The 115,343-nt window shown below is 71.4% G+C and carries 103 protein-coding genes, 3 tRNA genes and 1 pseudogene (2 of these 107 only partly in view); 8 read left to right on the top strand and 99 right to left on the bottom strand.

Annotated elements, in window-relative coordinates; translation table 11 throughout:
- Positions 1-245, top strand: the 3' portion of a protein-coding gene (locus tag IT347_01095) for a hypothetical protein (protein MCC6348172.1). Its footprint begins 169 nt before the window's first position; the window shows 245 of its 414 coding nt (coding positions 170-414); its start codon lies beyond the left edge, outside the window; it ends in the stop codon at positions 243-245.
- 86 nt (positions 246-331) lie between these two features.
- Complete coding sequence (locus IT347_01090) at positions 332-1,687, top strand: thioredoxin family protein (protein MCC6348171.1); 1,356 nt, start codon at positions 332-334, stop codon at positions 1,685-1,687.
- Positions 1,688-1,802: 115 nt separating this feature from the next.
- Here the strand turns inward: IT347_01090 and IT347_01085 are convergent, their stop codons facing one another.
- The 17 genes from IT347_01085 to IT347_01005 all read right to left on the bottom strand — a co-directional run bounded on the left by IT347_01085 (position 1,803) and on the right by IT347_01005 (position 16,830).
- Positions 1,803-2,321, bottom strand: a complete 519-nt coding sequence (locus IT347_01085; GenBank protein ID MCC6348170.1) for an adenine phosphoribosyltransferase — start codon at positions 2,319-2,321, stop codon at positions 1,803-1,805.
- Between the two features lie 89 nt (positions 2,322-2,410).
- Positions 2,411-2,680, bottom strand: coding sequence for an acylphosphatase (locus IT347_01080; GenBank protein MCC6348169.1), 270 nt, complete (start codon positions 2,678-2,680; stop codon positions 2,411-2,413).
- Positions 2,681-2,786: 106 nt separating this feature from the next.
- Positions 2,787-2,863: transfer RNA gene (locus tag IT347_01075), tRNA-Pro, on the bottom strand.
- Positions 2,864-2,875: 12 nt separating this feature from the next.
- Positions 2,876-3,514 (bottom strand): protein-L-isoaspartate(D-aspartate) O-methyltransferase, encoded by a 639-nt coding sequence (locus IT347_01070; protein ID MCC6348168.1) that lies wholly within the window; start codon positions 3,512-3,514, stop codon positions 2,876-2,878.
- Positions 3,515-3,564: 50 nt separating this feature from the next.
- Positions 3,565-4,311: a 5'/3'-nucleotidase SurE gene (surE, locus tag IT347_01065; protein MCC6348167.1), complete on the bottom strand. Its 747-nt coding sequence runs from the start codon at positions 4,309-4,311 to the stop codon at positions 3,565-3,567.
- Entirely contained in the window at positions 4,311-4,997 is a 687-nt protein-coding gene (locus IT347_01060) for a glycosyltransferase family 2 protein (protein ID MCC6348166.1), read from the bottom strand. The genes surE and IT347_01060 overlap by 1 nt, the downstream gene beginning before the upstream one ends.
- Positions 4,998-5,022: 25 nt before the next feature.
- Positions 5,023-5,820 carry a lysophospholipid acyltransferase family protein gene (locus IT347_01055; protein ID MCC6348165.1) on the bottom strand — a complete coding sequence of 266 codons (798 nt, stop codon included), beginning with the start codon at positions 5,818-5,820 and terminating at the stop codon, positions 5,023-5,025.
- 22 nt (positions 5,821-5,842) lie between these two features.
- Positions 5,843-5,919, bottom strand: a tRNA-Pro gene (locus IT347_01050).
- Between the two features lie 89 nt (positions 5,920-6,008).
- A complete protein-coding gene (locus tag IT347_01045; GenBank protein ID MCC6348164.1) occupies positions 6,009-6,344 on the bottom strand; it encodes a MerR family transcriptional regulator in 336 nt (111 codons plus the stop codon).
- Positions 6,345-6,436: 92 nt separating this feature from the next.
- Entirely contained in the window at positions 6,437-7,426 is a 990-nt protein-coding gene (locus IT347_01040; GenBank protein ID MCC6348163.1) for an NAD(P)-dependent glycerol-3-phosphate dehydrogenase, read from the bottom strand.
- Positions 7,423-8,046: a glycerol-3-phosphate 1-O-acyltransferase PlsY gene (plsY, locus tag IT347_01035; GenBank protein MCC6348162.1), complete on the bottom strand. Its 624-nt coding sequence runs from the start codon at positions 8,044-8,046 to the stop codon at positions 7,423-7,425. Before plsY ends, IT347_01040 begins: the two co-directional genes overlap by 4 nt.
- Positions 8,047-8,065: 19 nt before the next feature.
- On the bottom strand, positions 8,066-9,376 hold the full coding sequence (der, locus tag IT347_01030) for a ribosome biogenesis GTPase Der (GenBank protein MCC6348161.1): 1,311 nt from the start codon (positions 9,374-9,376) through the stop codon (positions 8,066-8,068).
- A gap of 71 nt (positions 9,377-9,447) precedes the next feature.
- Positions 9,448-9,523, bottom strand: a tRNA-Gly gene (locus tag IT347_01025).
- Between the two features lie 32 nt (positions 9,524-9,555).
- Positions 9,556-10,509, bottom strand: coding sequence for a tRNA (adenosine(37)-N6)-dimethylallyltransferase MiaA (miaA, locus tag IT347_01020; GenBank protein MCC6348160.1), 954 nt, complete (start codon positions 10,507-10,509; stop codon positions 9,556-9,558).
- Positions 10,506-12,269: a DNA mismatch repair endonuclease MutL gene (gene mutL, locus IT347_01015; GenBank protein MCC6348159.1), complete on the bottom strand. Its 1,764-nt coding sequence runs from the start codon at positions 12,267-12,269 to the stop codon at positions 10,506-10,508. The genes miaA and mutL overlap by 4 nt, the downstream gene beginning before the upstream one ends.
- A gap of 96 nt (positions 12,270-12,365) precedes the next feature.
- Positions 12,366-13,700 carry a hypothetical protein gene (locus IT347_01010; GenBank protein ID MCC6348158.1) on the bottom strand — a complete coding sequence of 445 codons (1,335 nt, stop codon included), beginning with the start codon at positions 13,698-13,700 and terminating at the stop codon, positions 12,366-12,368.
- Positions 13,701-13,848: 148 nt separating this feature from the next.
- A complete protein-coding gene (locus IT347_01005) occupies positions 13,849-16,830 on the bottom strand; it encodes a peptidyl-prolyl cis-trans isomerase (GenBank protein ID MCC6348157.1) in 2,982 nt (993 codons plus the stop codon).
- A gap of 63 nt (positions 16,831-16,893) precedes the next feature.
- On the opposite strand from IT347_01005, the gene IT347_01000 reads away from it, so the two are divergent.
- Positions 16,894-17,649, top strand: coding sequence for a laccase domain-containing protein (locus IT347_01000; GenBank protein MCC6348156.1), 756 nt, complete (start codon positions 16,894-16,896; stop codon positions 17,647-17,649).
- A 189-nt stretch (positions 17,650-17,838) separates the two neighbouring features.
- Complete coding sequence (locus tag IT347_00995; GenBank protein MCC6348155.1) at positions 17,839-18,519, top strand: peptidylprolyl isomerase; 681 nt, start codon at positions 17,839-17,841, stop codon at positions 18,517-18,519.
- A 51-nt stretch (positions 18,520-18,570) separates the two neighbouring features.
- Here IT347_00995 and IT347_00990 read toward each other — a convergent pair whose 3' ends face one another.
- Genes IT347_00990 through IT347_00980 form a run of 3 tightly spaced genes read right to left on the bottom strand, consistent with a single transcriptional unit; the run spans position 18,571 to position 24,459 of the window.
- Complete coding sequence (locus IT347_00990; protein MCC6348154.1) at positions 18,571-20,532, bottom strand: DUF4910 domain-containing protein; 1,962 nt, start codon at positions 20,530-20,532, stop codon at positions 18,571-18,573.
- 19 nt (positions 20,533-20,551) lie between these two features.
- Complete coding sequence (locus IT347_00985; GenBank protein MCC6348153.1) at positions 20,552-22,633, bottom strand: hypothetical protein; 2,082 nt, start codon at positions 22,631-22,633, stop codon at positions 20,552-20,554.
- A gap of 20 nt (positions 22,634-22,653) precedes the next feature.
- Positions 22,654-24,459: a hypothetical protein gene (locus tag IT347_00980; protein MCC6348152.1), complete on the bottom strand. Its 1,806-nt coding sequence runs from the start codon at positions 24,457-24,459 to the stop codon at positions 22,654-22,656.
- 124 nt (positions 24,460-24,583) lie between these two features.
- Between IT347_00980 and IT347_00975 the strand changes: the two genes are divergently transcribed.
- Entirely contained in the window at positions 24,584-26,440 is a 1,857-nt protein-coding gene (locus tag IT347_00975) for a bifunctional homocysteine S-methyltransferase/methylenetetrahydrofolate reductase (protein MCC6348151.1), read from the top strand.
- Positions 26,441-26,448: 8 nt separating this feature from the next.
- On the top strand, positions 26,449-27,042 hold the full coding sequence (locus IT347_00970; protein ID MCC6348150.1) for a YkgJ family cysteine cluster protein: 594 nt from the start codon (positions 26,449-26,451) through the stop codon (positions 27,040-27,042).
- Between the two features lie 29 nt (positions 27,043-27,071).
- On the opposite strand, the gene mutS is transcribed toward IT347_00970, so the two are convergent.
- The 51 genes from mutS to asnS form a co-directional block, all read right to left on the bottom strand.
- Positions 27,072-29,687, bottom strand: a complete 2,616-nt coding sequence (gene mutS, locus IT347_00965; protein ID MCC6348149.1) for a DNA mismatch repair protein MutS — start codon at positions 29,685-29,687, stop codon at positions 27,072-27,074.
- A 47-nt stretch (positions 29,688-29,734) separates the two neighbouring features.
- Positions 29,735-30,610 (bottom strand): SPOR domain-containing protein, encoded by an 876-nt coding sequence (locus IT347_00960; protein MCC6348148.1) that lies wholly within the window; start codon positions 30,608-30,610, stop codon positions 29,735-29,737.
- Positions 30,611-30,737: 127 nt separating this feature from the next.
- The gene (locus tag IT347_00955) at positions 30,738-32,537 is read right to left on the bottom strand and encodes a 30S ribosomal protein S1 (protein MCC6348147.1); all 1,800 of its coding nucleotides are present in this window, start codon (positions 32,535-32,537) and stop codon (positions 30,738-30,740) included.
- Positions 32,538-32,578: 41 nt separating this feature from the next.
- Positions 32,579-33,226 (bottom strand): 1-acyl-sn-glycerol-3-phosphate acyltransferase, encoded by a 648-nt coding sequence (locus IT347_00950; protein ID MCC6348146.1) that lies wholly within the window; start codon positions 33,224-33,226, stop codon positions 32,579-32,581.
- Between the two features lie 81 nt (positions 33,227-33,307).
- Complete coding sequence (locus IT347_00945) at positions 33,308-34,000, bottom strand: (d)CMP kinase (protein MCC6348145.1); 693 nt, start codon at positions 33,998-34,000, stop codon at positions 33,308-33,310.
- Positions 33,997-35,313: a 3-phosphoshikimate 1-carboxyvinyltransferase gene (gene aroA / locus IT347_00940; GenBank protein MCC6348144.1), complete on the bottom strand. Its 1,317-nt coding sequence runs from the start codon at positions 35,311-35,313 to the stop codon at positions 33,997-33,999. Before aroA ends, IT347_00945 begins: the two co-directional genes overlap by 4 nt.
- Positions 35,310-35,843 carry a PilZ domain-containing protein gene (locus tag IT347_00935; GenBank protein MCC6348143.1) on the bottom strand — a complete coding sequence of 178 codons (534 nt, stop codon included), beginning with the start codon at positions 35,841-35,843 and terminating at the stop codon, positions 35,310-35,312. The genes aroA and IT347_00935 overlap by 4 nt, the downstream gene beginning before the upstream one ends.
- Positions 35,844-35,851: 8 nt before the next feature.
- Complete coding sequence (locus IT347_00930; GenBank protein ID MCC6348142.1) at positions 35,852-37,438, bottom strand: RNB domain-containing ribonuclease; 1,587 nt, start codon at positions 37,436-37,438, stop codon at positions 35,852-35,854.
- A 274-nt stretch (positions 37,439-37,712) separates the two neighbouring features.
- Positions 37,713-38,018 carry an integration host factor subunit beta gene (locus IT347_00925; protein MCC6348141.1) on the bottom strand — a complete coding sequence of 102 codons (306 nt, stop codon included), beginning with the start codon at positions 38,016-38,018 and terminating at the stop codon, positions 37,713-37,715.
- Positions 38,019-38,048: 30 nt separating this feature from the next.
- Entirely contained in the window at positions 38,049-38,282 is a 234-nt protein-coding gene (locus IT347_00920; GenBank protein MCC6348140.1) for a zinc ribbon domain-containing protein, read from the bottom strand.
- Positions 38,283-38,358: 76 nt separating this feature from the next.
- Positions 38,359-38,631 (bottom strand): EutN/CcmL family microcompartment protein, encoded by a 273-nt coding sequence (locus tag IT347_00915; protein ID MCC6348139.1) that lies wholly within the window; start codon positions 38,629-38,631, stop codon positions 38,359-38,361.
- The gene (locus IT347_00910; GenBank protein ID MCC6348138.1) at positions 38,631-38,903 is read right to left on the bottom strand and encodes a EutN/CcmL family microcompartment protein; all 273 of its coding nucleotides are present in this window, start codon (positions 38,901-38,903) and stop codon (positions 38,631-38,633) included. The genes IT347_00915 and IT347_00910 overlap by 1 nt, the downstream gene beginning before the upstream one ends.
- Entirely contained in the window at positions 38,900-39,454 is a 555-nt protein-coding gene (locus tag IT347_00905) for a BMC domain-containing protein (protein MCC6348137.1), read from the bottom strand. Before IT347_00905 ends, IT347_00910 begins: the two co-directional genes overlap by 4 nt.
- Entirely contained in the window at positions 39,451-40,860 is a 1,410-nt protein-coding gene (locus tag IT347_00900; protein MCC6348136.1) for an aldehyde dehydrogenase EutE, read from the bottom strand. The genes IT347_00905 and IT347_00900 overlap by 4 nt, the downstream gene beginning before the upstream one ends.
- Positions 40,861-40,865: 5 nt before the next feature.
- Positions 40,866-41,171: a EutN/CcmL family microcompartment protein gene (locus IT347_00895; protein ID MCC6348135.1), complete on the bottom strand. Its 306-nt coding sequence runs from the start codon at positions 41,169-41,171 to the stop codon at positions 40,866-40,868.
- Positions 41,172-41,173: 2 nt separating this feature from the next.
- Positions 41,174-41,473 (bottom strand): ethanolamine utilization microcompartment protein EutM, encoded by a 300-nt coding sequence (gene eutM, locus IT347_00890; protein ID MCC6348134.1) that lies wholly within the window; start codon positions 41,471-41,473, stop codon positions 41,174-41,176.
- A 46-nt stretch (positions 41,474-41,519) separates the two neighbouring features.
- Positions 41,520-41,813, bottom strand: a complete 294-nt coding sequence (locus tag IT347_00885) for a BMC domain-containing protein (GenBank protein ID MCC6348133.1) — start codon at positions 41,811-41,813, stop codon at positions 41,520-41,522.
- A 636-nt stretch (positions 41,814-42,449) separates the two neighbouring features.
- Positions 42,450-43,394: an ATP-binding cassette domain-containing protein gene (locus IT347_00880; GenBank protein MCC6348132.1), complete on the bottom strand. Its 945-nt coding sequence runs from the start codon at positions 43,392-43,394 to the stop codon at positions 42,450-42,452.
- Between the two features lie 32 nt (positions 43,395-43,426).
- Positions 43,427-44,458 (bottom strand): ABC transporter ATP-binding protein, encoded by a 1,032-nt coding sequence (locus IT347_00875; protein ID MCC6348131.1) that lies wholly within the window; start codon positions 44,456-44,458, stop codon positions 43,427-43,429.
- The gene (locus IT347_00870) at positions 44,455-45,573 is read right to left on the bottom strand and encodes an ABC transporter permease (GenBank protein ID MCC6348130.1); all 1,119 of its coding nucleotides are present in this window, start codon (positions 45,571-45,573) and stop codon (positions 44,455-44,457) included. The genes IT347_00875 and IT347_00870 overlap by 4 nt, the downstream gene beginning before the upstream one ends.
- Entirely contained in the window at positions 45,566-46,534 is a 969-nt protein-coding gene (locus IT347_00865; GenBank protein ID MCC6348129.1) for an ABC transporter permease, read from the bottom strand. Before IT347_00865 ends, IT347_00870 begins: the two co-directional genes overlap by 8 nt.
- 7 nt (positions 46,535-46,541) lie before the next feature.
- The gene (locus tag IT347_00860) at positions 46,542-48,368 is read right to left on the bottom strand and encodes an ABC transporter substrate-binding protein (protein MCC6348128.1); all 1,827 of its coding nucleotides are present in this window, start codon (positions 48,366-48,368) and stop codon (positions 46,542-46,544) included.
- 134 nt (positions 48,369-48,502) lie between these two features.
- Positions 48,503-49,285 carry a hypothetical protein gene (locus IT347_00855; GenBank protein MCC6348127.1) on the bottom strand — a complete coding sequence of 261 codons (783 nt, stop codon included), beginning with the start codon at positions 49,283-49,285 and terminating at the stop codon, positions 48,503-48,505.
- Between the two features lie 57 nt (positions 49,286-49,342).
- A complete protein-coding gene (locus IT347_00850) occupies positions 49,343-50,017 on the bottom strand; it encodes a hypothetical protein (protein ID MCC6348126.1) in 675 nt (224 codons plus the stop codon).
- Positions 50,014-50,853, bottom strand: coding sequence for a hypothetical protein (locus IT347_00845; protein MCC6348125.1), 840 nt, complete (start codon positions 50,851-50,853; stop codon positions 50,014-50,016). Before IT347_00845 ends, IT347_00850 begins: the two co-directional genes overlap by 4 nt.
- 2 nt (positions 50,854-50,855) lie before the next feature.
- A complete protein-coding gene (locus IT347_00840; protein MCC6348124.1) occupies positions 50,856-51,536 on the bottom strand; it encodes a hypothetical protein in 681 nt (226 codons plus the stop codon).
- A 9-nt stretch (positions 51,537-51,545) separates the two neighbouring features.
- Complete coding sequence (locus IT347_00835; GenBank protein ID MCC6348123.1) at positions 51,546-52,745, bottom strand: fibronectin type III domain-containing protein; 1,200 nt, start codon at positions 52,743-52,745, stop codon at positions 51,546-51,548.
- A 118-nt stretch (positions 52,746-52,863) separates the two neighbouring features.
- Positions 52,864-53,988, bottom strand: coding sequence for a hypothetical protein (locus tag IT347_00830; GenBank protein ID MCC6348122.1), 1,125 nt, complete (start codon positions 53,986-53,988; stop codon positions 52,864-52,866).
- On the bottom strand, positions 53,989-55,809 hold the full coding sequence (locus tag IT347_00825) for a glutamate mutase L (protein ID MCC6348121.1): 1,821 nt from the start codon (positions 55,807-55,809) through the stop codon (positions 53,989-53,991).
- Positions 55,806-56,117 (bottom strand): hypothetical protein, encoded by a 312-nt coding sequence (locus IT347_00820; protein ID MCC6348120.1) that lies wholly within the window; start codon positions 56,115-56,117, stop codon positions 55,806-55,808. The genes IT347_00825 and IT347_00820 overlap by 4 nt, the downstream gene beginning before the upstream one ends.
- Positions 56,104-56,571, bottom strand: coding sequence for a hypothetical protein (locus IT347_00815; protein ID MCC6348119.1), 468 nt, complete (start codon positions 56,569-56,571; stop codon positions 56,104-56,106). The genes IT347_00820 and IT347_00815 overlap by 14 nt, the downstream gene beginning before the upstream one ends.
- A 37-nt stretch (positions 56,572-56,608) precedes the next feature.
- Positions 56,609-56,998: a glycine cleavage system protein GcvH gene (gene gcvH / locus IT347_00810; GenBank protein ID MCC6348118.1), complete on the bottom strand. Its 390-nt coding sequence runs from the start codon at positions 56,996-56,998 to the stop codon at positions 56,609-56,611.
- Between the two features lie 19 nt (positions 56,999-57,017).
- Complete coding sequence (gene gcvT, locus IT347_00805) at positions 57,018-58,109, bottom strand: glycine cleavage system aminomethyltransferase GcvT (GenBank protein ID MCC6348117.1); 1,092 nt, start codon at positions 58,107-58,109, stop codon at positions 57,018-57,020.
- A gap of 93 nt (positions 58,110-58,202) precedes the next feature.
- Positions 58,203-59,411, bottom strand: a complete 1,209-nt coding sequence (gene kbl, locus IT347_00800) for a glycine C-acetyltransferase (protein MCC6348116.1) — start codon at positions 59,409-59,411, stop codon at positions 58,203-58,205.
- 11 nt (positions 59,412-59,422) lie between these two features.
- The gene (tdh, locus tag IT347_00795; protein ID MCC6348115.1) at positions 59,423-60,466 is read right to left on the bottom strand and encodes an L-threonine 3-dehydrogenase; all 1,044 of its coding nucleotides are present in this window, start codon (positions 60,464-60,466) and stop codon (positions 59,423-59,425) included.
- 50 nt (positions 60,467-60,516) lie between these two features.
- Entirely contained in the window at positions 60,517-63,378 is a 2,862-nt protein-coding gene (gene uvrA / locus IT347_00790) for an excinuclease ABC subunit UvrA (protein MCC6348114.1), read from the bottom strand.
- Positions 63,379-63,440: 62 nt separating this feature from the next.
- Complete coding sequence (locus IT347_00785; protein MCC6348113.1) at positions 63,441-64,712, bottom strand: ABC transporter permease; 1,272 nt, start codon at positions 64,710-64,712, stop codon at positions 63,441-63,443.
- Between the two features lie 4 nt (positions 64,713-64,716).
- Complete coding sequence (locus IT347_00780; protein MCC6348112.1) at positions 64,717-65,934, bottom strand: ABC transporter permease; 1,218 nt, start codon at positions 65,932-65,934, stop codon at positions 64,717-64,719.
- A complete protein-coding gene (locus IT347_00775; GenBank protein MCC6348111.1) occupies positions 65,931-66,650 on the bottom strand; it encodes an ABC transporter ATP-binding protein in 720 nt (239 codons plus the stop codon). The genes IT347_00780 and IT347_00775 overlap by 4 nt, the downstream gene beginning before the upstream one ends.
- A 10-nt stretch (positions 66,651-66,660) precedes the next feature.
- Positions 66,661-67,944 carry an efflux RND transporter periplasmic adaptor subunit gene (locus IT347_00770; protein ID MCC6348110.1) on the bottom strand — a complete coding sequence of 428 codons (1,284 nt, stop codon included), beginning with the start codon at positions 67,942-67,944 and terminating at the stop codon, positions 66,661-66,663.
- Positions 67,945-67,966: 22 nt separating this feature from the next.
- Positions 67,967-69,250: a TolC family protein gene (locus IT347_00765; GenBank protein ID MCC6348109.1), complete on the bottom strand. Its 1,284-nt coding sequence runs from the start codon at positions 69,248-69,250 to the stop codon at positions 67,967-67,969.
- Positions 69,251-69,355: 105 nt separating this feature from the next.
- Positions 69,356-70,114 carry a hypothetical protein gene (locus tag IT347_00760; protein ID MCC6348108.1) on the bottom strand — a complete coding sequence of 253 codons (759 nt, stop codon included), beginning with the start codon at positions 70,112-70,114 and terminating at the stop codon, positions 69,356-69,358.
- Between the two features lie 261 nt (positions 70,115-70,375).
- Entirely contained in the window at positions 70,376-71,092 is a 717-nt protein-coding gene (locus IT347_00755) for a TonB family protein (GenBank protein ID MCC6348107.1), read from the bottom strand.
- Positions 71,089-71,589 (bottom strand): biopolymer transporter ExbD, encoded by a 501-nt coding sequence (locus tag IT347_00750; GenBank protein ID MCC6348106.1) that lies wholly within the window; start codon positions 71,587-71,589, stop codon positions 71,089-71,091. Before IT347_00750 ends, IT347_00755 begins: the two co-directional genes overlap by 4 nt.
- 27 nt (positions 71,590-71,616) lie before the next feature.
- Entirely contained in the window at positions 71,617-72,120 is a 504-nt protein-coding gene (locus tag IT347_00745) for a biopolymer transporter ExbD (GenBank protein ID MCC6348105.1), read from the bottom strand.
- 18 nt (positions 72,121-72,138) lie between these two features.
- On the bottom strand, positions 72,139-72,879 hold the full coding sequence (locus IT347_00740) for a MotA/TolQ/ExbB proton channel family protein (GenBank protein ID MCC6348104.1): 741 nt from the start codon (positions 72,877-72,879) through the stop codon (positions 72,139-72,141).
- 143 nt (positions 72,880-73,022) lie between these two features.
- On the bottom strand, positions 73,023-73,373 hold the full coding sequence (locus IT347_00735) for an STAS domain-containing protein (protein MCC6348103.1): 351 nt from the start codon (positions 73,371-73,373) through the stop codon (positions 73,023-73,025).
- A gap of 20 nt (positions 73,374-73,393) precedes the next feature.
- A complete protein-coding gene (locus IT347_00730) occupies positions 73,394-73,750 on the bottom strand; it encodes an STAS domain-containing protein (protein ID MCC6348102.1) in 357 nt (118 codons plus the stop codon).
- A 54-nt stretch (positions 73,751-73,804) separates the two neighbouring features.
- Positions 73,805-75,586 (bottom strand): tetratricopeptide repeat protein, encoded by a 1,782-nt coding sequence (locus tag IT347_00725; GenBank protein MCC6348101.1) that lies wholly within the window; start codon positions 75,584-75,586, stop codon positions 73,805-73,807.
- 26 nt (positions 75,587-75,612) lie between these two features.
- On the bottom strand, positions 75,613-76,494 hold the full coding sequence (locus IT347_00720; GenBank protein ID MCC6348100.1) for a substrate-binding domain-containing protein: 882 nt from the start codon (positions 76,492-76,494) through the stop codon (positions 75,613-75,615).
- 160 nt (positions 76,495-76,654) lie between these two features.
- Entirely contained in the window at positions 76,655-77,974 is a 1,320-nt protein-coding gene (gene asnS, locus IT347_00715; protein ID MCC6348099.1) for an asparagine--tRNA ligase, read from the bottom strand.
- 193 nt (positions 77,975-78,167) lie between these two features.
- Between asnS and IT347_00710 the strand changes: the two genes are divergently transcribed.
- A complete protein-coding gene (locus tag IT347_00710; GenBank protein ID MCC6348098.1) occupies positions 78,168-80,225 on the top strand; it encodes a tetratricopeptide repeat protein in 2,058 nt (685 codons plus the stop codon).
- A 7-nt stretch (positions 80,226-80,232) separates the two neighbouring features.
- On the top strand, positions 80,233-81,324 hold the full coding sequence (locus tag IT347_00705) for a DUF4388 domain-containing protein (GenBank protein ID MCC6348097.1): 1,092 nt from the start codon (positions 80,233-80,235) through the stop codon (positions 81,322-81,324).
- A 15-nt stretch (positions 81,325-81,339) separates the two neighbouring features.
- Here the strand turns inward: IT347_00705 and IT347_00700 are convergent, their stop codons facing one another.
- From IT347_00700 to IT347_00565, 28 genes and pseudogenes are all read right to left on the bottom strand, one after another.
- Positions 81,340-81,912 carry an HAD family hydrolase gene (locus IT347_00700; GenBank protein MCC6348096.1) on the bottom strand — a complete coding sequence of 191 codons (573 nt, stop codon included), beginning with the start codon at positions 81,910-81,912 and terminating at the stop codon, positions 81,340-81,342.
- 500 nt (positions 81,913-82,412) lie between these two features.
- Positions 82,413-83,402, bottom strand: coding sequence for a lipopolysaccharide heptosyltransferase II (gene waaF, locus IT347_00695; protein ID MCC6348095.1), 990 nt, complete (start codon positions 83,400-83,402; stop codon positions 82,413-82,415).
- A 28-nt stretch (positions 83,403-83,430) separates the two neighbouring features.
- Entirely contained in the window at positions 83,431-84,879 is a 1,449-nt protein-coding gene (locus IT347_00690; protein ID MCC6348094.1) for a proline--tRNA ligase, read from the bottom strand.
- A gap of 65 nt (positions 84,880-84,944) precedes the next feature.
- Positions 84,945-86,006 (bottom strand): glycosyltransferase family 9 protein, encoded by a 1,062-nt coding sequence (locus IT347_00685; GenBank protein MCC6348093.1) that lies wholly within the window; start codon positions 86,004-86,006, stop codon positions 84,945-84,947.
- A 6-nt stretch (positions 86,007-86,012) separates the two neighbouring features.
- Positions 86,013-87,833 carry an ABC transporter ATP-binding protein gene (locus IT347_00680; protein ID MCC6348092.1) on the bottom strand — a complete coding sequence of 607 codons (1,821 nt, stop codon included), beginning with the start codon at positions 87,831-87,833 and terminating at the stop codon, positions 86,013-86,015.
- Between the two features lie 3 nt (positions 87,834-87,836).
- On the bottom strand, positions 87,837-88,274 hold the full coding sequence (locus IT347_00675) for a hypothetical protein (protein ID MCC6348091.1): 438 nt from the start codon (positions 88,272-88,274) through the stop codon (positions 87,837-87,839).
- Positions 88,275-88,293: 19 nt separating this feature from the next.
- On the bottom strand, positions 88,294-89,925 hold the full coding sequence (nadB, locus tag IT347_00670; GenBank protein ID MCC6348090.1) for an L-aspartate oxidase: 1,632 nt from the start codon (positions 89,923-89,925) through the stop codon (positions 88,294-88,296).
- Between the two features lie 9 nt (positions 89,926-89,934).
- Complete coding sequence (gene lpxK / locus IT347_00665; GenBank protein MCC6348089.1) at positions 89,935-90,891, bottom strand: tetraacyldisaccharide 4'-kinase; 957 nt, start codon at positions 90,889-90,891, stop codon at positions 89,935-89,937.
- Entirely contained in the window at positions 90,888-92,135 is a 1,248-nt protein-coding gene (locus tag IT347_00660) for a hypothetical protein (protein ID MCC6348088.1), read from the bottom strand. Before IT347_00660 ends, lpxK begins: the two co-directional genes overlap by 4 nt.
- Entirely contained in the window at positions 92,132-92,797 is a 666-nt protein-coding gene (locus tag IT347_00655; GenBank protein ID MCC6348087.1) for a lysophospholipid acyltransferase family protein, read from the bottom strand. The genes IT347_00660 and IT347_00655 overlap by 4 nt, the downstream gene beginning before the upstream one ends.
- Positions 92,794-93,948, bottom strand: a complete 1,155-nt coding sequence (gene lpxB / locus IT347_00650) for a lipid-A-disaccharide synthase (GenBank protein ID MCC6348086.1) — start codon at positions 93,946-93,948, stop codon at positions 92,794-92,796. Before lpxB ends, IT347_00655 begins: the two co-directional genes overlap by 4 nt.
- Positions 93,933-94,916 (bottom strand): Gfo/Idh/MocA family oxidoreductase, encoded by a 984-nt coding sequence (locus IT347_00645; protein ID MCC6348085.1) that lies wholly within the window; start codon positions 94,914-94,916, stop codon positions 93,933-93,935. Before IT347_00645 ends, lpxB begins: the two co-directional genes overlap by 16 nt.
- 11 nt (positions 94,917-94,927) lie before the next feature.
- Positions 94,928-95,713, bottom strand: a complete 786-nt coding sequence (lpxA, locus tag IT347_00640) for an acyl-ACP--UDP-N-acetylglucosamine O-acyltransferase (protein ID MCC6348084.1) — start codon at positions 95,711-95,713, stop codon at positions 94,928-94,930.
- A complete protein-coding gene (locus tag IT347_00635) occupies positions 95,710-97,029 on the bottom strand; it encodes a bifunctional UDP-3-O-[3-hydroxymyristoyl] N-acetylglucosamine deacetylase/3-hydroxyacyl-ACP dehydratase (GenBank protein ID MCC6348083.1) in 1,320 nt (439 codons plus the stop codon). The genes lpxA and IT347_00635 overlap by 4 nt, the downstream gene beginning before the upstream one ends.
- The gene (gene lpxD / locus IT347_00630) at positions 97,026-98,081 is read right to left on the bottom strand and encodes a UDP-3-O-(3-hydroxymyristoyl)glucosamine N-acyltransferase (protein MCC6348082.1); all 1,056 of its coding nucleotides are present in this window, start codon (positions 98,079-98,081) and stop codon (positions 97,026-97,028) included. The genes IT347_00635 and lpxD overlap by 4 nt, the downstream gene beginning before the upstream one ends.
- Positions 98,082-98,091: 10 nt before the next feature.
- Positions 98,092-98,643, bottom strand: coding sequence for an OmpH family outer membrane protein (locus tag IT347_00625; protein MCC6348081.1), 552 nt, complete (start codon positions 98,641-98,643; stop codon positions 98,092-98,094).
- 10 nt (positions 98,644-98,653) lie between these two features.
- Positions 98,654-101,038: an outer membrane protein assembly factor BamA gene (gene bamA, locus IT347_00620; GenBank protein ID MCC6348080.1), complete on the bottom strand. Its 2,385-nt coding sequence runs from the start codon at positions 101,036-101,038 to the stop codon at positions 98,654-98,656.
- A 166-nt stretch (positions 101,039-101,204) separates the two neighbouring features.
- Positions 101,205-103,765: pseudogene (locus tag IT347_00615) on the bottom strand (ATP-dependent Clp protease ATP-binding subunit).
- A 45-nt stretch (positions 103,766-103,810) separates the two neighbouring features.
- Entirely contained in the window at positions 103,811-104,905 is a 1,095-nt protein-coding gene (locus tag IT347_00610; GenBank protein ID MCC6348079.1) for a protein arginine kinase, read from the bottom strand.
- On the bottom strand, positions 104,902-105,432 hold the full coding sequence (locus tag IT347_00605; protein MCC6348078.1) for a UvrB/UvrC motif-containing protein: 531 nt from the start codon (positions 105,430-105,432) through the stop codon (positions 104,902-104,904). Before IT347_00605 ends, IT347_00610 begins: the two co-directional genes overlap by 4 nt.
- An 11-nt stretch (positions 105,433-105,443) precedes the next feature.
- Entirely contained in the window at positions 105,444-106,256 is an 813-nt protein-coding gene (locus IT347_00600; protein MCC6348077.1) for an ABC transporter ATP-binding protein, read from the bottom strand.
- Entirely contained in the window at positions 106,178-107,416 is a 1,239-nt protein-coding gene (locus tag IT347_00595) for an ABC transporter permease (GenBank protein ID MCC6348076.1), read from the bottom strand. Before IT347_00595 ends, IT347_00600 begins: the two co-directional genes overlap by 79 nt.
- Positions 107,413-108,945 (bottom strand): lysine--tRNA ligase, encoded by a 1,533-nt coding sequence (gene lysS, locus IT347_00590; protein MCC6348075.1) that lies wholly within the window; start codon positions 108,943-108,945, stop codon positions 107,413-107,415. Before lysS ends, IT347_00595 begins: the two co-directional genes overlap by 4 nt.
- A gap of 149 nt (positions 108,946-109,094) precedes the next feature.
- Complete coding sequence (locus IT347_00585) at positions 109,095-110,534, bottom strand: amidophosphoribosyltransferase (protein ID MCC6348074.1); 1,440 nt, start codon at positions 110,532-110,534, stop codon at positions 109,095-109,097.
- Positions 110,531-111,121 (bottom strand): hypothetical protein, encoded by a 591-nt coding sequence (locus IT347_00580; GenBank protein MCC6348073.1) that lies wholly within the window; start codon positions 111,119-111,121, stop codon positions 110,531-110,533. The genes IT347_00585 and IT347_00580 overlap by 4 nt, the downstream gene beginning before the upstream one ends.
- Positions 111,118-111,936: a phosphoribosylformylglycinamidine synthase I gene (gene purQ / locus IT347_00575; GenBank protein ID MCC6348072.1), complete on the bottom strand. Its 819-nt coding sequence runs from the start codon at positions 111,934-111,936 to the stop codon at positions 111,118-111,120. The genes IT347_00580 and purQ overlap by 4 nt, the downstream gene beginning before the upstream one ends.
- Complete coding sequence (gene purL / locus IT347_00570; GenBank protein ID MCC6348071.1) at positions 111,933-114,287, bottom strand: phosphoribosylformylglycinamidine synthase subunit PurL; 2,355 nt, start codon at positions 114,285-114,287, stop codon at positions 111,933-111,935. The genes purQ and purL overlap by 4 nt, the downstream gene beginning before the upstream one ends.
- A protein-coding gene (locus IT347_00565) for an adenylosuccinate lyase (protein ID MCC6348070.1) crosses the window boundary here: on the bottom strand, positions 114,284-115,343 show its 3' portion. The gene runs 242 nt beyond the window's last position; only the last 1,060 of its 1,302 coding nucleotides appear in the window; its start codon lies beyond the right edge, outside the window; its stop codon occupies positions 114,284-114,286. Before IT347_00565 ends, purL begins: the two co-directional genes overlap by 4 nt.

Here is a 115,343-nt window from a genome sequence, read left to right as displayed (position 1 = left end):
AGCCCGCCCGCCTCGTCGAGACCTCGCGCGCCGCCGGCCTCGCGCTCGACGGGCCGCACCACGCCCTGCTCGTCCAGGGGGACGACGAACTGGGAATCCTCGCGCGGCTGCACAAGCGGCTTCACCACTCGGGCATCGAGGTGTACGCCTCCAACGCGGTCACCGACGGGCACGGCTACTTCGGCTACGTGCTGTACGTGCGCGCCGCCGACGCCGAGCGCGCCGCCGCGGCGATCGGCGATTGATGCCGGTGTCGGCCGCGGCCGGACGACGAACCGGGGCGGAGTCGGCCGCTGGGTCCGCGCGCCGCGCATCTGCTAGTCTGCGGCGCATGAGAATCCTTCCGATCGCAGTGCTCGTCGCCGCGCTGGGACTTGTCCCGCCGGCCCTCGCGGCCGGCAAGGCCGCCGCCGGCAGGACGCCTCAGGCCGGGTCCGTCCTGCCGTGGATCGCCAACAACTACGCGGACGCCGTCTCGCTCGCGCGGGCCCGTCACGTGCCGCTGTTCGTCGAGGCCTGGGCGCCCTGGTGCCACACCTGCCGCTCGATGCGAGCCTTCGTCCTCAACGACGCCTCGCTCGCCCGGCACGCGAAACGATTCGTGTGGCTGGACGTGGACACCGAGGATCCGCGGAACTCCGCGTTCCGCAAGCGCTATCCCATCGAGGCGATCCCCTCCTTCTACGTCATCGACCCCGACGACCAGGTCGCGAAGGTGCGCTGGATCGGCGGGCTGACGCTGACCCAGCTGAACGCGCTGCTCGACGACGCGAGCAGCGGCGCCTACTCCTCGCGCGCGATGCTCGACCGGGTCGCGGTCGCCGACAGCCTGTTCGGATCGGGAGACAACGCCGCGGCCGCGAAGGCCTACCAGCAACTGCTCGAGTCCGCGAAGCCGGACTGGAAGGGCTACCCGCGGGCGGTCGAGTCGCTGATGTTCTCGCTGCTCCAGACCCGCCAGAACCTCGAGGCCGTCGCCGTCGCCCGTTCGGCGCTGCCCCGCCTCGGCCGCACCCCTTCGGCGCTGAGTGTCTCGGCGAGCGGGCTGAACGCCTCGTACAACCTGCCCGACTCGCTGCCGGAGCGGGCGGCCGCGATCTCCGAGTTCGAGGCCTCGACCCGCTCCCTGGTCACGGACACGACGTTCCATGCCGCGGCCGACGACCGTTCGGGAGCATGGATCGAGCTGCTCTCCGCGCGTGAGGCGCTGCAGGACAGCGCGGGCGCACACGCCGTGGCCGGCGAATGGTCCGCGTTCCTGGACCGGTCGGCGGCCGCGGCGGTCTCCCCCGACCAGCGGATGGTGTTCGATTCGCACCGTCTGTCGGCGTACCTCGAGCTGGGCCAGCCCGAGCGGGCCGTGCCCATGCTGGAGCAGTCGGAGCGCGATCGTCCGGACGACTACAACCCCCCGGCGCGACTGGCGATGGCGTATCTGGCGATGAAGCACTACGACGACGCGCTCGCCGCTTCGAACCGGGCGATGCTCAAGGCCTACGGTCCGCGCAAGCTGCTGCTGTATTCGACGCGCGCCGAGATCTACGAAGGCAAGGGCGACATTCCCTCGGCGCGGCGCACCATCGAGGGCGCGATCGCCTACCTCGAGACGCTTCCCGAGGAGCAGCGCACCGAGGGGCGCATGGCGAACCTCAAGCGTCAGCTCGCGGCGTTGCCGGCGGCACCCTAGACGAAGCCCGGAGTCGCTCGCGGGTCCCGCGTGAACGCGCGGGACCCGCGAGCAATTTCGGGTCCCGGCTCCAGCTCCCGGGGCGGCGGATCCGGGGCCATGCGCCGGACGGCTTCTAGGGCGTGACCTCGAAAGCCATCAGGGACTCAACCCGCGTGGGTGCGAGGCGCTCCCGGCCGCCCAGTCCGCGCAGCTCGATGGCGAACATCGTGACGCTGACGCGGGCGCCGAGCTGCTCCACGAGTCCGACCGTCGCCTGCGCGGTGCCGCCGGTCGCGAGCAGGTCGTCCACCACCACCACGTTCCACCCGCGCCGCAGGGCGTCGGCGTGCAGCTCGAGCGTGTCCTCGCCGTACTCGAGCGAGTAAACCTGCCGCACCGTCTTGCCCGGGAGCTTGCCGAACTTGCGCGCCGTCACGAACGGGACGTGCCAGGCATGCGCCATCGGCGCTCCGAAGATGAAGCCACGCGACTCGATTCCGACCACGGCGTCCGGCTTCGCGGCCCGCGACATCAACTGGCGCAGCGATTCGGCGAAGGCGTCGGGCGCGGCGAGCAGCGGCATGATGTCCTTGAACAGGACGCCCTTCCGCGGAAAGTCCGGCACGTCGCGGATGTAGCTTTTCAGGTCCATGGCCTACTCCGGGTGGAGGCGTCGAAACGAGGCGGACTGTAGCCGTTCCCCGCTCGCGCGCGAAAGACGAAGCACGCCGAAAACGTCCGTCAGCCGATCCCGAAGTCCCTGTGCCGCGCAGGGCCATCGCTCCAGCATTCGTCCACCGCTTCCACGCGGGCGTGGGACGGCCCCCTGCGCAGATCGGAGAGCAGGGCCTCGAGGCCGCCGGCGCTCCCCTCCGCCTCCACTTCGACCGTGCCGTCGGACAGGTTGCGCACCCTTCCCGCGAGGCCCAGCTCCTGGGCGCGGCGCACGACGAAGGCGCGGAAGCCGACGCCCTGGACCCGCCCGCGAACTCGTGCACGGAGCCTCTTCACCCCGCCAGTCTCCCTTCGACCGGGGAATGCCTGCAAGCCGGCCGCCCCTGCGCGACCGTTCACGAAAAAAGCCCGACCCGTCCGGGTGGACGGGTCGGGCGAAGAATGGTCGGGGCGAGAGGATTTGAACCTCCGACCCCCTGGTCCCGAACCAGGTGCTCTACCAGGCTGAGCCACGCCCCGACGAATTTCTATTCAGTTGTGGTGCGGATCGTCCCGCCACGCGTCCTGCCCGATGAGGGGTACGAAACGGCACTCGTCGTGCCGCTCGTGCAGGAAGCGGCCCCCCCGGCGACGCCAGACCTCGAGGTGCTGCCGACCGGCGCTTCCGACGGGAATCACCAGCACGCCCCCCTCGTCCAACTGCTCGAGAAGACCTCGGGGGACATGGGGCGCCGCCGCAGCGCCGAGCACCCTAGCATAGGGTCCGCACTCCCGCCAGCCCAGCGAACCATCGCCGAGTCGGAAGGAGACATTCGCGATTCCAAGCGCCGAGAGCCGCCCGCGCGCCGCTTCGAGCAAGGGCGCGAGCCGCTCCATCGTGCAGACCCGTCCCGACGCTTCGACGAGAAGCGAGATCAGCGCGGTCTGGTAACCGGTCCCCGTGCCGACTTCCAGCGCCCTCTGGCCCGGCTCGAGCTCGGCCAGTTCCAGCATCCTGGCGACGATCCAGGGCTGCGAGATGGATTGCCCCGCGATCGTCGGCAACGCGCCGTCGGCGTAGGCCTTCGTCTCCCACCGCGGTTCGACGAACCGATGGCGCGGCACCCGTCGCATGGCCTCGAGCACGCGTGCGTCCCGGATGCCACGGGCCAGCAGTTGCTCGTCCACCATCCGCGACCTCGCCTCCGCGTACTCGTCGTGCGGATCGACGGGAGGTCCGTTCACGGGGTCAGTGACCAGCCGCCCATTCGATCGATGGCATCGCCGTCGGTGCGATCGAGCCGCATCGGGGTGACGGAGACATGGCCATGGTGCACGGCGTGGTAATCCGTGCCCGGCTCGGGCTTCCACTGCGGGTCCTCCCCGCCGATCCAGTAATAATCCTTGCCCCTCGGGTCCACCTTCCTGACCAGCGTGTCGTGGTAGACCCGGGTGCCGAGCCGGGTGAGCAGCACTCCGCGCACCTCGGAGGCGGGCAGGCCTGGAAAGTTCACGTTGAGCAGCATACGAGGCGGCACGTCCTGCGCGAGCACCTGCCGCAAGATCCGGCCGAGGCACGCGGCCGGCTCGGTGAAGTCGCTGGGCCTGCGCGTCGCCAGCGACGCGGCGATCGCGGGGACGCCCTGCATCACGCCTTCGAGGGCGGCCGCCACGGTGCCGGAGTAATAGACGTCCTCGCCCATGTTCGGGCCCTGGTTGATGCCGGAGATTACGAAATCCGGGCGCTCCACGAGCATGCCGTGGAACGCGATCAGCACGCAGTCGGTGGGCGTGCCGTCCACGCAGTAGACGTCCGGCTCGAACTCCTGGATCCGCAGCGGGCGGTGCAGCGTGAGCGACTGCGAGGTCGCGCTCTGGTTGCGGTCCGGCGCGATGATGGTCACCTTGCCGAACGGCCGGAGGTGTTCGCGCAGCTGCTTCAGTGCCGGGGATGCGATGCCGTCGTCGTTCGTCACCAGGATGTGCATCAACGTCTCCTCCCCGACGCCAACCGCTCGAAAGATAGTCGAAGCATCATGCCGACGATGCGCGGGACGTCCCGCGTGAGGCTGAGGTGGCTGGTCTCGTCGCCGTAGACCGTCGGGATCTCGACTTCGCCGACCCGGAATCCCCGCTGCGCCGCCCGCACCGCCATTTCGGTCTCGACCTCGTAGCGACTCGCGCGAACCGGCGTGCGCTCGATCACTTCACGGCGATAGAGCCGGTAGCCGCACTGACTGTCGCGGATGGGCTGGCCGGCGATGGCACTGCACCATCCGCTGCTGAACCGGTTGGCGAAACGGCGAAGCGGCGGCATGTCGGACGAGATCGCCCGGCGGCCCAGGACGAGGTCCGCGCCGTCCTCGGCCGCGGCGACGAACGCGGGCAGGCACCCGGGCGGGTGCTGGCCGTCGGCGTCGAGCGTCACCACGGCGTCGAACTCGCGCAACCGCTGGAACCCGGCGAGCAGCGCGTGGCCCTTGCCCCGGTTCGCCGCGAAAGCGTGCACCTGCGCACCGAACTGCCGCGCGACCTCGGAAGTCGCGTCGCGCGAGCCGTCGTCCACCACGAGGACATGCGGACGAATGGGGAGCGCCGCCAGTCCGAGCAGCACTTCGCCCAGGTGGGCCGCGGCCTGGTAGGCCGGGACGAGCGCCGCGACCCTCAGCGACACGGCGGGCCTCCGCGGCGTGCGACGCTCACGCCAGTCCCCCCGGAAGCGGCTCGAACGCGGCCCACTGGTCGGGCCAGCGTTCGAGCCAGCGGCGCATCGTCCGGCGGAACTGGCCGTCGCGGCATTCCCCCGCCTCGATCGGCGCCTCGACGACGAGCCGATGGCCGCCGCCCGGCTCGAGGACGAGGATCGCGGGCAGGAGCAGGGCGCCGGTTCGCCGGGCGAGCGCCGCCGCCCACGCGCACACGGAGCCGCTCCCGGTTCCCGAAGTGCCGCGGTCCGCCATGAGCGCCACCCATTCCGCTCGCCTCAGCGCGCCGCTGGCCGACGAGAGGAGGGTTCCCGCGGGCAGGAGGCCGACGCCCGCGGCGGCGCGGCGTGCGGAGAACAACGCCTCCAGGCGGGCGTGCCGCTGCGGGCGCGCGGCGAGATGGATCGGGATGCCCAGCGCCGCCAGTTCGGCCGCTCCGCGTTCCCAATTGCCGAGGTGCGCCGACAGGACGATCACCCCGCGGCCGCTGGAGCGCGCCGCGGCGAGATTCCGCGCGCCCACGACGCGCAGGCGTCCCGGCCGGCGACCGTGGCCCAGGAAGGTGGCGAAGGACCGGGCGAAGTTCTCGAACGCGCGTCGTGCGAGCCGCGCCCGGCGCGCGCGCGGCAACGAGGGCAGCAGGCGCGCGAGATTCGCCTCGAGCGCCGCCCTCGCCGGCACCCGGCAGTCGAAGGCGAGGCGTGCCGTCGCGACGGCGAGACCCTCGGACAGCGGATTCGGCAGCAGGCGCGCCAGCGAGGCGGCCAGGCGAAAGCCCAGGACGGTGAACATGCGGGCGGGAGCTCGAAAGATGTGGTCGGGGCGACTGGATTCGAACCAGCGACCCCCTGCACCCCATGCAGGTGCGCTACCGGGCTGCGCTACGCCCCGACCGTGAGCCTCGAGGGAAAAGCGGCGGGCAATGTACCGGCACCGGCGGCGTTTCGCAACAGGGCGCGACGAGGATGGGATCGGCGCCTTCAGCGCGTCCCGCTCCCCTGGAGCTCGCCTCCGCGCGTGCGCAGGCGCGTGACCAGATCGCGCAGGCCCTCCTTCACCTCGAACAGCAGCATGCGGCGCTCGGCTTCGGCGAACTCCAGCTCCCCCTGCGGGGATTCCTCGCGTCGTTCGGCCAGCAGCGTGCGACGCGCGCCCGCGATCGTGAATCGCTTGCCGTAGAGCAGTTCGCGAATGCGCAGCAGCAGCTTCACCTCGTCGGGCCGGTACATGCGGTTGCCCGCGCGGTTCTTCTTCGGCCGCAGCATGCTGAACTGGGTCTCCCAGTAGCGCAGCACGTGCGGCTTCACGTCCAGCATCTCGCTCACTTCGCTGATCGAACGGTACAGCTTGCTGTCGGCGTCGGTTTCCGGCCTGCGGACACCCACGGTCGCCTCCTCGCCCGGCGCGCTCAGTTCTCGCGCTTCAGGTCCCGCGTCATCAGTGCCAGCATCGCTTCCCGGGGCTCCCGGCCCTCGAGGAGGATGGCGCACACCTGCTCCGTGATCGGCATCTCCACGCCGTGCCGCCTACCCAGGTCCCGCGCGGCACGAGCCGTGGTCACTCCTTCGGCCACCATCACCATGGCCCCCAGCACCTGCTCCAGAGTTTCGCCCTTCCCCAGCCGCTCGCCGACGTGCCGGTTGCGGCTGTGGCGGCTCATCGCGGTGGCGATGAGATCTCCCATGCCCGTCAGGCCGAAGAACGTTTCGCGCTTGCCGCCCAGGGCGACCCCGAGCCGGCTGATCTCGGCGAGTCCCCGCGTCAGCAGGGCGCCCTTCGTGTTGTCTCCGTATCCGAGTCCGTCACAGATCCCGGCCGCGATGGCGATCACGTTCTTGAGCGCGCCGCCGTACTCACAGCCCGTCACGTCGTCGTTCGTGTACACCCGCAGTCGCTGCGAGGAGCAAAGCACCTGAACCGCCTTCGCCCGCGCCTCGTCGGCGCATGCCGCCACGATCGAGGTCGGGATGCCCGTCGCCACTTCCTCGGCGTGACTGGGGCCCGTGAAGGCGACCGGCGCCCCATCGCCCAGCGTCTCCGAGAGCACGACGGACAGACGCTGCAGCGTGCCCAGTTCGAGCCCCTTGCTCGCGCACACGGCCACGCCGCCCGCGACACGTTCGCGAACCGCGGCCGCGACCTCGCGCGTCGCCTGCGAAGGCACGACGAAGAAGTGGAAGTCGGAGCCCTCGAGCGCCCGATCCAGCTCCGGTTGCACCTTAATGCCGGACGGCAGCGGGATGCCAGAGAGAAACTTACGATTCTCGCGGTCCCGATCGAGCGCGACCAGTTCGCCCCGATCGTTGCCCCAGATCCGAACTTCGTGTCCGAGGTTCGCGAGGTGAATGGCGAGCGTCGTGCCCCACGAGCCCGCGCCGAGCACCGCGACCGAACTCAAGAGCGCCCCCGCGTGAATTGGAATCGCCGTTCCTCGCCCTTCGCGAGCCGGGCGATGTTGTCCTTGTGCCGCGCGATCACCAGCAGAGCGAGCAGCGCGCCCACGGCGAACGTCGGGCTGGCGGGGCCGGCGGGAAGAAAGCGCGCCAGGGCGATGGCGAAAGCCACCGCGCCCAGCATCGAGCCCAGCGAAACGTACCGGGTCAGCAGCAGCGTGGCCAGGAACACCGCCGCGAACACGCCGAACGAGGGAGGTGAAAGCGCCAGCGCCACCCCGGCCGAGGTCGCCACGCCCTTGCCGCCGCGAAAGCCCGCGAGGAAGGTCCAGACGTGGCCGGCGACCGCGGCGAACGCCGCCGCGATGGCGCACCACTCGGGCCCGCCCGGGAAGGCCGCGCCGAGCGGCGAGTGCGGCAGCAGCCCGACCGGCAGGGCGCCCTTGGCCATGTCGAGGACGAGCGTGGCGATGCCGATCGGCGCCCCGAGGGAGCGGTACACGTTGGTCGCGCCGAGATTCCCCGAGCCGAGCGTGCGCACGTCCACGCCACGCAGCCAGCGCCCGAGCCACAACCCGAAGGGCAGCGAACCCGCCCCGTAGGCGATCAGCAACGCCGCGGTCAGCGCGAGGATCGGGTTCACGTTACTCGCTCTTCTTCACCTTGAACCGCAGCGGCGTCCCGCGAAAACCGAAGTGCTCCACGAACTGCCCCCACAGGTAGCGCCGATAGTTCTCGTTCAGGCGCGAGGGTGCGTTCACGAACAGCGTGAAGGTCGGCGGTCCCGACCCCGTCTGCGTCAGGTAGTAGATCTTCGGGCTGCGGCCCGAGGCGTTGCTGGGAACCTGCCGGCGCTTCTGCACCAGCGCCAGCCACTCGTTGAGCTGCGCCGTCGGGATCCGCCGGTTGTTCTCCTCGGCCCGCTGCGCAATGTACTCCGGCAGGCGTGCGAGATGGATTCTTTCCGTCGCCGAAACCGGGTGCGCCGGCAGGTCGGCCAGGGTCGGGAACCGCCGTGCCCGGTCGGCGGACAGGTCCTTCCATGCCTGCTCGCGGCCTTCGAGCAGGTCCCACTTGTTGTACAGGACCAGCAGCGAACAGCCCGCGTCGAGCGCGTGGTGCGCGAGCCGCGCCTCCTGCTTCTGGAAGCCCTCGACGGCGTCCACGACGAGGCACGCCACGTCGGCGCGTTCGAGCGCGTTGAGCGCCCGCATGGTGGCGTAGAACTCCGCCTGATCCTCGAACAGGGACTGCCGCCGGATACCGGCGGTGTCCACGAGCGTGAAGCGGCCGTGCGGCGTCACCCAGTCGGTGTCGATGGCGTCCACGGTCGTGCCGGCGGTGGACTCGACCAGCACGCGTTCCTCGCCGAGCAGCGCGTTCACGATGGACGACTTGCCGACGTTGGGCCGGCCGACGATCGCGACCCGCGCCTGCGGCTGCTCCTCCGCGCTCCGCTCGGCCGGCAGCAGGGCGAGAACCGCGTCGAGAAGATCGCCGATTCCGAGCCCGCCCTCGGCCGCGACCGGCAGCGGCTCGCCCAGGCCCAGTCGGTGGAAGTCGTGCACGATCGCGTCGCCGGCGACGTCCACCTTGTTCACGACGAGCAGGGCGCGCGCGTTCGTCCGGCGCAACTGCGTCGCGATCGCCTGGTCGAGGTCGGTGACGCCCGTGTGCGCGTCCACCAGGAAGATCACCGCGTGCGCAAGGCCGATCGCCGCCTCCGCCTGTCGCCGGACCTCCGCGTCGCGTCCCTCCGAGGCGGTGGGCAGAAAGCCGCCGGTGTCCACCAGCACGAACGAGCGGCCGCTCCACTCCGCGCGCACCGCGTTGCGGTCCCGCGTCACACCGGGGCGGTCGTGCACGACCGCCCGGCGCTCCCCGATGATGCGGTTGAAGAGCGTGGACTTGCCGACGTTCGGCCGGCCGATGATGGCGACGACGGGAGCGGACATGATTCGGAACCGGGTTCATGGAAAGGGCGCGCCGCCCCGCAGGGCCGGCGCGCCGCGCGTGCCGCAACTACTGGAGCGGGCAACGGGGTTCGAACCCGCGACCTCAAGCTTGGGAAGCTCGCGCTCTACCAACTGAGCTATGCCCGCGTGTCCGTCGGGTGGCCTGGCAACCGCGCAAGCTACGGGAGCCCTCGTCGGGGTGTCAACCGCAGCGCGGTGAGCGCCTCGGCGAGCGCCGTTCGATCCCAGACCGCCCGCGCCGGGAGCCGGGCGGCCTCGAGCTGATGCCGGAACCAGGTGCGCTGGCGCTTGGCCAGTTGCCTCGTGCGCAGGTTCGTCCGCGCCTCGGCGGCCGCGCGATCGAGGCGGCCGGCGAGCAGTTCCAGCGCCTCGTCGTAGCCGATCGCGCGCAGGGCGCGCAACGCCTCGCCACGACCGCGGGCTTCGAGCCCGCGTGTTTCCTCGACCAGCCCCTGTTCGAACATCGCCGCGGTGCGGCGCTCGATGCGCCCGCCGAGAAGGCGCGCTTCGCAGGTCAGCTCGAGCACTCGAGCGTCGGCGTTCAGGGCCTCCCGGGAGGCCTCCGCATGCCAGTCGGACAACGCGCGTCCGCTGGCCTCGAACACTTCCAGCGCGCGCGTGACGCGTTGGCGGTCACGCGGGGCGATCCGGGCCGCGCTCGCCGGATCCACGCGCACGAGCCGCGCGTGCAGGACCTCGGGCCCGGCGCGCTCCAGTTCCGCCCGCAATCGCTCGCGCACCCCGGGGTCGTGCGGCGGCTCGGGATGCAGACCCTCGAGCAGCGCGCGCAGGTACAGCCCCGAGCCACCCACCAGCACCGGAAGGACGCCGCTCGCGAACAGCCGCTCGCAGGTCTCGCGGGCCGCGCGCGCGTACCACCCGGCGCTCGGCCGCTGCTCGAGCCGCAGGGCGTCGAACAGGTGGTGCGGCGCGGCCGCGCGCTCGGCCGGCGTGGGCTTGCCCGTCCCCAGCTCCAGCTCGCCGAACACCTGCCTCGCGTCGGCGCACACGATCTCGCCGCCCAGCGCCCGCGCCAGCGCCTCGCCGAGTTCGCTCTTGCCCGTCGCCGTGGCGCCGACCACGGCGACCAGCGTGCGCTGCGAAGCGCTCACGACCTGCCGAAACGACGATGGAGATCCTCCAGTTCCATCCGCACGAACGTCGGGCGGCCGTGCGGGTCGCCGTGCGGCCGCTCCGTGGCGAACAGCTGGTCCACCAGGGAGCGCATGTCCTCGACCGAGAGCGGATCCCCCGCCTTGATCGCCGCATGGCACGCGTGCGAGCGGGCGAGCCGTTCGATGAGATCGTCCTGCGCCAGCGCCGGTCCGCCGTGATGCTGGTGCGGAAGCGCGCCGTCGGCGACGCCGTCGAGCAGATCCTGCAGAAGCAGCCCGGGATGTTCGATCCGCAGCCCCGCGGGGACGCCCTGGATGACGACCGAAGGGGGCCCGAGCGGCGAGAGATCCCAGCCGAGAAGACGCAACTGCTCGCCGGACTCGAGCAGCATCTCGAATTGCGCGTGCGTCAGGTCCACGAGCGCCGGGAACAGCAGCCGCTGCGCGGCGCCCTCGCGGCCCTCGAGCTTCGCGCGCGCCAGTTCGTAGAGAATGCGTTCGTGGGCCGCGTGCTGATCGATGATGACGAGTCCGCCACGGACCGGCGCGAGAATGTACGTGCGGTGGAGCTGCCAGAGTTCGGGCTCGGGAGCCCCGGCCGCCGCGGGTCCGTTCGCGGAGGCGGCCGCGGCCGCGGCGGCCTCCCCCGCCGGCAGGCCGAGCCCGAGCTGGGACTCGTCGGCGGGCGGCGTCTCCCGCACGCGCTCCGCCCAGGCCGGCTGCGGCGTCTCGGAGCCGCGACCGGCCACGACCGTGAAGGGCGGATACAGCTTCGAGAGCGGCTGGGCGCAGGTCGCGGCCACGAGCGAGAAGACCGCGTCGTCGTCCGCGAAGCGCACTTCGCGCTTGGTCGGGTGGACGTTCACGTCGAGCCGCTCCGCCGGAACCTCCACCCACAGGATGGCGCCGGGAAATCGGCCTCCGGGCAGCAGGTTCCCGTAGGCGTGCCGGAGCGCCTGGGAAAGCGCCGCGTTCTGGATCCAGCGCCCGTTGACGAGGAACACCTGGCCCTCGCGGGTCGAGCGGGCATGCTCGGGCAGACCCAGCAGCGCGTACACCGAGACTCCCGCACGCTCGCCGTGCGCCTCGACGAGCTGCTCCGCGTGCCGGGCGCCCCAGATCTGCGCCGCCCGCTCGCGCCGGCTGCCCACCGCGCCCCACTCGAAGCGCTCCTTGCCGTCCACCAGCATGCGCAGGCCGACGTCCGGACGCGCCAGCGCGTAACCCTCGATCATCCGCAGCGCGGCACGCAACTCGCCGCCGGCGGTGTTGAGGAACTTGCGCCTTGCAGGCGTGTTGAAGAACAGGTCCCGGACTTCGACCGTCGTGCCGGGCGAGCGTGCGATCGCGCCGCGACCCGTCACCCGCCCTCCCTCGACCTCGACGAACGCGGCTGCTTCGGCGTCGGGGAGACGCGAGACCAGGCGCAGCCGGCTGACCGCGGCGATGCTCGGAAGCGCCTCGCCGCGGAATCCCAGCGTCGCGAGCCGGTCGAGGTCCTCGATCGTCCCCAGCTTGCTGGTCGCATGCCGCTCGAGCGCCAGTTCGAGTTCGGCCGGGGCGATGCCCGCGCCGTCGTCGGCCACGACGAACCCGCGGTCCAGAGATCCTTCGACGCGGACCTCGATGCGGCGTCCGCCCGCGTCGAGCGCGTTCTCGAGCACCTCCTTCAGTGCCGAGAGAGGCCGTTCGATGACCTCGCCCGCGGCGATGCGCGAAGCCGTGGACTCGGGAAGCCGGCGAATGGGGCGAAGCACGCGTCCTCCAGTGGAAGGCGCGGACAGTGCCCCGCCCCGCCGGGCAGGGTCAAGCGGGGCCGCTCACCGTGAAGGGCGTGTCTCGAGTGGTCCGGCTCAGCGCCGGGTGAGCCAGGCGCCGGCGGCGGCGAGAAACGCCTCGGCGTCCTCGGGTCCGGCCATCGCGACGTGCTGGTCCACGAGCGCGGGCGCCGGAGGAGCCGCGCCGGAATCGCGCCAGGCGGTGTCCCACAGCGCCAGCAATCGCCGGCGCAGGTAGACGAAGCCTTCGGCGGGTCCGGCGTTCAGCATCAGCACGCTGCCCGCGGCCGGCCGGCAGATGCAGTCCGTGTCGCGAATCTGGCCGGGAAGCCAGCCACACAGCGACTCGACCGCGACTGGAGCGTCCGGGAAGTCCAGGCGGTGCAGCTCGAATCGCATCCGGTCGTGCCGATTCCGTTCCAGCGCGAGCTCGATCCGCGCGCCGAACTCCTCGACCTCGAGCCAGCCGGAGGAGCGCAGGGGCGTGAACGGGAAGGACGCGCCGGCCCGCTCCCGGTCCTGCTCGTCCCACGAGGAGCGCAGCTCGTCCACCATCTTCTGCCACTCGGCCCAACCCGCGCCGGGATCGAGGGACGCCGCCGCGAGCACCCCCCGTCGCTGGGACGTGCGGAACGGCCACGCGCCCCAGGCCTTTCCGAGGCCGGGCTCGGACAGTCGCGTGATGACCTGCGGGGTCCCCATCTCGTTGGCCAGGTCCACCAATCCGCGCAGCAATTTGTCCTCGGGCCCGACCTGGGCGAGCAGCTGCAACGAAGCGCTGTCCCCCGCGTGCAGCTCGGCGGTGCCCGCGCCGGAGCGATGCACCAGTTCCTTGAGGGCTTCCTCGAGGTGAAGCCGCGCCTCGTGCGAGGGGAAATCCTCGAAGCTCGTGATCAGGATGCGCGGCGGGCTCGCGGGCGCGACGGGCTGGGGCGACACCGGCGCGTCGGCACCCAGGTCCGGAAGCGCCTGTTCGACGAGCGCGTCGAAATCACCGCCGCCGAGCGAGTGCTCGAGCGCCGCCGCGTGCAGCGCCAGCGGCGCCTCGATCGCGGTCGGCTGCTCGGCCACCTCGGGCTTGCCGCGCAGGAACTCCTGCGGCGTCTGGCAGGGGGTCCCGAGCGCGAGCAGCAGGCTCTCGAGCTGCGAACGTCGCGAACTGCCTTCCCCCACCAGCGCGAGGTCGAAGATTTCGCGCGTCAGGTCGGCGAGGTCGAGCGTGCGGGGCAGGCCGCACATCTCCGCCACCCGCAGCCCGGGGTCCTGCGCGTGGTTGCCGGCCACCAGCCGCACGGCGACGCCCGGCCGCCGGAGCAGTTCCGGAAGCAGGTCGGCATCGCCCCAGTCGAAGTCCACGAGGACGACGCGTTTCGGGTTCGCGTTCACGGTTTCGGTCGAAAGGCTCGCCATGGAATCCGGGTCCGGTGAAGAGGGCGCCACGCACCCTACCATCGGCCGGTCGGCCCCCGGACCTGAGACGCGCGTTTCGCTTTGCGCGCGAATCGGCCGGAGCGTGCAAACTGCACGCTCCGGCCGCGCGTGACCGGGGCGGGCCGGTTCAGCGGCGCGCGGGTTCCGGCTGCGGGGCCTGCGCCGCCGCCACGCTTCGCATGCGCGCATCGAGGATGCGAACCGGCCAGCGATCCTTGAGGCCCGCGAAATACACCTGCATCCGCCGTTCGATGGCGGCGGCCCGTTCGTTCTCGATCCGCGCGAGCATCTGTTCGCGTGAGGGTTCGGTCCGCGCCAGCAGGCGGACGCGCGCCGCGCCGCCGGGGAAGCGCGCCCAGCCGCTCTCGGCGCCCACGGCCAGCGCCTGATGCCCCGGACCCTCGAACAGCAGCGAGTCCAGCACCGCGGCGCCACCCAGGCCGCCGAGTCCGCGCCCCGCGGGAAGATCGTCCACGCGTTCCAACCCGCCCCACAGGGCCGCGAGGCTGTCGAGCGACCAGCCCGAGGCCCCCAGCGAGTCCATCTCGGCGATCTTGGCGTCGAGGGCCCGCGCGCCGGCCCCGCGCCGGTACTCGGCGATGGCCGCGGTCCGCGCCTCGTCCCAGCCCGGGGTGCCGGTCCTGCCGATGCTGTCCACCCAGGTGACCCAGAAGTTGCTTCCCGGCATCCTGTCGGACCGCGGAACGATCTCTCCCGGCTTCGCATGGTCGAGACGGCGGAAGTACTCAGCCAGGCCTTCGTTCGAGGAGGATTCCCCCACGGGTTTGCGCACCGAGCTGATCTCGAATCCCAGTTTCGCCGCGACCGCCTTCGCCTGCGCGCCATCGCGCAGCACGCGCGTGAAGCTGTCGGCGCGGGCCGCGGCGATGCGGGCGGCCTTGGCGTGCGCCGCGTCGGAGCCCACCATGGCGTAGATCCAGTCGAGGTTGTGCACGACCGCGGGCACGTGGTCCATGCAGTAGATGACGTGCCAGCCGAGCGTCGTGCGCACCGGCTGCGGCGCGTACTCGCCCGGCGACAGCGCGAACACGGCCCGCTCGAAACCGTCGAGCATCGTGCCGCGGCCGAACGTCCCGAGATCGCCGCCCTTTTCCTTCGTGGCGGGATCGTCGGAGTACTGGCGCGCCAGCTTCGCGAAGTCCTCTCCCGCCTCCGCCCGGCGAAGCAGTTCCTCCGCCCGCGTCCGCGCCGCTCGGTCCGCCTCGGGAGAGGCGTTGGCCGGGGCCACGAGAATGTGCCGGGCGGTGACCAGCTCGGGCGCGGAGTACTTGTCGATGTGGTCGCGGTGGTACTGCTCGACCTCGGCGCGCGTCAGCGGCACGTCCATCGGCTGCGCCGGGGTGATCGAGAAGCGGGAAAAGTAGACGGTGTTCCCTCCGCTGAACGCCGCCGCATCCGCGTCGAAAAGCCGCCGCGCCCCGGCCTCGTCCTGCGCTTCCTTCAGCTCCGCCAGACGCTTCACGAGCAGCGGGCGGGCCTGCTCCAGGCTCGGGACGGCTCGATCCACCCGGCCCGCGGCCTGCCAGACCACCCAGCCCGCCCCGCTCGCGACCAGGCCGGGGCCGCGCGGGTCGGCGTACGCCCACACGGAGTCCGACAGCGCCGACATTCCCGGCGCCGGATCGAGCACCGATCCGCGAACCACGGGGCCGATCTCGCTCAGCTTCACGACGCGCTCGGCCCGGTTGTCGCGGCGGCCGGCGGTCCACGCCTTCAGCACGGCCTCGGCCCGAAGTCGGGTGCCGATGCGGCGGCGCTCGGCGTACCAGCGCGTCCGGATCTCCTCCTTCACCTCGGCGAAGGGCCGCGAGACGATTCCCCCGCTCCTGCTGTCGAAACCCGAGTAGTCCGCGAGATGCCCGCGGTAGTACCGGTCCAGCTCGGCGTCGGTCGGAGGCGCGACCGGCTCGTCGGCGGTGTCCGCGACGGCGATCCGGAATCGCCAGCCGGGGGCGGCGAGCGAGTCGCGCACGCGCGCGTAGAGGGCCTGGAGGTCGTACTCGTTCTGGTTCGTGCGCCGATCGCGGCGCAGCGTTCCGCGAATCTCGCGCGCCACCTCGTGGAGCGGGGCGACGTGAGCCGGCGTGACCTGGTCCACCCGCACGACCAGCCAGCCTTCGGCGGCCGGCAGCGCGCGGGGAAGGACCTTGCCGACGTTGCCCGGCCGGAAGAGTTCGCGATTGACGTCCTCGCCGGCCCGCCAGTAGCCGGGGAAGTTGTCGCTGGTCACCACGGTCCCGGGCCGCGGGCCGAGGAAGCCCGCGGCCTGCTCGAGCGTGGCGCCACCCTGCACCTGGGTGAGGATGCTGTCGGCGAGGTTCTTCATCCGCCGGGTCCAGGCCTCGGCGCCTCCGGGCAGCGCGCGGATCGAATCCGACAGCCCGGGAGAGTTCACGAACACGACCGTCAGGCTGGCGCGATCGGGCCGCTCGAACTCGGCATGATGCGACGCGTACCAGTCCAGCACGTCGCGCTCGCGCGGCTCCGGGTAGCTTCCGTCGAAATCCGAGCGCCGCAGCGACAGGTCGTCGAAGGTCGCGCGCGTGAGGGTCCGGCCGAGGGCGCGGCGCAGGCTGTCGTCGGACGGTCGGAAGCGGGCCTCGAGCCGGGCGTTGAGCTTGCGCGCGGCGAGTTGCTCCCGGATCGAGGCGATCGCGGCGTTGAAACGATCCGCCTGGGTGGTCCGGACCGTGACGTACCGCTGCTCGTCGAACCTTCCGCCGGGGTTGAAGAACGCGTCCTGCTTGAGCATCGCCTCGGCTTCCTGGACGGGAACGGTGACGCCGGTGCGCCTGGCCTCGAGGACCAGCAGCTCGATGCGGATCTGGCTCTCGAGCACCTGGCGACGGACCAGGTCCCGCAACTCGGGGGGAAGCTCTCCGGAGGAGTTGCGCTTCCCGAACTCGGCGATCGCCAGCTCGCTGCGCCGCTCCCAGTCCTCGCGTGAAATGGGATGTCCGCCGACGGTGGCCACGGGCGGGCCCGCGGTCGGGGCGACGCCCGGCGCCGGTCCCTGCGCGAACGCCTCGAACGAAACCGCCGCGATCACCGCTGAAGCGACGAGCAAGACCGACTGACGTGCGTTCACCTTTGCGCTTCTCCTCACCGGACGCTTGACCGTCCGCCCACCGCTGCCTAGCGTGCCGCGACCATGTGGAAGCTCGACGACACGGCCCGTGTCCCTCACTGGCGCCCCGAAGTCCCGCTCGCGGACGCCCGACTCGCCTTCTCGACCCGCCGTGGCGGCATCAGCGCACCGCCCTTCGACTCGCTCAATCTCGGCCGCTCGACCCGGGATACTCCCGGCGCGGTGACCGAAAACCGCGCCCGGTTGCTCGTCTCGCTCGGGCTCGCGCCCGAGCGTCTCGCCACGGCGGGCCAGGTGCACGGCGTCCGCGTGGTGGAGGTCGCGGAGCCGGGGCACCAGTCCGAGTGCGACGCGCTCGTGACGCGCGTTCCCCGGCTCGCCCTGGCGGTGACGACCGCCGACTGCATGTCGCTGCTGTACGTCGCTCCGGGCGGGGTCGCCTCGGCCCACGCCGGCTGGCGCGGCACCGCGGACGGCATGCCCGGCGCGGTCCTCTCCGCTCTCTGCGCGTGCGCCGGCTGCCGGCCGGAGCACGTTCAAGTCCACATCGGCCCGTGCATCCGGGCCTGCTGTTACGAAGTCGGAGTCGAGGTCGCTTCCCGCTTTCCCTCCGCCGCCGTCCAGGCGCGAGACGACTCCCGTCCCCACCTCGACCTGCCGCTCGCGGCCAGGCGGCAATTGGAATCCGCCGGGGTCCGGCCCGAGGCCGTCTTCGACACCGGCGCCTGCACCGCGTGTGAACCCTTCTGGTACTTCTCCCACCGGCGCGATTCCGGACGAACCGGACGCCTGTGGGGCATCGCCGCCCTCGAGCCATGACCGGCCAGCCCGCGCGCGACTCGCGCGGCGGCCGGTGAGTATAGCCACAGCGAATCGCGCACGCCGAACGACAATCCACGGGCCGCACGGACCTTGACGAGGACTTTTCACGCCCGCTAGCCTGATCCGCCTCTTGCGGCGCGTGGACCGCAGCACGCCTCCTGCCCCGAACCCCCGACTGGAGTCCCGATGTCACCGCGTCTCCGCCTGCCGCTCCTGCTGGCGCTCCTGCTTCCCGTGTCCGGCCCGGCGACTCCCGCCCGCGCCGCGGGCACGGCGGCCGCCATCGCGAAACCGGACTCGGTCGTCGTGCTCGAGACGGTCGAGGGGCGCATCGTCATCCGCCTCGCCTCGCGCGAAGCGCCGAAGACGGTCGCGAACTTCCGCTCGCTCGTGGCCCGGGGCTTCTACGACAGCACGTACTTCCACCGGGTGATCCCGGGCTTCATGATTCAGGGTGGGGATCCCTACTCACGCGACGCGGACCCGTTCAACGACGGTCAGGGAGGACCGGGCTGGACCGTGCCGGCGGAGATCGGCCTACCGCATGTGCGCGGCGCCGTCGCCATGGCGCGCATGCCCGACGCGGTCAACCCGGCGAAGGACTCGAACGGGTCGCAGTTCTTCATCTGCCTTGCCGACCGTCCGGACCTCGATCGCGGCGGCTACACCGTGTTCGGCAGGGTGATCTCCGGGATGTCCACCGTGGACCGGATCGCCGCGCTCGCGAACACGCCCGGCATCGCCCGCACGATCTCGGGGCCCAATCCGCAACAGCTGGCCCTGATCCGGCACGCCCGACTCGAGCCGGCCCCGAAGCCGGCCGCCCGTCGCGCGGCGAAGACCGTCCAGCCGGCGACGCCGAAGTAGCGCGCGAAGCGCCGGAGCACGAACCCGCGAAGCACGGGCCGGCGAAGCGCGTCACCCGTCCTGATCCGCCCAGGCGCTCGCTCCGAGCGCCGAGGTGACCTCGAACAGCCGCGCCACCGCCGCTTCGCCGGCCGCGCATCCTTCGGCGCGCAGCAGCCCGGCGATCTCTCCGACGGTGCGCCGCCCGTCGCACGCGAACCATGCGAGATCCACACCCGTGCTTCCGCCCGGCATCCACTCGTCCACCGCGATCCACGCCTGCCTGAGCGGCTCGTCCGCTCCGTCCAGGCCCGGCTGCAGCGACCGCATGGGCACCAGCGGCGAGCGCTGGATCCGCAGGGGCACGCGCGGGTCGCGATCCCTGCCCGCCGGTTTCACCGCCGGCAGCGCGGAGCGGATTTCCGACTCGAAAAACCCTTCGAGTTCCTCCGCCGCGAGTGGCAGCCCGCGCTCGAGCGCCGAGGCGACCCCGCCCGCGAAGGCCGCCGGCGCCTCTCCCGGGGCGGGCGGGCACGCGAGGCGCGCCACACTGGCCAGCGCCATCTGGCCCCGCAGGAGTTCCGCTTCCACCGCCACCCCGGGCTCCGGCGCGTCGAGCGCGGAGAGCAACCGGCGCCTCGCCGCGCGGGCGGCGGACGTGATCAGCCGGCGCACGTCGTCCGCGTCCGCGCAGGCGAGGGTCGCGGCGTAGACCGCCGCGACGCGCGCCGCGTGGCCGAGCGACGCGGGATCGCAACGTTCCGGTGTGTCGAGGTCCGAGTGGTAGTAGCGGTCGGGCCACTGGATGAGCAGCGGGCAGGGAACTCCGACCGCCGGGTCGCTCCACACGGTGTGATCGCTGCCTCCGGAATACGGCACCTCCGCCATGCGCGTGAGCGAGTAGTGCCCCGCGCCCGAGAAGCCCGGGACCCAGTCCTGGGAGGCGTGCCGGATGCGGGCGACCAGCTCGTCTGTGAAGGCGGCGGCGAAATGCGGCGAGCGTTCGAGCAGCTGGGTGCTCCCGCACGCGGCCTGCGACTCGCCCACCATGTCGAGGTTGAGCGCGGCCACCGTGCGGGCGGCGCGACCCGGATCGCCGGCGAGCCACGCGTAGGTGCCGGTGAACTCCGGCATCCACAGGAAACGGATCGTGCGCATCGGCTCGCCGAGAGCGCGCTCGCGGGCCAGTCCGGCGAGGGCCCGCGCCGCCTCGAGGGCCGCGGCGACGCCGGAGGCGTTGTCGTTGGCGCCGGGACGCGGGTGGCAGAGGTGCGCCAGGACCAGCACTTCGCCGGCCAGCGTGCCGCGGAGGGTCGCGCTGACGAGCGGCGCGGTCGTGGCGAAGCGGCGAGCCACCACTTCGGCCTCGACCGCGAGCGCTTCGTTCGCGGCCAGGCGGGCGCGCAGCTCCGCGCCGCGCGCCGGGCTGACGACGAATCCCCAGCCCCGCGGCTCGTCGGCCAGCCACCAGAACGACGTGTAGGCGAGCGATTCGCGATCGTGCTCGTCGGTTCGAACCGGAGGTTGCAGTCGCCGGCCGTCACAGATCAGACCCGCGGCCCCGCGTTCGACGACCGCGAGCGCGTGCGCCCGCTGCACGGCCCCGTGAACGAGAACCACACGTCCCCTCACGTCGAGGCCTTCGTAGTCGGACGGCCTCACCCCCTCACCGGCCGCGACGAGCGGAAACCGGCCGTGGCCGGACTCGCTGCGCTGGACCAGCGACAGCGGTCGCCGCGAGAAGTCCGCGAGCGGCTCGGGCCCGCGCGCACCCTGCAGCGTCGCGGTCGCCCGTTCGCAGTCCCAGCCTTCCGGCAGGGGACAGCCGAGAAACCGCGTCCGCCCGTCGGCCGGCGGACGCTCGACCTCGACGGCCAGGCCTTCCGCGCGCAGCGCACCCGTGAGCCAGTCCGCCGCGGCGTCGTAACCCGGGGTGGACTGGATCCGGTGGTGCTTCGCGATCTCGCGCACGGCCGCGAGGGCGCGCTCACCGTCCACCCGGGGCCGCAGTCTCTCCAGCCAGCGCTCGAACACGCCCGAACCCGGACCGCCGTCAGCGGGCCGCGGCCACCTTCACGTGGATCGCCCGCGTCGTCGAGTTGCCGGCCAGATCCATCGCCCGGACGCTGACGAGGTGCTCTCCGGGCGCGAGGCCGGGCAGCGTGCAGGCGAACGCCTCGCTGCGCGAGTCGCCGAAGCCGCCTTCCGGAGTCACCGATCGCCATTCGCCGTCGTCCACCGCCACCTCGATGCGGGAAACAGGACCGGCGGCGTCCACCGCCCGGCCGCGAATCCGCGCGCCCGTACCGGTCAGCTCCTCGATGGAGGGCGGCGTGTTGTCGATCGCGAACGGCTCGCCGACGAGCGAACTCGACCGCTCCTCGCCGAGCGCGTTGGCGCCCGCGTCGCTGGCGGTCACGCGCAGGCGGTAGCGGCCGTCCGGGAGCGTGTTCGTGTTCCAGGTGAACAGCGACGCCTCGAGATCCTTGCCGATCTCGATCCAGTCCCCACCGTCCTCGCGCCGGATCTCGACGCGGAACTTGAGCGCGTCGCCGTTCGGATCGCTCGCCCGCCAGGACAGCGACCGCAGCCCGCGCGCCCACATGGGCAGCTCGCGGATCGGCTTGTTCGACGACATCGTCGCGGAGTACTCGATCTTCTGGCCGCCCGCGAGCGTCTGCGTCACGGCCTCCGAGCGCGTGCTCATCTCGCCCTCGCGAAAACCGCGGCCCTGCGGCGCCACGCTGATCTCGTCGATGCGTGGAGGCAGGTTGGGCTCGCGCCAGGCGATGGACACCTCGCTGACCCGGCTCGCGGCGCCGCCGAGGGTCACCTTCCACTGCAGGAAGCGCGCGGCCGGCGAGACGATTCGTCCGCCGTCGGCGTCGGACTCCACCGCGCGCCAGGGCGACCAGGTGGTGTCGGGGTTCTCGGCGTTGCCGCTGCGCGTCGCGAAACGCGCCGTGCCGGCGCCGCTCCAGCGCAGTCGTCCGAAGCGGGCGAATCGCTTCGCATCGAGCGGGCCGGAGAGCAGTTCGCCGTCCTTCGCCTCGCCCGGGCCCAGCTTCCAGAGCGCCGCGGGATTCGAAGTCGCGGCCAGGACGGCGCCGTCGGCGGTGGTCGCCAGGGCGGTCACCTGCGCTTCGGAGGGCGCGAGCAACTGGACGGCGCCGTTGAAGCGCTCGAGGCGATAGACTCCCGCGCGGTTGCCGGTCGCGACCAGCGGGCCGGCCGCGGAAGCCGCGAGTGCGTGGATGAGCGGCTGGGGCGAGGTCCACCACGCCACGGTCGCGCTGTCGGGCGAGAGACGATAGACGACCGCACGTCCCCCCTTGACCGGCCCGCGCGTCGGCGTGGGGGCGTCCTCGTCGTCCGAATCGCTGCTGACCGCCGACAGGCTCAGCCCGGCGGCCCACAGCGTGCCGTCGGACCCGAGCGCCAGCGCGCGGATTTCGTCCTCGGCCGCGTCGAACAGCGTGGTCAGCGCGCCGCCCGAGTCGAAATGGTAGATGCGCCCCTGCGAATCGCCGCCGAAATACACGCCGCCGTGGCCGTCGGAAACCAGGCTGACGAGGTTGCTCTCCTCGGAATCGAACACCACGTTCGACCGGCCGCCTTCGATGCGCAGCAGCCGGCCGCGCGTGCCGGTCGCGGCCCACAGCACCCCGCGCCCGGCGGGCACGATCGCCCAGACGTAGCGTTCGCCGGTCGAGGCGACGAGCGTGGTGTCGCCTTTCGGCGAGATCCGGTACACGCGGCCCTCGGGACCGGTGCCCGCGAGCAGCGCGTCACCGTCGCGGGCCAGGCACAGCACCTGCCCGGATCCGAGTCGCACCCACGGCCGGATTCCCCCCGCGGCGGTCCACCGCTCGATCCGCCCGCCGTCGCCCGCGATGGCCACCGATCCGTCAGCGAGCGCCGCCAGCCCCCAGATCGTGCTCAGGCTGTCGGAGCGCCAGACCTTCGCTTCGGGCCCCGGCGACAGCACGCCGTCGGCGCCCACGACGATTCCGCGCGATTCCGACCGGACGTAATCGCCGGGGGAGTCCAGCGACCACCACTGCGTCTCGGTCGCCGACGACACCCCGGCGAGCAGCATCACCGACAGCCCGACTGCCAGCACCTTCCCGCGCATCGCGTCTCCCTGCCGCCCCGTCACGGGGCCGAGCGGTCCACCACCACGTCCAGCGAAAGATCTCCGCGGAGCACGCCCCGAACCGGCGTTCGCGGACCGGGAAAGACCGCCCAGTCCGCCCGGCGTGCGCCATCCCCGGCGGACTCGGGCGAAGCCAGCACGGCGAGCGCCGAGCCCGGAAGCTCGGGATAGTCCTCGCCGCCGCTCGAGACTTCGGGCGCGCGCGCCCAGAACGCCGAGTAGACGGCGTCCGAGGAATGAAACGAACCCAGCCGGTCCCACGCGTCCGCGAGCGAGACGGGCCGGAAGCGCCAGGGCAGCTTCGCCGCCATGGCGCGATCGAACTCGGCCCCCCCGCCGAGCCACAGGGTGTAGCGACCCGCCGGGAATTCCTCCGGCACCGGCACCTCGATCTCCAGATTCCGGTGCGCGCCACGCCAGTGCTCGAGGTCGAGGCTCACGCGCAGCTTTCCGCCCGGCCGCACGCGGGCGGCGAGCGCCCGCGCCGAGCGCAGCGTCCACTGATCGCGACCCTGCGACACCTCGAGCGAAACCCGGAGACTGTCGAAATGGCAGCGCTCGAACGGATTCGCGGCGAGGAAGCGCAGCGGACCCGCGATGGCGTTGATCGCGTCGCTCGTCGGGGAATCGCCCGCGACGACGTCGCCGAGCCGCAGCACGCGGCCCGCTCGCCAGGCCGTCAGGCGCCAGCGAAGGCTCTGTTGCGCGCCGTCGCCGCCGGACTCCAGCAGGCTGTTCAGGGACGCCGCCGCGACGAGCTGCGGCAGCAGCGCCCGGTCTTCGATGCATTCGAAGGCGAACGACTGTCTTCCGCCCGATCCGTTCACCTCGACACGAAACGGCATCAATGCGGGCGGCCTGCCCAGCCGGCCGGCGACCGCCGCACGCCTGTCCTGCGTCGCCACGCCCACCGGTGTCCCCGGCACCCCGAGCTTGAACGACGTCGCGAGGCTGGGAAGGATGCCGACGATGCTCGCGGTCGAAAGCGGCAGGCGCACCTCGCCGCTCTGGAAGAACGGGTGCCCGAAGATCAGGACGCGGTCCCCGTCCACGTAGGTCACGGTTCCGATCGCGGAAAGATTCAGATCCCCGCGCAGCAGATCCACCGCGACCGCGGAGCCCGGCTCGAGCGGCCTGGCCGCCGGCTTGCCCGTGGCGCGCCCGCCCGGCGTCACCGTGAAGCCGTCGGCGGCGAACATCTCGCGCACCCGCGGCAGCGCCGCGGGATCGAGTCCGCCCGCCGCGAGCGGAAGCGGCAGCTCGCCCGGCCGCATCGGACGCGGCGAGGCGGCGTCGGGCGCGGCCGGGCGGGAATCGTCTCCCCAGGCGAAGTCGCGCCACATCGGCGAGGGCGCCTGCGGGTCCACGCCGACGGGGCCGGAGGTGCCGTCCGGATTCGCGCTCTCGGGCCGGTCGAGCACCGCCAGCATGTCTCCGATCGGCGTGATGCCGAAGATCGGCTCCTTCGAGAACGACCAGCCGCTGGAGAGGGCGCCGATCAGCCTGCCTTCCACGTACACGGGCGAGCCGCTCATGCCCTGGGCGATGCCGGACTGAACCACGCGCGGGCTCGTCGCCCGCGCGAGGATCACGTCGCCGTCCGCGCGGCCGCCCGGGAGCACTCCGACGAGGACCGCGTCGAAGCTCTCGATCGAATCGCCTTCGAACACCGTCCGGACCACGGCCGCCTGCCCTGGTCGGAGGTCGGAGACGGCGAGCACGGGCACGACGGGAACGGCGGCGCGCGCGGCGCCGCCGACGGAAAGGCCGACCAGCAGGAAGGTCACGACCGCGGTTCGGTTCACGGCGCGGCACGATAGCAGAGGAAAGCGCCGGATCCGAAACGCCGGCACGAACGACGCGGCCGGAGCGACGGACGCCCGCGCGCGGCTTGCCGCCGTCCGGAGCGGCCCGTAGATTGCGTCCCTCATGGTCACTTCACCCTTCCTCGCCCGGCTCGCCCAGGGTCCGCTGCTCGCCGACGGCGCGATGGGCACGCTGCTGTTCGAGCGCGGGATCGCCTACGAACGCTGCTTCGACGAGCTCAATCTCTCCGAGCCCGGCCTGGTCGAGGCGGTGCATCGCGATTACCTCGCCGCCGGCGCGGAGCTCATCGAGACCAACACCTTCGGGGCCAGTCCGCTCCGCCTCGAGGCGCACGGTCTCGCGGCCAGGGCGCGGCTCGTCGCCCGTCAGGGCGTCAAGCTGGCGCGCAACGCGCGCGAGATCGCGGGCACCTCGGCGTTCGTCGGCGGCTCCATGGGACCGCTGGGCCGGCAGCTCGAACCGTTCGGCGGCGTCACCGTGCCCGAGGCCGAGGGCGCGTTCCGCGAGCAGGCCGAGGGGCTGCTCGAGGGAGGTCTCGACGTCTTCGTGCTCGAGACGTTCCAGGACCTCAACGAAATCCTCGCGGCGATTCGCGCCGTGCGCGAGGTGACCCGCGAACTGCCGATCGTCGCCCAGATGACCTTCGGAACCGACGGCAAGACGCGCTACGGGCACACGCCGCAGCTCGTCGCCCGCGCTCTGCGCCAGGCGGGCGCCGACGTCATCGGCGTCAACTGCGGCGTCGGGCCGCAGCCGGCCCTCGAGGTGCTGGCGCAGCTCGTGGCGGACGCCGGCGAGACGCCGGTTTCGGTCATGCCGAACGCCGGGCTGCCGCAGCTCGTGAACGGCCGCTACGTCTACCGCTCGCATCCCGAGTACTTCGCCGACTTCGCGGCGCGCGCCGTCGCCGCCGGCGCCCGCCTGGTGGGCGGCTGCTGCGGCACCACACCGGCCCACATCCGGGCCATGCGGGAACGGCTCGCCTCCCATCTGCCGGTCGAGAAGCTGCCCTCCGGCGCGGACGTCGCGGTGCTCGAGCCACCGCCCTCCGAGGAAACCACGCCGGCCGCGGCCGAAGTCCCGACGCTGCTCGAGAAGATGCGCCGCAAGTTCACGGTCAGCGTCGAGATCGATCCGCCTCGCGGCGTCAACACCCACAAGGTCCTCGCCGGCGCGAAGCTCATGGCCGCGCGTGGCGTGGACTGCATCAACATCGCCGATTCGCCGATGGCGCGCATCCGCATGAGCGCGATGTCGCTCGCCTGGCAGGTGCGCGGGTTGTTTCCGCAGATCGAGGTGATCCTCCATTACACGACCCGCGACCGGAACCTGATGGGCCTGCAGAGCGACCTGCTCGGCGCGCACGCCCTGGGCCTGCGCAACATCCTCTGCCTGACCGGAGATCCGCCGAGCCTCGGCGACTACCCGAACATGACGGCCGTGTACGACACGGACTCCGTCGGACTCATCGGCATCGTCGGCAAGATGAACCGCGGCAGCGACGAGTCGGGCACCTCCATCGGCGGCCGGACGGCGTTCGCGATCGGCTGCGCGGTCAACCCGACCTCGGAAAAGCTCGACTGGGAGCTCGAGCACTTCCGCCACAAGCTCGACGCCGGCGCCCAGTTCGTCATGACCCAGCCGGTCTACGAGCTGTCCGCCTGGGAGCGCTTCCTCGAGCGGCTCGGCGGACCGCCGAAGATTCCGCTGCTGATCGGCATCCTGCCGCTGCAATCCTTCCGCCACGCCGAGTTCCTGCACAACGAAGTCCCGGGCATCCAGGTTCCCGACTGGATCCGCGGGCGCATGCACGAGGCCGGGAACTCGGGGCAGCAGGTCGGCGTCGAGCTGGCGCGTGAACTGCTGCGCCAGTGCCGCGGCTCCGCGAACGGCGTCTACCTGATGCCTTCCTTCGGCCGGTACGAGAACTGCCTCGACGTGCTCGACGGCTCGGACTGATCCCGCGGATGGCGACTTCCGACGCAGAGCTGCTGAACGACCCCCGGGCCGCGGCCGAGCTGGGGGCGGACGAGAACGCGCAATGGTGCGCGGGCTGCACGCGCTGCTGCGTCACCGTCTGCATCGAGGTGGACGCCCCGCGCGCCCCGTGGGAGTACGACCAGTGGATCTGGGTGCTCCACCACGAAAACCTCGAGCTCTACGTCGAGCGGCCCGAACGCTGGTACCTGCACATCGCCACCCGCTGCCGGCAACTGGACGAGAGCGGGCGTTGCCGCATCCACGGCCGGCATCCGGTGCTGTGTCGCGAATACGACCCGCGTCACTGCGAGCGCCGCGCCCCGCTGTCGGACGTGGTCGCGTGGTTCCACGACGCCGGCGAGTTCGAGCGCTGGCTGGCCGCGAAGCGCCCGGCGCACTGGCGACGCCTGCTCGCCCACCGCGCCGCATCGCCGGCGGCGCGCGTCGCCGCGCCCGCGGCGGCCCTCGCCGCGCTGGTGACGATCGGCGAGCCCGCGGGCGGCGCGGCCGCGCACGAGCCCGCCACCCACCTGCCGCCCCCGGCCCGGCGCGGACGCGGAGAAGCGCGCCGAAAACCGTAGGGCCACCGCGGACCGGACCCGCCGGAGCTTCAGGCGTCGCCGGCGTCCGGGGGTCCGGGCGCGAAGCGCTGCTTCCACTCCGCGAGCGTCCGCAGCGCCTCCAGCGGCGTCATCCCGTCGGGATCCGCCCGGCGCAGCGCGGCAAGCAGGTCGTGCCCGGACGGCGCCGCCGGCCCGACCACCGAGTCGAACAGCGGCAGCGGTCCCGGGCCGGCGGCCGGCTTGCGGCCGGGGCGGGCGTGCTTCTCCAGATGCTCGACGGTCCGCTCGCTTTCGAGTTCGGCCAGCACCTCGCGGGCGCGCGCCAGCACCGGCTCGGGGAGCCCCGCAAGCTTGGCGACATGGATGCCGTAGGAGCGGTCCGCGGCGCCTTCGGCGACCCGGTGCAGGAAGACGATGCCTTCGCCCCATTCCTTGACCGTGACGTGGACATTGGCGAGCCGGGGCAGCGTCTCGGCGAGCTGCGTCAGCTCGTGGTAGTGGGTCGCGAAGATCGTGCGCGGGCGGGAGCCCGAGCCCGCGTGCAGGTGCTCGGTGACCGCCCACGCCAGCGCCAGTCCGTCGTAGGTCGCGGTTCCGCGGCCGATCTCGTCGAGCAGCACCAGCGAGCGGCTGGTGGCGCCGCGCAGAATGTCCGCGGTCTCGCTCATCTCGACCATGAAGGTGGACTGACCCGCCCCGAGGCGGTCCGCCGCCCCGACGCGTGTGAACAGGCGGTCCACCAGCCCCAGCGTCGCGCGCTCGGCGGGCACCCATGAGCCGGTCTGGGCCAGCAGCACGATCAGCGCCACCTGGCGAAGGTAGGTGCTCTTGCCGCCCATGTTCGGCCCCGTCAGCAACAGCACCTGCCGGCTCGCGCCCTCCAGTCGGACGGAGTTGGCCACGAACTCGCCGCGCGGCAGCAGCCGCTCGACGACCGGATGACGCGCCGCCTCCAGGCACAAGCGGTCCGAATCCTCGAGCTGCGGCCGCACCCAGCCGTAGCGCACCGCCGCCTCGGCGAGCGCCGCTTCCGCGTCGAGCCGGCCGAGCGCCTCCGCGGCCGCCTGCAGCGCGGGAACGTGTCCGGCGCACGCCTCGCGCAGGGCGACGAACAGCTCGTGCTCGCGTGCCCGGAGCTTTTCCTCGGCGCCGAGGATCTCCGCCTCCCGCGCCTTCAGCGCCGGCGTGACGTAGCGCTCCGCATGGGTCAGCGTCTGCCGACGTTCGTAGTCGGCCGGCACCTTTTCACGGTGCGCGTTCGTGACTTCGAGGTAGTAACCGAAGACGCGGTTGAAGCCGACCTTGAGGCTCGCGATGCCGCTGCGCGAGCGCTCGGCCGATTCGAGCTCGGCGATCCAGCGCTTGCCGGAATGCGCGAGATCGTCGAGTTCGTCCCGCACCGCGTCCCAGCCCGCACGGAGGACCCCGCCCTCGCGGCTGACGGGCGGGGGCTCGGCGACCAGCGCGCGCTCGAGCTGTTCGCGCAGCCCTGATGGAACGGCGAGCGCGACCCGCGCCGCTTCGCCGCCCGGAAAGCCGGCCAGCCCTTCCGCCAGGTCCGGAAGCCGGACGAGCGCGTCGCGCAGCGCGCCGAGATCGCGGGGCGTCGCCTTCGCGCAGGCGATGCGGGCCGCCAGACGCTCGAGGTCGGGCATGCTCCGCAACGCCTCGCGGAAGGAGCCGCGCGGGGCCGCGGGTTCCTGCCAGGCGGCGACGGCTTCCTGCCGGGCCGAGATGGCGGCGAGGTCGGCCAGCGGCCGTTCGAGCCAGCCCCGCAGCCGGCGGGCGCCGAGCGGCGAGACCGTCAGGTCGAGGTGATGCCAGAGCGTGTGCCGGGCCTCGCCTCCCGGCTGCGGCGCGAACAACTCGAGGTGGCGGGCCGTCGCGGCGTCGTACTGCAGCACCGGGTCGCCGCTCCAGCGCTCCGGGCGCGTCATCTGCAGCGCGGCTCCGCCCTGCGTGCGGTCGAGGTAGTCGAGCGCGCCCGCCGCCGCCGCCAGCGCCAGCGGCTCGCCCGCGAACCGCGCGGCGACCCGCGCTCCCCAGCGCGAGACGGGCACCGTCCCGTCGGTGAAGCGCTCGCGCGGCGCCGAACTGCGCGCACCGGGCAGGCCGCGAAGCAGCCGCTCGCAATGCCCGGCCGCCTCGGCGTCGAGCGGCGAAGGCAGCAGCCACTCGGCGACCGGCGTGCGCCCGAGCGTCCCCGAGAGTTCCTCCCAGCCCGATTCCGCCAGGCGCAGCGTGCCGGTCGAGGCGTCGGCGAGGCAGACGCCGACTCGCCCGCCCTCCGGCCACAGCGCCGCCAGCCAGTTGTGCGTGGCGACCTCGAGGAACGTGTCGCTCGTCACCGATCCGGGAGTCAGGACCTCCGTGACGCCGCGCTGGACGAGGCCCTTCGCCTGCGCGGGATCCTCGAGCTGGTCGCAGATCGCGACCTTGTGGCCCAGGCGCAGCAGGCGCGCGACGTAGCCGTCGCGCTGATGCCAGGGGATGCCGCACATCGGGATCGGCTCGGGATCCTGCTTGTTGCGCGACGTCAGCGTCAGGCCCAACAGCTGGGCGCCGCGAACCGCGTCCTCGAAGAACATCTCGTAGAAATCGCCGAGTCGGAAGAACAGGAAGGCGTCCGGGTGCCCTTCCTTGGTGGCGAGGTATTGCTTCATGAGCGGCGTCGTTCGCGCCGCCGTCGCGGGGACTCCGGTCGCGTGCGTCACGGCGCCATCACCTGCCAGCCGACGCCGAGCGTGGCCTGCGCCCGCTCTCCGGCGGACTCCGCCTCCTCGCGCGTCGCATAGCTGCCGAGGCGCACGACCCACAGCGTCGGCCGTGCCCCCTCGCCGCGCCGTTCGATCACCTGCACGCCCGCGAACCCCGCCTTCTTCGCCTGCGCGGACAGCGACCGGGCGCGTTCGCGATCGGCGAACACCCCGATCTGCACCCCCACGGGGCCGGAACCCACCGGGAGCGTGACGGCCGCGCCGAGGCGCGTGGCCTCGAGGCTGCGCGGGTACTCGCGGGCGAGCCGCCGGCGTGCCTCGCGGGCTTCGTCCGTGCGATGCAACTGTTCCGCCAGGGCCGCCTCGCGCTCGAGCGCCGCCGGTCCCGCCTCGCCGGGATCGCCGGCGAGCAGCGCCTGCAGGACCTCCAGCGAACGATCGGGCCGGCGCTCGACGTCCCACGCCTGCGCCGTGCCCAGCTCGGCCAGCGCGCGACGCGCCGGCGCTTCGCGCGCCGCGTCCGCGAAGGCCTTTCTCGCGGTCGCGCCCTCCCCGAGCGCGAGCGAGCACAGCCCCATCCAGTAGCGGGCCTCTCCCCGTTCGCCCTCCGGGCCGCGGGCGGACGCGCGGCCGAACGCGTCACGCGCCTGCCGATACTCTCCGCGCGCGTAGTGAAGCTCGCCCAGCGCGAGCGCGGCATCCGCGATCGTGACGCCCCTGGCGGGCGCCACCTCCCAGGCGCGAAGGCGCAGCAGGCAGCTGTCGGCGGACAGCGACCGCGGCAGGCCGCGCCAGGCTTCGGCCGAGCCGGCGAGGGCGCCGCCGGGAGCGGCCAGAAGCACGAGCAGGAAGGCGATCGGGAGGCGCATGGGCTGGCGAGAATAGGGTGCCCGGCAACTCCCCGCCAGCCCCGAGGGACGCCGCCCCCCGGTCCGGGCCGGGACGACGAAGGCCGGCCCGCTTTCGCGGGCCGGCCTCGTGTGCGTGCGGCGGGGCCTACTCGTCGGCCACGTCGTCGTCGGCCTTGGAGCGCGGCGCGGAGGCGTCCTCGACGGGCGGATTGGCGGCGATGCGCGCCCGCACCTGGTTCCGCTTCGAGGTCCACTCGGCCAGGGCGATGTCGTCCTGCTCCGTGAGCCACGCCTTGACGCTGAGGATGAGCCGGTGGTTCGGCACGTCCACGCGCGTCACCTTCATGATCAGGTTCTCGCCCACCTCGAAGGCGTCGTTCGGACGCTTGAGGTCGTCGATGCCCAGCTGCGAGAGCGGGATGAAGCCCTCGATGCCTTCGCCCAGGTCCACGATCGCCCCGCGGTCGAACAACCGGTTGACCGCGCCGGTCAGTTCCATGCCGGCCGGGAACTTCTCGGCCAGCATCGGCCACGGATCCTCGGAGCCCTGCTTGAGGCCCAGGCTGATGCGGCGGTGCTCCTTGTCAATGGACAGCACCACGACCTCGACCGCGTCGCCCTTCTTGAGGACCTCGCTCGGGTGCGCCACGCGCTTCGTCCACGACATGTCGGAGACGTGCACGAGGCCGTCAATCCCCTCCTCGAGCTCGACGAAGGCGCCGAAGTTCGTCAGGTTGCGGACCTTGCCCTTCACGCGCATGCCGGGCGGGTACTTCAGGTCGAGCGTCAGCCACGGATCCGGCTCCACCTGCTTGAGGCCCAGCGAGATCTTCTCGTTCGCCTTGTCCACCTTGAGGACGACGGCCTCGATCATGTCGCCGATGTTGACGACCTTGGAGGGGTGGCGCACGTGGCGCGTCCACGACATCTCGGACACGTGGATCAGCCCCTCGATGCCCTTCTCCAGCTCGACGAACGCGCCGTAGTCGGTGATCGAGACGACCTTGCCCTTGATGCGATCGCCCACCTTGTACTTCTCGTCCACGCCTTCCCACGGATAGGCGTCGAGCTGCTTCAGGCCGAGGGAAATCCGCTCCTTCTCGGGGTCGAAGTTCAGCACCTTGACGCGCACCTTGTCGCCGATCTTGACCAGTTCGCTCGGGTGACCGACGCGGCCCCACGACATGTCCGTGATGTGCAGCAGGCCGTCGATGCCGCCGAGGTCCACGAACGCGCCGAAGTCGGTGATGTTCTTGACCACGCCTTCGCGGATCTGATCCTTCGCCAGATCCTTGAGGATGGTCGCCTTCATCCGGTCGCGCTCCTCCTCGAGCACGGCGCGGCGCGAGACGACGATGTTCCGGCGGCGCTTGTTGAGCTTGATGATCTTGACGGAGACCGCCTGCCCCAGCAGGGCGTCCACGTTCTGGACCTGGCGCAGAGCGATCTGCGAGCCGGGCAGGAACGCCTCGACCCCGTACAGGTCCACCACCACACCGCCCTTGATCTTGCGAATGAGCCTGCCCTCGACCACCTGGCCGTTGTCGTGGGCCTCCTTCACGCGATCCCAGACGCGCACGAAGTCGGCGCGCTGCTTCGAGAGCACGACCAGTCCGTCCTGGTTCTCCATCTTCTCGAGGAAGACCTCGAGGATGTCTCCGACCTTGATGGCGGACGGGTCGGGGAACTCGCTGAGCGAGATGATGCCCTCGCTCTTGAAGCCGACGTCCACCAGCACGTCCTTGTCGTCGATGGACAGGACCGTGCCGCGCACGATCTCGCCCTCGCCGATGGAGCGCATGGACTCTTCGTACTGCCCGAACATTTCCTGCCGCTGTTCGAGGGTGAGTTCCTCCTCGTCCTCGTAGTTGATCGGGACGAGCGGCAGCGGCGGTGCCCGCCGGACCGGCGCGGGGTTGGGGGTGTGTTCCGTGGTTTCCAGCATGGGGACAGAAGCCTCCTGCGATATGGAATGGGGAACCGGCGCTAGGCCGGTCCGCGTGAAGCCGTGTGTCGCTGGCGATTCCGGATCTCGGCGATCTCCCGCATCAGACCGTCGCCGATCCGCTGGTAAAGCGCCCGGCCGGGTGCGAGGTCCGACCCGGGGCCCGCCAGTTCCTGCCAGCTGCGCGCCGGGCCGAACCCGACGCACAACTTCGACCGCCGGGTGAGCCATCCTCCCGGCCGGTCACTGCCCGAGATGTAACAGGGAACGATCCGCGCGTCCGTGCCGACCGCAAGCATTCCGACTCCGGGGCGGGCGGGATGCAGCTCGCCGTCCCGCATCCGGCTGCCCTCCGGGAACATGATGAGCGCTTTTCCACCCCGGAGAACGTCCTGGGCCTTCGACAGTCCGCTCAGGTCCGCGACGCCGCGCCGGATGGGAATGGCGTTGTAGGTGCGGATGAGCCAACCGAACACGGGCGGGCGGAACAATTCCTCCTTGGCGAGGAAGTGCAGCTCCCGGACCGCGGCGATGCCGACCAGCGGCGGATCGAGGAACGAGACGTGGTTCGAGGCGACGATCAGTCCGCCCGAACGCGGGATGTTCTCCCGCCCCCGCACCTCCATGCCGCTGGCGACCCTGACGAGGCCTTCCAGCAAGAACCGCGTGGCACTATAGAGCAGACCCAAGAAATCTCCTAACCCGTGGGGTGCCCCCGGCCGGACCCGTCCCAACGCGGCCGGACCGCACCGGCCCAACGCCAGGGGCCGCTACCCCGTCCCGGGGCCGCCCGGGCAATCCGGCCGGCCGGTGACGAGGTCCAGCACCGCCTTCACCTGCTGCTCGAGCTCCATGCCCGAAGTGTCCACCACGCGGGCGCCCTCGGCCGCGCGCAGCGGACTGTCCGCGCGCGTGCGGTCGCGCTCGTCGCGCCGCGCCAGGTCCTCCCGGACCTCCTGCAGCGTCACGGCGATCCCGCGCGAATGCAGTTCCCGGCAGCGGCGCTGGGCGCGCGTGTCGAGGTCGGCGTCGAGGTAGACCTTCACCTCGGCGTCCGGGAACACCACCGTTCCCAGGTCGCGACCTTCGCCCACCAGCGGGCCCTTGTCGCGCAGGGCCCGCTGCCACAGGACGAGCTGGCGGCGAACCTGCGGCACCGCCGCGACCCGCGAGGCCATTTCGCTCACCTCGGGCGTGCGAATGGCTTCGCTCACGTCCTCGCCCTCGAGAAACACGTGCGCGGCCGAGGGCGTGCCCGTGAACTCGATGCGCGTCGAAGCGGCCAGGGCGCCCAGTCGCTCGGCGTCGTCCGCGTGCGCTCCCTCGCGCAGCGCCTTGAGCGCCAGCGCGCGGTAGAAGGCGCCCGTGTCCAGGTAGAGGAAACCCAGACGCTCCGCGACCGCGCGCGCGGTGGTGCTCTTGCCGGCCGCCGACGGCCCGTCGATGGCGACGACGAAGCTCACGCCGCGCTCTCGACCGACGCGCCGAGCGCGGCGAGGTCGCTCCAGAATCCCGGATACGAGGTCGCGACGGCGCTCACGTCGTCGAAGCTCACCGGCCCGAGTGCGCGTGTCGCGAGCGCGGCGAACGCCATGACGACACGGTGGTCGAGATCCGCTTCGATCCGGCCGCCGCGGGGCACGCCGCCCTCGACCTCGAGGCCGTCGGGCAGTTCCCGGGCGGTCACTCCGACGCGTCCGAGGTTGCGCACCAGCGAGGCGATCCGGTCGCTCTCCTTGCCGCGCAGCTCGGCGGCCCCGACCACCCGCGAAACCCCGCGGGCCGCGCTCGCGGCGATCACCCAGGCGGGCACTTCGTCCACGAGCCTGGGCACCCACTGCGCCGGAACGTCGAAGGGAAGCAGTTCGCCCGGTCCTCGCACGGTCACGTCACCGACGGGCTCCCCGGCCGCTTCGGAGCGATCACGGATTTCGACCCCGGCCCCCATTTCCGCCAGCACGTCGAGCAGGCCCGTGCGCGTCGGGTTGAGGCTGACACCGGCGGCGGTCACGGCCGCTCCCGGCGTCGCCGCCGCGGCGGCGAGCAGGAACGCCGCGGCCGAGAAATCCCCGGGCACCGTCACCACGGCGCCGCTGGGCACCGTGGGCGTCACGCGCACCGCCCGTCCGCCGTCGGTCCGCGGCGTCACCTCGAGCGGCACGCCGAAGGCGGGCAGCATGCGCTCGGTGTGGTCGCGTGCCGGCCCCGGCAGCGACACGCGCGTCGCTCCGTCCGCGAACAGTCCGGCGAGCAGCAGGCAGGTCGCGACCTGCGCGCTCGCCACCGGCACTTCGTAGTCGATTCCGCGCAGCGCGGCGCCTCTCACCCGCAGCGGCGGGCGCCCGCCCTCGGCGCAGACGACGCCCGCGCCCATGCGGCCGAGCGGCTCGGCGATTCGCGCCATGGGCCGGCGCCGGAGCGAAGCGTCGCCGTCGAGCACGCACTCGCCCCGGAGCGCGGCGACGATGCCGGTCGTGAGCCGCATCGTGGTGCCGGAGTTCCCGCACTCCAGCCGCAGTCCGTCCGAGGCCGGCTCCCTCGCCGTGCCGCGCACGACGATCTCGTCGCCGTCCTGGCGAACGCCTCCGCCCAGCGCCGCGGTCACGGCCAGGGTGTGGCCGCAATCCTCTCCGCGGTTGACGCCGCGAAGCCGCGTCTCACCGGTGGCCAGCAGTCCGAAGAGCATCGCCCGATGCGTGATGGACTTGTCGCCGGGCGGCCGGAACCGGCCGCCGAGCACGCGGCCCGCGCGGACCAGCGGACCGCCGTGGGTCATCGCGTTCCGCGCTGCGCCCCGCGGGTCCGCCGCGGCGCCGCGACCCGCGAACCCGCGGTCCGGCTCGAGCCGGCGCGGGCCGTCCGCTTGCGCGCCGGCGCCTTCTTGCCGGCCGGGCTCGGGGCCAGCGCGGCCCGCAGCGCCTGCAGATTGCGCCAGGTCACGAACTCCTCGAGCAGCTCGCTCTTGGCGCGCTCCAGTCCCGAGAACATGCACGCCAGCTGGTAGCGCGGATCCGACTTGCGCTGCGGCAGCAACTCGCAACGCACGACGATGCCTTCGCACTTGACCAGTTCCTGCGCATGTCCCCGTCCGGGGAGTTTCGGCAGCACGATGGTGAGCTGCACTTTCGAGAGCGGCGGCAGGAAGTGCGAGCTCAGGCAGTACACGCCGCTCGCGGAGATGTTCTGACTCTCGGTGACGATCTGCGCCGACGGCCCGCCGTCGGGCGCCCCTTCGACCCGCATGCTCAGCCGCGCGTCCACGCGCAGGCTGACGCGACGCTCCCGTCGCCGGGTCGTTTTCTTCACCACCATCCTTACCTCCTGTGTCCGCCGCGGCGGCCGCGCCGCGGGCCAGTGGGTACGAGCGCGAAGTCACATTCGCGCGCCGGAACGTCGACGCGCGCGACGACGATCTCGACGGGATCCCCGAGCGCGAAGCGCCGGCGCGTCCGCCGGCCCACGAGTCGGACTCCCGCGGGATCGAGGTCGAACCGATCGTCCAGATCCATCCCGACGCGCACGAAACCGTCCACGGGCACGTCGTCGAGCTCGACGAAGAATCCTCGGGGTACGAGGCCGGAGATACTACCCGATGCGCGCTCCCCGAGTCGCCCCTCGAGCCAGCGCAGGCCCTTCACGCGCACGGCCTCGCGCTCGGCCTCGGTCGCGTTCTGTTCGGCGGCGCTGCAGCGCGCGGCGAGTTCCGCGTTCGCCGCCGGATCCCAGGCGCCGTCGCGCCGGCGCTCCAGCCACTCGCGCACGCGGCGATGAACGTGCAGGTCGGGGTAGCGCCGGATGGGCGAGGTGAAATGGCAGTACTCGCGCGCCGCGAGCCCGAAGTGCCCGAAGTCGCGCTCGTCGTAGCGGGCGCGCGTCAGCGAACGCAACGCCAGGCGGTGGACGACCCGGCGGTGCGCATCGTCGAGCGGAACGGCGAGCAGCGCCTGCAGCGCCCGATGGGGCTCGTCGGCGCGCCCGAGTCGCGGCAGGCCGAGCGCGCGCAGCATCCCGTCCAGTTCGACCAGCTTGCGCTCGTTCGGCGGCAGGTGCACGCGCCACAGCATCCCGGCGCCGCGCACCGCGCCGGCTTCCCCCACGCAGCGGTTGGCGAGCAGCATGAACTCCTCGACCAGTTCGTGGCTCTCGAGGTGCGGCCGGCGCTCGACTCGCAGCGGGACGCCCCGTTCGTCCACGACCGCACGGGTCTCGGGCGACTCGATCGCCAGCGCGCCCACCGCGAGGCGGTGCCGGCGAAGCAGGCGGGCCAGCTCCATGAGCCGCTCGCAGGCCCGCTGCAGGTCCGCGGGCAACGGCGTGCCTCCCGTGAGCGCCGCCTCGACGCGCTCGTAGGTGAGCCCGGCGCGACTGCGCACGACCGTGGCCGCGAAACGATAGCCGTGCAGCAGCCCGGAGGCCTCGAAGGTCGCGAACACGCTCAGGGCGAGCCGATCCACGCCCTCGCGCAACGAGCACAGATCCGCCGAAAGGCGCTCGGGCAGCATCGGCACGACGCCATCGGGCAGGTAGCAGCTGGTGCCGCGCTCGCGCGCCTCCGCGTCGAGCGCGCCACCCTCGCGCACGTAGTGGGAAACGTCGGCGATGTGAATCCCGACCTCGATCCGGCCGTGACCGGCCGGACGGAGGGACAGGGCGTCGTCGTGGTCCCGGGCGTCCTGCGGATCGATCGTGAAGACCAGCGTGTCGCGCAGGTCCTCGCGCCCGCGAAGTTCGTCGCCGCCGGGCTCGCGGCACGCGTCGGCCTCGGCGAGGACGGCGGCGGAAAACCGGGTGCGAAGCCGGTACTGCGAGGCGATCGCCAGCGGATCGAACTCGGGCCGGTCGTCCGCGCCCAGCACCTCCACGAGGTGCGCCGGCTCGTCCGGCGGCACCTCGGCGATCACGTAGTCACCGTCCTCCGGCGCGTGAGCGCCGCGCCAGACCAGCGGCCGGATGCCGCCGGGCCAGCGCCTCGCGGGGTCGAATGTCCAACGGCCGCGCGCGAAGTGCGCGCGGCCGAGGATGCGTCGGGCCGGTTCGGCGTCCCGCAGGGGCCGGTCAGCGGATGCGCTTCTTATGACGGTTCTTCCGCAGGCGCTTCTTACGCTTGTGGGTGGCGATCTTCTTGCGCTTCCGCTTCTTTCCAGAACCCATTCCTGCTCCTTGTCGACGCGGCCGTCAGCCTGCGGCCGTCTGTTCCGGTTGTTTGCTCTCCAGCACGAGAGCCTTGAGCTCGCGGCTGGGCTTGAACACGGGCACGAGCTTCGCCGGCACCAGGACTTCCGTTCCGCTTCGGGGGTTGCGGGCACGGCGGGCGCGGCGTTCGCGGACCTTGAACGTGCCGAATCCGCGGATTTCGAGATGTTTCCCCTCGCTCAACGCGCGGCACACCGCGTCGAGCAGGCCATCGACGATGATCGCCGCGTGGGCACGCGAGATGCCGCTCTGCTGCGCGATCTCCTCGACCAGATCCGCCTTCGTCATGTGGGCTCCCCCTGAAGAACCTCGACGAGTTCAGTTCGATGCCGGACGGCACGCGCATCCGGAAGACCGGCACGCCCCGGCCGCGGCGCGCGGAGGGGACGTGGGACGGCTTTCCGGGGCGGTTCCGACGGCGAAGACACTCCATTGGCGCCGGACGGACGATTCCCCGCAGTGCGGGCACGGCGGCGCCGGTGAATCCCAGCGATCCAGCAGCGACTCGAAGCGATGACTGCACGCCGCGCAGCGGTACTCGTAAAGCGGCACGCGACCTCCGCGAAACACGGTCCAGAAAATACGCGGGAAGCCGCCCCGCGGTAAAGCCGGAACTCCGCGGCCGCCCTCAGGTCGGCAGGTCCGTCTCGTCCACGACCCCGACGATCACGGTGCGCACCGGGCCGCGCGGCTTGCCGAGCACCTGCGCCGCGGCGTTTCCCTCGTCGGCCACGAGCACGCGGTCGCCGGGACCGGCGTCCACCGTGTCCACGGCGATGACGGTCGCCGGCTGGGGCCGGCCGGGAGTTTGCTCCGGTCGAACGAGCAGCAGGCGCTGCGCGGACAGGTGCGCGTGCTTGACCGTGGCCACGACCTCGCCCACGACGCGCGCGAGGAACATCAGCGAGCCTCGCGGACCGAATCCACGATCCCGACGATCGCGGCGTCGGCCGGGTTCTCCGGATCCTGCAGCGCCACCGCCGCCTCGCGTCCTCGCACGTAGAAGACCAGCTGCCCCGGCGCCGCCGAGACCAGATCCACCGCCGCGAGAGGCCGCGCTCCGACGGACGCTCCGCCGGAATCGCAGGGTTCGAGCAGCAGCAGCCGCGCGCCGCGCCAGGCCCCGACCTTCTCGGTGCAGACCACCGTGCCGGTGACGCGCGCGAAGTTCATCCGCCCAGCCGGCCGCGCAACTGCGGATCGAGCCGCGGGATGACGACGGCGCGGGCGAGCAGGCCGCGGCGCAGCGCGTCGGCGCGCCCCGCCTCCACCGCCGCCTGGACGTCGCTCACCGCGCCCGACAGCGTCACAACGCCCTTGCCACCGATGCCGTTCGCGAGGCGAAGGTCGCGGATCGTCACGTTCGCCGCCTTGGCCGCGACGTCGGCCGCGACGATCGCCGAGGCCGCGGTCAGGGTTTCGAGCAGGCCCAGGGAATCCTCGAGCCCCGTCGGCACGACTCCCCGCAGGGCGGGAAGCACCCCGGCGTGCAGCTGCGGCAGGAACAGCTGGTCGAGCAGCGTCTCGGCGGCCAGTTCGACGCCGCGCCCGTGCGCCGAGCGCACCGCCGCCACCTCGCCGCCAATCAGCACCCAGTAGCGGCCCGGGCTCAGCGTCGTGGACTGCAGCAGTTCGACCTCGGCCTGCTTGAGCATGCCGTCGGCCGTGACCACGCCCTGGGCGATGCTCGAGGTCTCGACCGCGGCGATGGCGACGGGGTTCATACGATCCGGAACCGGTCCACGAGGCTGCAGCGGCGCAGCCGCGTGAAGCTGCGCGCCGTGGTCATGCCCTCGCCGGTCGGGCTCGCGATGGTGAAACTGGTCGGACCTTCGCCGTTCCAGCCGAGCCCCGAGGCGTTCGGGCCGTTCTTGACGAAGATGGAGCAGTCGCAGGCGCGCGCCATCTTCGAGAGCTTGTCGATGTTGCGCGAGTGCATCGAGGCCGTGTGCCGGAAGCCGTGCTCGACCTCGACGGCGAACTCGATCGCCTCGTCCACGTTGCGCACGCGGACCAGCGGCAGCACCGGCATCATCAGTTCGGTCCACAGGAACGGATGGTCGCCGTCCACCTCGCACAACGCCAGCCGGCGCGAGGGATCGCAGGAGATGCCGGCTTCGCGCAGGATCACGTCCACGTTCCTGCCCACGTACTTCTTGTTCACACCGGCGTGCTTGCGCGGCCCCTTCTCGTACTCGAGCACGAGCCGGCGCAGCGTCTCGACCTGGTGCGGCGGCAGCACGATCGCGCCGGCGCGGCCCATCGCTTCCTTCAGCCGGTCGGCGACGATCGAGACGCAGACGATCTCCTTTTCGTCCGTGCAGATGATGTTGTTGTCGAGCGAGGCGCCCATGACGAGGTCGCGCGCCGCCTGCTCGAGGTCGGCGGTCTCGTCCACGACCGAGGGCGGGTTGCCCGGTCCGGCGCAGATGGACTTCTTGCCCGAGGCCATCGCCTCCCGGACCACGCCCGGCCCTCCGGTCACGACGTTGAGCCGGATGCCGGGGTAGCGCAGCAGGGCCTGCGCGACCTCGATCGTCGGCTCCTCGATCGAGTGCAGGAGCGGCTCGGGCGCTCCGCCGCGGCGCGCGGCGCGGTTGAACAGGTCGATCGTCGCCGACGAGACCTTGCGCGCGCTCGGGTGCGGGCAGAACACCGCGGTGTTGCCGCCGGCGATCATGCCGATGCCGTTGCAGATGATCGTCTCGGACGGGTTCGTGACCGGCGTGATGACCGCCAGCGGCCCGTAGGGGGCGCGCTCGAACAGCGTCAGGCCGTGGTCGCCGGTGCGAACCTCCGGCACCAGGTCCTCGATGCCCGGAGTCTTCTCGGTGACGAGGCGGTTCTTGAGGATCTTGTCCTCGACCCGCCCGAGTCCGGTCTCGCTCACCGCCAGCTTCGAAAGCGTCTCGAGGCTGGCGAGCATCGTCCTGCGGATCGAGGCGATGATCCGGTCGCGCGTCTCGAGCGGCACCTCGCGGAACGCCGCGAACGAGCGGCGGGCCGCCGCCACGGCCTCGTCGAGCGTGCGGTGGATACCGAGCGCGCCGCCGCCCGCGGCGTCGCCGCCGTCGAGGCGATCCAGCACCTCGGCGACGATGGACTCGATGCGCGCCGGATCGAGGGACATGAGCTTCAGCCCGGCAGCCCTGCGCGCTTCAGATAGACGTCACGGCCGCCCGTCTCGACCGCGTCCACGATCCCGCAGATGACGTGGTCCACCGGCCGGTCCTTCGTCACCTCGGTCAGGCGCGCCGAGGAGCCGGCCGCGACCAGCACCAGCTCGCCCGCCCCGGCTCCCACGGCGTCCACCGCCACCACGAAGTTGCCGGCCGGCTTGAACTGACCGTCCACCTCGCGCGCGAGCATGAGTTTGAGCCCGGAGAGTCCGGCGTCCTTGCGCGTGGACACGACCGTGCCGAGCACCTGCGCGAGAATCATCGCTACTTCTTGGCCGCGGTTTCGGGGTGCCGGATGGGCAGCGCGTCCTCGAGCTGGCCGTGCGGACGCGGAATGACGTGCACCGACACGACCTCGCCGACCTTGGCGGCGGCCGCCGCGCCGGCCTCGGTCGCGGCACGAACCGCGGCGACGTCGCCGCGAACCACGGTCGTCACGTAACCGCCACCGATCTTCTCGTAGTGAACGAGCGTCACCCGCGCCGCCTTCACCATGGCGTCGGACGCTTCGACCATCGCGACGAAGCCGCGGGTCTCGATCAGGCCAAGAGCCTCTTCCTGCATGGCACCCTCCGTGTGGTCCAGCGGTGCGGGCGTGCGCGGAGCCCCGTCAGGAGCCGCGCCGTTCCAGCATGAACTCGATATCGGGCGCCGGGGACGGAATCACGTGGGCGCGCAGCAACTCGCCCACCCGCGCGCCCTGGGCCGAGCCCGCCGCCACGGCGGCCTCGACTTCGGCCAGGGGTCCCCGAACGAGAATCGTGACCAGCGCGGAGCGCACCACCTCGTAGCGGACGATCTCGACACGGGCCGCCTTCGCCATGGCGTCGGCGGCCTCGACGGCCGCCGTGAAACCGCGTGTTTCCACCAGGCCGAGCGCCCGGCGGGCTCGAGGACTTTCCATGCGCCTCCGTACCAGCCGCCGCGGCGAGCACTGCCGTCGCGGGTGCGCGGAAGCTAACCCCCGGCCGCGCAGCGGTCAACGCCCGGGGCGGAACGCACGCGAACGCCGCGCCCCCGGAGCGGAGGGCGCGGCGTCGGATTCATGGGCCCTGGGTCGCGGTCGCGTGAGTCGAGCACGGAGGCCAATAGCGCCGCAGGCAACAGGGCCCGTCAATAAGTTCCCCGTAACGACCGTGTGCGGTCCGGTAGACTCCTTCGCTCGCGATAGGGGGATCAGCCCACCAACTGCCAATCACGAGTCGAACAGGGAACACTTCGCTGCAATCCTTGTGTTCGAGCGCGGTCCACCCGTCCGTTCGTGCGGCGGTGCCTCGCGGCCGAACTTCACCGGAGCCTCATTGCAAACGCGGTGCCGGGTCGCGCCAGCGCCCCCGGCCGGGCGGATGTGATTGCCAATGGGAACGCGAGTGCGGGATTCGCCGCGCTTCACCGCCTTCGCGACCGCCCGAGCGTTGCGACTCGCCCGCGTCGGCGTTGCGGGCGCGGCGCCGAACCGCGCACCGGGCGGCCCGGCTGGGGCAAAGCCCCCGTCGGTCGGGGCAGCGGGCGCGAAGCGCGGACCAGCCCGCCGGCGGCGTCAGGCGAAGTGGCAGGCCACCCAGTGGCCGGGCGCGACCTCGCGCAGGGGCGGTGTCTCGGCCGCGCAGCGCTCCCGGCCGGTCATCCGCTCGGCGAGGAAGCAGCGCGGATGGAACGCGCAGCCCGAGGGCGGCCTGGCCGGGCTCGGCACGTCGCCCTTCAGGACGATCCGCGACGGCTCGCGCGCCGGGTCGGGAATCGGAACCGCCGAGAGCAGCGACTGCGTGTACGGATGCAGCGGGCGGGCGTACAGCTCGTCACGGCCGGCGATCTCGACGATGCGCCCGAGGTACATGACCGCCACCCGGGTGCTGACGTGCTCGACGACCGACAGGTCGTGCGCCACGAACAGGTACGTGAGGCCGAGGCGGCGCTGCAGATCCTGGAGCAGGTTCACCACCTGCGCCTGGATCGAAACGTCGAGCGCCGAGACGGGTTCGTCGAGGACGAGCAGTTCGGGGCTCACGGCCAGCGCGCGCGCGATGCCGATGCGCTGGCGCTGCCCGCCCGAGAACTCGTGCGGATATCGGCGGGCGTGCTCGGGCGACAGGCCCACCAGTTCCAGCAGCTCGGCGACGCGGACCCGGGCCGCGGCGCCGCGGGCGAGGCGGTGGATCGCCAGCGCCTCGCCGACCATGTCCCCCACGGTCAGCCGCGGATTCAGACTCGAGTAGGGATCCTGGAAAACGATCTGCATGCGCCGCCGCATCGCCCTCAACGCGGAGCGCGGAAGGGTGGTCAGCTCGACGCCGTCGAAGCGCACGCTGCCCGAGGTGGGCTGCAGCAGCCGCAGGATCGCGCGGCCGGTCGTGGTCTTTCCGCAACCGCTCTCCCCCACGAGGCCGAGCGTCTCGCCGCGCCGGATCGTGAAGCTGACGCCGTCCACGGCCTTCACGTGTCCGCGCACGCGGCCGAACAGACCGCGCCGGATCGGGAAATGCATCCTGAGGTCGCGGACTTCGAGCAGGGCGCCGCTCACGAGCCGGCTCCCGGCGACTCCGCCGCGGCGGGCCACGCGGCGACGGTCCCCACGGCGATCTCCCCGCCGCGCCAGCAGCGCGACTGGCGTTCGCCCTCGAAGGCGACGAGCGGCGGAGCCTCGCTCCGGCAGCGGTCCACGGCGAGCGGGCAGCGCGGATGGAAGCGGCAGCCCGTCGGGAAGCGCAGCGGGTCCGGCACGCCGCCGGGAATCACCGCGAGCCGCTCGGACCTGCGGCCGAGCCGCGGAAGCGAGGCGAGCAGGCCCGCCGTGTACGGGTGCAGCGGCCGCGCGAACACATCGCGCACCGCGGCCGATTCGACCACCTGTCCGGCGTACATCACCACCACGCGATCGGCGTTCCCGGCGACGACGCCGAGATCGTGGGTGATGAGCAGTACCGCCATGCCGAACTCGCGGCGAAGCGAGGACAGCAGCTCGAGGATCTGCGCCTGGATCGTCACGTCCAGCGCGGTCGTCGGCTCGTCGGCGATCAGCACCGCCGGCCGGCAGGCCAGCGCCATCGCGATCATCACCCGCTGGCGCATGCCTCCCGACAGCTGATGCGGATATTCGTCGGCCCTCTGCTCCGGCGCCGGAATGCCGACGCGCCGCAGCAGCTCGATCGCCCGCGCGCGGGCTTCGTGGCGGCCCGGCCGCTCGTGCGTCTCGATCACCTCAGCGACCTGCGCCCCGCAGGTGTGGACGGGATTGAGCGAAGTCTGCGGCTCCTGGAAGACCATCGAGATTTCGCGCCCGCGCACGCCGCGCATCTCGGCCTCCGAAAGGGCCAGCAGGTCCCTGCCGCGCAGGCGCACCTCGCCGCCGGTGATGCGGCCGGGCGGCGAGGGCACGAGCCGCAGGATCGAGAGCGAGGTCACGCTCTTGCCGCTGCCGGACTCCCCCACGACCGCCAGCGTCTCGCCGGCATGCAGCGTGAACGAAACGCCGTCCACGGCGCGAACCACGCCGTCCTCGGTGTGGAACTGCGTCCGCAGGTCGCGAACCTCGAGCAGCGGTTCCCTCACGGACGTCCTCCGCTGGTGCCGCGCGGGTCCAGTGCGTCGCGCAGACCGTCGCCGAACAGGTTGAAAGCCATGACGGTGACGAAGATCGCCACCGCCGGCGTGTACAGCATCCACGGGGAGTTGCGCAACACGCTCAGCGAGCGCGCGTCCCCGAGCATGTTGCCCCACGAGGCCGCCGGCTCCTGCACGCCCATGCCGAGGAACGACAGGAACACCTCGCCGAGGATGTAGCCGGGCACGGCCACGGTCGCGGCGACGATCACGAACGAGGCGGTGTTGGGCAGGATGTGACGGACGATGATCCGCAGCCTGCCGGCGCCGAGCGCTTCGGCGGCGAGCACGAACTCCGCGCGCCGCAGCCCCAGCACCATGCCGCGAATGACGCGCGCCAGGGCCGCCCAGCCGAGGAGCGCGAGCACCAGCACGATGCCCAGGTAGACTTCGCGGCTGGACAGGTGCGTCGGGAAGGCGCCGCGCATCGCGACGATCAGGTACAGCGCCGGAATGCTCAGCACCAGTTCGGTGAAGCGCATCAGGACCTCGTCCGGCCAGCCACCGAAGTAGCCCGAGATCGCACCCAGGAGCAGTCCGATCGAGAACGAGATCAGGATGCCCAGCAGGCCGACGGTCAAGGAGACCTGCGCGCCGAACAGCGCGCGCGAGAGGAGGTCGCGCCCCTGCCGGTCCGCGCCGAGCAGGTAGACCCGGTCGGGCGCGTCCACGCCGAACAGGTGGCGGTCGGTGGCGAACAGGCCGAGCCAGCGATAGGACGCGCCCCGCGCGAACCAGCGCAGCGGCACCACGCGCTCAGGGTCCTCGCGGAACCCTCCGGGAGACGCGGCGTCCGCGACCGTCGCCCGGACGAAGCCTCCCGGATGGAACCGGCCGGCCCCGTCCATCCACCGCACCGGGGTCGGCGGATGGTAGAAGCGCCCGCGATCCACCTCGTTCTCGCCGTACGGGGCGAGGAACGGCGCCAGCAACGCCGCCGCGTAGAGCAGCGCCAGCAGGCCCATGCCCGCCACCGACAGCGGGCTGCTCCGGAACCGGTGCCAGGCGCGCGACCGCGGGGCCACCCGGACCTCCGCCCCCACCTCGTGCGCGACGTCAGTCATGCGAGATCCTCGGGTCCGCCGCCGCCAGCAGCAGGTCGGCGGCGAGGTTGCCCAGCACCAGCACCGTCGCGGCCACCAGCACCGCGCCCATCACGAGGTACTGGTCCTCGGTGCGGATGGCTTCCAGCGTGATCGTCCCGATTCCGGGCCACGAGAAGATGGTCTCGGCGACGAACGAACCGGAGAGCAGCGAGCCGAGCGTGAAGCCGAACAGGGTGATCATCGGGTTCAGGGCGTTGCGCAGGGCGTGGTGGGTCACCACCCGCGATTCGGACAGTCCCTTGGCCCGCGCCGTCGTCACGTAGTCGAGTTTCAGCACGTCGAGCAGGCTCGCGCGCATCTGCCGCATGCGGCTCGCGAACGGAACCAGCCCGACGACCAGCGCCGGCAGGACGAGGTGCCGCGCCACGTCCAGGGCGCGCGCGATCGCTCCCAGGTCCGCCGCGTCGTCCGAGTGCATGTTGCCGACGGGAAACCAGCCGGTGTTCGCCGCGAGCATGAGCAGGAGCATGCCGGAGAGCAGCTCGGGCACCGACAACGAGACGAACGCCGCCACCGACAGCGTCCGGTCCTGCCAGCGATGCTGACGCACGGCGGCGAGGACGCCGAACGGAATCGCCAGGCCCCAGGTCACGACCATCGCCGCCGAGGCGAGCAGCAGGGTGTTGAGGACTCCCTTGCCGAGCACGCTGAAGACGGGAAGGCGGTAGGCGAAGGAGTAGCCGAAGTCGAAATGCAGGAAGACGTTCCTGAGGTAGAGGCCGTACTGGACGTACCAGGGCTGGTCGAGGCCGAAACCCCGCCGCATCTGCTCGAGCGCTTCCGCCGGAACCTGCGGGTTCTCCGCCATCGTGGCGAGAAAGTCCCCGGGCGCGAGCTGCAGCAGCAGGAACGTCAGCGCCGAGATCCCGAGCAGCAACGGGACCAGCTGCAGCAGACGGCGGGCGATGAAGGCGCGCATCGCCCGCTCAGCGCCTCCCGGTCCCGGGGCGGACGAAGATGCGTTCCGCGTTCCACAGCACGCGCGGCGGCATCGGGCTCGGGGCGACGTTCGCGAACCGGTCGCGCACCGGGATCCGCAGGTCCATGATCGGCAGCCAGATCAGCCAGCACTGGTCGTTGACGATCTGCATCAGCTCGTGCCACGCGGCCTTGCGCGCCGCGACGTCGCGCGTGTAGACGACGCGCTGCATCAGCGCGTCCACGCGGGCCTCCTCGGGGGAACCGGGCCGGGGAGAGCGGACGCGCCAGTAGTGCGTCGCCCCGGAGGAGCGCCAGACGTTCTGCCCCATGCCGGGATCGGCCGGCACCGCCGAGCCCTGCCCGAGCAGCATCACGTCGTAGCGGAAGTCGCGACGGTAGCGGGTGATCAGAGTGTTGAAATCGAGGGGCACGAGAGTGACCTGGATTCCGACCTTCGCCAGGTCGTCGCGGATCAGGTTCACCATTTCCTGCCGCCACGGGTTGTCGGCGTTGGTCGTGATGTCGAAGGCGACGGGGTGGCCGCCCGCGTCCTCGAGCTGGCCGTCGCCGTCACGATCCTTCATCCCGAGCCCGGCCAGCAGGCGCGCCGCACCGGCCGGGTCGTCGTCCACCCCCACCAGCGTCGAGTCGAACCACTTCGCGTTGCCGGGCGTCATGGTGCTCCAGTTGCGGTATCCGAAGCCGTGCAGGGGGCCGGCGATCAACGCGTCCCGATCGATGGCTTTCGAAATCGCGCGCCGGAAGTCCGCGTTCGAGAACCATGCGTACTTGACCGCGCCCACCGCCGGCTCGCCGGGCCGGCGCCCCGGCATCGCGCCCGGCGAAGGGTTGAGGTTGAACCACATGAAGTTGGTGTTGTACGACGGCCCCAGCTCGTAGAGGCGGTAGCCGCCGCGCGCCTGCCCCTTCTCGAGGCCCGGGTAATCCGCCGGGCGCAGGTTGTCGAGCGCGTCGATCTCGCCGGCCTCGAACCTGAGCGCGGCGTTGTCCTGGTCCTTCGTGACCAGGTACACGAGGGCGTCGAGATACGGCAGCCGGCCGCCGTTCGCATCCACCCCGAACCAGTAAGGGTTGCGCTCCAGCTCGACCTTCTCGCCCGGAACGAACTGCCGAAGCCGCCATGGCCCGCTGGTCACCAGCTTCGCCGCGGGCGTGTCGATGTTGTAGGCGGAGGCGAACCCACCCGAACGGAACGGCGCCTCGAGCACGTGTCGCGGCAGGATGCGGATCGAACCGGTCGCGGCCAGCATGAGCGAATACGGCCGCGGGCCGGTGACCTGGAACGTGTAGGAATCGGGGGCGGCGTAGCTGAACTTGTGGCGCTCGCCGGTGAGCGAGTCCCGCCAGGTCAGGGCTTCCTGCGCGGCCGAGCGCAGCGAGTCGTCCATGTAGACGTCGAAGCTGAACAGGACGTCGGCCGAGGTGAGCGGCTGTCCGTCGCTGAAGCGCAGGCCGTGCCGGAGGTGAAAGGTGACGGTGCGCTCGTCGGGACTGAACTCCCACGACTTCGCCACCAGCGCGATGTCGTCGCCCGTGATGTAGTCCACGTCGGTGAGCGACGTGTAGAGCTTTCCACAGACCTCGTTCGAAGAGGCCTCGTTCGCCACCACCGGGTTGAAGGTCCGCGGCGCCGAGGAAACCCCCATGCGGAAACGGCCGCCATGAACGCCGGTGCGAGCCATCGGCGTGACCATCGTGTCCGCGGGCAGCGGCACGCGGTCCACCCAGGCCTCCCGCGTGACGGGGCCACCGCATCCGCCCGCCAGTGTCACCAGCAGCAGCGTCGCGAGCGACCAGCCGTGCCGCCGCATGCGTCCTCTCCTTCCTCCGGTCGTGCGCCGCAACGCGGCGCGCGCCGAGTATAGGAAGCCCGGGCCCGCGTGGGAACCCGTCCGGATCCAGTGGCCGGGCCACCGGGCTTCGCGCCGGAAACCCGCCGGACTCCTCACGGGGCGGCCGGAGCCTCCGGGCCTGGAAGCGCGAGACCCTCCGCGCCGCGCACGTGCGCGGCGCCCGGAATCAGCGCCCCCAGCGCGTCCGCGAGGCGCTGGAGCGGAGTGTCGGCCGCGAGCCAGGCGCCCGCGTGCGCCGTACTTGCGGCCAGCGCCGTCCGCACGCGAGCGCGGTCGGCCTCGGCGAGCCGCAGACAGTCCGCGATCCGCAGGTGGGACGGTCCGAGCAGCAGGCTCCCCTGCTGCAGCAGGGCGTCGCCCTGGAAGCGCTGCGCGATGCCGCCGAACTTGCGGCCGGAAATCGTCAGCTCGTGGCGCGCCGCCGAGGCGAAGCACGGGGCGGCCGGTCCGCCCGGAGCCCGCGGCGGTCCCGCGCCTCGCGGCGAGCCCGGCGAGCACTCGGCCGGCACCCCGAGCGACCGGAACGCGGCGGCCAGCAGGGTCGCGGTTCGCGCGTAGGCGGCCGCGGCATCGGCGGCCCAGGCGCCCCGGCCCAGGCGGGCGCTGAGCGAGAAGGTCCACTCCTCGTCGTGCCAGATCGCCCGGCCTCCGGTCGGGCGAACGACCCATGGAACGCCGGCCGCGGCGAGGCGATCCAGGTCGAGCTCGCGATCCGGGCGCTGGTTGGCCCCGAGCGTGATCCCGGCGGGCGAGAAGCGGAACACGCGCAGGACCGCGGGCTCCCCGGGCGGTGCCGTGACGGCGCGGGCCAGGAGAGCCGCGTCGCGCCGCATGTTCTCGGCCGGAGCGTGCGCGCCATCGCACCACAGGATCATGCCGCCTCCCCGAGACATCGCCTGGCCCGTCGGAATCCGCGCCCCGACCCGGCCCGATCAGCGAAGGTGGAGCCAGTCCTCGAACAGGAACTGGAAGCGGCCGATGAGCAGCGACACCCTCGACATGACCGTGTAGCCGTAGCCGGCTCCGAAGGAGACCATCAGGAACCAGATGCCGATCTTCGAGGTCCAGCCGAGCGCTCCGCGGTGCTCGCGGCTGTAGAAGAAGTAGAGCAGGCTCGAGAGCAGACCGACGGTGAACAACAGGGCATTGAAGCTCGCCCACAGGTCGCCGGGGATCAACAGCGGGTTCAGGCTGGCCTGCACCTGCGCGACCAGGTCGCCCTGCGCGAAGCCCGTGGTCTTCAGGCCCGCGTACACGCCGATGATGACGGCCAGCGCCCAGCGCGAGGCCCAGCTGATCCTGCCGATCATGCGCGTCAGCAGCAGCACGCCGAGAATACCGGGAAGGACGAGCCAGCCGCGGTAATCCCCGAGACTCGCGTGCCACGGGCCGCCCTCCGGATGTCCGCCGAACGCCGCCCGCAGCGGCTGGATCAGGTTCGAATCGATCACCGTCCAGTAGTTGATCACGACGTAGTAGCCGGCGGAGACGCCGACGAACAGGTGCTCGGCGAACTTGTAGAGCGGATTGTCGCGGTAGAGGAACGAGAAGATGAACAGCGTGAGCAGCGCCGCCAGCCAGACGCCGAGGTCGTGGGACACGATCATGAACGCCCCCCCGTCCCGCGCCGCCACTGGACGACGTTGCCGAGCACGATGCACAGGGCGATGAACACGTGCGCCAGCGACTGCGCGTCCATGCCCCGGGTCGCGGAGCCCTTTTCGCCGCGCAACTTTTCGTACTCCGCCGCGCCGGCCATGCCGCCGAGCAGGCCGCGCAGCTGGCCGGACTGAAGGTACGGGTAGTACTCGGGCGCGCTCACCGCCGTGCAGCCGGAGACCATCGGCAGGTGGAATCGCGCGTTGACCTGCTGCACCCACTCCTTCGTGCCGGGATAGCCGCCCGAGATGCTGACCAGCAGCGGAATGCTCGAATAGTCGCCCACGTCCCGCAGGATCGGCAGCGAGCGCGTCTCGCGGCCGCGCAGGTCGCGCGGGAACGCCCTCGCGATTCCCTGCCCCATCAGCACCATCACCGCCTCGTTCCCCGACTTGTAGCCGAGGTCCAGGTAGTCCACGCCGCTTTCGAGTGGCACGCCGCGGGCGCGGTACTCGTCCGCGACGCTTTCGAGCGTCTGGTCCACGAGCGCCGGGCCGCCGGGCCACAAGCAGGTCACGATCGGGCGGCACTTCTTGTCGAACAGCTGCCGCAGCACCGTCTTCATCATCGGAATCAGCTCGGGCCGGCTGCCGGGATCGAAGTCGCAGGGCACCAGCACCGGGGAACCGTCGGGCACCGCCGCGATCGCGTCGTGAAAGCGCTGCACGGGGCTCGACACCACGATCGGCAGGCCCACCGGCCACAGCAGGGGCCCGGCCACGAGCAGCGCCATGGCGAGGAACAGCCAGCGACGGTCCAGCTTCTCGAGCGAGCGCCAGTTCACCTCTACTCCCCCCCGCCCAGGTACGCCCGCTCGATGCCCAGGATGACCCTCAGGCCGGTCGCCATCACGCCCATCGCCGCGCCGATCAGGATCGCCCGCTTCGCGGCGTTCTGCGGCACGTCCATGATCCACTGCTGGATCGTGCCGAGCGGCGCCTCACGCAACCACGCGGGCACCCACGCGTGGTCCGTCAACGGTCGCGCGAGGAAGTCCCCGAGCGGGACGCGTCCGAGCATCACGACGAGGGCCGCGACCGCCAGCAGGCCCGCCTCGATCGTGCGGATGCGGAACGCCCGGAAGGCCGCCGAGGCGATGAAGAAGGCGAGCAGCGAGAACATCGTCGCGTTCATCGGCGCATAGATGTTGTTGTAGATCCACATCGTTCGCGCGCCCTGCGCCTGGAACCCCGGTCCGTCCACGAACAGTCCGACCGAAACCGTGCCCAGCAGTCCGGCGACGAGCACGATCCGGTAGGGCCAGTCGCGCTCACGGCGCGAAATGGCCTCGAGATGGACACGCAGCAGATTGGCGCCGCCGAGCACGTAGCCGAACGCCACGACGATCACCGCGCTCTGCTGCAGGAAGTCGGCGGGAACGCTGATCCACGGGTGCGGCATGAAGAAGCCGAGAACCATCACGGCCCCGATCACGGCGGTCAGGAACAGCGGGATCTCGCGCTTCATGGGCCGCTCCTATTGCGTCTGCATCCAGCGGGTGAGCCCGTGGACGCCCATGGTTTCGAGGACGCAGCCGACGATCACGACCACCACGATCGCGACTTTCAGCATGTCGGCGCCCTTGAGCCCGCCCACCAGGCGCGCCTCGCCGGACAGGTAGGCGCTGGCCGCGAACAGCTCCTCGCCGATCAGCGTGTAGTCGCAGGCCACGACGAAGAACGGCAGCTGGTGCACGTTCGCGGTTCCGGCGACCTGGATGGCGCCCGTCGAGAAGCCGGTCTCGGCGAGCATCAGCGATTCGGCGTAGAAGGAGCCCAGGAAGAGGTGCGCGGCGGGGCGGTCGCGCAGCATGATGCCCGTCAGCGAGGCGACGTAGGCGAACTGTTCCGGCGAGACGAAACTCACGCTCTTCGCGTCGAAGGTCTCGGGCCGTCCGGCATTGATGTGTCCGCTGCGCACCATCTCCTGCGCGATCGTGAAGGGAATCGGGTAGGCGACCGGAACGCGGATCGGCGTCTCGTAGCGGGCGGTGATGCGCGCGACGCTCTCCAGGATGATGAGGCTGGCGACCGTCTGCATCTCGTCGATGTCCTGGATGCCCGGCACGTAGAGCACCGGCCGGCCCATCTCGGTCGCCCGCCCGATCGCCTCCTCGATCGCGTCAATACCCGCCAGCCGGCGCACGAACGGTTTGCGTCCCGACTGCGCCATGTACATGTAGTAGAGCACCAGCAGGAAGAACAGCGCCATGAACGCGAGCACGCTGCCCCGCGTCGAATTGAACCAGGCGGCCCGCGCGATGGCGGGGCCCGCGGCGGCGCCGGCGAGCGTGCGGCCCCCCGGCCCGACGGCGGCGACGCGATAGAAATAGCTCGAGTCCCGGTGCAACGTGCCGTCGCGGTGTTCGTGCACGCCCGCTCCGACCGAGTCCACGACGGCCCACGGGCCCCCCGGAGTCGCCGCGCGCAGCAGCAGGTATCCCGTCACCCGCCGTCCACCGGACGTGTCGTCGGGCGACAGCGTCCAGCGCAGGTCCATTTCCCGGCCCGCGTCGTTCGGAACGTCCTCGAAGACCAGGCCCGCGGGCGCCGCCGGCGGCGCCGGCGTGTCCGGCGCGGCGGTGGCCGCGGCCGCGTGCCGCGGCGCGAACGACAGCAGGATCGCGAGCGCGACTCCCGCCCGCGCCGGACCTCGTGAGGCGTCGAGGTGGCTCAACCGATCTCCGTTCGTGACCAGCATTCCGCGCACGAGCTGCGCGCCCACGGCGGCGAAACTAGCAACCGCTCCGCGGGCACGTCAACGAATCGCGCGTCGTTTCGGGTGCGCGTGCGGTTCACGGCGCGAGCCGCTCCACGTTGGCGCGCGGCACCGTCGCGCGTCCCGAGCCGTCCGCGAACTCGACCACCAGCACGCGCGCGAGCGCCTCCGTCTCGAGCGGCTGGAGCGCGGCCGGCAGCTCACACACCTTTCCGAGCCGCCCGAAATGGGGCGCGCGAATGACGCGAACCGGAGAGCCGATGTCGAGCCCGCCGTCCTCGGCCGATTCGGAGGGCGCGGGCGCTCCGCCGGCGCGGGGCACCAGGATTTCGGGCCGCTGGACGCCGGCGCGAATCTGCGTGGCGCCGCTCACCGACGCCGTCTCGCCCTGTCGCTCCGAGAGCAGGTCCCACGTCCGCGCCGCCATCGGGATGCGGCCGAAGCCCTCCGTGATGACGAGCGTCAGGCCGATCTCCTCCGAGCCGGTGATCGCCACGCCCAGATCGCGTCCGAGCAGCCGGCGCAGGTCCGCATCGTCGAAGCCGCCGACCACCACCGCCCGGACGCCGAACTCGCGGGCCTGCATCAGCGTGTCGTGGCTGACCCACGCGCCACCCACGACCACGCATCCGCGGTGTTCGGCGCGCAGGTCCGGGGTCCGCAGCTCCGCGTCCGGCCCGGCGACCGCGCAGGCGATCGGCCCGGAGGTCTCGCCGCCGACCCCGAAGATGCCCTGCAGGAACGCCCCTTCCGTCTCGACGACGACGCCTTCACCCGGCAGCACCTCGGCCACCGTGCCGGCGACGTACGCGTTGACCTCGACCGGGATCGGCGGCTCGCGCAGGATCAGCTGCCCCGTCACCGGAGAGAGGCTCTCGATCACGCCGTCGGCCGGGGCCTCGACGCGGTTCTGCACGAGCCCGAACATCGTCGAGGCCCGCGCGATCCCGTCCCCCTTTCGCACGGCCGAGCCGACCGGAACCAGCAGCGCTTCCGCCGCGCGCGCCGGCTCGACTCCCAGGCCGGCCGCGAGGTTCACCGTTTGGACGTTGCCGGGAAGCTCGGTTCGCGCGACCACGGTCTCGGGCGTCACGCGTGCGCCGCGCTCCAGCAGCACCTCGCCGCGCAGCGGCAGGCGCCGTTCGCGCCGCACGCGGGCCTGCGCCGTGACCCGGAGCCCGGGCGTGTAGGAATGCGACACTCAGACCTCCCGCGGGTACAGGGACATCGCCCGGTTCCACTCGCGCAGTTTGGCGATGCGCGCGGCGGCGTCCTCCGGCAGCGTGAAGGGCCGGCGCCCGCGCGCGTCCAGAACGATGCCCACGACACCCGCTTCCACTTCCGTCTGCAGCGGCTTGCCGCGCCCCGCCCCGACGTCGAAGCCGCGTTCCGGCCGCACCTCCAGCCGCACCCGCCCGCCCTGCGGAACGGGCACGAGCGTGAACTCGCCGTAGGTCACGGCGTGTCGTGCCGGGGCGCCCCGCTCGGGCGTCAGCTCGACGCTCATGCAGGCATGGCCGGCTCGTCCCGGCCCCATCGGGGCGACGCACGCGCCGAGGTGGACGAGGCAGTCCCGTTCGAAGACCTGGGCGGCCGCCTCCTCGTGAACGGTCGAGAGCACTCCCAGCTGCGGGGTCATGAAGATGCTGTCCACCGCGAGCGCCGTGACACCCTCGGGCAGGAACGCGTCGATCATCATCAGCATCGCCTGCGCGCGCCGCGGCGCGTGCGAGAGCACCCCGCCCGAGCCGACCAGCAGGCCGAGGGCCATCAGGTCCACGAGCGAGGCGCCGCTCGCCGACTGCTCGAGCGCATCCGAGATGTCGCGGGCCTGCTGGCGTCCCTTGAGCCCGACCGCGAGCGCGCGATGCTGCTCGAAGGACAGCCGCAGGGCCTCGCGGCAGATGGCCTGCTCGAGGACGAGGTCCTCGAGGGACTGCGGGATGGTGGTGGGACGGATCATCTTGTTCTTGATCCGGTTTCGCAGCTCGACTTCGTCCACGGGGAACGGCACCCAGCGCAGGATGCCGTCCAGCCCCGCCTCCGCCATGACGTTCGAGATCGAGTAGCTCATTCCCAGGTTGGCCGAGACCGTGCGGTTGAACACCGGCCCGGCGCCGCCCGGATCGTCGAACACCGAGAAGATGTCGGTGGTCGCGCCGCCGATGTCCACGCCCAGCACCGAGCGGCGGTCGCGCCGTGCGATCTTCTCGATGATGAGGCCCACGGCCCCGGGAGTGGGCATGATCGGCACGGCCGTCCAGGTCATGAGCTTCTTGTAGCCGGGCGCGTGCGCCATGACGTGTTCCATGAACAGTTCGTGGATCGCGTCGCGGGCCGGTCCGAGGTTCTCGCGCTCCAGCGTCGGCCTCAGGTTGGGAACGGTCGAAAGGGCGACGCGCGACCCGAGGCTCGATGCGACGGTCGCCGCCGCGTCGCGATTCCCGGCGAAGACCACCGGCAGCTCGTATCCGGCGCCGAGGCGCGCCTTGGGATCGGCCGCGGCGAGCAGCTCGGCCATCTCCGCGACCCGGCGGACGTCGCCGCCGTCGGTCCCGCCGGAGAGCAGGATCATGTCGGGTCGCAGCTGACGGAGGCGGCGGATCTTCTCGTGCGGCCGGCGCCCGTCGTTCAGCGCCATCACGTCCATCACGATCGCGCCCGCGCCGAGCGCGGCACGCTGCGCGCTCTCGCCCGTCATCTGCAGCACCAGCCCCGAGACCATCATCTGCAGCCCGCCGCCGGCGCTCGACGTCGAGACGTAGAGGTCCACGCCGGCCTCTCCCTGCTGCGGCGTGCGGATGCGCTCGCCGTCGAGCAACGGCCGTCCGCGAAGCTCCTCGACCTCGCGGACGGCGTTCAGCACGCCGCGCGTCACGTCCTCGAACGGCGCCTCCACGGTGGTCGGAGCCTCACCCCGCGTCTTGAGCCGGAAACCGTCGGCCTCCCGCTCGATGAGGATCGCCTTGGTCGTGGTCGAGCCGCAGTCGGTCGCGAGAATCGACCGGATGTCACCGCTCATGTGGGTCTCCCGGCCGGACCGCGAGGCGCCTGGCGGCCCGCGGCATGATGCTCGATCCGGTCCGCGAGGTGCGCGAGGCACTCGCGACGGCCGACCAGCTCGGAGTAGCGACGGTAGTCCGGAAGACGGAACAGCGCCTGGACGATGGGCTCGAAGAAGAGCATGGCCTGTCCCGCGACGAGCGACAGCGGACGCGCCGTTTCGATCGTCAGCATCGCCGGGGTCTCGAGCCGCAACTCGACGATCCGGACGGCCAGCCGATCGAGCAGGGCCGCGTCGGGGGCCGCGACTTCCTCACGGTCGGCCAATCGCCGCCTCCTGCAGAGAGCGGATGAGGGCGATCCGCTCCGCCCTGCCCTCGGCCGGCAGGGGCAGGACGAGGCCCCGGGTCCGGTCCAGCCAGCGGCGTTCGGCGAACGGCGAGAGCAGGACCGCCGCCGGAAGCACGTCCACGCGCCGCACGGACGCCCAGCGGCGACGCTGCCAGCCGAACAGCGATCGGGCCGCCACGGCGTCGCCGTCGAGACGCACCTCGGTCGGAGCGAGGGCGGGCGCGAACGCGGCGATGCAGAACGCGCACAGGCCGGCGACGACGAGAAACGGCTCGCGCGCCGAGACCACCAGCGCGCACAGCCCGAGCGCGCCGGCGAGCGCGAGCGCGGCGACTCGCGGCCGTTCGCGCCACGGGTCGTACGTCCATGCCGCCGCCGTCCGCACCGGCGCGGCGACGGGTTCGAGCTCCGCCGGCAGCGCCGCGTTCACGTTCGATCGGCCCGCCCGGCGCCCGCGCCGTGGCGCGTCACGCGTGCTGTTCCTCGACGAGCTTCTCGTAGTCGTCGTGCGAGAGGAGCTGCGCGAAGGCCTTCGGGTCCGAGGGCCGGATCCGCACCATCCAGCCGTCGCCGTACGGCGCCTGGTTCACGACCGCCGGGTTGTCCGCCAGCAACGTGTTCACCTCGACCACTTCGCCCGCCAGGGGAGCGAACAGGTCGCTCACCGTCTTGACCGCTTCGACGACCCCGAACGGCTTGCCGGCCTCCAGCGCCCGTCCGGGTTCGGGCAGCTCGACGAACACCACGTCTCCGAGCTGATCGGTGGCCCAGCTCGTGATGCCGACCGTGACCAGCCCGCCCTCTTCGCGGGCCCACTCGTGCTCCTTCGTGTAGCGAACGTCGTCGGGAAATCCCACGGGACTCCTCCCTACGGCTTCATGAGCGGTGCGAACCGCGGGTGTAGAACGGTCGCGCGGTGACCCGCGCGGCGAGCAAGCTGCTGCCGGCCTGGATCTCGAGCGCCGTCCCGTTGGCGGCGAGCGCCGTCTCGACGTAGCCCATGCCGATGGGTCGCTCGAGACTCGGACTGAAGGTGCCGCTCGTGACCTGCCCGACGGTGCGTCCGCCCGCGACGATGTTCATGCCGTGACGCGGAACGCGTCGGCCTTCGAGCTGGAAGCCGACCAGGCGACGCTTGAGGCCCTCCGCCTTCTGCTTCGCCAGGACCGCGCTGCCGTGGAACTCGCCCTTGGCGAGCTTGACGGTCCAGCCCAGGCCGGCTTCGAGCGGGGTGGTCGTGTCGTCAATGTCGTTTCCGTAGAGCATGTAGCCCATTTCGAGCCGCAACGTGTCGCGCGCTCCCAGGCCGACGAGTTCCAGTCCATGCGGCTCCCCCGCCCGCAACAGCCCTTCCCAGACGGCGGCTCCGTGAGCGGGCTCGAAGTACAGCTCGAAGCCGTCTTCGCCGGTGTAGCCGGTCCGCGAAACCGTTGCGGGGACGCCGAAGATTCCGCCTTCGGTGAAGCGGTAGAAGCCGAGATCAAGCGCCGCCGCCGGCACGTGGCCGGCCAGCACGGCGGAGGCCTTCGGGCCCTGCACCGCCAGCAACGCCGTCGCCGCGGAGCGGTCCTCGAGCGAGATCCCGGCCGGCCGGTGGGAGTCGAGCCAGGCGAAGTCCTTCGCCATGTTCGACGCATTCACGACCAGCATGAAGCGATCCGCGTAACGATAGACGAGCAGGTCATCCACGATGCCCGCGTCGGGACGGCACATCGGCGAGTAGAGGCACTGCCCGATCGCCATCCCACCGACGTGGTTGGTGAGCATGCGGTCGAGCCACTCGCCCGCCTGGGCGCCCCGCACCTCGAACTCGCCCATGTGCGTGATGTCGAACAGGCCCGCGGTGTTGCGAACCGCGAGGTGTTCGCGGACGTCGCCCGTGTAGCGGACCGGCATCTCGAAGCCCGCGAACTCGACGAGCTTCGCGCCGGCGGCGCGATGGAACTCCGTGAACGGCGTCTGCTTCAGGGACGTGGCGGGTGGCACGGTCAAGGCTCCTGTGGCGAATGGCCCGGCGCAACTTAGGTCCGGCGCCGGGAGGGGGTCAAGGCGGCCGGGTGGTCAGCGGGCGGCGTGCCGGAGCACGCCCAGTTCCCTTCCCGCCTGCGTGAACGCCTCGATCGCCCGGTCGATCTGCTCGTGCGTGTGCGCGGCCGAGAGCTGCACGCGAATGCGTGCCTGGCCACGCGGCACGACCGGAAACGAAAAGCCGATCACGTAGATTCCCCGCTCGAGGAGCCGGGCCGCCAGCTCGTGCGCGAGGCGTTCGTCGTACAGCATGATCGGGACGATCGGGTGCGTGCCGGGCTTGATCTCGAACCCCGCGGCGGCCATGCCTTCCCGGAATCGCAGGGTGTTCGATTCGAGTCGGTCGCGCAGCTCGGTCGTCGAGGAAAGCAGCTCGAAGACGGCGATGCTGGCGCCGACGACCGCGGGCGGAAGGGCGTTCGAGAACAGGTAGGGTCGCGAACGCTGGCGCAGCATCTCGACGATTTCGCGACGTCCCGAGGTGAAGCCGCCCAGCGCGCCACCCAGGGCTTTGCCCAGCGTGCCGGTGAGGATGTCCACGCGCCCCTGCACGCCGTGCAGCTCGGGCGTGCCGCGGCCGGTGCGCCCCACGAAGCCGGTCGCGTGGCACTCGTCCACCATCACCAGCGCCCGATGCGCCTCCGCGAGCTCGACGATGGACTTCAGGTTCGCGACCGTGCCGTCCATGCTGAAGACGCCGTCCGTGACGATCAGCTTCTGCGGACAGCCCTGCGCGTCGGCCTCCCGAAGGCAACGTTCGAGGTCCGACATGTCGTTGTTCGCGAAGCGCCAGCGCCGGGCCTTGCACAGCCGCACCCCGTCGATGATCGAGGCGTGGTTGAGCGCGTCGCTGATCACGGCGTCGTTCTCTCCCAGCAGCGGCTCGAACACCCCGCCGTTGGCGTCGAAGCACGCCGCGTAGAGGATCGTGTCCTCGGTGCCGAGGAACTCCGAGATCCGGCGTTCGAGGAGCTTGTGCAGATCCTGCGTGCCGCAGATGAAGCGCACCGACGACATGCCGTAACCGTGCGAGTCGAGCGCCCGGTGCGCCGCCTCGATCACCTTCGGGTGGCTCGAGAGCCCGAGGTAGTTGTTGGCGCAGAACACCAGCACGTCGCGGCCGTCCTCGAGCCGCACCTGCGGCCCCTGCGGCGATACGATGACCCGCTCGTCCTTGTACAGGCCAGCCTCGCGGATCCTCGCCAGCTCCTGCGCGAGCGGCTCCTTCATCGAGTCGAACATGCCTGCCTCCCCTACTCCGCCTCGCCCCACGGAACGAGCACGATCTTGCCCGCGCGACCTTCGCGCAGCAGTCCGACGGCCTCGTCGAAGCGCTCCATCGCCATCACGTGCGTGATGGACGGTCGAAGGTCCAGCCGGCCCGATCGCAGGAGCTGGTCGAGCTGGTCCCACGTCTCGTACATCCGGCGCCCGACGATGCCGTGCAGCGTGACGCCCTTGAAGATCAGCAGCCGGTTCCAGTCCAGGTCGAAGGGTTCGGTCGGCAGCCCGAGCAGCGACAGCCGCCCGCCGTTGCGCAGCGACTGCAGTCCGTCGCGCATGGCCTGCGGGTTGCCGGACATCTCGAGCACGCCGTCGAGCCCGCGTCCGTGCGTCACTTCCTTCACCCGTTCGACGAAGTTCTCCTTCGAAACGTCGATCACCGCGTCGGCGTGCATCCGGCGCGCCAGCTCGAGCCGGTAGGCCGAAACGTCCGAGGCGATCACCCGCGAGGCGCCGGCGGCGCGCGCGATGCCGATCGCGAACAGGCCGATCGGTCCGCAGCCGGTCACGCCGATGTTGCAGCCCGAAAGCGGGCCGGAGAACGCCGTGTGCACCGCGTTGCCCGTCGGCTCCAGGATCGCCGCGACCTCGAGCGGCACGCCCGGCGGAACGCGCCAGGCGTTCACGGCCGGGATCGCCACGTACTCGGTGAACCCGCCGTTGAGATCCACGCCGAGGATCCGGGTGTTCTCGCACACGTGCCCGAGGTTGTTCCGGCACGCCGTGCACGTGTGGCAGATCACGTGGCTCTCGGCCGACACCAGTTCGCCGGGCGTGACGTGGTCCACGCCCTCGCCGAGTTCGACCACCTCGCCGACGAACTCGTGGCCGAGCGTCACCGGCGGCCGCACGCGGCCCTGCGACCAGCGGTCCCAGTTCCAGATGTGCAGGTCGGTGCCGCACACTCCGGCGCGTTTGACCTTCAGCAGGACCTCGCCGGGTCCGGCGGCCGGCACCGGCACCTCGCGAATCTCGACGCCCGGGGCCGCGGAGGCCTTGACGATCGCCCGCATGGTCCGGGCCCGCGTGGACGTTCGAACCTTTTCCGCCGTCGCGGTGGTGGTCATCTCGAAAGCACCTCGCGCAGCGCCGATCCCGTGTGCGACCCCCGGGCGCGCGCCACCGCCTCGGGGGTTCCGGCGGCCACGACCGTGCCACCGGCGTCGCCGCCTTCGGGTCCCAGATCCACGATCCAATCCGCGCACTTGACGACGTCGAGGTGGTGCTCGATCACGAGCACCGTGTTGCCGCGTTCGACGAGCGCCTGCAGAACGTCCAGCAGCACGCGCACGTCCTCGAAGTGGAGCCCGGTGGTGGGCTCGTCGAGGACGTAGAGCGTGCGTCCGGTCGCCACGCGCGAGAGCTCGGTCGCCAGCTTGACGCGCTGCGCTTCGCCGCCCGAGAGCGTGGTCGCGGACTGACCGAGGTGAATATAGCCGAGCCCGACACCGACGAGCGTGTCGAGTTTTCGCTTCAGGGCCGGGACGGCGCCGAGGAACTCGAGCGCCTCCTCGACGGTCATCTCGAGCACGTCGGCGATCGAGCGGCCGCGGTAGAGCACCTCGAGCGTGTCGCGGTTGTAGCGCCGCCCGTGGCAGACGTCGCAGCGCACGAACACGTCGGGCAGGAAATGCATCTCGATCCGCCGCGATCCGTCCCCTTCGCAGGCCTCGCAGCGGCCGCCTTTGACGTTGAACGAGAAACGCCCGGGCGCGTACCCGCGAACCTTCGCCTCCGGCAGCTGGGCGAACAGGTCGCGGATCAGCGTGAAGGCGCCGGTGTACGTCGCCGGGTTGGAGCGCGGCGTGCGCCCGATCGGGCTCTGGTCGATGGCCACGACCTTGTCCACCTCGCCCGCGCCGTCGAGCCTCCGGTACGCACCCGGGCGCGCGGCGCCCGCGCCGAGTTCGCGGGCCAGCGCCGCGAGAAGGATGTCGTTCACGAGCGTGCTCTTGCCCGAACCCGAGACCCCGGTCACGCACGTGAAGGTGCCGAGGGGAATCTCGACGTCCACGTCCTTCAGGTTGTGCTCGCGCGCGCCGCGCACGGCCAGCACCCGGCCCGAGCCGGGGCGCCGCGAGGCCGGCGTCGCGATGCGGCGACCGCCGGCGAGATACTGCCCCGTCAGCGAGCCCGCGTTCGCGCGGATCTCGACGGGGGTGCCCTCCGCGACCAGGCCGCCGCCGTGGCGGCCGGCGCCGGGCCCCAGGTCCACGATCCAGTCCGCGGCCTGCATCGTGTCCTCGTCGTGCTCGACGACCACGACCGTGTTGCCCAGGTCCCGCAGGCGCTGGAGGGTCGCGAGCAGTTTCTGATTGTCGCGGTGGTGCAGCCCGATCGAAGGTTCGTCGAGCACGTAGAGCACGCCGGTGAGCTGCGAGCCGATCTGCGTCGCGAGCCGGATGCGCTGCGCCTCCCCTCCCGCGAGGGTCCCCGCGGAACGGTCCAGGGTCAGGTAGCCGAGCCCGACGTCCTCGAGGAAGCCGAGCCGACCCACCACCTCCTTGAGGATCGGGGCGGTGATCGTCGCCTCACCCCCGCTGAAGCGAAGCGCCGCCATGCCGTCGCGCGCGGCCGCGACCGACAGGGCCGTCCAGTCGGCGATTCCGCGACCACCGACGGTCACCGCCAGCGAGGCCTTCTGCAGGCGCCGCCCGCCGCACTCGGGGCACGACGTGGGATTCATGCGCTCGGCGATGGAACGGCGCGCCGACTCGCTCGAGGTCTGGCGGTAGCGTCGTTCCAGGTCGGGGATCACCCCCCGCCACTTCGCGCGGTGAATGAACGCGCTGCCCTTCTTCGAGCGGTACTCGAAACGCACCTCCTCGTCGCCCGCGCCGTACAGCACCAGTTTCCGGATGCGCGCCGGCAGCTTCTTCCACGGCGTCTTGAGCGAGAAGTCGAAGGCGCGGGCGAGCCCCGAAAGCGTGCCGGCGGTCCAGGTGCCGCCGGCATCGCCCATCGAATCGATCGCGCCGTCGGCCAGGCTCTTCGTGTCGTCCGGCACCACGCGGGCCGGATCCACCCGCAGCAGCGTGCCGAGCCCGTCGCAACCCTTGCACGCGCCGTACGGCGAGTTGAACGAAAAATGCCGGGGCTCGAGGTCCTCGATGGCCGTCGCGCATCGCGGGCACGTCGCGCCGATGCTGAGCGGCTGGTCCTCCGCGCCCTCGCGGGCGACGGTGACGAGGCCGGCGCCGAGCTGTACCGCCGACTCGAGCGATTCGGTCAGCCGTCCGCGCTGTTCCGCCGCGACGGTGAGCCGGTCCACCACGATCTCGATGTCGTGGCGCCGGTGCCGGGCGAGACGGGGCGGGTCCTCGAGCTCGCACCACGCACCGTCGATTCGCGCGCGCAGGTAGCCCTGGCGGGCCCACGCCTCGAGTTCCTTGCGGTACTCGCCCTTGCGTCCGCGCACCACGGGCGCGAGCAGAGCGATCCGGCGACCGGCGAGCGATTCGAGCAACTGGTCGGTCATCTGCTGCACGCTGCGCCGCGCCAGCGGCGTGCCGCAGTTGGGACAGTGTCTCGCTCCCACCCGCGAAAAGAGCAGGCGCAGGTAGTCGTAGATCTCGGTGATGGTCGCGACTGTTGAGCGGGGATTGGAACCGGCGCCCTTCTGCTCGATGGCGATCGCCGGGGAAAGCCCCTCGATCGCGTCCACGTCGGGCTTCTCCATCTGCCCCAGGAACTGGCGCGCGTACGCGGAGAGCGATTCCACGTAGCGCCGCTGGCCTTCGGCGTACAGCGTGTCGAACGCCAGCGAGGACTTGCCCGAGCCGGAGACGCCGGTGATCACCACGAGGCTCTGCCGCGGCAGCCGCAGGGTGAGGTTGCGGAGATTGTGTTCACGCGCGCCCCGAATCACGATGTCGGTGAGCGCAGGGACGGGCGAATCGGGCGGCGGCTCGACCGGGGCGGGCATCGGGTGCGGTGTCATGGGCGCGCGACTATACCAGCCTGCCGCCCGCCCGGCCCGGCTCGGAGCTACTCGTAGCGGAGGGAGTCGACCGGATCGAGGCGGGAGGCCCGCAGCGCCGGATAGAGGCCGAAGAACACCCCCACCGCGGCGGAGAACAGCAGGCCCACGACCACCGACCAGGGGGAGACGAACGTCGGCAGCGGGCTCACCGCACGGACCAGCCAGGAGATCGAGGCTCCCAGGAGCACCCCGAGCGCACCCCCGGCCGCGGTCAGCAGGACCGACTCGACCAGGAACTGCATCAGGATGGCCCTTCTCGGCGCCCCGAGCGCCTTGCGCACGCCGATCTCGCGCGTGCGCTCGGTGACGGCCACCAGCATGATGTTCATGACGCCGATGCCTCCGACCAGCAGCGAGATGGAGGCGATCAGCAGCATGAAACCGGTGATGGCGCCCATGACGGTGTTGTAGAGCGAGAGAAACGCGTCGTCGCTGAACACCACGAAGTCGTTCAGCCGGTTGCTCGGCACGTGCCGGCGGACCCGGAGGATTTCGGCGATCTCGCGCATCGCCTCCTCGCTCTGGTCGGGCGACACGGCGATCGCGTCGAGGAACAGCTCGCCCTTCCTCGGAACCCAGGGAGGCGCGTCGGCCGGCGCCGCCCAGTACTTGTCCACGGTCGTGTACGGAATGCACGCCACCTCGTCGAAGTTCTCTCCGAGGAACTTGCCCTTGACCTCGAACTCCCCGATGACCGTGAACGGGATGCCTCCGAGGCGGATCGTCCGACCGACCCCGCCGGCCGTGCCGAACAGGGCCTCCCGCGTGTCCTTGCCCAGGATGACCACGTTCGCGTTCCGGCCCACTTCCTCCTGCGTGAAGAATCGGCCCCGGGCGAGGTCGTAGCCGTGCGTGAGCAGGTAGGCCTCGTTGGTCCCGAACACGAATCCCGAGCGCGTGTTGCGTCCGCGATGACTGAGCGTCAGGTCGTCGTACGGCCACTTGAACGGCGCGATCGCCCTCACCGCCGGCGCCTGCGCGAGGATCGCTCGCGCGTCCTCCATGGTGAACGCCTTCCGCTGCTTGAGGCTGTCCGGCACGCCGTCCGAGAAGCTGATGCCGGGCCGGATGCGGCGGATGTAGATCGTGTTGTTGCCGAACGACTGGATGCTGCGCTGGAACGAGCGTTGAAAGCCGTTGCTGAGCGACACCATCCCGATCACCGTGCCCACCCCGATCACGATGCCGAGCAGCGCCAGCACCGAGCGCAGCCGGTTCGCGACCAGCGCCGTGCGCGCCATCGCCAGGGTCTCGCGGATCAGGTGAAGGGGGCCCACGCCGCTACTCGTAGCGCAGCGCTTCGATCGGATCGAGGCGCGCGGCGCGGAAGGCCGGGTAGGAGCCGAAGAACACGCCGACGCCCGAGCTCACGACGATCCCGAGCACGACGGCCGGCAGGCTCACCTCGGCCGGCAGGGGCGAGAGCGCGCCGACCAGCAGGGCCAATCCGCCTCCGAACAGGATTCCGAGGATTCCACCCGACAGCGACAGCGTCGTGGCCTCGACGAGGAACTGCATGAGGATGTCGCGCCGCCGGGCGCCGAGCGCCTTGCGAATGCCGATCTCCCTCGTCCGTTCGGTGACCGACACCAGCATGATGTTCATGATCATGATACCGCCGACGAGCAGCGAGATGGCGGCGATGCCGATCGTCAGAACGAAGATGCCCCCGGTCACCGTGCGGTACAGCGTCATCCAGGTCTCGGAGTTCGTGATTCCGAACGCGTCCGGCTGTCCGGGCCGCTGGTGGCGCCGGCCGCGCAGGATGTTGCGTGCCTCCTGCTCCGCCACCGGGAGGGAGGCCTGATCCACGCTCTTGAGCGCGATCGAGAGCGAGCCCCGCTCCATCCAGTACTTCAGGAACGTGCGGATCGGCACGGTGACGAAACGATCCTGGGACTGGCCGAAGACCTTGCCCTTCGCCTTCGTCACCCCGACGACTTGGAACTCGTACTCGCCGACACGGATGAAGCGTCCGAGCGCGGGCAGAGAGCCGAACAGCTCGTCCGCCACTTCGGGGCCGATCACGCATACCGCCGAACGCCCGGCGTCGTCGAACTCCGAAAGGTGCCGGCCGTCGTCGATCGTCAGGTCGTCCACCACGTCGTAGCCCGCACCCCGGCCGTTGAGGGTCACCGCCTTCAGCGTCCGATTGCGAAAGCGCAGCGGCACCGAGGCCCCCGCCTGCGGAACGACCATCGTCGCGTGGGTGACGCCGTCGCGCAGCGCGTCGGCGTCGGCGAGCGTCACGTCCGGCCGCTTGACCGCCTCGTCGAACTGTTCGCGGCTGGTGATGAAGCCGAACTTGTCCACCACGAACACGTTCGCGCCCGCGTTCAGCAGCTTGTCGGTCACGAACCGGTTGAGCCCCTCGACGAAGGAAAGGACCGCGATCACCGACGCGACGCCGATGATGGTCCCGAGCAGGGTGAGAACGGACCGAAGCTTGTTCGCACGAACCCCGCCGAGAGCGATGCCGATGCTCTCGCGCGGATTCATTCCGAACCCGCGGCCCCCGCGGCCACCGCCGAACGCGGATTCGGGTTCCGCTGGTCGCTCTCGATCCGCCCGTCCTTCATGCGCACGATACGGCGCGCATGCTCGGCGATGTCGGGCTCGTGGGTCACGAGGATCACCGTGTTGCCCTCCCGCCAGATGCGTTCGAAGGCGAGCATGATCTCCTCGCCGGTGCGCGAATCGAGATTTCCCGTCGGCTCGTCGGCGAGGATGATGCTGGGCCGGTTGACGAGGGCTCGGGCGATGGCGACGCGCTGGCGCTGGCCGCCCGACAGCTCGTTCGGCTTGTGCTTCATGCGGTCCGCGAGGCCCACCATCGTCAGGCTCTCGCGCGCCCTCTGGCGGCGCTCCTCGTGCTTGATCCCCGCGTACACGAGCGGAAGCTCGACGTTGTGCAGCGCGTCGGCGCGCGCGAGCAGGTTGAACGTCTGGAATACGAACCCGATTTCCTGATTGCGGATGCGGGCGAGCTCGTCGTCGGTGAGCTTGCCGATCTCCTGATCCTTGAGCCGGTAGGATCCGCTCGTCGGCGTGTCCAGGCAGCCGAGGATGTTCATGAGCGTGGACTTGCCCGAGCCGGAGGGCCCCATGATCGCGACGTATTCGTTCTGAGCGATCTCGAGGTCCACTCCGTCGAGGGCGCGCACTTCCTGGTCACCCACCTGATAGGTGCGGTGCAGGTTGTGGATCTGGATCAGCATCGGGTCCTCACTTCTTCTCCTTGCCGGCGGATTCCCGCTTGACCTTGCTTCCGGGCTTGAGGTCGCGGAGCGCCTTGTACGGGCCCGAAACCACCGCGTCGCCTTCCTTGAGGTCACCGAAGACCTCGATCATCGTCTCGCTCGCCAGGCCGGTCCGCACGGGAAGGAATCGCACGACGCCGTCCTTCGCCACGAACACCCCGGTGATCTCCGCGTCCCGCTTGCCGACGGTGTCGTCCTCGGCGCTGACCACGCTGCGCGGACGGCGCTTCGCGCGCTCGTCCGGCTTCTTCGCGGCGCGGTCGAGCTCGCGTTGTGTGCGGACGACCACGGCCTGGATCGGAACGGCGAGGGTGTGGGCGTGCGTCCCGGTGTCAATGTTCACGTCCGCCGTCATGCCCGGGCGCACCTGCGGCACATTGTCGTCGAAGACCACCTTGACCTCGAAGTCGGTCTGCCCTTCGACCGTCGAGGTGATCGAGCGTTTCGCGGTGTTGCCGATCTCGGTCACCGTCCCGGCGAACGTCGTGTCGGGCACGGCGTCCACGGAGATCCGGACCTTCTGGCCGAGCTTGAGGTCCACGATGTCGGTTTCGTCCACGTCCGCCCGCACCAGCATCCGGGAGAGGTCGGAGACCGTGAGGATCTGCGTGCCGACGTTGTTCATGGTTCCCATGATCACGTTCTCGCCCTGCTCGACGTTCAGCGCGCTCACCACCCCGTCGAACGGCGCCTTGAAGCTCGTCTTGGACAGGTTGTCGGCGGCCGCGTCGAGCGCCGCCTTCGCCCGCGCTGCGTCCTCCGTGGCGGTCGCCGAGGCGACGCGAGCGCTCTCGTTGGCGCTCTGGGCCTGTTCCCACTCGGCCTGCGACAGGAGCTTCTGGTCGTACAGCGTGCGCTGGCGCGCGAAGTTCGACTCGTTGATGCGCAGGGTGGTCTGCGCCTCGCGCAGTCGCGCCTGAGCCGAGGCGTAGCTGGCGCGCGCCTGCGCGAAGGCGCTGCGGTACTGCGTGTCGTCGAGCTGCAGCATGAGCTGCCCGCGCCGGACCCGGTCGCCCTCCTTGACGAGCAGTCGCACGATGCGGCCCATGATGTCGGCGCTCACCTGCACCCGGGTCTTCGCCTCGATCTTGCCGGGAGCGCGCACGCGTGCCGTGATGTCCTCGCGGCGCACCAGCGCCATCTGCACCGCCTCGACCTTGCCCCGCGAGATGTTCGCGGAGTTTGCCACCAGGAGGCCGCCGAACACGACGAGGCCGAGAACGATCCAGATCCACGCCTGCTTCTTCATGAGGAAACGGATTCCTTTCGGGTCATTCGCTGCGGCCGCGAACGCGATCGATCGAGGCCTCCGCCACGCGCATCGCGGCCAGCGCGGTGACGAGATCGTTCTGGGCGCCCTGGTACTGCACCTGCGAGGCGATCAGGTCCAGAATCGTCGCCGAACCGACGTTGTACTTCTGCTGGATGAGGTTGAGGTTCTCGCTCGCCGACTCGATGGTGCGCCTGGCGAGCGCCTCCCGCTCGGTGGCCTCGCGGTACAGCAGCAGCACCTGGCGCACCTCGCCGTCGAGATTGCGCAGGACCGCGTCCCGGCTCTCGCGGGCCGAGCGAAGGCTCGAGCGCGCGCGCGCGACACCGGACTCGACGCCGAGGTCGAACAGCGGCATGGAAAGGGAGACCGTGCCGCGCTTGGTGTGGGACCAGTCCCGCTCGATGAACGAGCCGGGCGAGGAGAGGTCCGCCGCCGGCACGCCCGGGTGGCTCGCCGACCAGCTGGCGTCCGCAGACAGCTCGGGCAGCCGTGCGAGCTGCGCGGCGCGCATCCCGAACTCGGCGGAGCGAAGCCCCGCCTGCGCGGCGCGGACGTCGGGCCGCAGCGACCGCGCGTCGGCCAGCACGGCCGCGGCGTCCACGGCCATCGCCGTGGCCGTCAGCGTCGAGTCCACCTCGCCGAGGCTCTCCTCGCTGACCCCCAGCTGCCGGGCGAGCGTGATCCGCTGCGCGAACACCGCGTGGTCGGCGAGCAGCGAATCCAGCTCGGACTGCGAGGTGCGCACCTGCGCCTGGAGCAGGTCGCTCTTCGAAACCGAACCCACCTCGAAGAGCGCGCGCACGCGGCGTTCGTCGTCGCGCGAGAGGCGCAGCGCCTGCCCCGAAACGCGCGCGAGGTGCATCGCCTTGACGACCTCGTAGAACTGGCTCTTGGTGCCGAGGATGACGTCGGCACGGGCCGCCGCGCGGTCCAGCCGAGCGGCGCTCATGCCGGCTCTTGCGCCGGCGAGCGACGCCCAGTTCGAGAGGCTCAGGACCGACCAGCTCCCCGAGATCCCGCCACTGTTGCCGTGCGAGTAGACGTAGGGCGGGTCGGTGGCGCTGCCGGAGCGGCTGGCCGCACCGGAAATGCGAGGCAACACGCCGGAATACGCTCCCCACAGTCCGGCCGAAGCGCCATCCACGGCGGCACTGGCCTGCACCAGGGCGGGGCTGTGCTGAAGCGCGATCCGCACCGCGCCCTCGGCGGTCAGGGGTTCCGCGGAAGCCGGAAGGGTCGTTGCGGCGGACAGGGCAATCAGGGTCAGGAAGACTCGGCGCATCCGGAATTCCACTCCTCTCGTGCTGCTGATACGGTGAGGCGCCGCGAACCGTCACGGCGCGCGCTGACTACGGGGATGGGCCCGACCGGGTTGCGGTCCCGGCCGTCAGATTGCCGGAGTGGACCAGCCCGTGATCAGGGCGATGATCACGGCGATCACGACCGCGAGGCCGACCAGCACCCAGGCCACGCTGCGTCGCGGGGCGCCGCTGAGCGCCGAGGCGCCGAGCACCGCCACCACCAGGAACCAGATGTTGAACGGGCCGACGGTGTCCAGCAGGACGCTGGCCGCGGCGTGCAGCTTCGAAGGCGGATCCATGGCGGGGAGGAATGCCGCGAGGCCGAAATGGATCCCCTTCATCGTTTCCTGCGACCACGCCATCAGGAAGAAAGCGATGTGCTGCGGTATCCAGACGAGCCCGGACCAGGCCGTCACTTCGAGCGCCAGGCGGTAGCGGAATTTCGCGCCCAGCAGGAACCCGACACCGAACCACGCGGCGAGGGCCATGAGGAGCGTCAAGAGGACGCTTATGAGTCCGGTGACCCCCGCGACGATCGGGCCCATTCCCGGCCACTGCATGATCTTCTCGGCCTGCGCCGCCTGCGCCGCGTCGATCGCCCCCGACGCCAGCTGCGAGTCGAGCTGATCGAAGTACATGGGCAGGTAGGCGCGCTGGTACAGCGGCAGCATCACCACGATGTTGATCAGCGCGATCACGAGCACCGGAATCCACCACCGGGAGCGTTCCTCGAGACCACCCCAGGCGCCGCCCGGGTTGGCGAAGATCGCGAGGGCGCGCGCCAGCGGCGAAATCGGCCGGGATGGCGCGGCGGCCTCTGCGGGCACCACGGGCGGCAGCGACATGCGAAGCTCCTGCGGGAAAGAGGGGGCGCCGGGAGACGGGGACCCGCACGTTAGGCAGCCCGCTGGAGCGGGTCAAACGCGCCCGCGACAGGCGCGGAAAACCCCGCTCCGGGCGCGGTTGGAACTCGCGGCAGCCCCGGTCGGAGGCCCGGGACGCGGTGCATCGCGCGGGCCCGGTCCGCCCGGAAAACGGAATGGGCGCGGGAAGCTCGACGGCTTCCTGCGCCCGACTCCCGCGAACTCGACCGCGTGGGTGGAAAGTCAGTGCAGGCTGAACTTCACCGGCACCGCCACCCAGACCGCGACGGGCTTGTTGTTGGACAGCGCGGGCTTGAAGACCCACTGCTTGACCGCCGCGATCGCCGAGGCGTCGAGCATGGGGATGGACTTCTGGACCCGCACGTCCTTGACCTTGCCGTCCTTGCCGACGAGCGCCTGCACCAGCACGGTACCGTCCACTCCCGCCTCACGGGCGATGTCCGGATATTGGGGCGCGACCCGCGTCACGGCTTCCGGCAGTTCTTCGACGTAGACGTACTGGCCGAACTGCGGCAGTTCGTCCTCCGGCGGAGCCACGACGATGTCGCCGTTGCCTTCCGTGCTCACCCCGGGCGAAGCCGCGGACAACTCCTCCTGCGAGGCGATCGTCTGCTCCTGCGGCGCCTCGGCGTCGGGGACCGGCACCGGAACGGCCGCCGCGGGCGGGGCCACCTGCGTCGTCACCTGCACCTTCGGGGGCGGCGTGGCGTCCGTGAGGGGCGGTGGCGCCGCCAGCTCACGGTAGGGCACCACGATCGTGCTCGTCTCCTTCGGCCGGTTCGCGAGCCAGAAGGAGAGCGCGAGGATCAGCGCGAAGATCACCGCGAGCCCGGCCATCGCCACGGTCAGGGCGCGCGTCAGATAGGTCTGCGCGACCTCGAGGAGCTCCGGGGCTCCGTAGGGCATGAAGTCGTAGAGTGCGATCTTGCGTGCGCTCACAGCTTCTCCACCTCGGCTTTCTCGTTCGGCGGCAGCTCGAGGATCGAGAAGCGTCCGAGCTTCGCGATGTCGAGCTGGTCGATGATCGTCACCATGTTGTCGAACCGCGCCTCGCGGTCAATCTTGATCAGCACGACGAGGTCCTTGTTGCCCACGAACGGCTTGAGCACGTCCTTCATGCCTTCCGGCGTCGTCCGCGACCACGGGTCTTCCTTCGGGCCGCGCTTCCAGTAGATGCGATTGTCGGACAGCACCCGCAGCTGCAGGATCTTCGACTCGGCGATCTGCGCCGGCGTGTCGTTGTCCGGCGGCAGGTTGATTTCCAGCGCCTGCGGCTTGCGGAACACCGTCGTGACCATGAAGAAAATCAGCAGGAGGAAGGCCACGTCCACCATCGGCGTCATGTCGATGCGAATGCCGACACGGCGCTTCGGGCGATGGAAACCCTTGGCCTTGCCCTTCTTTTCCCTGGGTTGTGGGGCGTCGACTGCACCCATCGTTCAAATCCTCCGACGTGTCCGGCGTCAGTGCTTCGCCGGGGGCGCGCCCTGCCGCTTGAAGAGACCGCCGCCCTGCGCAAGGTTGGTCTGCACGTTGAAACGGGTCGCGTTGGATTCCTGGAACGCGCCCATCATGTCGGCCATCACCCCGAACTGGGCGTCCTTGTCCATCTTGACGAGGACCCGGGCCCGGGGGTTCGCGGCACGCGCGGTGCTGAGCGTCGGACCGAGGTTGGCCTTGACGTCCTGCGGCTCGAGGATCCGCTCGACGTCCTGCCCACCCTGCCGGTACTCGACGCGCACCACGGACATGTTGTTGTTCGCCGCCTTGGGCGCCGTCACCGAGATGGTGATGACGTCGGACTCGGGCGCCTTGGCCTCGGAGTTCGAGTCCGGCAGATCGATCTTGTCCTTCTCCGGCGGGCGGAACTGCGTGGTCGTCATGAAGAAGATCAGCAGGAGGAACGCCACATCGACCATCGGCGTCATGTCGATGGAGATGCCGATGCGGCGCATCTTCTTGAGCATGGGCTCGTCCTCCCCCGGCTACTTCTTGTCGCTGGCGGTGGCCGCGAGCAGCTGCACCGCCTCGTACGAGGCCTCGTCCATCATGTAGTTGAAGCCGTCCACGCGCGTGACGAAGACGTTGTACATGACGATGCCGAGAATGGCGACGATCAGGCCGCCGGCCGTGTTCACGAGCGCCTCGGAGATGCCGACGGCGAGCTTGGAAGCGTCCACCGCGCCGGTGTTGCCGAGGGCGGCGAACGAACGGATCATGCCGATGACCGTTCCGAGCAGGCCGACCATCGTGCCGATGGAGGCGATCGTCGAGAGCGCGATCAGGTTCCGCTCGAGCAGCGGCACCTCGAGGCCGTTGGCCTCCTGGATCGCCGCCTGCGTCTCGGCCACGATCTTGTCCTTCGGGGCTCCTTCCCTGCGGAGCATCAGGTAGCGCTCGAGTCCGGCGCGCATGACGTTCGCCGCCGAGCCCCGCTGCTGGCCGCACAGTTGGATCGCACCGTCCACGTCGCCGGTGTGGATCTTCTTGCGAACGTTGTTGAGGAAGTCGGGCAGCGATCCGCGGCCCTTGGCCTTGTTGAGGCTCCAGGTCCGCTCGAGCACGAACGTCACCTGGAGGATCAGCAGCAGGATCAGCATGGCCACCAGCGGGCCGGCCTCCCGCATCTGCTTGCCGAGCTCGCCGAGCGCCGGAAGGTTCCACCAGGCGAAGAACGAAACCGCGGTCGCGAGGACGAAATAGACTGGGACAAGGAATCTGGCCATTGCGCTGTCTTTCCTCCATCGCCACCGCGCGGCGTCGTTGCGCGGCTCGGTGGCGGTTGCTGTTCAGCGGATGAGGCTTTCTCACCGCCCGGGTCGCGGACGCGCCCTGTCTTCGACTTCCCCCCGACCCGGTCAGGCGAGGGCTACTTCTCGACCTCCGCGAACGCCGCGAGCGCCTGCTCCTCGGTGTCGTGGTGATCGAACACCATGATCAACTTGGTCATGACGAAGAGATCCTTGAGCCGCTTGCCCAGGCCGCAGAGCTTGATCTCGCCGCCCCGATTCTTGTAGCTCGTGTAGGCCTTCATCAGGACGCCGATGGCGATCGAATTGAGCGCGTCGCACTCCTGCATGTTCAGGACGAGTCGCAGGTTCCCCGCGGCGGCTTCGTCGAGGATCGCCTTGTCCAGTTCGTCGGTCTCACGGTCGCCGTAAAAGCGCCCCTTCGCCGAGATGACGACGATGCTGCGGACCTGCTTGCGGCTGACGGCCATGGCGACCTCCCGTTCGCGGACTAGACCGATTCCCGTTCCGCGAAGCTGGCGATGGCCTGCTCCTCGGTCGGATAGACGTCGAAGACCATCGAGAGCTTGGTGATCACGAAGATGTTCTCGATGCGCTTGTCCACGGAGCACAGCTTCACCTGGCCGCCCCGGCGGATGAACTGGTCGCGCGCGCGGATGAACACGCCGAGGGCGGTCGAGTTCAGGTGCTGGGTCTCGCTCAGGTTCATGACGAGGTGCTTGGCGCCCTCGGCGTTGAGCTGCGCGATCGCCTTCTCGAGCTCCTCCGTCTCCTCGCCGCCCGTCAGGTAGCCCTTGGGCTGCAGGATCGTGATGCTCCCCACCTGCCGACTCTTCAGCGATGCCATCGTCTCCTCCGTGCCGTTCGCGCGACGCCGCGCGTGGGCGCGATTCGCGAAACTTCAGGTCCCGAGCACCTTGAGGCCGTTTCGCGCGTCCGTGTTGTCGGGTTCCAACGACAGGACCCGGCGATAGGCCTCGATGGCCTTCCCCCGGTTCCCGGAGTTCTGGTAGCCCTGCCCCAGCCAGACGAGCGTATGAACGTCCTTGTCGTTCAATGACGCCGAGCGCTCGAGCAGCCCGATCGCACGCGACCAGTCCTTTTCGAGGAGCGCACGGTACCCTAATTGTTGGTAGGCAATCGCGGCGTTCTTGCTGGTGGAATCGATTTCGGTCGACCGGAGCAGTTCGGCGTCGGCCTGCGCGGTCGAGTCCGCGCCGGCGAGCACGAGCCCGAGCCAGAAGTGCCGGTCCGCCTTGTCCGGGGCAAGCGTGGCCGCCTGCCGGAGCGCGGCGATGGCCTCCGGAAGTTGCTTCATCTCCTTGTAGGACAAACCGGTGTAGTAGTAAGCCTCGTCGGACGGTGGGTCAAGGGCGTTTCGGCGTTGCATGGTGGCCACCGTGGCCGGGTAGTCCTTCTGGCGGAAGGCCAGCTTGCCCAGTTCGACCATCGCGTATTTGGCGTCCAGGGAAGTGGAGTCCCGGGCGATCATGCCCCGGTACATCGAGTCCGCCTGCGCCAGGCGTCCGAGGATCACGAGCATCTGACCGATCTTGAACTGGTCGGCCAGGTTCGGCTCACCCTTGGCGTAGGCGTCGATGGCCTTCTGCCAGTCCTTCCGGTCCACGTACGCCCGCCCCAGGACCGTGTACAGCTCCTTCGACTTGTCGCCGAGCGAATCCGCCTTCGTCATGGCCGCGACGGCCTCGTCCTTCATCTTCAGGAAGTAGTAGTCGCGCCCCAGCAGGCTCCAGCCCCGCGGGTCGTCGGGGACCATGCCGGTGTACTTCTCGAGGGGTTCGCGCGCTTCCGCGAAGCGCCGTGGATCGGCCTGTCCGGCCCGGTAGAGCAGGCTGCCCAGCGCCAGCTGGCCGGGCGCGAACTCCGGGTCCCTCGAGACCACGCCCTGGTACTCGGTCAGCGCCTCGCCGTTGCGCTGGTCGTACTCGAGCGCGTTGGCGAGCGCGAAACGCAGCTCGACGTCACTGCTGTCGAGCGCCACCGCGCGTTCGTAGTTCGGGATCGCGAGCGAGCCGATCCGGCGCTTGAGGTAGAAATCACCAAGCGCGCGGTTGGTGATCGGGTCGTCGGGCGCCGCCTGCTGCGCCTGCGTGAAATAGATGCCGGCGTCCCGCAGGGAATCCCGGCTCATCTCGACGTTGCCGAGCGCGACGAGGAACCGTGGCTTCCACTTCGTGCCCCAGCCGAGGCCGGGATTGAGCGCCGTGATGGCCTCGGCCTGATGCCCGGTCCGGGTCAGGCACTCGCCGAGCGCGAGCTGCGCTTCCGGGTACTTGCGGTCGAGTTCGGTCGCCTTGCGAAACAGCGGAACCGCGGCGTCGCAACGCTCGTGGCGGCGCTCCACCTCGCCCAGCCCGTACCAGGCGAGCGCGAGGTTGCCGTCCATGTCTCGAGCCTTCTCGAACGCCGCCTTCGCCTTCGCGTACTCGCGCTTGCGCAGATAGACCTGCCCGACGCCGGCACGCCCCTCGGCGAACCCCTGCGAGGCCACGCGTTCGAACAGGCGCAGCGCCTGGTCGTACTGTCCGGCTTCGAGCGCCGTGCGCGCGTCCTTGAGATCGTCGGCGCGGGCGCCGGGCGTCGCGAGCGCGAGCCCGGCGAGGACGATCAGGCCCGCGACGACGACGCGGACGGAGGATCCGTTTCGAGTGATGTGGTTCATGGTGTGCCTGTCGCTTCTCCTCGGGATCAGTGGGACCCCAGCATCGGGGAGCGTCGAACGAACCGCACCGGGACCGCGGTCGGCACGAAACCGGCTTCGTGGACGATCGCCTGCCCGTCCCGGCTCGAGACGAACGTGACGAGCCCGTTCGCGAGGCGCGCACCGCGCGCGCGCACGAACAGGTTGACGGTCCGGACCAGCGGATAGTCGCCATCGTGCACGCGCTCGGCGTCGGGCTTCCAGTCGGGCAGCCCGTTCAGCGACGAAACGCGCAGGACCTTGACGTCCCCCGTCGGGTCGGCCCCCGAGACGAATCCGATCGCGGCGCGGTTCGCGCGGACGAGCGCCACGACCGCGGAATCCGAACCCGCGCGCACGGCCGGAGCGGTCGGCGCCTGCCCTCCCATCACGCGCTGGTCGAAAGCCGCCATGAGGTCGCCGCCGGGCGGCGGGATGACGGGGACGATCGCCCCGCCGGAGCCGCGCAGTTCCTCCCAGCGCGTGATCTCGCCGAGGTAGACGCGCCGGAGCTCCTCGACGGACACGCGCAGGATCGGGTTGTCGGGATGGACGACCACGCACAGGCCATCCTTCCCGATTCGGTATCCCTCGATCTGCATGCCGCCCTTGATCCTCACGTCCCGCTCCTCCGGAGCCAGTTCGCGAGCGGCGGCCACGAGATCCACCGTACGGCTCATCAGGGCCGCCACCCCCTCTCGCGAGTCCCCCGTCGTGAGCTCGATGGCCGACGTCGGGTAGAGCTTCCGAAACGCGTCCACTTCCCGGTCCATCAGCGCCCGCAACTCGGGCGTGCAGACGACCTTGATACGCCCGCTGGTCTCGGAATCTTCCGTGGCTCCCGGGGAGCCGCCCCGCGCGCAGCCGCTCAAACCGGCCAGGGCGCACACGAGCAGGAGCGCAACCGGTTGGAGAGCAACACGTCCGGCGCTCCGGTTCACGAAGTGCCGTGAGTCTAAGAAGTGCGGGGAAGCCATGTCAACGCAAAGCTCCGCGACGTCCGGGCCCGGACCCGGGAAGTGGCCGCACACCGGAGGGCGGTCATCGTTGCTAGGGGGCCAGTCGGTAAAGCATGCGCGGGAACGGGATGCTCTCCCTCACGTGCTCGAGCCCGGCGATCCATGCGAGCGTGCGCTCGACTCCGATGCCGAAGCCCGCGTGCGGCACCGACCCGTACCGCCTCAGGTCCTTGTACCACTCGAAGGCGGATTGCGGCAGCCCGTGCTCCTCGATGCGGCGGGTCAGCAGCTCCAGCGACGCCATGCGCTGCCCCCCGCCGATGATCTCGCCGTACCCTTCCGGCGCAAGGCAGTCGCAGGACAGGCTCAGCGCCGGATTGTCCGGGTCCGGCTCCATGTAGAAGGCTTTCACGGCGGCCGGGTAGTGGGTGACGAAGATCGGGGTCTCGTAACGGCCCGAGAGCTCGGTTTCGTCCGGGGCGCCGAAGTCTCCGCCGTAGGCGAACTCGCGCCCGGCCGCGTGCAGCATCCTCACCGCCTCGTCGTAGTGGATTCTCGGAAAGGGCCCGCGCACCCGCTCGAGCTTCGAGGTGTCGCGCTCCACGGTCTTGAGGTCCTCGGCCCGGCGGTCGAGCACGCGGGCCACCACGTCCACCAGCAGTCGCTCCTCGAGCGCGATGACGTCCTCGAGCGTCGCGAACGCCCACTCCGGCTCCATCATCCAGAACTCGATCAGGTGACGGCGTGTCTTGCTCTTCTCGGCGCGGAACGCGGGCCCGAAGCAGTAGACGCGGCCGAACGCCATCGCCGCCGCCTCCATGTAGAGCTGGCCGCTCTGGGTGAGGTAGGCGCGGTCGTCGAAATACTGCGTCTCGAACAGGGTCGTCGTGCCCTCGCACGCGTTCGGCGTGAAGATCGGGGCGTCCATCAGGACGAAGCCCTCGCGGTTCATGAACTCCCGGAAGCCGGCGACGATCTCGGCGCGGATGCGCAGGATGGCCTGCTGGCGCGGCGAGCGCAGCCACAGGTGCCGGTGGTCCATGAGGAAGTCGGTGCCGTGCTCCTTCGGCGTGATCGGGTAGTCCACCGCCGCCGAGACGACGACGAGATGATCGAGCCCGAGCTCGACGCCGCCCACCTGGCGCGCGTCCGACTTCAGCGTCCCGCGCACGATCACCGCCGATTCCTGCGTGAGCGAGGCGCCCGCCTCCCACTGCTCCGGCGGCAGGTCCTTCACCCCGGCCACGCACTGGATCTGCCCGGAGCCGTCGCGAACCACCAGGAACTGCACCTTGCCGCTCGAGCGACGGTGAACGATCCAGCCCCGGATCTCGACGCGCTCGCCGACGTGGGACGGCGCATCGGCGACCCGGGTCCATGGGGCGGGCGCTACGGACGGCTTCTCGCTCATTTCCGGGGGATGCTCCAGGCCTGGCTGCGAACGAAGAAGCTCCCAATCCGGGGCCCGCGCGCGCGTGGAGCCTCGCGGGCCGGTGATCCGGGAATCGGGAGCCGGAGATGCCTCTCAAGCGGTCCAGACGGTCCGCCGATAACTCGGTCGATCGCGCCGCAAGGTAGGAGCGCCCATTCGGAGTGTCAAGGGAATGCACCCCAGGGTCCGCACATCCCGTTTCCATCCATCCTCGCCGCGTCTTCCGGGCTACACCGGATGGCGCCGCGCGCTCCGCGCCCTGCCGGCGCTCCTCGCGCTCGTGGCGACGACCCTGCTCGCCGACGCCCTGCCCGCGCCGGTGCACGCGCAGGTGGACTCCTCCGCCACCGCCCGTCCGCCGGCACGCCCGGATTCCCTCGCGGCTTCCGCGCCGGCGGTCCACCTCGTCCGCACCGCCCCGGTGCCCCCCCGCGATCTCCGGCACGTCCAGGACTGGGTGGACTACCGCGCGGCCGCCCATCTCGCTTCGCTGCCGAACGAGGCCCGGCTCTTCTACCGTCGCGGCCTCATGGCGCGCCAGGCCGGTCAGTACGAGGAGGCCGTGCTCGACGTGCGCGGCGCCGCCGAGCTGGATCCGTCGTTCGTCGAGCCGCACCTGACCCTGGCTTCATGGGCGCTCGTTCGCGAGCCCAGCCAGGCGCTTCTCCAGTACGCCACCGTCGTGGATCTTCTGCGGCAGAACTTCTCGCTGCAGCTCAACCTCGTGGCCAACGCCGCCATCCTGCTGCTCGAGGCGCTGTTCGTCGGGCTGCTCGGCGCGGGAGGCATCGTCGTGTGGCTGCGGCGACGCGACCTGACGCACGCCTGGCAGGAGGACATCGGCCGGTTCGCGTCCGAGAGCGGTGCCCGCTGGTGGGCGACCGCCCTGGTGGTCCTGCCGTACTTCGCGGGCTTCGGCCTGACGCTTCCGACCCTGTTCTTCCTCGGCTTCCTGTGGCCCTACCTGCGGGTCCGCGAGCGCTCGCTGTTCGTCGTGCTGCTCGCGTTCGTGGCGGCGCTGCCGCTCACCCTGCGCGCCGTCGAGCGCATGTCCCTCCCGCTGCACGCGAACGCCGAGCCGTTCTACGCGGTTCCGACCCTCGAGAACCAGCCCTACGACGCCGCCCGTGAGGCACGTCTCGCGGCGCTCGTCGCCGCTCACGAGCAGAATCCGATCCTGCATTTCGGCCTCGCATGGACGGCCCGGCGCGGCGGACACCTCGGAGTCGCCGAACGCGCCTACCGCCGCACGCTGGAGTTGTGGCCGGACAACGACCGCGCCTGGAACAACCTCGGCAACGTCGTCGCCATGGCGGGCCGCCCCGACGAGGCCTTGAAATGCTACGAGAAGGCGATCGCCGCCAACCCCAACTCCGCGGCGCCCCTGTACAACTCCTCGCAGCTCTACACGCAGCGATTCGAGTACGCGAAAGCCACCACGGCGCTATCCCGGGCCTCGGCGATCAACTTCGAGCTGGTCCGCAACTACCAGTCGCAGGGCGCCACCGACGGCCTGCTGCCGCTGGTGGACGAATGGCTGACGCCGTCCGTCTTCTGGCGGGCGCTGCGTGAGGCGAAGCTGCCGGCCGACCTCGCCGGCTCGCTCCCCGTTTCGCTGCGCCGGCACGTCGAGGCGTCCGGCTGGCCGTTTTCCCTCGCCGCCGTCCTGCTCGCCGCGATCGGCCTGATCCTCGGGCTGCGACAGCATCGCACGCTGCCCCTGCGCGCGTGCGGCAACTGCGGCGCGACGGTGTGCCGCCGCTGCGCCGAGCGCCGCCGGGAGCACGCCCTGTGTCCCGCGTGCGTGCGCGTCGAGGCCCAGGGCGAGACCGGCGAGTTCGCGCGCGTGATGCTGTCCCGCTTCCGCTTCGCCCGCCAGCGCCGCCTGCATCACGTCCGCATCGCGCTGGCGACGCTCGTCCCCGGCTATGGACTTCTGGCCCAGCGACACGTCTTCACCGCCGTCGGCCTGCTGGGCACCAGCTGGTCGCTCCTTCGCGCCTGGCTCGGCACTCCACCGCCCTTCGCCATCGAGCCGCGCCTCGCGCTCTCGACGCAGGAGGTCCCGCCGGTCGTGCTGCTCGCCGTCTTCGCGATCGTGCTGGCCAACTCGGTTCTCGGCTACCTGCACCTCGCGGCGCGCGATCGGTCCCGCGAGGCCGCCCTCAACTCCGCGCAGCGCGGGCGGATCACCCAGGCCTCCCGACGCATCACGTCGGAAGCCGCGTAGGTTCGACATGGCGCTCCAGGGCAATCTTCGCGACTTCGCCTCGACCGAGATCCTCCAGCTCGTCGGCACGCAGCGGAAATCGGGCTGCCTGACGTTGGAGTGGAACACCGAACGCGCCTCCCTCTGGGTGCTCGAGGGTCGCATCGTCTCGACCCGCCAGCCGGGCATGACCAAGGACGACCCCCTGCTGGCGTTCCTGCGTCGCACCAAGCGCCTCTCGGAGGAGCAGTATCGCGGCATCGTCACGATCCAGCGCGAGTCGAACCGCGATCTCGAGGACCTGTTGCTCAACGGTCGCTACCTGGACTCGCAGGAGCTGGGGCACTTCGTCGAACGGCAGGTGCTCGACGACCTGATGCGCGTCGTGCGCTGGGACAACGGCTCGTACCGCTTCGACCCGAACGCCCGCTGGCCCTTCCCGCCCGTCGCCTCGCTCAGCATGGAAGGCGCGCTCATCGAAGCCTCACGGCGCGTGGACGAGCAGAAGCGGTTCGTCTCGCTGTTCAAGGATCCGCACCAGCTGCTCGGCGTCCGCGACCTGCCGGATCCGGACGAATCGCTGTCCGACGAGGAGCGCGAGCTGTTCGGGATCATCGACGGCCAGCACACGGTCGCCGAGATCGTCGAGGCCGCGCCGCTGTCGGAGTACGAGGTGTACGAGGCGCTGCAGCGGATGCACGACTCGAACTGGATCGAGTTCACCGGCCGTCGCGTGCCCGGAAAGCCGGTGGCGCCCGCGCCCGCGCCACCGACGCCCGAGCACGCGCGCAGGCCCGTCGCGCGGCCGCTCAACGATCTCGTCTTCGCGCTCGCGGTCTGCCTGGTGCTCTTCGGCCTGCGCACGGCGAGCGATCGCCTGTCGCTCGGCCCCCGGGCGAACCCGAAGAACGACGTGTTCGCCGCCGCGCAGGTGCGGGACGCGCGCTACGCGCTCGAGCTGTACCACCGGGAGCGCGGGCAGTACCCGCAGCGTCTCGAGGACCTCGTCGAGGATCGCTGGATCGCCCGGGACCAGATCTCCCTGCCGGGCTACCTGCTCCTCTACCACGTCAGCGACGCGGGTCAGGCCTACCAGCTCGAACTGCAACCCGACCGCTGAGCGGCGGCCCGTCCGTCACAGCGTCCCGAAGTGCTCCTCGGTTCCGGCGACGAACCAGGCGACGGCTTCGAACAGCCCGTCGAAGACCCGGTCGGGCGCGCGCGCGAACCCGCCGTCGCCGATGCGCGCTTCCTCGTCGCGCCCGTAGCCCGTTCGCAGCAGGATGCCGAACGCTCCCGCGGCCTGTCCCGCCGCGGCATCGAGGCGCCTGTCACCGGCCATCATCGAGGCGTGCAGCGCCACCCGCTGATCCTCGGCGGCGAGCCGCAGGAGTTCGGCGCCTGGCTTGCGGCAGGCGCAGCCTTCGTCGGGGTGGTGCGGACAAAAGTAGATCGCGGCCAGCTCGACACCTTCGGCGCGCAGCCGGCGGCGCAGCGCCGCCATGACCTCGTAGACGCGCGCGAGCGGAAACAGCCCGCGTCCGACGCCCGCCTGGTTCGAGATCACGATGGCCGGCAGTCCCGCGTCCCGAAGGGATCGCAGCGCCGCGGTCACCCCGGGGAGCAGTTCGAGTCCCGCCGGGTCGTCGAGATACCCGCGCTCGGCGATCAGCGTTCCGTCGCGATCAAGGAACGCCGCCGGGCGCAGGGCGCGACGCTCCTGCCGGGCCACGGCCCGCTCGAGCGCGCGCTCGAGCACGCTGACGTCCGGATGCGTGACGTCCGCCGCGGCGGGCGGACCCTCCGGGGACCAGAGCGCGAAGCGATCCAGCGGCAGGTCGCGGGCGTGCGCGCGGACCGTGTCCGCATCCGCCTCTTCGATGAGCGCGGAAGCGTGCAGCGAGTCCCACGCCCAGCGCTCGAGCGGCGACCAGCCCGCCACGTCCCGGCCGCCGGTCGCGACGAGCAGGACCCGGGCGCGGGCCCGCCAGCCCGCGAACGCCGCGGCCACGACGCGCGGGCCTCCGATCACGGCATCGGCCGAGAAGTCCGCCAGCTCGCGGCCCGAGGCGATTCGCGTCAGCGCGGGGTCCTCGGGCGCATCCGCTCCGGACCAGCGGACGTCGTGCCCGCGCCGCGCGAGACCGACCAGCGCCGGACGCAGCCGACCGCCGCGGGTCGCCGCGGAGCCGCCGTGCACGAGCACCCTCATGACGCCCGTCCACCGTCGGCGGCGCGGGCCCGCGCCGCGGCGGCGAGGACGTCCTCCACCGTCACGGCCGTCAGGCAGCGGTAGCCGATCCGGCAGGTGCGCGCGAAGCACGGCGAACAAACGGGTGGCCGCTGCGCGACTCTCGCCCGCGGTCCGAGCGGCGCCGTCCAGCCGCTGCTGGTCGAGCCGAACACCGCCACGGTCGGCGCGCCCGTCGCCGCCGCCAGGTGGGCGAGCCCCGAGTCGTTGCTGACGACGGTCGCCGCGCCCGCGCACAGCGCCGCGAGGACGGGTAGCGGCGTGCGTCCCGCGAGCGCGGTCGCGCCGCAGGCCGAAGCCACCGCTTCGCAGACCGCGCGCTCGGCGGCCGTTCCGCAGGCGAGAACGCGCATGCCCGCCTTCGACAGCCGGCGTCCGGCCTCGGCGAAGCGATCGGCCGGCCAGCGCTTGGCGGGACCGTAGGCGGCGCCCGGCGCCAGCAGCGCGTACGGCGCGCCGCCTGAGGTTCCGGAGAGCTCCACCGCCGCCGCACGGGCTTCGGCGCTCACGGCCAGCGGCGCGGGCGGACCTTCCGACACCGCTCCGGCCGCCTCGCCGAGGCGCAGGTACTCGCGCGACAAGTGCAGGTCTCCGCGCGGCGGCCGGCGCAGGGCGCGCGTCAGGAGCGGCGAGCGCCCCTCGTGCGCGAACCCGACGCGCTCGCGCGCTCCGGTGCCCAGCGCGAACCACGCCGAGGAAAACGAGGGCGGCAGGACGATCGCGCAGTCGGCCCGGGGCGAGCGCAGCGACACCCGCGCGGAGGACGTGAGCGGCCAGGCGTGCGCTTCGTCCCAGGCGCGGTCCGCCGCGAGCAGTTCGAGCAGGGCCGCCGGTCCGACGGCGCGGATCGAAGCCTCGCGAAACGAATCCCGCAGGGCGCGCAGCAGCGGCCGCGCCATGAGCGCGTCCCCGAGCCAGTTCGGCAGCCGGACGATCAGCCGGCGCATCGGCGCTCCGCCGGGCCCGCGGCCGTCCTCAGTAGGCCCGGGCAAACAGCGCCACGCGGTGGCCGGGGCGCGCGAGCCCGGCGAACGGCGTCGGATCGAGCGGCAGGCAGCGCAGCGTCGCGCCGCAGCGTTCCTTCACCTCGGTCTCGAACGCCGCGCTCCCGTCCCACGGCACGGCGACGAAACCGCGCCGCTCGGCGGCGAAGTGGGCGATCACCTCGTCCTTCGAACTCACGCGCACCGTGTTCGCCTCGCGGAACGCCCGCGCCTGCTCGAACAGGGACGCCTGCACCTCCGCGAGCAGCGCCGGCAGCCGCTCGCCCAGCGCCGCGAGCGGAATGGACTCCTTGCCCCGCGTGTCGCGGCGGACGCTCATGACCGCGGAGCTGGCGACGTCCTTCGGTCCGACCTCGAGGCGCACCGGCACGCCGCGCATCTCGTACTCGTTGTACTTCCAGCCCGGGGTGTACTGGTCGCGATCGTCCACGTGCAGACGGACGCTCCGCCCGAGCGCCTCCCGGACCCTGCCGACAAACTCGAGCACCTGGGCGCGGTCCTCGTCCTTGCGCCAGATCGGCACCACCACCGCCTGGATGGGCGCCACGTTGGGCGGCAGCCGCAGGCCATGGTCGTCGCCGTGCGTCATGACGATGGCGCCCACCAGGCGCGTCGAGACTCCCCACGACGTCTGCCAGACGTGCTGCCGGCGGCCCTGCTCGTCCTGGAAGGTGATGTCGAACACCTTCGCGAAATGCTGCCCGAGATGATGCGACGTGCCGGCCTGCAGCGCCTTGCCGTCCTTCATCAGCGCCTCGATCGCGTAGGTGTCCTGCGCGCCCGCGAAACGCTCGGCATCGCTCTTCTTGCCCGCGTACACGGGGATCGCCAGCTCGGTCTCGACGAACTCGCGGTAGACCTCGAGCATGCGCAGCACCTCTTCCAGGCACTCCGCCTCGGTCGCGTGCGCGGTGTGCCCTTCCTGCCACAGGAACTCGGCCGTGCGCAGGAACAGGCGCGTCACCTTCTCCCAGCGCATGACGTTCGCCCACTGGTTGAGGAGCACCGGCAGGTCGCGGTACGACTCGATCCACTTGGAGTACATGTGGCCGATGATGGCTTCGCTCGTCGGCCGGATCGCGAAGCGCTCCTCGAGTTTCTCGCGCCCGCCCTCGGTGACCCACGCGCACTCGGGCGCGAAGCCCTCGACGTGATCGGCCTCGAGCTGCAGCAGCGACTCGGGGATCAGCAGCGGGAAATAGGCGTTCTGGTGCCCCGTCTCCTTGATCCGCCGGTCGAGGGCCGCCTGCATGTTTTCCCACAGGCCGTAGCCGTAGGGGCGGATGACCATCGAGCCCCGCACCGGCGAGTAGTCCGCCAGTTGCGCCTTGCGCACGACCTCGTTGTACCAGCGGGAAAAGTCGTCGGTCTGGTCGGTGAGTTCCTCGACGAACTGCTTGCGGGACGGGGTGTCGCTCACACGGTCTCCGGGGGGTCGCGCGGACCTTTGAATCAGGCCCGTCGGGGTGAGGGAAGGCGCGGAGTCTAGGTCACCGGCTCGCCGCCCGACAAGCCGGCGGCCCTCGCGCGCTCGATCGCGGCCAGCACCTGCGCGACCTCGATCCCGAGCATGCAGCGGAAGTGTCCTCGCGGGCAGGCGGCGCGCCCGTGCAGCGTGCAGGGCTGGCAGGGTTCGTCGCGGCACAGCACCTCGTGCCCGGCGCCGGCGGGTGCGAAGCCCAGCACCGGCGAGGTGCTCCCGAAGAGCGCGACGACTTTCGTCCCACGGGCGGCGGCCAGGTGCATCAGGCCGCTGTCGTGCGTCACCGCGACCGCGACGCGCGACAGCAGCGCGGCCATGCGCGGCAGCGGCTCGAGGCACCAACGCGCGCGCGGGTCCGCTTCGATGCGCGCGGCGAGCTGCGGCAGCGCGCGCTTCTCGGCCGCGGTCGAGAACACGATCCGCGTCCCGCCCGCCTCCGCCAGAGCCTGGTCGAGCGCCAGCCAGCGCTCCTGCGGCCAGCACTTGGTGGGGTGACGCGCGCCCGGGCACAGCGCGATGGGCCCGCGCGCTCCGCGCCAGCCCGCGAGCAGGTCGGAGGCCCACGCCTCGGCCTCCGGTCCGGCCGAGAGGCGCGGCTCGCCCGCGGCCGCGAGCCCGATCGGAGCGAGCGCCGAGGCGTAGCGCCGGAGCACCGGATCGGCCGGACGCGGCCGCGTCCAGCGCGCGTGCACCCAGCGCTCGCGCAACCACCGCTGCGACACCGGCCGAAGGACCGGCGCGCGCTGGCGCAGCGTCAGCAGCCGCGTGCGGACGCTCGCGTGCAGGTCCACCAGCAGATCGCAGGACTCGAGTTCGGCGCTCATGGACACGAGGTCCTCGAGACGGCGGGCGTCGCGCTCCAGGACACGCACATGGTCCACGGCCGCGTCGAACCGCAGCAGGTCGGCGTACTCCTCCTTCACCCAGTAGTGAAGTCGCGCGGCCGGGAAGGCCGCGCGCAGCGCGTGCACGACCGGCAGCGTCAGCACGATGTCGCCGAGCGACGACAGCCGCAGCACCGCGATCTCGCGAAATCCGCCCGCCGGCACCGTAAGGGCCCGCATCGGCGCTCAGCTCCGGAACTGCAGATCGTGCAGCCGGCGGTAGGGTCCGTCCTCGGCGAGCAGCCGGGTGTGATCGCCCTGCTGCACGATGCGCCCGCCGTCGAACACCAGGATGCGGCCCGCGTGCTGGACCGTCGAGAGCCGGTGCGCGATGACCAGCACCGTGCGATCCCGCATCAGCCGCTCGAGCGCCTCCTGCACGAGACGCTCGCTTTCGCTGTCGAGGGCCGAGGTGGCCTCGTCGAGCAGCAGCAACGGCGGATTGCGCAGCAGCGCGCGCGCGATCGCCAGCCGCTGCCGTTCGCCGCCCGAAAGCCGCACGCCGCGGTCCCCGACGACCGTCTCGTAGCCCTCCGGCAGGCGCGAGACGAAATCGTGCGCGTGCGCCGCGCGCGCCGCACGTTCGACCTCCGCGTCCGATGCGTTCGTGAGGCCGTAGGCGATGTTCGCCCGGACGCTGTCGTGGAACAGGATCGTCTCCTGCGTGACAATGCCGAGCTGGCCGCGCAGCGAACCCAGCGAGGCGTCGCGCAGGTCCACGCCGTCGAACGTGATCCGCCCTGCGCTCGGATCGTAGAAGCGCGCCAGCAGGTCGAGCGTCGTGCTCTTGCCGGCGCCGCTCGCGCCCACCAGCGCCACCACCTCGCCGTGCCCCACCGTGAAGGTCAGGTTCCGCAGCACCGGGGCGCCCCGGTCGTACTCGAACGAGACGTCCTCGTAGCGGATCGCGTCCGAGAACGGCGCCAGCGACTTCGCGCCCGGGCGGTCGGCGATGGTCGCGGGCGTGTCGAGCAGGCCGAACACGCGGTCGGCGGCGCCGATTCCGATCGCGATCGTGCTGTTCATCTCCGACAGGCTCTTGATCGGCGAGATCGTCGCCAGCAGCGCGGTGACGAACTGGAAGAAGCGCGACGGCGGGAGGCTCTCGACGTGGAAGATCTCGCGCGCGCCCATCCACGCGATCGCCACGGCGACGACGATGACGGCCAGCTCGCTGAGCGGCTTCGCCGCGGCGGACACCCGCCGCAGCCGCACGAACGCGGCGTAGTAGCCGGAGTTGGCCCTTTCGAAGCGCCGCCCTTCGTAGGCCTCCATGCCGAACGCCTGCACGACGCGCACGCCCGCGATGGACTCCTGCAGCACGCTCGTCAGGTCGGCCATGCGTTCCTGCGCGCGGCCCGAGCGGCGCCGCATCTTGCGTCCGATCACCACCAGCGCGAGCGCCGCCGGCGGAACGACCACCATCGCGAACAGGGCGAGTCGCCACGAGGCCATGAACACGATCGCCAGGCTGCCGGCGAGCGTCAGCCCGTCCTTGAGCAGGTTGCTGATGCTCACGGCCAGCGTGCTGCGCAGCGCTTCGACGTCGTTCGTCAGGCGCGAGATGAGCGCCCCCGAGCGCCGACCGTGGTAGAAGTCCAGCGACAGTCGCGACAGGTGGGCGAACACGTCGCGCCGCAGGTCCCGCATCGCCGCCTGCTCGACCGAGACGCTCAGGTACGACGCCAGGTAGTCGGCGAGGTTCTTGAGCAGGAACAGCACGAGAATGACCGCGCACAGCCGCTCGAACGCCACCAGCCGGTCCGCCTCGAAAAGCCAGTGGTGCCAGGCCGCCGGCAGGCGATCCAGCCAGGCGGTGGCCGCGCCCCCGCCGGTCGCCAGCCCCGCCGCCGGCGGCGCGGTTCCGAACATGAGCCGCGTGAACGGGTCCACCAGCACCAGCGATGCGGTGAACGCCGCCGAGTACACGAGCATGCAGGCGATCGCGCCGGCGAGGCGGCGGCGATACGGGCGCAGCAGGCGTAGGAGGCGCGCGAACGCGGGCACGCGTCAGGCCGCCGGGGTCCGCCGATTTCCCGGGCCGCTGCGCGGCGCGGCGTCGTCGCCGCCCCCGGTACGCAGCCCGGCCTCGAGATCGAACCCGGCCCGGAAGTCGTCCAGCGTGTCCTCGGGCCGGGCGCTCAACTGCTCCGTGCGCACGAGTTCGAAGACGATCTCGCCCACGTCCTCGGCCATGACGACGCCCCACTCGCGGAACACCACGGGCGCCATCGGGCCGAACTCGCGCCTCGCCATGGCCACGACGCCCGCGAGCAGCTCCTGCCCGGACAGGTGCCGCCGCCGCTCGTCCTCGAGGCGTTCGCGCGGCAGCGCCTTCACCGTCTCGCCGAGCGCGGCGACCACGAAGCCGTACGCTTCGCGCGCGTAGCGCGGACGGGCTTCGCGCAGCGCGTCCACCGTGGCCCAGAACGTCGTCTCTCCGCTCACGCTTTTCCTCCGGGCGGGACTATAGGCGGGCGCGTTCGCCGGGCACAAGCGGTCCGCGCACGGGACGGCGCAGGCGCGTGCGACGGCGCGCGAACGCTCCGACGCGGTGCGGGTGGTCGAGGTTGTAGTGCAGGCCGCGGCTCTCGCGCCGCTTCTGGGCGCTCGACACGATCAGGCTCCCGACGAGAGCGATGTTGCGCAGCTCGACCAGGTCCGGCGAGAGACGCAGCCGTTCGTAGTCGCGCTCGATCTCCTCGCGAAGCAGCGCCAGGCGCCGCGCCGCGAACGCCAGCCGCTCGTCCGTCCGGACGATCCCGACCAGGTCCCACATCACCCGCCGCACCGTGTCCCAGTTGTGGTCGGTCACGACCGCCTCGTGCGGCGGCCGAGTGCCGTGGGACCGCCACGGATGCACGCGCGGGACGCGCGGGCGCCGCGCCAGGCGAGTGCCGATCTCGGCGGCCGCGTGGTGGGCGCCGACCAGCGCCTCGAGCAGCGAGTTGCTCGCCAGGCGGTTCGCGCCGTGCAGGCCGGTGCACGCCACCTCGCCGATCGCCAGCAGACCGTCGAGGTTCGTGCGCCCGGACAGCGTGGCGCGAACGCCGCCGCACATGTAGTGCGCGGCCGGCACCACCGGCACCGGATCGCGCGACAGGTCGATTCCGAGCGCGCGCAGGCGCGCGTCGATGTTCGGGAATCGCCGGCGGATCCGTGCCGCGGGCACGCGCGTGACGTCGAGCCAGACGTGCGGGTCGCCACGCCGCTTCATCTCGCGGTCAATCGCGCGCGCCACGATGTCGCGCGGCGCCAGTTCGGCGAGCGGGTGATAGCGCGGCATGAAACGCACGCCGTCGAGCGTCCGCAGGACCGCCCCCTCGCCGCGCACCGCCTCGGAGATGAGGAACGTGCGCGCCCCGAGGTGGTGCAGGCAGGTCGGGTGGAACTGCACGAACTCGAGACTCTCGAGCGTCGCGCCGGCGCGGTAGGCCATGGCCAGCCCGTCTCCGGTCGCGACGTCCGGATTGCTCGTGTAGAGGTAGACCTTTCCGCAGCCTCCCGTCGCGAGCACGGTGACCGAGGCGGTCAGCGCGCGAATGCGGCGGGTGGCGCCGTCCATCACGTAGGCGCCCCACACGGTGTCCCTCCCGCCGGAGCGTCTGGTGCGCAGCTTCGACTCGAGGATCAGGTCCACCGCGAGCTGGTTCTCGAGCACCCGGATGCTCGGGTGCTCCCGGACGCGTTCCAGCAGCACCTCCTGCACCGAGCGACCGGTGAAGTCGCTGGCGTGCACGATCCGCCGGCGCGAATGCCCGCCTTCCCGCCCGAGCTCGAACCGCCGTCCGTGGCGATCGAAGGGCACGCCCAGACGCGCCAGCTCGCGCACGCGCTCGGGGGCCTCGCGGACGATCGCCCGCACGACGGCTTCGTCGCACAACCCCGCGCCGGCGCGGAGCGTGTCGGCGACGTGCCGCGAGAAGCTGTCCGTCGGGCCGAACACGGCGGCGATCCCGCCCTGCGCCATGTTCGTGTTCGACTGGTCGGCCTCGCGCTTGGTCACCACCAGCACCTGCCCGTGCCGGGCCGCCTCGAGCGCGAGCGTCAGCCCGCCGATGCCGCTGCCGAGGATGAGGATGTCCGCGTCCGCCACGATCTCGCTCCTTCAGGGTCGCCCGGACCCGAACACCTGCGCCTCGACCGCCTCCGCTCCGCAGATCCATTCCCAGGCGATCTCGAGCACGTGCGGGCGGGCCGCGCCCACGTCCGCCGGCCAGCGTACGACATCCTTGGCGGTGACGAGGAGCGTCGCGCCTCTCGCGCGCGTGACCTCGCGGGCGGCCTCGCGGGCGGTGAACCAGTGATGATCCGGATAGACCGACGAGGTGACCGGCGAGAAGCCCGCTTCGCGCGCGCTCGCCACGACCGCCGCGGGATTTCCGGTCGCGGTCACGACGTGCGCGGCGCCGCGCGCCGATTCGAGGGTGCCGCCGGGCCCGCGCACGCCGACGACGGCATGCCGGGCCGCCGCGAGCGCCGCCGCCGGCGCGTAAGGGCGCACCGCCTCGAGCAGCGGCGCGGGGTCCTCCCCGGCCGCGAGGCGCGTGACGACCAGCGCGCTCGCCCGCTGCAGCGCGCGCAACGGTTCGCGCAACCGGCCGGCGGGCAGCAACGCCCCTCCGCCGAACAGATCCGTGCGATCCAGCAGGACGAGGTCCGCGTCGCGCGCGAGCGGCCAGTGCTGGAATCCGTCGTCCACGAGCACGAGGCGCGCGCCCGCGGCCGCGGCGGCGCCGGCCAGGGCGCGTTTGTCCGTGCCGGCGAAGCAGCGTGCCGGGCCGGCGGCCGCGCGGAAGAGCCGCTCCTCGTCGCCCTCGCCCTGAGGTCCCGGGCGGTAGCGCCGGCAGACGATGGCCGCATCCACTCCGCGCTCGCGCGCGCGCGCGGCCAGGTGCAGCGTGAGCGTCGTCTTGCCCGCGCCGCCCACCGCCAGGTTCCCGATGCTGGCGACGCGGGCCGGAACGCGCCCGGGCTCCCGCCAGCCGCGCGCGTAGATCCCGCGCCGCGCCTCCCACGCCAGCGCGAAGAGTCCGGCGGCCATACGGGCCGGAAGGCCGCTCATGCCGGCCACAGGTTCCACTCCCCGAGCAGCTTCACGACCGCGGACGCCGCACCGCGCTGGGCCTGCGCCACCGCGAGCCCGGCGCGGCCGCGTTCGGCCCGCGCCGCGTCGTGCTCGAGCAGGCCTCGCAACGCGGCAGCCAGAGGCTCGCCCGCCGCGGCGACGAGCAGCGCGCCGGCCGCCTCGAGCGCCCGCACGTAGGTCGCCTGCGAAGCGTGATGGGGCCCCATCAGCACCGCGACGCCGCACGCCGCCGGCTCGAGGGGATTGTGGCCGCCGAAGGGCGACAGGCTGCCGCCCACGAACGCCGCGTCGGCGGCGCGGTACCAGCCGGTGAGCACGCCCACGCGGTCGTCCCAGCGCCAGGAGCCGCCCGCGGACTCCCGCGCGTCAACGGTCACTCCGTTCGAGGCCGCCTCGGCGCGCAGTTCGTCGGAGGCGCGCGGATGGCGCGGCACGGCCACGACCTGCCATCGCGCCCTCGTCGCGACGGACTGCGCGGACCACGCTCTCGCCAGCGCGCGCGCTTCGCCCGGACGCAGGCTGCCGAGCACGAGCAGCGGCCGCGCGGGATCCAGTCCCAGTTCCGCGCGGACGACGGCGCGATCGCCCGCGGGCGTCGGCAGGCCGTCGCTCTTCAGGTTCCCCACCACGCGCGTCCGTTCCTCCGGCGCGCCGGCGGAAAGCCAGCGGGCGGCGTCCTCGTCGCTCTGGCAGAGCACCGCCGCGAGGGTGCCGATCAGCCCGCGCATGCCGGGGCCGAGCGCACGGTAGCGCCGGACCGAACGTTCCGAGAGCCGCGCGCTCACGACCGCGACCGGAAGCTGCTCGAGCCGGGCACGCAGCAGCCAGTGCGGCCACAGCTCGGTCTCGAGCAGGAAGAGTCTGCGCGGCTGGACGCCCGCGACGAAGCGGCGGACGGCCTGCGGCGAGTCGAGCGGCGCGAGCGAGCAGTGCGGGTCGAGCCGCGCGAGCCGCTCGCGCCCGGCGAGCGAGGTGGCCGTCAGCCAGAATCGCGCGTCGGCCTGCCGGGCACGCAGTTCGCGCAGCAGGGCCGGCGCTCCGGCCGACTCGCCGAGCGAGGCCGCGTGCACCCACGCGTGGCAGCCGCCCGGCCGCCTGACGGCTCCGAGCCGTTCGCGCCAGTAGGGTCTCTCGCGACTCGGCACGAAGGCGCCGGCGGCCGGGGCGATCGAGCCGAGGAGCGGCGCGGCCAGGCGGTACGCCCACCACACGGCGCTCACCCCGACTCCCCCGCGCGGCGCATCACCTCGGCCGTGAGCTCGTCCATCGCGCGCTCGACCCGGGCGCGCTCGCGTTCGAGGGTTCCGGCGTCGTCCGCGGCCGTGATCGCCATCGGCGCCGCGTGCGCGACGCACACTCGCGCGAACGGCTGCGGGATCCGGAAGCGGTCCCACGAGCGCAGCACCCACGAGCGGCGCGCCGCCGATGCGAGCGGCACGACGCGCAGGCCGGACCGTGCGGCGACCTGGAGCAACCCCGGCTTCGCCCGCCCGGCGGGCCCGCGCGGCCCGTCCGGTGTGATCGCGAGACAGTGTCCGGCCGCCGCCGCAGCGAGCAGTTCGCGGACGGCCGTATCGCCTCCGCGCGTGCTCGAGCCGCGCGCCGTCTGCGAGCCGAAGGCGGCCAGGATCCGCGAAATCAGCTCGCCGTCCCGCGACTGACTCACCAGCACCACCGTGCCCCGGCCGCGATGCACATACACGAGCGGCAGCTGGCGGGCGTGCCACAAGGCGTAGATCACGGGCTCGTGGCTGCGCTTCGCCTCCTCGAACTCGGGGGCGTTGCGTTCCTCGATCCGCCAGGTGCGCGCGAGCAGCCACAGCGCCGCGGCGCCGAGCGTCGCGGCCACGCCGATCCACCACGGCTGGCGGACCGCGTTCACGCCAGCATCTCCGCGAGCGCCGCGGCCGCGCGCGCCGAAGCTCCGGGCCCGCCGAGACGGTCGCGCAGCCCCGCGAGCGCGGCGCGACGGGCGCCGAGCGCCCGCGGATCGGCGAGCCAGCCGCCGAGCACCTCCGCGACGGCCCCGGGCGTGAAGGCGTCCTGGAGCAGCTCCGGCGCCACCGAAGCGCCCGCGACGATGTTCGGCAGGCCGATGTGCGGCAGCGTCACCAGCCGGCGAGCGATCTGCCAGTTGAGCCAGCCGACCCGGTAGACGACGAGCAGCGGAGTCCCGAACAGCGCCGTCTCGAGCGTCGCGGTGCCCGAGGCGACGGCGCAGCACGCCGCGTGCGCCTGCACCGCCCTCGTGCGCCCGCGCACCGCCGGCAGCGCGCCGCGCAGCGCGGCCGGCAGGACGTCGAGCGAGGCGCCGTCGGCGAGGGCGACGACCGGGAAGGCGTCCGCGTGACGCTGGCGCACGCGCAGGCCGGCCTCGACCAGCGTCGCCGCGTGCTGCGCGATCTCGCCGGCCCGGCTGCCCGGCAGCAGGCCCACGAGGCGCGCGTGCGGCGGGGCACCGAGCTCGCGGCGCAGCGTGTCCGCGTCCACCTCGGGCGCGAGATCGTCGAGAAGCGGGTGGCCGACGAAGGTGGTCGGCACCCCGGCCTCCCGGAAGAGCGGCTCCTCGAACGGAAAGACGACGGCGAGACGGTTCACCCACGCCGCCATCTGCGCCGCCCGCTCGGGATGCCACGCCCAGACCTGCGGCGCGACGTAGTAGAAGACCGGCACGCCGCGCGCGCGCAGCTGCGGCCCGAGCCGCAGGTTGAAGCCGGGATAGTCCACCAGTACGGCCGCGTCGGGCCGCCAGCGCGCGCATTCGCCGAGCAGCCTGGCGCGCGCGCCGAGCAGCGCCGGCAACTTGGCCAGGATTCCGCTGAAGCCGATCACCGCCAGCTCCTCCTGCCGCACGATGGCCTGCGCGCCCGCGGCGCGCAGCTGCGGGCCGGCGACGCCCCGCGCCTCGAAGCGACCGGGGGCGCCGAGCGCCCGCAGCAGGTTCGCCGCATGGTGGTCCCCGGACGCCTCGCCGGCCACGATCAGCAGGCGACGCGCCTCCCGCGCGCCGGGAACGCTCAGCGCTCCGCCCACTGCAGCGCCCGGCGCCGCATGGCCTCGCGCACCTCCTCCGCCACGCGCAGCGCCTCGCGTCCCGCCCGCGCCGGCGCCGCGCCTTCACCCTCGCCGCGCAGCGAGCGAAGGAACGCCTGCAGCTCGAGCGTCAGCGGCTCGCCACCGCCGACCTCCAGCTTCGTGCGCTGGATGCCGGCGAGCAGCGACAGCGGGTTCACCTGCCCGGGCCGGAACGAACCGGGATCGCGGATGACGAACGCCTCTCCCGACTTCTCGAACAGGTCCACCGACACGTACGCGTCGTCCTGGAAGAAGCGCAGGCGCCGCAGCCGTTCGACCGACACGCGGCTGGCGGTCAGGTTGGCGACGCAGCCGTCGTCGAACTCGAGCCGGGCGTTGGCGATGTCCTCGGTGCTCGACAGCACGGCCACCCCGACGGCCGAGACCTGCGACGGCGACCGGCCGGTCAGGTGAAGGACCGCGTCGATGTCGTGGATCATGAGATCGCCCACGACGTCGATGTCGAGCGAGCGCGGCTGGAACGCCGCCATGCGGTGCCCCTCGATGAACTTCGGAGTCCGCAGGAACGGGCGCGCCGCCATCAGCGCCGGGTTGAATCGTTCCACCTGCCCGACCTGCAGCACCCGGTTCGCACGCGCCGCCGCGGCGATCAGCGCGTCGCACTCGGTGACCGTCGCGGCCATCGGCTTTTCGACCAGCACGTGACAGCCGCCCGCGAGCGCCGCTTCCGCCGCCTCGCGGTGGGTGATCGTCGGGGTCGCGACGGAAACCGCCTCGCACTCGCGCAGCAGCGCCTCCGGCGAGTCGAACGCGCGCGTGCCGTACTCCTTCGCGACCGCCCGTGCGCGTTCGGCCGAGCGGTCGTAGACGCCGGCGAGCTCGGCCTCGGCGATCGCGGCGTAGACGCGGGCGTGCTTCTCCCCCCAGACGCCGACCCCCCACACACCGCAACGCACCGGCTGCACGAGGTCTCCTTTCAGCGCGAGATGCCGCGCACCGAGGTTTCGCAGAAGCGCGCGAAGTGCTCGACCTCCGGGATGCCCGGCCAGCGCGCGCGAATTTCCCCGACGGCGCGCGCGGCGGTGAGGCCGTCGCGGAAGAAGACCCGGTAGGCGCCCTCCAGCGCCGCGCGCGTCGGCGCGGGAACGCCGCGGCGCTCGAGCCCGATCGAGTTGATCCCGGCGTTTCGCGGCGGGCTGCCCGCCGCCTTCACGAACGGCGCGACGTCCTGCGGGATGCGCGAACCGCCTCCGATCATGGAGTGCCGGCCGATGCGCGTGAACTGGTGGACGACGGTGCCGCCGCCGACGATCGCCCAGTCGTCCACGACGACGTAGCCGGCCATCTGCACCGCGTTGGCGATCACGACCCGGTCGCCGATCTGGCAGTTGTGCGCGACATGCGAGTACGCCATGAGGAGGCAGTCGCTGCCGATCCGGGTCGTGAAACCCGGTTCGGTGGCGAGGTTGGCGGTCGCGTACTCGCGCATCACCGTGCGGTCGCCGATCACCAGGAAGGACGGCTCGCCGAGGTACTTGAGGTCCTGTGGCGGCGAGCCCGCCACCGCGCCGTGATGCAGGTGACAGTCGCGGCCGATCGTCGTCCAGCCGGTGACGAGCGCGTGCGAGTCCACGCGCGTGCCGTCACCGAGGGTGACGTCGGGGCCGACGATTGCGCCCGGGCCGATCGAGACGTTCCGGCCGAGCTTCGCTCTCGGGTCCACGAACGCGGCCGGATGGATCCCCGCGCCGCCCGCGCTCACGGCCGCTTGTCCACGACCGTGGCGAGAAGCTCCGCCTCGGCCACGAGCTGGCCGTCCACAAACGCCTCGCCGCGCATCTTCATCGTCCGCCGCTTGACGTTGAGCAGCGTGAGCCGGAAGCGCAGCTGGTCACCGGGCACCACCGGGCGGCGGAAACGCGCGCCGTCGATGCCCATGAAGTACATGAGCTTGTTCGCGGGATCCTCCACCGAGTTCAGCATCAGCATGCCGCCGACCTGCGCCATCGCCTCGAGGATCAGCACGCCCGGCATCGTCGGCTGGCCGGGAAAGTGCCCCTGGAAGAACGGCTCGTTGATCGTGACGTTCTTCAGGCCCTCGATGCTCTGCCCCTCCTCGATGGACGTGATGCGGTCCACCAGCAGGAACGGGTATCGGTGCGGCATGAGGTCCATGATCGCGGTCGTGTCCCATTCCTCCGGCGGGCCGCCGGCGCGTCGTCCGGGCAGCGGCAGCGTCTCCTTGAGCACCTTGACGAATTCGACGTGCCCGTGGTGCCCCGAGCGCCGGGCGGTCACGTGCCCGAGCAACGGGCCGCCGAGGATGAACAGGTCGCCGAGCAGGTCGAGCACCTTGTGGCGCACGAATTCGTCCGGGAAGCGCAGCGGCTCCTCGTTCAGCACCCGGTCGGCGCCGACCACGATCGCGCTCTCGATGCGCCCGCCCTTGATCCAGCCCGACTGGCGCAGCACCTCGAGGTCGCGCTCGAGCACGAACGTGCGTGCCGGCGCGATCTGCTCGAGAAACACCTCGGGCGTGATGTCGAGCGAGATCGTCTGCGTGCCGATCAGCGGGTGGTCGTACTCGATCGTGAACGTGATGCGGAAGCCGCTGTAGGGCACGGCGCTCAGTTCCACGCGGTGCTCGGACCAGGTGACCGGCTTGGTCACCTTGATGTGCCGCGTCGGCTTGTCCTGCTCGACGATTCCGGCGGCCAGCAGCGCGCGCGCGATGGGCAACGCGCTGCCGTCGTGGCCCTCCGGCACCTCCATGCTGCTGACCTCGATCCGGAGATTGTCGAGCCCCAGGCCCGCGACCGCCGAAAGCACGTGCTCCATGGTGTGGATCTGCACCCCGTCCTGCTGGAGGATCGTGCGCCGGCCCGCGCCCGGATCGAAGTGCGCGTTCTCGGGCCGCACGCGGACCTCGGGCGCGCCCTCGAGGTCCACGCGCGCGAAGCGCACGCCGTGGCCGACCGGCGCCGGCTTGAACGTCATCGTGCCCTTCTCGCCGGTGTGCAGGCCGACCCCCTCGATCGAGGTTTCGCGGCCGATCGTGCGCTGGTTGCGTCCCTTCAACGGACGGCCTCCCTCTCCTTTTCCTTTTCCTGCTCGAGCTTGCCCACGCGCTCCTCGAGGGCCTTGGCGCGCTCGAACAGCTGCGGCAGGCGCATGAGATAGGCCGTCACGCGCTTCCACGCGTTCAGCGCCATGGCCGGGTAGCCGGACACCTTCTCGCCCGCGGGAACCGACTTCGTGACCCCGCTCTGGGCGCCGATCATCGAGCCGCTGCCGATGCGCACGTGGCCCACCAGTCCGGCCTGGCCGCCGATGGTGACGTGGTCCTCGAGGATCGTGCTGCCGGAGATGCCGACCTGGGCGACGATGATGCAGTGGCGGCCGGTGACGACGTTGTGCCCGATCTGGACGAGGTTGTCGATCTTCGTGCCGTCGCCGATCCGGGTCGCGTCCGTGGTCGCGCGGTCAATGGTCGTGTTCGCGCCGATCTCGACGTCGTCGCCGACCACCACGTTCCCGACCTGCGGCACCTTGTGATAGCGGCCGGCGTCGAAGGCGAAGCCGAACCCGTCGGCGCCGATGACCACCCCCGGGTGCAGGATGCAGCGGTCGCCGATCACGCACTCCTCGCGCACCACGACCCGCGGATAGAGCAGGGTGTTCTCGCCGATGGTCGCCTGCACGCCCACGTAGCAGCCGGGCATCAGGACCGAGTTCGCGCCGACGTGCGCCCCCGCCTCGAGGACGCAGTGGGCGCCGATCGAGGCGTTCGCGCCGATCGAGGCCGCCGGCGAAACCACCGCGCTCGGGTGCACGCCCGGCAGGGGCTGGTAGAGTTCCGGCCGGAAGAGCCGAACGGCCTTCTGGAACGCCAGGTAGGGATTGTCCACCTGCAGCAGCGGCACCCGCGCCTCGCGCGGTTCGCGCGAGCAGAGCACGGCCGATGCGTGCGTCTGCGACAGGTAGGCGTCGTAGCGCGCGTTCGCGATGAACGTCAGGTCGCCGCTCTTCGCCTCGCGGATTCCCGCGACGCCGCGGATTTCGATCGAGCCATCCCCGACCACTTCGCCGCCGAGCTCGGCGGCAAGTTCGGCCAGCGTGCGAACGCTCACGGGCGGCCTCCTATTTGGCGCCGCTGGTGGAGCTCGCGGCGAGTTCGGTGAGGACCTCGGTCGTCAGGTCGAGGTTCTTGTCGGCGTAGACCAGGTAGCCGCTGGCGGCGTCCAGCACCAGTTCGAGGCCCTTCTCGCTCGCGACTTTCTCGACCGCCACGCGGATACGCTGCACGATTTCGCCGGTCGCGCGTTCGTTTTCGGTCGAGGCCCGGCCGGAAGGCCCCCAGACGTCCTGGATGAACGCGTCGTACTCGCTGATCGCGCGCTGCAGCGCCGCCTCCTTTTCCTGACGGCGCATGGCCGACAGGATGGGCGACTGGTCGCGGACTTCGTCGCGCATCTGTTGAACGGCCTTCTCCTTCTCGAGCGCCTCGTCGCGCCAGCCCGTCACGAGCCGGTCGAAGCGCTGCTGGGCCTCCTGCGCCTCCTTGAACTCGACGAAGATGCGCGACGAGTCGATGTAGCCCACGCGCAGGTCGGCCGCCTGGGCGGCGGCGCCGTAGAGGACCGCCGCGAGCGCCACCGCGCCGATCCGGGATGCCCGTCTCGCGAGTCGCATGCGCTCTCCGTCAGAACCCCATGTTGCCCATCAGGAAGTGCCCCTGCCAACGGGGCCCGTCGTCGCGGTTGAAACCGTAGCCGTAGTCGAAGCCGACGTTGCCGAGGATCGGGATCTCCATGCGGAAGCCGATGCCGGCGCCGGCCTTGAGGTCGAACGGCCGAATGTCGCGCGGCCGGTTCCAGACGTTGCCGGCATCGAAGAAAAGCACACCGTGCAACGGATGCACAATCGGGAACTGCTGTTCGACCGTGACCAGGCCCATGTACAGGCCGCCCGGGTAGCGCCGGGTCACCAGCGAGGAATCCGCGAACGAGGTGTCGGCGCCGCCGCTCGTCTTGCCGGCGCGCGTGAAGCGGCTCCAGATCTTCGTCACGTTGCCCTCGGGCACGACCTGATAATCGAGGTAGCCGCGCAGCGGATCGAGCGTGTTTCCGCCGCCGAGGCGGAAGCGCGCGTAGTCGGGCACCGCCTCGTGCTTCCACGGGTACTGGCCCATGAGGCCGATGCGCACGCGCGCCATGGTCGTCACGCCCCTGACGAGCGAACGCGTGTAGATGCGGCCCTCGTAGCGGTGGCTGTGGTAGTGCAGGTCGCCGAGCAGGGGACCGCCGGTGAAGTCCTCGTTCGCCGTCAGGCGCGTGCCGCGCGTCGGGTAGAACGGGTTGTCCGTGCTGTTGCGCAGGAAGTTGAGCTCCAGGGAACTGGTGAGCTGGTCCACGCCGACCTTGACGCCCGTCAGCAGCAATGAATCGCGCACGTTGGTGATGCGCACGTTCTCGAGCGTGTAGCTCACCGAACCGCGCGAGTAGTCGGGCCACGGCAGCGGGCGGCCGATGCGCGCGGAACCGCCGCGGCGGCGGAGGTCGTACTCGTCGAGCAGCGCGGTCGTGCTGTAGGCCGAGAAGCCGAGCAGCGTCGGAGCGTCGTGGAACCAGGGTTCCGTGAAGCTCAGCGAGTAGTCCTCGCGCTTGCCGCCGCGTTCGACGTGCAGGGCGAGCTGCTGCCCGTTGCCCAGCACGTTGTTGTGGCCGAGCTCGAGGAATCCGGTCAGCCCGGTCTGGCTCGTGTAACCGGCGCCGGCCGAGGCGGTGCCGACCTGCTTCTCCTTGACCTTGAAGACCAGGTCCACGTCGGTGCTCTCGGCGGGCGTGAAGTCGGGCAGCACTTCCTCGAACAGGCCGAGCCGCATGATGTCGCCCTGGCTGCGCACCAGCGCGGAGCGCCGGAACAGGTCGCCCTCGTGAATGGACAGCTCGCGCCGCACGACGTGCTCGCGCGTCGCCTTGTTGCCGGTGATGCTGATGAGGCGGATGTGCGAGGGGGCGCCCTCCGAAACGACGAACTCCACGTCCACGACCGAGTCCCGAACCGTCTCGCGCGGGTCCACGTTCAGGTAGAGGTAGCCGTACTCGGCGTACTCGCCGTAGGCGGCGGCCGTCGTCTTCTCGACGCGGCCGCGGTCGTAGGGCGACCCGGAACGGCCGGTCCACAGCTTCGCCAGCGTCGTCGTCGGCACCACCTTGTTGCCCGACCACTCCACGTTCCCGAACACGTACGGGCGCCCCTCGTCCACCGTCACGCGCAGCGTGAAGTCCCGCGCGTCGGGGCCGGGCTCGAGATCGAACGCGACCGCCTTCATGTCCCGGTAGCCGTGGTCGTGATAGAAGCGCTCGAGCGCCTCGCGGTCCTCCGAAAAGGTGTCGTCCTTGATGCCGCCGCCGCCCAGGAACCAGTGCTGCTTCGTCTTCATCGCCTTGCGCAGGCGCTTCTCGGGAAACGCGCTGCGGCCGACGAACGTGATGCGCTGGACGCGCACCTTGACGCCCTCGTCCACCTCGAAGGTGACGTTCACCTCGTTCGTCGCCTGCAGGGTGTCGAGCTTCGGGGTCACGCGGGCGCGGGCGAAGCCCTCGTCCTTGTAGTACTTGACGAGCGAGTCCACCTGCAGGCTCGCCTGCACGGGCGAATACGTCTCGCCGACCTTGAGGAACGTCTTCTTCTCGAGATCCACGTCCTCGCGCTTCTTGTTGCCCGCGTAGCGGATCGAGCCGATGCGCGGCCGTTCGACCACTTCAATGATCAGGTCCACCACGCCGTCGTGGTCGCGCTGGCGCACCTTGACGTCGCTGAACAGTCCGAGCGCCACCAGCTTCCGCACTCCGCGCCGGATGGCGTCCTGGGCGAATCGCTGCCCGGGCAGCACCTCGAAGGTCCGAAGGATGCGGCTGCTGTCGGTATGGGCGTTTCCCTCGACGCTGACCCGGCCGATCAGCGGCCCGCCACCGGCCTCCTCCTGCGCCACCGCGTTCCCGGGCCGCGCGACCATCAACACCAGCAGGGCCGCCGCGGTCAGCAGGGCCCTGCCGGTGAAACGAAGGGTGTTTCCAAGCACTCGGATGGATTCCTCTCGTGGCCGGTAGGTCCGCGTCGCGGGCCCGCGGCGGGCGTCCGTGCACGCGCGAGTCGGACGGGTATGGCCATGCCTGTGGGGAGTCGCACCCGGATGATAGCCACCGCCGGGCGCTTGTCCAGCGCCGCCGGGGTCGGGGGCGTCCTTCCTACACCGTCCGCCGGGCCGACGTTCCCCGTGAATGCGGCGGCGCCGGCGGCCCAGGGGCCGCCGGCGCCGGGCGACACGAGTCCGTCCTAACTAGGCGGTCGGCACCGCCGGCGGCACCGGCTTCACCGCCGGCGACGTCTGGAAGTCGAGCGCGTCGTCCTTGCGGGTCACCGTCACCTTCGACCCTCCCGGAATCTGCCCGCGGAGGATGAACTCGGCGAACGGGTCCTCGAGCAGCCGCTGGATCGCCCGCTTCAGCGGCCGAGCGCCCATGGCCGGATCGAACCCCTTGTCGATGAGCAGGTCGCCCGCTTCGGGAGAGATCTCGAGCTCGATCTCCTGCGCCTTCAGCCGGTCCGAGAACTGCCCGAGCAGGATGTCCACGATCTGCTTCATGTGTTCTCGCGTCAGCGAGTGGAAGACGACCACGTCGTCGATGCGGTTGAGGAACTCGGGGTTGAAGGCCCGCTTGAGCTCGTCCTGCACGGTGCTCTTGATGGCCGAGAACTGCTGGGCGCCCTCCGGCTGCCTGAAGCCCAGGCCCTTTCCGCCGCTGACGATCTGCCGGCCACCCAGGTTCGAGGTCATGATGATGACGGTGTGCTTGAAATCCACCTTGCGCCGCGAGCTGTCCGTGAGCACGCCGTCGTCCAGCACCTGCAGCAGCACGTTGAAGACGTCCGGGTGAGCCTTCTCGACTTCGTCGAGCAGCACCACCGAGTAGGGTTTGCGGCGCACCTTCTCGGTCAGCTGGCCGCCCTCCTCGTATCCCACGTAGCCCGGGGGCGCGCCGACGAGGCGCGAGACCGAGAACTTCTCCATGTACTCCGACATGTCGATGCGGATGAGCGCGTCCTGATCGTCGAACAGGTACGCCGCCAGCGCGCGCGCGAGCTCCGTCTTTCCCACGCCGGTCGGCCCGAGGAAGATGAACGAGCCGATCGGGCGCTTCGGGTCGCGCAGGCCCACGCGATTGCGGCGGACCGCCCGCGAGACGGCGCTCACCGCCTCGTCCTGGCCCACCACGCGCTTGCGCAGCTCCTCCTCCATGCGAAGCAGCTTCTGGCTTTCCGCCTCGGCGAGCTTGACGACCGGGATGCCGGTCATGATCGACAGCACCGACGCGATCATGTCCTCGTCCACCTGCACGGACTGGTCGCGCTTGGATTCGCTCCACGACTTCTTCAGCTCGGTCCGGCGGGCCCGCAGATCCTTTTCGCGGTCCCGCAGCCGGGCGGCCTTCTCGTACTCCTGGCCGCGGATCGCCGCCTCCTTCTCCTTGACCACCTCCTCGAGCTTCTTCTCGAGGTCGTGGATCTCGGAGGGCACCGTGCTCACCGACAGCCGCGCGCGCGCGCAGGACTCGTCGATCACGTCGATCGCCTTGTCCGGGAAATAGCGGTCGTTCATGTAGCGGTCCGCGAGCCGGACCGCCTGCACGATGGCGCCGTCGGTGATCTTCACGCCGTGGTGCGCCTCGTACTTGTCGCGCAGCCCCATGAGGATCTGGATCGTGTCGTCGATGCTCGGCTGGTCCACCATGACCGGCTGGAAGCGCCGTTCGAGGGCGCCGTCCTTCTCGATGTACTTGCGGTATTCGTCGAGCGTGGTGGCGCCGATGCACTGCAGCTCTCCGCGCGCCAGCGCCGGCTTGAGCATGTTCGAGGCGTCGATGGCGCCCTCGGCGCCGCCCGCCCCGACGATGGTGTGCAGCTCGTCGATGAAGATGACCGTGTCCTTGGACTCGCGGATCTCATTCATGACCGACTTGAGCCGCTCCTCGAACTGGCCCCGGTACTTGGTGCCCGCGACCACCGCCGCCAGGTCGAGGGTGACGATGCGCTTGTTCCGGAGCCCCTCCGGCACCTGGCCCGACACGATGCGCTGCGCCAGCCCCTCGGCGATGGCCGTCTTGCCGACGCCGGGCTCGCCGATCAGCACGGGGTTGTTCTTCTTGCGCCTCGACAGCACCTGCACGACGCGCTCGATCTCCTTCTCGCGCCCGATCACCGGATCGAGCTTGCCTTCGCGGGCGAGCTGCGTCAGGTCGCGGCCGAACTGGTTCAGGGCCGGCGTCTCGGCGCGCTCCTCGCCGCGCTCGGCCGAGGCCGAGGACGAAGGCGTGCCGCCCAGCAGCTTGAGCGTCTCCTCGCGGACGCGCTTGCGGTCCACGCCCAGCTCGAGCAGGACCTTCGCCGCGACGCCCTCGCCCTCGCGGATCAGACCGAGCAGCAGGTGCTCGGTGCCGACGTAGTTGTGGCCGAGCGAGCGGGCCTCCTCGACCGCGAGTTCGAGCACGCGCTTGGCGCGCGGCGTGAACGGAATCTCGCCGATCGTCATGGTGCCCCCGGAGGCGCTGACCATGTTCTCGACCTCCTGGCGGATCCGGTCGAGGTCGAGTCCCAGGTTGTTGAGCACGGTGGCGGCGATGCCCTCGCCCTCGCGAATCACGCCGAGGAGCAGGTGCTCCGTGCCGATGTAGTCGTGCTGGAGCCGCGCGGCTTCCTCGCGTGCGAGGTAGATCACCTTGCGAACCCGTTCGGTGAATTTGTCGTGCATGGGGTTTCCGGCTCCCGGCGCTCCGCGCCGCGGCCTCCTCCTTGGCTATCCCTGGGGATTCGCTCCCGACTCGTGGTCGCCGGCGGCAAGCCGTTCGCGCACGAGACGGGCACGGACGATGTTCCGTTCGGCGGGCGACAGCTCCCCACCGTGGGCGCGCTGCAGGTGCGCGGGCTGCGTGAGCACGAGCAGCTCGTTCAGCGTCCGCAGCGGGCACAGGCCGGGCAGGTTCATCGCCACCCCGAGCCGTACCGCGGAGCACAGGTTGATCACCTCGCGCGCATGGATGGACCGGCAGTACCGGAGCGTCCCGTACGCGCGCCACACCTTGTCCTCGATCTGCACCCGGGCGTCGCGCAGCATCCGTTCGCGGGCCCGTTCCTCGGTCTCGATGATCTGCCGTGTCACGCGTTCCAGGCTCTCGATCGAGTCGCGCTCGCTGCGCCCGAGCGTCGTCTGGTTCGAGATCTGGAAGAGGTTGCCCATCACTTCGCTGTGCTCGCCGTACAGGCCGCGAACGTTGAGCCCCACCTGCATCACGCTCTTGAGGACCTGCTGGATCTCCTCGAGCAGCACCAGCGCCGGCAGGTGGATGAGCACCGAGGCGCGCAGGCCGGTGCCCGCGTTCGTCGGGCACGAGGTGAGATAGCCGATTTCTTCCGAGAACGCGAATTCGAGCGACGGATCCAGTTCGTCGTCGGCCCGATCCGCGAGCGACCACGCCTCCGCCAGCTGGAAGCCCGGCGTGAGCGCCTGCAGCCTCAGGTGGTCCTCCTCGTTGATCATCAGCGACAGGCGCGGGTCCGACGCGACGAGGATCCCGCGCGGCCGCGCGCCGTCGCCGAGCTCGTGACTGACGAGATGGCGCTCGACCAGCACCTGGCGCTCGATGGCGGTGCACTCGCTCATCTTCAGCAGCAGGCCGTCCCGCAGAGACGCCGACTGCTGCGCGGCGCTGGTCACGCCCGCCAGCACGCCCTGCAACTGCTCCTCGCGGGCACGGTGCGTGAACGGCACCTCGCGCAGGTTGCGCGCCAGCCGGATGCGCGTGGACAGCACCATCTCGGCATGCGGGCCCTCGCCCAGCAGCCAGGGGCTGGTGGACGTGAACAACTCCTCGAAATCGCGCGGCGCGCTCATGCCGCCCCCGGGGGCGCCGCGTGCGCGGCCTGTTCGGCCTCGAGGCGCCGGATCTCGTCGCGGATCGCCGCCGCCTTTTCGAAGTCCTCGCGCTCGACGGCCCGCTGCAGTTCGTCGTGCAGGCGGTGAATCTGCCTCGTGCGGGTCGCACCCTCGCCGCCGCGGCTGGGGTGCTTGCCGCGATGCCGGGTGTCGCCGTGGATGCGGCGCAACAGCGGCCGAAGCTGGAACTGGAAGGCCGTGTAGCACTCCGCGCAACCCAGCCGGCCCGTCTCCTTGAAGCTCGAATAGAGCATGCCGCAGCGCGGGCACTGGACGTGACCGACCCTTTCCTCGTCGGTCTGGGTCATGGCGTCCACCATGCCGGCCAGCAGGTCGGCGATCTCGAACTTGTGCTGGGTCGCCGCCGCCTGCATGCCCTTTTCCTCGGCGCAACGCTCACACACGTGGATCTCCGACATCTTGTTGTCGTGGATCTCCGTGAAGTGCACGGTCGCCGGGTTCTTGCCGCAGATCTGGCAGAGCATTCGCACCCCCGTCACGCGGCCGGGACGAGCCGGCCCGCCTCGAGCCTCAGCACCTGGTCCGCAGTCGCCGCGAGCCTATCATTGTGCGTCACGACGACAAGCGTTCGATGATGCTCGCGCGCGAGCGACGACAGGAGTTGGTGAAGTTCGGCGGCGGTGTCCGCGTCGAGATTTCCGGTCGGCTCGTCCGCGAGCACGAGCTCGGGCCCGGTCGCGAGCGCGCGCGCCACCGCGACCCTCTGCGCTTCCCCGCCCGAGATCTCCGCCGGCCGGTGCAACCAGCGCTCGCGCAAACCGGCCGCGCCGAGCATCGCGCGCGCGCGCGTCCGCGCGTCCTCGACCGGCGTACCCGCGAGCAGCAGCGGCATCATGACGTTCTCCTCGACGGTGAACTCGGGAAGCAGGTGGTGGAACTGGAACACGAAGCCGATCCGCTCGGCCCGCAGGCGGCAGCGCGCGCTCTCGCCGAGCGACGTCACCTCCGTCCCTCCGAGCCGCAAGGAACCGCCGCTGGCCCGATCGAGCGCCCCGAGGATGTTCAGCAGCGTGGTCTTGCCGGAGCCGGACGCCCCCGTGACAGCCAGAAGCATGCCACGGGTCAGCTCCAGGTCCACCCCCTTGAGGACCTCGAGCGGACCGGTCGGCGATTCGTAGCTCTTTCGCAATCCGCGTGCTACCAGGACAGGACCACTGGATTGATTTGCCGTAGTTGCCGACACTTGCGGGGCTCCCCTCAGGCTGGACTTCAGGTCGTCTTCCGGATCGCCTGGATCGGGTCGATCCGTGAGGCCTGCCAGGCCGGGTACCAGGCCGCGGCCATACATAGGGCAAGGGCGGCCAGAATCACGGCGGCAAAATCGCCAGCCTCGGCCCGCACCGGCAGCTTCTCGATGAAGTAGACGTCTCCCGGCAGGCGGACGATCGGGTAGCGGGCGAGCACCGCGATCAGCGCTCCACCGAGCGCCGTGCCGAGCGCCGTTCCCAGTCCGCCGATCAGCAGCCCTTCCAGCAGGAAGACGCGCAGCACGAGCGCGGGCGCCGCCCCCATGGTCTTGAGCACCCCGATCTCGATCCGCTTCTCCATCACCACCATGAACAACGTGCTCACGATGTTGAAGGCCGCGACCAGCACGATGAGCGCGAGGATCAGGAACATCACCGCCTTCTCGAGCTTCATCCAGGTGAACAGGTTGCGATTGAGTTCGATCCAGTTGTTGGCGCGCAGGTCGTCGCGCCCCGCGGCCGCGAGCAGGCGCTTCGCCATCCGCGGCGCCTCGAACATGTCGGCGAGGCGGACCTCGACGCCGGTCACGCGATCCCCGAGTTCGAAGAAGTCGCGCGCGGCCCCGAGGCTCACGAAGCCGAAACTCGAATCGTAGGTGTACAAGCCCGAGGTGAAGACGCCGACGAGGCGGAATGGCCGCAACCTCGGCGCCCAGCCGAACGCCGATCCGGCGTCCGCGCGCAGCGTTCCGAGCAGCACCACGTCTCCGAGGCTCACCCCGAGCCGGGCGGCCAGCTCCGAGCCCAGGACAATCCCCGGTTCGCCCTGCGGCGTTCGAGCGGGAATCGAGTCGAGCGCCGGGCGGATGTGCGAATCGATCGTCGTCACCGCGCGCTCGGCCGCCAGGTCCACGCCTTTGACGACCAGCCCCTCCGTGACGCCGTCGCGGAACAGCATCGCCTTGGCGTACGTGAACGGCGCCACGCCGGTGACGCCGGGCACCCGCCGCATGCGGGCCGCGAGGCTGTCGGCATCGCCGACCCCCGCGGTGTTCGCGCCGAGCAGCACGACATGCGCGTCGGTGCCGGCGATGCGCGTCTGGATCTCGTTCTCGAAGCCGTTCATCACCGCCAGGACCGTGAGCAGCGCCGTCACCCCCAGCGCGACGCCGGCGATCGAGATGCCGGTCAGGAGCGTGACGAACCCGCTCCGCGGCCGGCTGCGCAGGTAGCGCGCCGCGATCCACAGCGGCAGGTTCACCCGGAGACGGCTCCCTCCCCGTCCTCCGCGGGCTCCTCGTCCGAGTCGGCGACCGGCCGGCCCTCTTCGGGACGCAGCTGCGGGAACAGCACGACGTCGCGGATCGAGCGCGAGTCGGTCGCCAGCATCACCAGCCGGTCGATGCCGATGCCGACGCCGCCGGTCGGAGGCATGCCGTACTCGAGCGCCCGCAGGTAGTCCTCGTCGAGCGCCTGCGCCTCCTCGTCCCCGCGCTCGCGGGCCCGCACCTGCGCCTCGAACGCTCGGCGCTGGGCGTCCGGATCGTTCTGCTCGCTGAACGCGTTGGCCAGTTCCATCCCGGCCGCGAACAGCTCGAAGCGCTCGACGACCGCCGGGTTCGCGCGGCTCACGCGCGCGAGCGGGGAGGTCTCGAGCGGAAAGTCCACGACGAACGCGGCGTCCTGAAGCCCGGGCTGGACGAGGGCCGAGAACAGCTCGTCGAGCATGCCGCCCGCGCCCGTGCCCGCCCGGGGATGCAGGCTGTGCCGCTCGACGTGCCGGGCCAGCGTCCGCTCGTCGAGCGAATGAACGCTCTCGCCGACCTTCTCGCTGACCGCGTCGAGCATCGAGACGCGCGGCCACGGGGGCGTGAAGTCGAGGATCCGACCCTGGTGGGCGACCTTGAGCGTCCCGCACGCCGCCTGCAGCGCGTCGCAGACCAGGGCCTCGGTCAGGTCCATCATCTCGTGCACGTCGGCGAAGGCCTGGTAGTACTCGAGCAGCGTGAACTCGGGATTGTGCGACCGGTCCATGCCTTCGTTGCGGAAGTTCCGGGAGAACTCGTAGACACGGTCGAGCCCGCCGACGATCAGGCGCTTCAGGTAGAGCTCGTTGGAGATCCGCAGGTAGAGGTCCACGTCGAGGGCGTTGTGGTGCGTCACGAACGGCCGCGCGAACGCCCCGCCGTAGAGCGGCTGAAGCACGGGCGTCTCGACCTCGAGGTAGGCACGCGAGTCGAGGAACGCGCGGATCCGCGAGGTGAGCGCCGCGCGCCGGCGGAACACCTCCCGCACCTCGAGGTTGACGAACAGGTCGGCGTAGCGCTGGCGGTAGCGCGTCTCGGGGTCGGTCAGTCCATGCCACTTCTCGGGCAGCGGCCGGATGGACTTGGCGAGCAGTTCGATCGCGTCGGCGCGCACCGTGATCTCGCCCGTGCGCGTGCGGAAGAGCGGACCTTCGATTCCCACCCAGTCGCCTACGTCGAGCAGCTCGAAGCGCCGGTACTGCTCGCCCAGCACGTCACTCTTGAAGTAGGCCTGCACGCGACCGGTGTGGTCCAGCAGGTGGGCGAATCCGGCCTTGCCGTGGCCGCGCATCGTCATGATGCGCCCCGCCACCCGCACCCGCTCGCCGTACTCGGCGGTCACGGCGTCGCCGCGCGCCTGCAGCTGCGCGGCGTGGTGCGTGACGTCGAAGCGGTAGGCGTAGGGCTCGCAGCCGATCGCCTTCCAGGCGGCGATCTTGGCGCGGCGCTGCTCCATCAGCATCGCGAGCGACATGCGGGGCATCCTTCGCGGGGTCGAAACCGGCGCGCCGGGCGCGCGTGAATCGGCGACTCTAGGAAGGCGCGCGCGCGGGTGTCAACCGCGCGACCACCGCGCGGGCCGGACGTGCGTCCGCCGGTGCGGGGCGCGGCCCGCCGATCCGGCGCGGGAGACTACCCGGTCGCGCCGCTCGGGCTGCGCCGCAGGTTCTCGAGCGACAGCTTGGTCGTGGTCGGATCCACGGGCACCGGGTACTGGCCCGTGAAGCAGGCCCGGCAGAAGTTGCGCGGCTCGGCCTCGCACGACAGCATGCCCTCGAGCGACAGGTAGCCCAGCGACTCGACTCCGAGGTAGTCGCGGATCTCCTCGACGCTCTTGAGCGCGCCGATCAGCTCGCGCCGGCTCGGGGTGTCGATGCCGTAGAAGCACGGGTGGGTGACCGGCGGCGAGCCGACGCGGAAATGCACCTCGCGCGCGCCGGCGCGCTTGAGAAGCCGGACCAGCTTGCGGCTGGTGGTGCCCCGCACGATCGAATCGTCCACCACGACCACGCGCCGACCCTCGAGCACTTCCCGCACCGGGTTGAACTTGACCCGGACGCCGAAGTCGCGCCCCGCCTGCAACGGCTGGATGAACGTTCGTCCGACGTAGTGGTTGCGGATCAGGCCGAGCTCGTAACGAAGGCCCGACTCCTCGCTGTATCCGAGCGCGATCGAGTTGCTCGAGTCCGGCACCGAGAGGACGAGGTCGGCGTCGGCCGGGTGCTCGCGCGCCAGCTGGTGACCGAGCCGGCGCCGGACGCGGTCCACCCCCGAGCCGAACACCCGGCTGTCGGGCCGCGAGAAGTAGATGTGCTCGAAGACGCAGTGCTGGAGCGGCTGCGCGGACGGCAGGACCTGGCGGCTGCGCACCCCCTGCGGGTCGATCGTCACCATCTCCCCGGGCTGGATCTCGCGCAGGAAGTCGGCGCCGACCAGGTCGAGCGCGCAGGTCTCGCTGGCCACGACGTAACCGTCGCCCAGCCGCCCGAGGCACAGCGGCCGGAAGCCGTGCGGGTCGCGCAGGGCGATCACCGACTCGCGGGTCAGCACGACCAGCGAGTAGGCTCCCCGCACCTGCCGGGCCGCCTCGGCGAGGGCGTCCTCGACCGAGTCGAGCTGCGAGAGCGCCACCAGGTGCAGGAAGACCTCGGAGTCCAGCGTCGTCTGGAAGATCGAGCCCGACTCCTCGAGCCCCTGACGCAGTTCGCGGGCGTTGGTGAGGTTGCCGTTGTGGCCCAGCGCCAGCTCGCCGCCGCGATAAACGACCCGCAGCGGCTGCGTGTTCTCGAGCGTCAGCCCGCCCGAGGTCGAGTAGCGGTTGTGACCGATCGCCATCTGGCCCGTCAGCTGCGCGAGGCCCGCGTGGCGGTACACGTCGGCGACGAGCCCGATGCCCTTGCGCACCTGGAACGCTCCGTCGTCGCCGCAGGCGACGACGCCCGTCGCCTCCTGACCGCGATGCTGAAGCGCGTGCAGGCCGAGTGCCGTGAGCTCCGCGGCCCGCGGCACACCCACCGCGCCGAACACGCCGCACTCCTCCCTCCACGACTTCGCCGCCGGCAGATCGCTCATGGCCTCCCCTTTCTCCCGCCGCGCCCGGCAGGGCCCCGGCGGGCGCCGGGCCAGTGCTCGAGCGAGGGCGGACCCGTGACCACGTCCACGTCCTGCGAATGCGGATTCGCGAACAGACCCGAGAGCCGTCCGCGCGTCACCGCCAGCGCGCCGCCGAGCGCGGCAGCGTCCGCCCCCGGATCGAAGCGCATCACCCACGCCACGCCCTCACGCACCTCGACGCGCGTGCCGGTTTCGTGGCGCCACCAGCGTTCGGCGGCCGCCCGCCGGTCCCCGCCGCGCTCGACGACCACCGCGACGGCTTCGCCGGCCTGGACCGGCGAAGGCTCCGCGGAAGAGCAGCGCACCACGCACCGTTCCTTGCTTGGATTGTAGAACTGCGTCGAGCGGTGCAGAAGGTCCGCCATCACCTCCGGCGCCGGCAGGGCGCCGCGCAGTTCGAAGACCCGGAAGCGCCGCAGGCCGCGCAGGGATTTCGCGGCCTCCAGCCGTTCGCAGGCGACGGTGAACGCGCTCGCGGCCTCGGGGTCGTCGGCCCGGAGCGCGATCCAGGCCTGCGCGATCCGCCGCCCCGGGGTCGTGCTCATGCCTGCTCCAGGAAGGCGCGCAGTCCAAGGAACGGCCCGGTTCCGGGCGCGTCCGCGAACGCGAGCGCGCCGCCTCGCGAGAGCGCCTCGCGCTGGCGGCGGCCCCACTCGCCACCGGTGGTGCGCGCGATCGCACCCAGGTCGAGCGTGCGCTCGGGATGCGGCATCATCGCCAGCACGTTGCCGGCCGGGTTGCAGATCGCGGCCGCCGCCTGCTCGGCGCCGTTCGGGTTGTCGGGAAACGCTTCCGCAGGCACCCCGGCGGCGGACGCGTAGCGCAGCGGCACCTGGCCCGCGGACAGCAGCGCCGCGACCGCGCCCCGCCGCCGGGAGACGAACCGGCCCTCGCCGTGCGCGACCGGGAGCGGCAACAGGGTTCCCGGTTCGAGGTGTCGGAGGAACAGGCACGGCGACGCCTCGACCCTGCAGGTCACCCAGCGGGTGTAGTAGCCCGAGCGTGCGGGCATGCGGTTGGCGGCCAGCGCCACCTCGACCGCGCCCCCTCCCGGCACCAGCCCCGCTTCCACCAGCACCTGCGCGCCGTTGCAGATCCCGAGCACCGGACGGCCGGCTTCGGCGCGTTCGGCCAGCACGCCGACCAGCGGATCCTTGGCCGCGAGCACGCCGGCGCGCACGCGGTCCTGGTACGAGAAGCCGCCCGGCAGCACGTAGGCCTCGAACGACCGCAGTTCCCCGGCGGGGCGCGTCCAGCGGAAGACGCTGGCTCCCAGCCCGGCGCGTTCGAGCGCGCGAACCGTTTCGGCCTCGCAGTTGACGCCGGGGAACTGGATCACGGCGACGCGCGCGCCGCTCACACGCCCTCCTCGTTCCAGCGCCGGCGCAGGCCCGACGCAGAGGCTTCCGCCAGCTCCTGCACGGTCCAGCGCACCTGCTCGCCGCCCGGCAGCAGGACGCGCGCGAGCGGCTGCGCCGTCACCGTCCCGACCGGCCAGGCCACCAGCCCGTGCTCGCGCGACGCCTGCGAGAGCCGCGGCAGACGGTCGAAGCCCACCTCGTAGAGGATCGCCGGGCGCTCCGAGAAGAGCGCGACCGCCGGTTCGACTTCGAGCGGGTCGAGGTTCACCTCCACTCCGAGCGCTGCGCCTTCGCGGGCGCCGAGCGCCATCTCGACGAGCGCCACCGCGAGGCCCCCGTCGGAGACGTCGTGCGCCGCCGAGGCCCACCGCCCTTCGGCGACGGCCACCGCGAACGCCTGCAGGCGCGCTTCGTGCTCGAGGCTCAGCGCCGGCGGTGGGCCCTCGCGCTCGCGAAGCACCTCCCGCCGGTACGTCGAGCCCTCCAGGCCGTCGCGCGGTTCGCCCACCAGCACCAGCACATCGCCGGACTGCTGCAGCCCGAGCCCGAGCGCGCCGCTGACGTCGCCGAGCACGCCCGCGCACATCACGATCGGCGAAGGTGGAATGGCCCGTGCCCCGACCTGGTTGTAGAGGCTCACGTTTCCGCTCACGAACGGCAGCGCCGCGCCGGCGGAGGCCAGCGAACCGAGTGCGCGCGCGGCCTCGGCGAGGCCGTCGATCGCCTCCTCGAGGTCGCCCATGACCTCCGGGTCCTCGGGGTGCCCGAAGTTCAGGCAGTCGGTGAGCGCCCAGGGACGCGCGCCGACGACCGCGCAGTTGCGCGCGGCTTCGGCGACGGCGTGGCGCGCGCCCAGCGCGGGGTCGCCGGCGCACCAGAACGGGTTGCCCGCGACCGCGAACGCCAGTCCGAGCGGGCGGTCCGGGTGACAGCGAAGCACCACCGCGTCGCCCTCGCCCGGGCGCAGCCAGGTGCGGCCCTGCACCTCGGAGTCGTAGTGACGGAACAGGTGCGCTCGCGAGCCGACGTGGTCGCCCTTGAGCATCGCGAGCAGCGCCGCGCGCACGTCGGTGGCGCGGCGGCGGGATCTCGTCGTCGGGCGCCGCGGGCGCCGCCGCGCCGGCCGCTCGATGCGCCGTCCCGTCGTGATCGCCCCGGCGTCGCAGTCCACGAGCGTCGCGCCCTGCCAGGTCACGTGGTAGCGCGAGCCCGGCGTCGCCCTGCCGATGACCCGCGCCCCGGCTCCAGGATGCACCCGGGCGAGCGCGAAATCGTCGTTGTAGATCGCGAGCAGCTGCGGCGCGAACGCTTCCGGCACCACCCAGCAGTAGCGCTCCTGCGTCTCGGCGCACAGCAGCACTTCCGGCGGCAGCGCGCGCTCGACGCGGTGCGCCAGATCGAGCGCGATCTCGGCCCCGCACCCGCCGGCCGCCGCCAGCTCGCTGGTCGCGCAGGCGATCCCGCCGGCCCCGAGGTCCTTGAAGCCGCAGGGGACGTCCGCCTCGCGGATCCGCCGGAACGCCTCGTACGTCGCGACGTTGAGCACGCGCTTGAGGAACGGGTCGGGCAGCTGCACCGCGCCGCGCTGGTCGCGCTCGTCCAGCTCGCCGGACGCGAACGCCGCCCCGCCGAAGCCGCTCTCGTCGGTCGGCTTGCCGACCAGCACGAACGCCCACGGCCCGGGCCCTTCGGGCACCCGCGAGCGAAGCACGCCGCCGGCCGGGGCGAGTCCGATCGCCATGGCGTTGACGAGACAGTTCGTGTCGAAGCCGCCGTCGAAGACCGTGTCGCCGCCCAGGTTCGGAACCCCGAGCGCGTTGCCGTACTCGGCGATGCCCCGCACGGCGCCGCGCATCACGTCGCGCACGTGCACGTCGCCGCGCGGATCGCCGAAGCGCAGCGCGTCGAGCACCCCGACCACCTCGGCGCCCATGCAGACGATGTCGCGCACGATCCCGCCGATGCCGGTCGCCGCGCCCTCGACCGGGAGCAACTGGCTCGGATGGTTGTGGCTCTCGTGTCCGAGCACGAGCACGGTGTCCGCGCAGGGCTCGGGCAGAGACACCACGCCGGCGTCCTCGCCCGGGCCGATCACGACCTGCGGGGCCTGCGTCGGCAGTCGCTTGAGCAGGTGGCGCGTGGACTTGTACGAACAGTGCTCGCTCCACAGGATGCCGAACAGCACCGCTTCGGCCCAGCTCGGCGCACGACCGAGCAATTGCCCGAGCAGTGTCACCTCCTCGGGATCGAGCACGACCCCGCGTGCGCGCAGCCGGGCCGAGACCGACGCCGGCTCGGCCGCTTCCTCGAGCGTCCATGCCGCCGTGCCCGCAGCGGTCACCACCGTCACGCGAGCGGCTCCTCGGCGCGCGCGAAGATCGTCTCGACGCTGCGCAGGAAATGATCGAGGTCGAAGCACGCCGCCAGCTTTCGCGCGTCGAGCTTCGCGGTCACCCGCGGGTCGTGCTCGAGCCCTTCGCGGAACGGCGTCCCGCCGTCGGCCGCCGCCAGCGCGTGCTGCTGGACGATCCGGTAGGCGTCGTCCCGCGGCAGGCCCGCCTCGGTCAGCGCGAGCAGCACGCGCTGCGAAAACACCAGCCCGCCCCCCGCTTCGAGGTTCGCCCGCATCCGCTCCGGGTGCACCCGCAGGCCTTCCAGAACGCCGGCCAGATCGCTGGCCATGAAGTGCAGGACGAGGAAGGCATCGGGCAGGATCACGCGCTCGACGGAGGAGTGACTGATGTCCCGCTCGTGCCACAGCGCCTGGTTCTCGAAGGCCGCCAGCGCATAGCCGCGCAGCAGGCGCGCCAGGCCGCACACGCGCTCGCAGCGCACCGGGTTGCGCTTGTGCGGCATCGCCGAGGAGCCCTTCTGCTTCTCGCCGAAGGGCTCCTCGGCCTCGCGGACCTCGGTGCGCATCAGGTGCCGGATCTCGAGCCCCACCTTGTCGAGCGTTCCGCCGGTCACCGCCAGGGCCGCGAGCAGCGCCGCGTGACGATCGCGCTGCACGACCTGGTTCGCGACCGGTTCGGGGACCAGGCCCAGGGACTCGAGCGCCCGCTTCTCGATCGCGGCGTCGAGGTGGACGAGCGTGCCCACCGCGCCGCTGAACTTGCCCGCCGAGCACTCCTCGAGCCCCGTCTGCACGCGGTCCAGGTCCCGGCCCAGCTCCTCGCACCACAGCAGGGCCTTGAGGCCGAAGGTGATGGGCTCGGCGTGCACGCCGTGGCTGCGGCCGACCATCGCGGTGCGCCGGTGCGTCTGCGCCAGCGTCCAGGCCGCGCGCCGCAGCCGCGCGAGCGCCGGCACCAGCACGCGGCCCGCCTCCTGGATCTGCAGCGCCAGCGCCGTGTCCACCAGATCCGACGAGGTCATGCCCGCGTGCAGATGACGGGCGTCGTCCCCG

This window comes from Candidatus Eisenbacteria bacterium (assembly GCA_020847735.1).
Lineage (GTDB): Bacteria > Eisenbacteria > RBG-16-71-46 > RBG-16-71-46 > RBG-16-71-46 > CAIXRL01.
The sequence above is the reverse complement of the archived record's forward strand: the minus strand, read 5'-3'. Positions and strand labels throughout refer to the sequence as shown.

Bases quoted from the DNA above. Each gene is read 5' to 3' on its own strand.
- IT347_01090 (MCC6348171.1), top strand. From the start codon at position 332: ATGAGAATCCTTCCGATCGCAGTGCTCGTCGCCGCGCTGGGACTTGTC.
- IT347_01085 (MCC6348170.1), bottom strand. From the start codon at position 2,321: ATGGACCTGAAAAGCTACATCCGCGACGTGCCGGACTTTCCGCGGAAG.
- IT347_01070 (MCC6348168.1), bottom strand. From the start codon at position 3,514: ATGGTGGACGAGCAACTGCTGGCCCGTGGCATCCGGGACGCACGCGTG.
- surE (MCC6348167.1), bottom strand. From the start codon at position 4,311: ATGCACATCCTGGTGACGAACGACGACGGCATCGCATCCCCGGCACTG.
- IT347_01055 (MCC6348165.1), bottom strand. From the start codon at position 5,820: ATGTTCACCGTCCTGGGCTTTCGCCTGGCCGCCTCGCTGGCGCGCCTG.
- IT347_01045 (MCC6348164.1), bottom strand. From the start codon at position 6,344: ATGCTGGACGTGAAGCCGCACGTGCTGCGCTACTGGGAGACCCAGTTC.
- der (MCC6348161.1), bottom strand. From the start codon at position 9,376: ATGTCCGCTCCCGTCGTCGCCATCATCGGCCGGCCGAACGTCGGCAAG.
- IT347_01010 (MCC6348158.1), bottom strand. From the start codon at position 13,700: ATGGCGAGCCTTTCGACCGAAACCGTGAACGCGAACCCGAAACGCGTC.
- IT347_01000 (MCC6348156.1), top strand. From the start codon at position 16,894: ATGTGGAAGCTCGACGACACGGCCCGTGTCCCTCACTGGCGCCCCGAA.
- IT347_00995 (MCC6348155.1), top strand. From the start codon at position 17,839: ATGTCACCGCGTCTCCGCCTGCCGCTCCTGCTGGCGCTCCTGCTTCCC.
- IT347_00985 (MCC6348153.1), bottom strand. From the start codon at position 22,633: ATGCGCGGGAAGGTGCTGGCAGTCGGGCTGTCGGTGATGCTGCTCGCC.
- IT347_00975 (MCC6348151.1), top strand. From the start codon at position 24,584: ATGGTCACTTCACCCTTCCTCGCCCGGCTCGCCCAGGGTCCGCTGCTC.
- IT347_00970 (MCC6348150.1), top strand. From the start codon at position 26,449: ATGGCGACTTCCGACGCAGAGCTGCTGAACGACCCCCGGGCCGCGGCC.
- mutS (MCC6348149.1), bottom strand. From the start codon at position 29,687: ATGAAGCAATACCTCGCCACCAAGGAAGGGCACCCGGACGCCTTCCTG.
- IT347_00960 (MCC6348148.1), bottom strand. From the start codon at position 30,610: ATGCGCCTCCCGATCGCCTTCCTGCTCGTGCTTCTGGCCGCTCCCGGC.
- IT347_00955 (MCC6348147.1), bottom strand. From the start codon at position 32,537: ATGCTGGAAACCACGGAACACACCCCCAACCCCGCGCCGGTCCGGCGG.
- aroA (MCC6348144.1), bottom strand. From the start codon at position 35,313: ATGACCCACGGCGGTCCGCTGGTCCGCGCGGGCCGCGTGCTCGGCGGC.
- IT347_00925 (MCC6348141.1), bottom strand. From the start codon at position 38,018: ATGACGAAGGCGGATCTGGTCGAGGAGATCGCGCAGCAGAGCGGCATC.
- IT347_00915 (MCC6348139.1), bottom strand. From the start codon at position 38,631: ATGTTCCTCGCGCGCGTCGTGGGCGAGGTCGTGGCCACGGTCAAGCAC.
- IT347_00910 (MCC6348138.1), bottom strand. From the start codon at position 38,903: ATGAACTTCGCGCGCGTCACCGGCACGGTGGTCTGCACCGAGAAGGTC.
- IT347_00905 (MCC6348137.1), bottom strand. From the start codon at position 39,454: ATGAACCCCGTCGCCATCGCCGCGGTCGAGACCTCGAGCATCGCCCAG.
- IT347_00900 (MCC6348136.1), bottom strand. From the start codon at position 40,860: ATGTCCCTCGATCCGGCGCGCATCGAGTCCATCGTCGCCGAGGTGCTG.
- IT347_00895 (MCC6348135.1), bottom strand. From the start codon at position 41,171: ATGATTCTCGCGCAGGTGCTCGGCACGGTCGTGTCCACGCGCAAGGAC.
- eutM (MCC6348134.1), bottom strand. From the start codon at position 41,473: ATGCAGGAAGAGGCTCTTGGCCTGATCGAGACCCGCGGCTTCGTCGCG.
- IT347_00885 (MCC6348133.1), bottom strand. From the start codon at position 41,813: ATGGAAAGTCCTCGAGCCCGCCGGGCGCTCGGCCTGGTGGAAACACGC.
- IT347_00880 (MCC6348132.1), bottom strand. From the start codon at position 43,394: ATGCATTTCCCGATCCGGCGCGGTCTGTTCGGCCGCGTGCGCGGACAC.
- IT347_00870 (MCC6348130.1), bottom strand. From the start codon at position 45,573: ATGACTGACGTCGCGCACGAGGTGGGGGCGGAGGTCCGGGTGGCCCCG.
- IT347_00865 (MCC6348129.1), bottom strand. From the start codon at position 46,534: ATGCGCGCCTTCATCGCCCGCCGTCTGCTGCAGCTGGTCCCGTTGCTG.
- IT347_00860 (MCC6348128.1), bottom strand. From the start codon at position 48,368: ATGCGGCGGCACGGCTGGTCGCTCGCGACGCTGCTGCTGGTGACACTG.
- IT347_00855 (MCC6348127.1), bottom strand. From the start codon at position 49,285: ATGATCCTGTGGTGCGATGGCGCGCACGCTCCGGCCGAGAACATGCGG.
- IT347_00850 (MCC6348126.1), bottom strand. From the start codon at position 50,017: ATGATCGTGTCCCACGACCTCGGCGTCTGGCTGGCGGCGCTGCTCACG.
- IT347_00840 (MCC6348124.1), bottom strand. From the start codon at position 51,536: ATGAAGCGCGAGATCCCGCTGTTCCTGACCGCCGTGATCGGGGCCGTG.
- IT347_00825 (MCC6348121.1), bottom strand. From the start codon at position 55,809: ATGAGCGGTGACATCCGGTCGATTCTCGCGACCGACTGCGGCTCGACC.
- kbl (MCC6348116.1), bottom strand. From the start codon at position 59,411: ATGTTCGACTCGATGAAGGAGCCGCTCGCGCAGGAGCTGGCGAGGATC.
- tdh (MCC6348115.1), bottom strand. From the start codon at position 60,466: ATGCGGGCGATCGTCAAGGCCTCCGCGGCCCCGGGCGTCGAGATTCGC.
- uvrA (MCC6348114.1), bottom strand. From the start codon at position 63,378: ATGCCCGCCCCGGTCGAGCCGCCGCCCGATTCGCCCGTCCCTGCGCTC.
- IT347_00780 (MCC6348112.1), bottom strand. From the start codon at position 65,934: ATGAATCCGCGCGAGAGCATCGGCATCGCTCTCGGCGGGGTTCGTGCG.
- IT347_00770 (MCC6348110.1), bottom strand. From the start codon at position 67,944: ATGAAGAAGCAGGCGTGGATCTGGATCGTTCTCGGCCTCGTCGTGTTC.
- IT347_00765 (MCC6348109.1), bottom strand. From the start codon at position 69,250: ATGCGCCGAGTCTTCCTGACCCTGATTGCCCTGTCCGCCGCAACGACC.
- IT347_00760 (MCC6348108.1), bottom strand. From the start codon at position 70,114: ATGTCGCTGCCGCCCGTGGTGCCCGCAGAGGCCGCCGCGCCATCCCGG.
- IT347_00750 (MCC6348106.1), bottom strand. From the start codon at position 71,589: ATGGGTGCAGTCGACGCCCCACAACCCAGGGAAAAGAAGGGCAAGGCC.
- IT347_00745 (MCC6348105.1), bottom strand. From the start codon at position 72,120: ATGCTCAAGAAGATGCGCCGCATCGGCATCTCCATCGACATGACGCCG.
- IT347_00740 (MCC6348104.1), bottom strand. From the start codon at position 72,879: ATGGCCAGATTCCTTGTCCCAGTCTATTTCGTCCTCGCGACCGCGGTT.
- IT347_00735 (MCC6348103.1), bottom strand. From the start codon at position 73,373: ATGGCCGTCAGCCGCAAGCAGGTCCGCAGCATCGTCGTCATCTCGGCG.
- IT347_00730 (MCC6348102.1), bottom strand. From the start codon at position 73,750: ATGGCATCGCTGAAGAGTCGGCAGGTGGGGAGCATCACGATCCTGCAG.
- IT347_00725 (MCC6348101.1), bottom strand. From the start codon at position 75,586: ATGAACCACATCACTCGAAACGGATCCTCCGTCCGCGTCGTCGTCGCG.
- asnS (MCC6348099.1), bottom strand. From the start codon at position 77,974: ATGAGCGAGAAGCCGTCCGTAGCGCCCGCCCCATGGACCCGGGTCGCC.
- IT347_00710 (MCC6348098.1), top strand. From the start codon at position 78,168: ATGCACCCCAGGGTCCGCACATCCCGTTTCCATCCATCCTCGCCGCGT.
- IT347_00705 (MCC6348097.1), top strand. From the start codon at position 80,233: ATGGCGCTCCAGGGCAATCTTCGCGACTTCGCCTCGACCGAGATCCTC.
- waaF (MCC6348095.1), bottom strand. From the start codon at position 83,402: ATGCGCCGGCTGATCGTCCGGCTGCCGAACTGGCTCGGGGACGCGCTC.
- IT347_00685 (MCC6348093.1), bottom strand. From the start codon at position 86,006: ATGCGGGCCCTTACGGTGCCGGCGGGCGGATTTCGCGAGATCGCGGTG.
- lpxK (MCC6348089.1), bottom strand. From the start codon at position 90,891: ATGAGCGGCCTTCCGGCCCGTATGGCCGCCGGACTCTTCGCGCTGGCG.
- IT347_00625 (MCC6348081.1), bottom strand. From the start codon at position 98,643: ATGCGACTCGCGAGACGGGCATCCCGGATCGGCGCGGTGGCGCTCGCG.
- IT347_00610 (MCC6348079.1), bottom strand. From the start codon at position 104,905: ATGAGCGCGCCGCGCGATTTCGAGGAGTTGTTCACGTCCACCAGCCCC.
- IT347_00605 (MCC6348078.1), bottom strand. From the start codon at position 105,432: ATGCTCTGCCAGATCTGCGGCAAGAACCCGGCGACCGTGCACTTCACG.
- IT347_00600 (MCC6348077.1), bottom strand. From the start codon at position 106,256: ATGTATGGCCGCGGCCTGGTACCCGGCCTGGCAGGCCTCACGGATCGA.
- lysS (MCC6348075.1), bottom strand. From the start codon at position 108,945: ATGCCCCGCATGTCGCTCGCGATGCTGATGGAGCAGCGCCGCGCCAAG.
- IT347_00585 (MCC6348074.1), bottom strand. From the start codon at position 110,534: ATGAGCGATCTGCCGGCGGCGAAGTCGTGGAGGGAGGAGTGCGGCGTG.
- IT347_00580 (MCC6348073.1), bottom strand. From the start codon at position 111,121: ATGAGCACGACCCCGGGGCGGCGGATCGCGCAGGCCTGGATCGCGCTC.